Annotated in this window: 95 protein-coding genes, 17 tRNA genes and 4 pseudogenes (2 of these 116 cut by a window edge); 60 read left to right on the top strand and 56 right to left on the bottom strand. The window is 44.7% G+C overall.

All coding sequences use genetic code 11. The features are described 5' to 3' along the window. The 5 genes from FM037_RS10775 to FM037_RS10755 form a co-directional block, all read left to right on the top strand. Positions 1 to 1,188, top strand: the 3' portion of a protein-coding gene (locus tag FM037_RS10775) for a complex I subunit 4 family protein (protein ID WP_144046003.1). 411 nt of this gene lie to the left of the window's left edge; the window shows 1,188 of its 1,599 coding nt (coding positions 412–1,599); its start codon lies off the left edge, out of view; it ends in the stop codon at positions 1,186 to 1,188. Next, positions 1,185 to 2,612, top strand: a complete 1,428-nt coding sequence (locus tag FM037_RS10770; RefSeq protein WP_144046002.1) for an NADH-quinone oxidoreductase subunit N — start codon at positions 1,185 to 1,187, stop codon at positions 2,610 to 2,612. The genes FM037_RS10775 and FM037_RS10770 overlap by 4 nt, the downstream gene beginning before the upstream one ends. Positions 2,613 to 2,755: 143 nt before the next feature. Then, complete coding sequence (locus FM037_RS10765) at positions 2,756 to 3,832, top strand: methyltransferase (RefSeq protein WP_144046001.1); 1,077 nt, start codon at positions 2,756 to 2,758, stop codon at positions 3,830 to 3,832. Positions 3,833 to 3,955: 123 nt separating this feature from the next. After that, positions 3,956 to 4,942 carry a TDT family transporter gene (locus FM037_RS10760; protein WP_144046000.1) on the top strand — a complete coding sequence of 329 codons (987 nt, stop codon included), beginning with the start codon at positions 3,956 to 3,958 and terminating at the stop codon, positions 4,940 to 4,942. 671 nt (positions 4,943 to 5,613) lie between these two features. Further along, positions 5,614 to 8,232 (top strand): TonB-dependent receptor plug domain-containing protein, encoded by a 2,619-nt coding sequence (locus FM037_RS10755; protein WP_144045999.1) that lies wholly within the window; start codon positions 5,614 to 5,616, stop codon positions 8,230 to 8,232. Between the two features lie 127 nt (positions 8,233 to 8,359). Here FM037_RS10755 and yfcC read toward each other — a convergent pair whose 3' ends face one another. After that, entirely contained in the window at positions 8,360 to 9,898 is a 1,539-nt protein-coding gene (gene yfcC, locus FM037_RS10750) for a putative basic amino acid antiporter YfcC (protein ID WP_144045998.1), read from the bottom strand. Between the two features lie 725 nt (positions 9,899 to 10,623). Between yfcC and focA the strand changes: the two genes are divergently transcribed. From focA to pflA, 3 genes are all read left to right on the top strand, one after another. Continuing rightward, a complete protein-coding gene (gene focA, locus FM037_RS10745; protein WP_144045997.1) occupies positions 10,624 to 11,505 on the top strand; it encodes a formate transporter FocA in 882 nt (293 codons plus the stop codon). A 24-nt stretch (positions 11,506 to 11,529) separates the two neighbouring features. Further along, positions 11,530 to 13,812: a formate C-acetyltransferase gene (gene pflB, locus FM037_RS10740; RefSeq protein WP_144045996.1), complete on the top strand. Its 2,283-nt coding sequence runs from the start codon at positions 11,530 to 11,532 to the stop codon at positions 13,810 to 13,812. Positions 13,813 to 13,910: 98 nt separating this feature from the next. After that, the gene (gene pflA, locus FM037_RS10735) at positions 13,911 to 14,651 is read left to right on the top strand and encodes a pyruvate formate lyase 1-activating protein (RefSeq protein ID WP_144045995.1); all 741 of its coding nucleotides are present in this window, start codon (positions 13,911 to 13,913) and stop codon (positions 14,649 to 14,651) included. 37 nt (positions 14,652 to 14,688) lie between these two features. Here pflA and yfbV read toward each other — a convergent pair whose 3' ends face one another. Continuing rightward, entirely contained in the window at positions 14,689 to 15,132 is a 444-nt protein-coding gene (yfbV, locus tag FM037_RS10730) for a terminus macrodomain insulation protein YfbV (RefSeq protein ID WP_144045994.1), read from the bottom strand. 193 nt (positions 15,133 to 15,325) lie between these two features. On the opposite strand from yfbV, the gene ackA reads away from it, so the two are divergent. The 4 genes from ackA (at position 15,326) to FM037_RS10710 (ending at position 20,378) form a co-directional block, all read left to right on the top strand. Further along, positions 15,326 to 16,522: an acetate kinase gene (gene ackA, locus FM037_RS10725; RefSeq protein WP_144045993.1), complete on the top strand. Its 1,197-nt coding sequence runs from the start codon at positions 15,326 to 15,328 to the stop codon at positions 16,520 to 16,522. A gap of 128 nt (positions 16,523 to 16,650) precedes the next feature. Next, positions 16,651 to 18,798, top strand: coding sequence for a phosphate acetyltransferase (gene pta, locus FM037_RS10720; protein ID WP_144045992.1), 2,148 nt, complete (start codon positions 16,651 to 16,653; stop codon positions 18,796 to 18,798). 374 nt (positions 18,799 to 19,172) lie between these two features. Next, entirely contained in the window at positions 19,173 to 19,595 is a 423-nt protein-coding gene (locus FM037_RS10715; RefSeq protein WP_144045991.1) for a nuclear transport factor 2 family protein, read from the top strand. 558 nt (positions 19,596 to 20,153) lie between these two features. After that, positions 20,154 to 20,378 (top strand): hypothetical protein, encoded by a 225-nt coding sequence (locus FM037_RS10710; RefSeq protein WP_144045990.1) that lies wholly within the window; start codon positions 20,154 to 20,156, stop codon positions 20,376 to 20,378. Between the two features lie 109 nt (positions 20,379 to 20,487). On the opposite strand, the gene FM037_RS10705 is transcribed toward FM037_RS10710, so the two are convergent. Together FM037_RS10705 and FM037_RS10700 are read right to left on the bottom strand one after the other, a co-directional pair. After that, positions 20,488 to 21,402, bottom strand: coding sequence for a class I SAM-dependent methyltransferase (locus tag FM037_RS10705; protein ID WP_144045989.1), 915 nt, complete (start codon positions 21,400 to 21,402; stop codon positions 20,488 to 20,490). Positions 21,403 to 21,492: 90 nt separating this feature from the next. Further along, complete coding sequence (locus FM037_RS10700; RefSeq protein ID WP_144045988.1) at positions 21,493 to 22,572, bottom strand: AI-2E family transporter; 1,080 nt, start codon at positions 22,570 to 22,572, stop codon at positions 21,493 to 21,495. A gap of 95 nt (positions 22,573 to 22,667) precedes the next feature. On the opposite strand from FM037_RS10700, the gene folX reads away from it, so the two are divergent. Both folX and FM037_RS10690 read left to right on the top strand, forming a co-directional pair. Then, positions 22,668 to 23,042 (top strand): dihydroneopterin triphosphate 2'-epimerase, encoded by a 375-nt coding sequence (gene folX / locus FM037_RS10695; protein WP_144045987.1) that lies wholly within the window; start codon positions 22,668 to 22,670, stop codon positions 23,040 to 23,042. A gap of 322 nt (positions 23,043 to 23,364) precedes the next feature. Further along, a complete protein-coding gene (locus tag FM037_RS10690) occupies positions 23,365 to 24,288 on the top strand; it encodes a TIGR01777 family oxidoreductase (RefSeq protein ID WP_144045986.1) in 924 nt (307 codons plus the stop codon). Between the two features lie 17 nt (positions 24,289 to 24,305). Here the strand turns inward: FM037_RS10690 and FM037_RS10685 are convergent, their stop codons facing one another. The 3 genes and pseudogenes from FM037_RS10685 to FM037_RS10675 all read right to left on the bottom strand — a co-directional run bounded on the left by FM037_RS10685 (position 24,306) and on the right by FM037_RS10675 (position 28,346). Beyond that, entirely contained in the window at positions 24,306 to 24,959 is a 654-nt protein-coding gene (locus FM037_RS10685) for an START domain-containing protein (RefSeq protein ID WP_229381149.1), read from the bottom strand. Between the two features lie 182 nt (positions 24,960 to 25,141). Continuing rightward, positions 25,142 to 27,594, bottom strand: a pseudogene (locus FM037_RS10680) (ABC transporter permease). Beyond that, the gene (locus FM037_RS10675) at positions 27,594 to 28,346 is read right to left on the bottom strand and encodes an ABC transporter ATP-binding protein (protein ID WP_144045985.1); all 753 of its coding nucleotides are present in this window, start codon (positions 28,344 to 28,346) and stop codon (positions 27,594 to 27,596) included. The pseudogene FM037_RS10680 and the gene FM037_RS10675 overlap by 1 nt, the downstream one beginning before the upstream one ends. A gap of 34 nt (positions 28,347 to 28,380) precedes the next feature. On the opposite strand from FM037_RS10675, the pseudogene FM037_RS10670 reads away from it, so the two are divergent. The 5 genes and pseudogenes from FM037_RS10670 to FM037_RS10645 all read left to right on the top strand — a co-directional run bounded on the left by FM037_RS10670 (position 28,381) and on the right by FM037_RS10645 (position 36,214). Then, a pseudogene (locus FM037_RS10670) lies at positions 28,381 to 28,964 on the top strand (arylesterase). Between the two features lie 185 nt (positions 28,965 to 29,149). Beyond that, positions 29,150 to 30,268 (top strand): DUF481 domain-containing protein, encoded by a 1,119-nt coding sequence (locus FM037_RS10665; RefSeq protein WP_144045984.1) that lies wholly within the window; start codon positions 29,150 to 29,152, stop codon positions 30,266 to 30,268. Positions 30,269 to 30,540: 272 nt separating this feature from the next. Next, entirely contained in the window at positions 30,541 to 31,650 is a 1,110-nt protein-coding gene (locus tag FM037_RS10660) for a putative bifunctional diguanylate cyclase/phosphodiesterase (RefSeq protein ID WP_144045983.1), read from the top strand. A gap of 348 nt (positions 31,651 to 31,998) precedes the next feature. After that, a complete protein-coding gene (locus tag FM037_RS10655) occupies positions 31,999 to 34,638 on the top strand; it encodes a parallel beta-helix domain-containing protein (RefSeq protein WP_144045982.1) in 2,640 nt (879 codons plus the stop codon). A gap of 373 nt (positions 34,639 to 35,011) precedes the next feature. Continuing rightward, positions 35,012 to 36,214 carry an SO2930 family diheme c-type cytochrome gene (locus tag FM037_RS10645; protein ID WP_144045981.1) on the top strand — a complete coding sequence of 401 codons (1,203 nt, stop codon included), beginning with the start codon at positions 35,012 to 35,014 and terminating at the stop codon, positions 36,212 to 36,214. 60 nt (positions 36,215 to 36,274) lie between these two features. Here the strand turns inward: FM037_RS10645 and FM037_RS10640 are convergent, their stop codons facing one another. From FM037_RS10640 to trmJ, 13 genes are all read right to left on the bottom strand, one after another. Beyond that, on the bottom strand, positions 36,275 to 37,300 hold the full coding sequence (locus FM037_RS10640) for an AraC family transcriptional regulator (RefSeq protein WP_185977002.1): 1,026 nt from the start codon (positions 37,298 to 37,300) through the stop codon (positions 36,275 to 36,277). 191 nt (positions 37,301 to 37,491) lie between these two features. Continuing rightward, the gene (locus tag FM037_RS10635) at positions 37,492 to 40,176 is read right to left on the bottom strand and encodes a TonB-dependent receptor (protein ID WP_144045980.1); all 2,685 of its coding nucleotides are present in this window, start codon (positions 40,174 to 40,176) and stop codon (positions 37,492 to 37,494) included. Positions 40,177 to 41,002: 826 nt separating this feature from the next. Beyond that, entirely contained in the window at positions 41,003 to 41,434 is a 432-nt protein-coding gene (gene ndk / locus FM037_RS10630; protein WP_144045979.1) for a nucleoside-diphosphate kinase, read from the bottom strand. Positions 41,435 to 41,634: 200 nt separating this feature from the next. Further along, positions 41,635 to 41,832, bottom strand: coding sequence for a Fe-S cluster assembly protein IscX (iscX, locus tag FM037_RS10625; RefSeq protein ID WP_144045978.1), 198 nt, complete (start codon positions 41,830 to 41,832; stop codon positions 41,635 to 41,637). A gap of 135 nt (positions 41,833 to 41,967) precedes the next feature. Then, complete coding sequence (gene fdx, locus FM037_RS10620; RefSeq protein WP_005497949.1) at positions 41,968 to 42,306, bottom strand: ISC system 2Fe-2S type ferredoxin; 339 nt, start codon at positions 42,304 to 42,306, stop codon at positions 41,968 to 41,970. Between the two features lie 55 nt (positions 42,307 to 42,361). Further along, complete coding sequence (hscA, locus tag FM037_RS10615; RefSeq protein ID WP_144045977.1) at positions 42,362 to 44,224, bottom strand: Fe-S protein assembly chaperone HscA; 1,863 nt, start codon at positions 44,222 to 44,224, stop codon at positions 42,362 to 42,364. A 64-nt stretch (positions 44,225 to 44,288) separates the two neighbouring features. Next, on the bottom strand, positions 44,289 to 44,813 hold the full coding sequence (gene hscB, locus FM037_RS10610; protein WP_144045976.1) for a co-chaperone HscB: 525 nt from the start codon (positions 44,811 to 44,813) through the stop codon (positions 44,289 to 44,291). A 20-nt stretch (positions 44,814 to 44,833) separates the two neighbouring features. Next, on the bottom strand, positions 44,834 to 45,157 hold the full coding sequence (gene iscA, locus FM037_RS10605) for an iron-sulfur cluster assembly protein IscA (protein ID WP_144045975.1): 324 nt from the start codon (positions 45,155 to 45,157) through the stop codon (positions 44,834 to 44,836). A gap of 14 nt (positions 45,158 to 45,171) precedes the next feature. Next, positions 45,172 to 45,555: a Fe-S cluster assembly scaffold IscU gene (gene iscU / locus FM037_RS10600; RefSeq protein ID WP_005497959.1), complete on the bottom strand. Its 384-nt coding sequence runs from the start codon at positions 45,553 to 45,555 to the stop codon at positions 45,172 to 45,174. A 37-nt stretch (positions 45,556 to 45,592) separates the two neighbouring features. Further along, complete coding sequence (locus tag FM037_RS10595) at positions 45,593 to 46,807, bottom strand: IscS subfamily cysteine desulfurase (RefSeq protein ID WP_144045974.1); 1,215 nt, start codon at positions 46,805 to 46,807, stop codon at positions 45,593 to 45,595. Positions 46,808 to 46,881: 74 nt separating this feature from the next. After that, positions 46,882 to 47,343, bottom strand: coding sequence for a Fe-S cluster assembly transcriptional regulator IscR (gene iscR / locus FM037_RS10590; protein ID WP_144045973.1), 462 nt, complete (start codon positions 47,341 to 47,343; stop codon positions 46,882 to 46,884). Between the two features lie 194 nt (positions 47,344 to 47,537). Beyond that, positions 47,538 to 48,359 carry a serine O-acetyltransferase gene (gene cysE, locus FM037_RS10585; protein WP_144045972.1) on the bottom strand — a complete coding sequence of 274 codons (822 nt, stop codon included), beginning with the start codon at positions 48,357 to 48,359 and terminating at the stop codon, positions 47,538 to 47,540. 11 nt (positions 48,360 to 48,370) lie between these two features. Next, positions 48,371 to 49,135, bottom strand: coding sequence for a tRNA (cytosine(32)/uridine(32)-2'-O)-methyltransferase TrmJ (gene trmJ / locus FM037_RS10580; protein WP_144045971.1), 765 nt, complete (start codon positions 49,133 to 49,135; stop codon positions 48,371 to 48,373). Positions 49,136 to 49,289: 154 nt separating this feature from the next. Between trmJ and suhB the strand changes: the two genes are divergently transcribed. The 5 genes from suhB to FM037_RS10555 all read left to right on the top strand — a co-directional run bounded on the left by suhB (position 49,290) and on the right by FM037_RS10555 (position 52,322). Then, positions 49,290 to 50,093, top strand: a complete 804-nt coding sequence (gene suhB, locus FM037_RS10575; RefSeq protein ID WP_144045970.1) for an inositol-1-monophosphatase — start codon at positions 49,290 to 49,292, stop codon at positions 50,091 to 50,093. Positions 50,094 to 50,327: 234 nt separating this feature from the next. Then, complete coding sequence (locus FM037_RS10570; protein WP_144045969.1) at positions 50,328 to 50,729, top strand: phosphate-starvation-inducible protein PsiE; 402 nt, start codon at positions 50,328 to 50,330, stop codon at positions 50,727 to 50,729. Between the two features lie 172 nt (positions 50,730 to 50,901). Then, complete coding sequence (locus tag FM037_RS10565; RefSeq protein ID WP_144045968.1) at positions 50,902 to 51,204, top strand: PilZ domain-containing protein; 303 nt, start codon at positions 50,902 to 50,904, stop codon at positions 51,202 to 51,204. A gap of 115 nt (positions 51,205 to 51,319) precedes the next feature. After that, complete coding sequence (locus tag FM037_RS10560; RefSeq protein ID WP_144045967.1) at positions 51,320 to 51,988, top strand: AAA family ATPase; 669 nt, start codon at positions 51,320 to 51,322, stop codon at positions 51,986 to 51,988. After that, positions 51,975 to 52,322, top strand: a complete 348-nt coding sequence (locus tag FM037_RS10555; protein ID WP_144045966.1) for a replication protein RepA — start codon at positions 51,975 to 51,977, stop codon at positions 52,320 to 52,322. The genes FM037_RS10560 and FM037_RS10555 overlap by 14 nt, the downstream gene beginning before the upstream one ends. A gap of 65 nt (positions 52,323 to 52,387) precedes the next feature. On the opposite strand, the gene FM037_RS10550 is transcribed toward FM037_RS10555, so the two are convergent. From FM037_RS10550 to FM037_RS28510, 10 genes are all read right to left on the bottom strand, one after another. Next, positions 52,388 to 52,630 carry a YecH family metal-binding protein gene (locus tag FM037_RS10550; RefSeq protein WP_144045965.1) on the bottom strand — a complete coding sequence of 81 codons (243 nt, stop codon included), beginning with the start codon at positions 52,628 to 52,630 and terminating at the stop codon, positions 52,388 to 52,390. A gap of 155 nt (positions 52,631 to 52,785) precedes the next feature. Continuing rightward, a complete protein-coding gene (locus FM037_RS10545) occupies positions 52,786 to 53,325 on the bottom strand; it encodes a YaeQ family protein (RefSeq protein WP_144045964.1) in 540 nt (179 codons plus the stop codon). 239 nt (positions 53,326 to 53,564) lie between these two features. Next, complete coding sequence (locus tag FM037_RS10540; protein WP_144045963.1) at positions 53,565 to 54,476, bottom strand: precorrin-2 dehydrogenase/sirohydrochlorin ferrochelatase family protein; 912 nt, start codon at positions 54,474 to 54,476, stop codon at positions 53,565 to 53,567. 112 nt (positions 54,477 to 54,588) lie between these two features. Then, a complete protein-coding gene (locus FM037_RS10535; RefSeq protein ID WP_144045962.1) occupies positions 54,589 to 54,906 on the bottom strand; it encodes a putative signal transducing protein in 318 nt (105 codons plus the stop codon). A gap of 270 nt (positions 54,907 to 55,176) precedes the next feature. Beyond that, entirely contained in the window at positions 55,177 to 56,124 is a 948-nt protein-coding gene (gene secF, locus FM037_RS10530; RefSeq protein WP_144045961.1) for a protein translocase subunit SecF, read from the bottom strand. A gap of 12 nt (positions 56,125 to 56,136) precedes the next feature. Beyond that, positions 56,137 to 57,987 (bottom strand): protein translocase subunit SecD, encoded by a 1,851-nt coding sequence (secD, locus tag FM037_RS10525; protein WP_144045960.1) that lies wholly within the window; start codon positions 57,985 to 57,987, stop codon positions 56,137 to 56,139. A gap of 17 nt (positions 57,988 to 58,004) precedes the next feature. Next, entirely contained in the window at positions 58,005 to 58,331 is a 327-nt protein-coding gene (yajC, locus tag FM037_RS10520) for a preprotein translocase subunit YajC (protein WP_142874218.1), read from the bottom strand. Positions 58,332 to 58,363: 32 nt separating this feature from the next. Further along, entirely contained in the window at positions 58,364 to 59,488 is a 1,125-nt protein-coding gene (tgt, locus tag FM037_RS10515; RefSeq protein ID WP_144045959.1) for a tRNA guanosine(34) transglycosylase Tgt, read from the bottom strand. A gap of 198 nt (positions 59,489 to 59,686) precedes the next feature. Then, positions 59,687 to 60,724, bottom strand: a complete 1,038-nt coding sequence (gene queA, locus FM037_RS10510) for a tRNA preQ1(34) S-adenosylmethionine ribosyltransferase-isomerase QueA (protein WP_144045958.1) — start codon at positions 60,722 to 60,724, stop codon at positions 59,687 to 59,689. Positions 60,725 to 60,788: 64 nt separating this feature from the next. Further along, on the bottom strand, positions 60,789 to 60,947 hold the full coding sequence (locus tag FM037_RS28510; RefSeq protein ID WP_185977001.1) for a hypothetical protein: 159 nt from the start codon (positions 60,945 to 60,947) through the stop codon (positions 60,789 to 60,791). Between the two features lie 166 nt (positions 60,948 to 61,113). Here FM037_RS28510 and FM037_RS10505 point away from each other — a divergent pair, with 166 nt between their 5' ends. Further along, positions 61,114 to 61,707 carry an acyl carrier protein phosphodiesterase gene (locus FM037_RS10505; RefSeq protein WP_144045957.1) on the top strand — a complete coding sequence of 198 codons (594 nt, stop codon included), beginning with the start codon at positions 61,114 to 61,116 and terminating at the stop codon, positions 61,705 to 61,707. Positions 61,708 to 61,825: 118 nt separating this feature from the next. Continuing rightward, positions 61,826 to 62,478 (top strand): annotated as a pseudogene (locus tag FM037_RS10500) (pseudouridine synthase). Positions 62,479 to 62,638: 160 nt separating this feature from the next. On the opposite strand, the gene FM037_RS10495 reads toward FM037_RS10500, so the two are convergent. Beyond that, on the bottom strand, positions 62,639 to 62,917 hold the full coding sequence (locus FM037_RS10495; RefSeq protein WP_407695638.1) for a hypothetical protein: 279 nt from the start codon (positions 62,915 to 62,917) through the stop codon (positions 62,639 to 62,641). Positions 62,918 to 63,380: 463 nt separating this feature from the next. Between FM037_RS10495 and FM037_RS10490 the strand changes: the two genes are divergently transcribed. The 18 genes from FM037_RS10490 to FM037_RS10410 all read left to right on the top strand — a co-directional run bounded on the left by FM037_RS10490 (position 63,381) and on the right by FM037_RS10410 (position 83,314). Next, positions 63,381 to 64,433: an acyltransferase family protein gene (locus tag FM037_RS10490; RefSeq protein ID WP_144045956.1), complete on the top strand. Its 1,053-nt coding sequence runs from the start codon at positions 63,381 to 63,383 to the stop codon at positions 64,431 to 64,433. Between the two features lie 107 nt (positions 64,434 to 64,540). Further along, positions 64,541 to 65,821 (top strand): glycosyltransferase family 4 protein, encoded by a 1,281-nt coding sequence (locus tag FM037_RS10485; RefSeq protein WP_144045955.1) that lies wholly within the window; start codon positions 64,541 to 64,543, stop codon positions 65,819 to 65,821. Continuing rightward, positions 65,808 to 66,983 (top strand): hypothetical protein, encoded by a 1,176-nt coding sequence (locus FM037_RS10480; RefSeq protein WP_144045954.1) that lies wholly within the window; start codon positions 65,808 to 65,810, stop codon positions 66,981 to 66,983. The genes FM037_RS10485 and FM037_RS10480 overlap by 14 nt, the downstream gene beginning before the upstream one ends. Continuing rightward, entirely contained in the window at positions 66,980 to 67,828 is an 849-nt protein-coding gene (locus FM037_RS10475; RefSeq protein ID WP_144045953.1) for a polysaccharide deacetylase family protein, read from the top strand. Before FM037_RS10480 ends, FM037_RS10475 begins: the two co-directional genes overlap by 4 nt. Continuing rightward, entirely contained in the window at positions 67,821 to 68,777 is a 957-nt protein-coding gene (locus FM037_RS10470) for a glycosyltransferase family 2 protein (RefSeq protein ID WP_144045952.1), read from the top strand. The genes FM037_RS10475 and FM037_RS10470 overlap by 8 nt, the downstream gene beginning before the upstream one ends. A 71-nt stretch (positions 68,778 to 68,848) precedes the next feature. After that, positions 68,849 to 69,151, top strand: a complete 303-nt coding sequence (locus tag FM037_RS29345; protein ID WP_229381148.1) for a hypothetical protein — start codon at positions 68,849 to 68,851, stop codon at positions 69,149 to 69,151. A gap of 32 nt (positions 69,152 to 69,183) precedes the next feature. Beyond that, on the top strand, positions 69,184 to 70,110 hold the full coding sequence (locus FM037_RS10465; protein WP_229381147.1) for a glycosyltransferase family 4 protein: 927 nt from the start codon (positions 69,184 to 69,186) through the stop codon (positions 70,108 to 70,110). Positions 70,111 to 70,172: 62 nt separating this feature from the next. Continuing rightward, complete coding sequence (locus FM037_RS10460) at positions 70,173 to 71,339, top strand: glycosyltransferase family 4 protein (RefSeq protein ID WP_227993295.1); 1,167 nt, start codon at positions 70,173 to 70,175, stop codon at positions 71,337 to 71,339. Between the two features lie 44 nt (positions 71,340 to 71,383). After that, on the top strand, positions 71,384 to 72,631 hold the full coding sequence (locus FM037_RS10455; RefSeq protein WP_144045950.1) for a glycosyltransferase: 1,248 nt from the start codon (positions 71,384 to 71,386) through the stop codon (positions 72,629 to 72,631). Beyond that, on the top strand, positions 72,597 to 73,739 hold the full coding sequence (locus FM037_RS10450; RefSeq protein ID WP_144045949.1) for an alkaline phosphatase family protein: 1,143 nt from the start codon (positions 72,597 to 72,599) through the stop codon (positions 73,737 to 73,739). The genes FM037_RS10455 and FM037_RS10450 overlap by 35 nt, the downstream gene beginning before the upstream one ends. Beyond that, entirely contained in the window at positions 73,723 to 75,720 is a 1,998-nt protein-coding gene (locus FM037_RS10445; protein WP_144045948.1) for an exopolysaccharide transport family protein, read from the top strand. The genes FM037_RS10450 and FM037_RS10445 overlap by 17 nt, the downstream gene beginning before the upstream one ends. Beyond that, the gene (locus tag FM037_RS10440) at positions 75,713 to 76,786 is read left to right on the top strand and encodes a polysaccharide biosynthesis/export family protein (RefSeq protein WP_144045947.1); all 1,074 of its coding nucleotides are present in this window, start codon (positions 75,713 to 75,715) and stop codon (positions 76,784 to 76,786) included. The genes FM037_RS10445 and FM037_RS10440 overlap by 8 nt, the downstream gene beginning before the upstream one ends. Positions 76,787 to 76,796: 10 nt before the next feature. After that, entirely contained in the window at positions 76,797 to 78,152 is a 1,356-nt protein-coding gene (locus FM037_RS10435) for an O-antigen ligase family protein (RefSeq protein ID WP_144045946.1), read from the top strand. After that, positions 78,124 to 78,531 carry a hypothetical protein gene (locus FM037_RS10430; protein WP_144045945.1) on the top strand — a complete coding sequence of 136 codons (408 nt, stop codon included), beginning with the start codon at positions 78,124 to 78,126 and terminating at the stop codon, positions 78,529 to 78,531. The genes FM037_RS10435 and FM037_RS10430 overlap by 29 nt, the downstream gene beginning before the upstream one ends. Beyond that, entirely contained in the window at positions 78,528 to 79,721 is a 1,194-nt protein-coding gene (locus tag FM037_RS10425) for a glycosyltransferase family 4 protein (protein WP_144045944.1), read from the top strand. Before FM037_RS10430 ends, FM037_RS10425 begins: the two co-directional genes overlap by 4 nt. Further along, on the top strand, positions 79,700 to 81,235 hold the full coding sequence (locus FM037_RS10420) for a lipopolysaccharide biosynthesis protein (protein WP_144045943.1): 1,536 nt from the start codon (positions 79,700 to 79,702) through the stop codon (positions 81,233 to 81,235). Before FM037_RS10425 ends, FM037_RS10420 begins: the two co-directional genes overlap by 22 nt. Before the next feature lie 76 nt (positions 81,236 to 81,311). Next, entirely contained in the window at positions 81,312 to 82,544 is a 1,233-nt protein-coding gene (locus FM037_RS10415) for a glycosyltransferase family 4 protein (protein ID WP_144045942.1), read from the top strand. Then, positions 82,541 to 83,314 carry an OmpA family protein gene (locus FM037_RS10410; RefSeq protein WP_144045941.1) on the top strand — a complete coding sequence of 258 codons (774 nt, stop codon included), beginning with the start codon at positions 82,541 to 82,543 and terminating at the stop codon, positions 83,312 to 83,314. Before FM037_RS10415 ends, FM037_RS10410 begins: the two co-directional genes overlap by 4 nt. 25 nt (positions 83,315 to 83,339) lie before the next feature. On the opposite strand, the gene sstT is transcribed toward FM037_RS10410, so the two are convergent. From sstT to FM037_RS10375, 7 genes are all read right to left on the bottom strand, one after another. Beyond that, on the bottom strand, positions 83,340 to 84,569 hold the full coding sequence (gene sstT / locus FM037_RS10405; RefSeq protein ID WP_144045940.1) for a serine/threonine transporter SstT: 1,230 nt from the start codon (positions 84,567 to 84,569) through the stop codon (positions 83,340 to 83,342). 190 nt (positions 84,570 to 84,759) lie between these two features. Then, complete coding sequence (locus tag FM037_RS10400) at positions 84,760 to 85,656, bottom strand: chemotaxis protein CheV (protein ID WP_144045939.1); 897 nt, start codon at positions 85,654 to 85,656, stop codon at positions 84,760 to 84,762. Positions 85,657 to 85,748: 92 nt separating this feature from the next. Beyond that, complete coding sequence (locus tag FM037_RS10395; protein ID WP_144045938.1) at positions 85,749 to 87,272, bottom strand: phospholipase D family protein; 1,524 nt, start codon at positions 87,270 to 87,272, stop codon at positions 85,749 to 85,751. A gap of 42 nt (positions 87,273 to 87,314) precedes the next feature. Further along, complete coding sequence (locus FM037_RS10390) at positions 87,315 to 87,785, bottom strand: dual specificity protein phosphatase family protein (protein WP_144045937.1); 471 nt, start codon at positions 87,783 to 87,785, stop codon at positions 87,315 to 87,317. A gap of 110 nt (positions 87,786 to 87,895) precedes the next feature. Further along, positions 87,896 to 89,191, bottom strand: a complete 1,296-nt coding sequence (locus FM037_RS10385) for a DEAD/DEAH box helicase (protein WP_144045936.1) — start codon at positions 89,189 to 89,191, stop codon at positions 87,896 to 87,898. A gap of 171 nt (positions 89,192 to 89,362) precedes the next feature. Continuing rightward, positions 89,363 to 89,923 (bottom strand): methylated-DNA--[protein]-cysteine S-methyltransferase, encoded by a 561-nt coding sequence (locus tag FM037_RS10380; protein WP_144045935.1) that lies wholly within the window; start codon positions 89,921 to 89,923, stop codon positions 89,363 to 89,365. Further along, entirely contained in the window at positions 89,908 to 91,437 is a 1,530-nt protein-coding gene (locus FM037_RS10375; protein ID WP_144045934.1) for a DNA-3-methyladenine glycosylase 2 family protein, read from the bottom strand. The genes FM037_RS10380 and FM037_RS10375 overlap by 16 nt, the downstream gene beginning before the upstream one ends. 168 nt (positions 91,438 to 91,605) lie before the next feature. On the opposite strand from FM037_RS10375, the gene FM037_RS10370 reads away from it, so the two are divergent. Beyond that, positions 91,606 to 93,435 (top strand): ABC transporter ATP-binding protein, encoded by a 1,830-nt coding sequence (locus tag FM037_RS10370; RefSeq protein WP_144045933.1) that lies wholly within the window; start codon positions 91,606 to 91,608, stop codon positions 93,433 to 93,435. Positions 93,436 to 93,736: 301 nt separating this feature from the next. Here FM037_RS10370 and FM037_RS10365 read toward each other — a convergent pair. From FM037_RS10365 to gltX, 12 genes are all read right to left on the bottom strand, one after another. Continuing rightward, positions 93,737 to 93,812: transfer RNA gene (locus FM037_RS10365), tRNA-Ala, on the bottom strand. A gap of 110 nt (positions 93,813 to 93,922) precedes the next feature. Further along, a tRNA-Ala gene (locus FM037_RS10360) sits at positions 93,923 to 93,998 on the bottom strand. A 39-nt stretch (positions 93,999 to 94,037) separates the two neighbouring features. Then, a tRNA-Glu gene (locus FM037_RS10355) sits at positions 94,038 to 94,113 on the bottom strand. Positions 94,114 to 94,249: 136 nt separating this feature from the next. Next, positions 94,250 to 94,325 (bottom strand) — tRNA-Glu (locus FM037_RS10350). A gap of 137 nt (positions 94,326 to 94,462) precedes the next feature. Then, positions 94,463 to 94,538: transfer RNA gene (locus FM037_RS10345), tRNA-Glu, on the bottom strand. Between the two features lie 135 nt (positions 94,539 to 94,673). Then, positions 94,674 to 94,749, bottom strand: a tRNA-Glu gene (locus FM037_RS10340). 298 nt (positions 94,750 to 95,047) lie between these two features. Next, a tRNA-Glu gene (locus tag FM037_RS10335) sits at positions 95,048 to 95,123 on the bottom strand. A gap of 300 nt (positions 95,124 to 95,423) precedes the next feature. Next, positions 95,424 to 95,499: transfer RNA gene (locus FM037_RS10330), tRNA-Glu, on the bottom strand. Between the two features lie 148 nt (positions 95,500 to 95,647). Then, a tRNA-Glu gene (locus FM037_RS10325) sits at positions 95,648 to 95,723 on the bottom strand. Between the two features lie 299 nt (positions 95,724 to 96,022). After that, positions 96,023 to 96,098: transfer RNA gene (locus FM037_RS10320), tRNA-Glu, on the bottom strand. Positions 96,099 to 96,248: 150 nt separating this feature from the next. Then, positions 96,249 to 96,324 (bottom strand) — tRNA-Ala (locus tag FM037_RS10315). 111 nt (positions 96,325 to 96,435) lie between these two features. Continuing rightward, positions 96,436 to 97,845: a glutamate--tRNA ligase gene (gene gltX, locus FM037_RS10310; protein WP_144045932.1), complete on the bottom strand. Its 1,410-nt coding sequence runs from the start codon at positions 97,843 to 97,845 to the stop codon at positions 96,436 to 96,438. Positions 97,846 to 98,373: 528 nt separating this feature from the next. On the opposite strand from gltX, the gene FM037_RS10305 reads away from it, so the two are divergent. The 13 genes from FM037_RS10305 (at position 98,374) to FM037_RS10245 (ending at position 107,729) form a co-directional block, all read left to right on the top strand. Next, positions 98,374 to 98,449 (top strand) — tRNA-Val (locus FM037_RS10305). Between the two features lie 63 nt (positions 98,450 to 98,512). After that, positions 98,513 to 98,588 (top strand) — tRNA-Val (locus FM037_RS10300). 63 nt (positions 98,589 to 98,651) lie between these two features. After that, positions 98,652 to 98,727 (top strand) — tRNA-Val (locus tag FM037_RS10295). Between the two features lie 63 nt (positions 98,728 to 98,790). Next, positions 98,791 to 98,866, top strand: a tRNA-Val gene (locus FM037_RS10290). Between the two features lie 62 nt (positions 98,867 to 98,928). After that, positions 98,929 to 99,004, top strand: a tRNA-Val gene (locus FM037_RS10285). Positions 99,005 to 99,066: 62 nt separating this feature from the next. Further along, a tRNA-Val gene (locus tag FM037_RS10280) sits at positions 99,067 to 99,142 on the top strand. Between the two features lie 210 nt (positions 99,143 to 99,352). Continuing rightward, on the top strand, positions 99,353 to 99,580 hold the full coding sequence (locus FM037_RS10275; protein WP_144045931.1) for a hypothetical protein: 228 nt from the start codon (positions 99,353 to 99,355) through the stop codon (positions 99,578 to 99,580). Positions 99,581 to 99,679: 99 nt separating this feature from the next. Further along, positions 99,680 to 100,951, top strand: a complete 1,272-nt coding sequence (locus FM037_RS10270; RefSeq protein ID WP_144045930.1) for an MFS transporter — start codon at positions 99,680 to 99,682, stop codon at positions 100,949 to 100,951. A gap of 236 nt (positions 100,952 to 101,187) precedes the next feature. Then, the gene (locus tag FM037_RS10265) at positions 101,188 to 102,207 is read left to right on the top strand and encodes a TRAP transporter substrate-binding protein (RefSeq protein WP_144045929.1); all 1,020 of its coding nucleotides are present in this window, start codon (positions 101,188 to 101,190) and stop codon (positions 102,205 to 102,207) included. 82 nt (positions 102,208 to 102,289) lie between these two features. Continuing rightward, the gene (locus tag FM037_RS10260) at positions 102,290 to 102,979 is read left to right on the top strand and encodes a TRAP transporter small permease (RefSeq protein ID WP_229381146.1); all 690 of its coding nucleotides are present in this window, start codon (positions 102,290 to 102,292) and stop codon (positions 102,977 to 102,979) included. Next, a complete protein-coding gene (locus FM037_RS10255) occupies positions 102,979 to 104,376 on the top strand; it encodes a TRAP transporter large permease (protein WP_144045927.1) in 1,398 nt (465 codons plus the stop codon). The genes FM037_RS10260 and FM037_RS10255 overlap by 1 nt, the downstream gene beginning before the upstream one ends. Positions 104,377 to 104,509: 133 nt before the next feature. Then, positions 104,510 to 106,357, top strand: a complete 1,848-nt coding sequence (locus tag FM037_RS10250; RefSeq protein ID WP_144045926.1) for a sensor histidine kinase — start codon at positions 104,510 to 104,512, stop codon at positions 106,355 to 106,357. Beyond that, positions 106,335 to 107,729 (top strand): sigma-54-dependent transcriptional regulator, encoded by a 1,395-nt coding sequence (locus FM037_RS10245; RefSeq protein ID WP_144045925.1) that lies wholly within the window; start codon positions 106,335 to 106,337, stop codon positions 107,727 to 107,729. Before FM037_RS10250 ends, FM037_RS10245 begins: the two co-directional genes overlap by 23 nt. 36 nt (positions 107,730 to 107,765) lie before the next feature. Here FM037_RS10245 and FM037_RS10240 read toward each other — a convergent pair. Then, positions 107,766 to 109,003 (bottom strand): annotated as a pseudogene (locus FM037_RS10240) (MFS transporter). 101 nt (positions 109,004 to 109,104) lie between these two features. Here FM037_RS10240 and FM037_RS10235 point away from each other — a divergent pair. Both FM037_RS10235 and FM037_RS10230 read left to right on the top strand, forming a co-directional pair. Next, positions 109,105 to 109,992, top strand: coding sequence for a LysR family transcriptional regulator (locus FM037_RS10235; RefSeq protein WP_144045924.1), 888 nt, complete (start codon positions 109,105 to 109,107; stop codon positions 109,990 to 109,992). A 108-nt stretch (positions 109,993 to 110,100) separates the two neighbouring features. Next, positions 110,101 to 110,442, top strand: coding sequence for an FKBP-type peptidyl-prolyl cis-trans isomerase (locus tag FM037_RS10230; RefSeq protein ID WP_144045923.1), 342 nt, complete (start codon positions 110,101 to 110,103; stop codon positions 110,440 to 110,442). 92 nt (positions 110,443 to 110,534) lie between these two features. Here FM037_RS10230 and maiA read toward each other — a convergent pair whose 3' ends face one another. The 5 genes from maiA to phhA all read right to left on the bottom strand — a co-directional run. Continuing rightward, entirely contained in the window at positions 110,535 to 111,188 is a 654-nt protein-coding gene (gene maiA, locus FM037_RS10225; RefSeq protein ID WP_185977071.1) for a maleylacetoacetate isomerase, read from the bottom strand. Positions 111,189 to 111,286: 98 nt separating this feature from the next. Further along, positions 111,287 to 112,273, bottom strand: a complete 987-nt coding sequence (locus FM037_RS10220) for a fumarylacetoacetate hydrolase family protein (protein ID WP_144045922.1) — start codon at positions 112,271 to 112,273, stop codon at positions 111,287 to 111,289. A gap of 251 nt (positions 112,274 to 112,524) precedes the next feature. After that, positions 112,525 to 114,063, bottom strand: coding sequence for a transcriptional regulator TyrR (gene tyrR, locus FM037_RS10215; RefSeq protein WP_144045921.1), 1,539 nt, complete (start codon positions 114,061 to 114,063; stop codon positions 112,525 to 112,527). 222 nt (positions 114,064 to 114,285) lie between these two features. Beyond that, entirely contained in the window at positions 114,286 to 114,624 is a 339-nt protein-coding gene (locus tag FM037_RS10210) for a 4a-hydroxytetrahydrobiopterin dehydratase (protein ID WP_144045920.1), read from the bottom strand. Between the two features lie 96 nt (positions 114,625 to 114,720). Next, positions 114,721 to 115,343: the 3' portion of a phenylalanine 4-monooxygenase gene (gene phhA / locus FM037_RS10205; protein WP_144045919.1), read on the bottom strand. It continues 175 nt past the right edge of the window; only the last 623 of its 798 coding nucleotides appear in the window; its start codon lies off the right edge, out of view — the gene reads right to left on this strand; its stop codon occupies positions 114,721 to 114,723.

Here is a 115,343-nt window from a genome sequence, read left to right as displayed (position 1 = left end):
TGGGAAGTCATGTTGGTTCCCATGTATTTTCTTATTGCCATATGGGGACATGAAAACCGTCGATATGCTGCGCTGAAATTCTTCTTATTTACCCAGGCTGGCGGATTATTGATGCTACTGAGCACCATAGCCTTAGTCGTATTCCATTATCAGGAAACCGGCCAGCTTAGCTTCAACTACCATGTGTTAATTCTCGCACCCATCGCTTCCCCTACGGCCATCTGGATCTGTTTAGGTTTTATTATCGCTTTTCTGGTCAAGCTGCCCGCCTTTCCCTTTCACCCCTGGTTACCCGATGCCCACACCCAAGCCCCCACTCCGGCGAGTATTATATTGGCGGCAATACTCTTAAAGACAGGTGGTTACGGCATCATACGATTCGTACTGCCCCTGTTTCCCGACGCGGTGCAGTTTTGGTCGCCACTGATGATGAGCCTCGCCGTTTTGAGCATCATCTACGGCGCCTTGATGGCTTTTTCTCAACATGACTTGAAACGCATAGTGGCCTACTCGAGTGTGAGCCATATGGGCTTCGTACTCTTAGGTTGCTTTAGCCTGAACATGATTGCACTTCAGGGCGCTGTGATGCAGATGCTCGCCCATGGTCTGAGCAGCGCGGCTCTGTTTATGTTAGTCGGCCTGATACAACAAAGGCTTCATAGCCGGGATCTGCATCAATTTTCCGGCTTATGGCGCTATTTTCCTCAACTGAGCGCCATGGGACTCTTCTTCGCCATCGCCTCCCTAGGCATGCCGGGGTTGGGCAATTTTATCGGAGAATTTCTCGTACTGGTCGGCGCCTTAGAACAGCACGCTAGTTTTGCCGTTCTAGCCTCCTTGGGCTTGATACTTGGCGCTGTGTATTCCCTGCGCATGATTCAAAAGAGTTTCTTCGGGCCTTTTCAAACCCGAGGCTCAGACTTGGATGACCCAGCCTCCACAGTTGACACAGAAATAGCCCTCACATCGACAAGTGATCAAGTAAGCGCCAAAGTGGCTCCCCTCTCAAAACCGCCTACCCTCTCCAGCCCATACCCAGATCTTAGCCTGAAGGAGAAGTTGACTCTCATGTCAATCGCAGCTGGCTTGATACTTTTGGGGATACACCCACAACCACTATTGGACATGCTAGAGCAACCATTAGCCCAAGTACTTGCGCTATACGCCATAACAGGAAGTGCACTATGAGTAACCACTACCTTCCGGCAGGCATATTGTTGAGCACAATTTTGATCTTGCTACTGAGTATTGCCTTAAAACGCTCGCACATTCATGCTTTTTTGATCACAGGTGTGGGCTTAATTGGCGCTTGTCTGGTTCAAGTGTCCTTGATTGAAGCCCCTGCCACGTCTGAGCTACTATTTATTTTCACCCCGGTAAATGCCCTTGTCTCTGCTGGATTATTAGTCATCTTAGTCTTTCTCTGGTCTCAGCTTTATCATTGGCTGGATAAGTCGGATAACACCAATGAAGAGTATTATCTGCTGTTATTGACGGCCAGTCTGGGCGCTGTGTCCATGATTGCCAGTCAGCATTTCGCCAGTTTCTTCCTGGCCTTAGAACTAATGAGCCTCTCTTTCGTCGGGCTTATCGCCTATTCAAATAACAATCCTAATAGTCAGGAAGCCGGAATTAAATACCTAGTGCTATCGGCCGGCGCTTCGGCTTTGATACTCATGGGAATCGCGCTCATCTATCTGCAAACGGGCAGCCTGACATTTGATGCAGTGTCTACAAACAAGCTGCAGCACCTAGCGAGTTCGCCGCTGAATTTAACCACTAGCGGGATGATCTTTATTCTCACAGGACTTTGTTTCAAACTGTCTCTGGTACCTTGTCATCTGTGGGTCGCAGACATTTTTGAAGGAGCTCCTCTGCCCACTACGGCCCTCTTGGCTATCGTCTCGAAATTGTCAGCTTTTATCGTGTTATGGAGGATGTTCAGTTATGGAGAGTGGCAAACCGATAGCACAATTTTAGACGTCATCGCCCTAGTCGCGGTCGCATCTATGCTTATTGGTAACTTGTTAGCACTGCAGCAAGATAGACTGCTGCGAATATTGGCCTTCTCCTCTATCTCTCACTTTGGTTATCTACTGATTATGTTGTTATTACTCGAGGGTAATGCCAGCCTGCTAAATGATATAAGCTTTAATCTTGAAGCAATGGTTTTTTATCTACTCGCCTATATGATCACCTTAACAGGTACCTTCTCAGTGTTAATGCAGCTGGAAAATACCACCTCAATCAAGCAATTAAGCGGCCTTTTCTGGCGACAACCCCTGCAGGCAACATGTTTAAGTGTACTCATGCTGTCTTTAGCCGGGATACCATTAACCATAGGATTTATGGGAAAGTTCTATCTTGTCGCTGCAGCCATCTCCGGCCAGCTTTGGTGGCCGATGAGCTTCTTGGTGATTGCCAGTGTGATAGGCCTTTATTTCTATCTTAGGATCATCATGATCATGTTAGCTAAAACTGAAAGCGCCTCTGTCCCATGTAAACTTGATATAAGGGAAAAAGTGACTTCTTGGGTCATTATCATAACCGTCATAGGTGTAGGAACATTTCCAAGTGTATTTGCCGACATGCTCGAGGCTGTCACCCACTGACTGGTGTTATTAACGACAAGTACAGGCTGCATCACAAGTTAATATAAAAGTACAAATAAACTCGGATAAATCATACTGTTATTTTCTTCCAACATGATAGAGTGACTTGCGCTTTTACTTATATAACCGAGTCTACATTTATTATGCCTTTCTATCAGTCTCCACAGGATATCAGTGCTTTCGATGCAAAATTTGAAGCACAAAAAATTGCTTTCGCCCCTATCAGTTTTCAAGTCGCACGCTGTTTACTCAAATTTGGCATATTAGAGCAGATAGATGCTGCGGGTAAATCTGGCTGTTTGCTCGAAGATATTCAACACAGCACCCAGTTATCTGAATATGCTGTCAGCGTATTACTGGATATGGGCCTGAGTATGAGACTCGTTTGGCATAAAGATGAACGTTATCGCTTGGATAAGATTGGTTTCTTCCTGCTACACGATGATATGGCCAAGGTTAACCTGAATTTTGTCCATGATGTTTGCTACCAAGGTGTATACGAGTTAGAGGCATCACTCGTCGAAGGCAAGCCAAAGGGACTAAAAGTATTCGGTGATTGGGAGACTATCTACCCCACTCTCAGTGAATTACCCGAGCAAGTAAAACAAAGTTGGTTCGAATTCGATCACTACTATTCAGATCATGCTTTTGGCCAGTTACTGCCATTAATATTTAAAAACCAGCCTAAACATATCGTCGACGTCGGCGGTAATACCGGAAAATGGGCACTGGCATGCACAGGCTATAACAGCCAGGTCAATATCACCATCATGGACCTCCCCGGTCAGCTGAAAGTCGCCTTAAAAAATGCTAAGAATAAAGATGTAGCCGACCGAGTCCAGGGGTATGAATGCAACCTCCTCGATGAGTCACAAGCTTTCTGCCGTGAGGGCGACCTTTATTGGATGAGCCAATTTTTGGATTGCTTCTCCAAGCCGCAAATATTAAGTATTCTGAAACGGACTGCACTGAGTATGACGACGCTAAGTGAGCTGTGTATATTAGAAACTTATTGGGACAGGCAACCGTTCGAGGCCGGCGCATATTGTGTCAATGCCACCTCTATCTACTTCACCGCCATGGCAAATGGTGACAGTAGAATGTATCACTCTAAAGATATGTTGAGTCTCATCTCCCAAGCCGGTCTGTATGTCGATGAGGATATCGATGACATTGGACTCGGGCATACCTTATTACGTTGTAAGCTAAAACCAAGCTAATATGGAGTCTATTTAGTCATACATAATTAAATTAAATTGAACTCATGATTAACTAGAATCAAATATTTTTAATGAGTCTATTCCCTTAACATTAAGTCATCACTTAATAACTAGGGAGTAGAAATGAAATCTACTTTTAACCTCCTTTCTCACCGAGTCTCTCGTTTACCAAGCCCTATGGCCGGCTTAGCACTTGCTATCGCTAGCCTAGGTTGGGCATGGGAGAGTATGCTTCCAGCTATGGGAGGTCGAGGCCAAATCATCAGCGCTGCTATTGCGGCTATCTTGCTTGCAAGCCTGGTGATTAAATTTGTACTTCACCCAAAGGTTTTACATGAGGAGCTCACTCACCCGGTCATAGGCAGCGTGATCCCAACGTTTGCCATGGCGCTTATGGTCATTTCAAACTCCATCGGTCAATACTCAGCAGCTACAGGTCAAATAATCTGGTTACTAGCCATAATCATCCACTTGGTCTTCCTCAGTATGTTTGTTTTCTATAGAGCCATAGATTTTAAGTTAGAGCATATGGTACCAAGTTGGTTTGTGCCGCCTATTGGTATCATAGTCGCCGCCGTAAGCTTCCCTAGTCATGCTGAGTCGGCAGCTCAAAATCTTCAGTGGATTGCTAACGGCACATTAAACTTCGGTATGCTGTGTTACCTCGTCATGTTACCAATCATGCTATACCGCCTGATATTTTGTGCCCCCATTGCCGATGCAGCTAAACCCACCATTGCCATACTGGCTGCCCCCGCCAGTTTATCTTTAGCCGGTTACCTGACGATTAGCACCCAGCCTTCGATTGTTGTTGTCGCACTTCTGCTCAGCATTGCAGTCTTAATGACGTCGGTTATCTATCTGGCCTTCTTTCATTTGTTAACACTGCCCTTCTCACCTGGCTATGCTGCATTTACCTTCCCTATGGTCATAGGCGCAACAGCTCTGTTCAAGACCTACTACTGGCTAACTGAGACCTATGGAATGAATCAATTCACCAGCCTTATCCAGCAAGCAGCAGAGGGCGAACTGTTTATCGCAACCGCAGTGGTCATATATGTCGCCTATCGTTACTTATCTCACTACAGTCCTAGTGCTTGGAGAGCATAAATATCTACACGGAAACAGGTACTGCTCAACTATTTATTACATATCATTCAGTATTTTCCACAGCCATCAATTTATGATGGCTGACTTTCTGTCTTCTAATATTGATTTCCTCTGATCACAAGTCGCTTACAAAAACAACAAACTCAAACATTAAACTTATTTACAAATACATCAAACTTGTAAAATTGATGATATTTCAAACAAACTAAAAACAAAACAAGGAGATCAAAATGGTGACCAAAATCACAAGATGATTATATTTGTTTCAATCGAATACTTTTTTCACGATTATCCGGTTAACCATATGTTACCGATTTAACCCAGGGAAACATTTATAAAGCTCTCCGAACAAATAGAAACAGAATATAAAATGCCCAAAGATTAACACACCCATTATAATTGTAACCTAAGCCATTGATTAACAGATTTACAACAGCCTGAAGTGTTGCGAGAAAGGGGTGGGCAAGTTAACCAAAAGTAGTAATGCGCTTTAATCCTTCTCGTTTACATACCATTGCAGATGTTATCACTACGTGCTTATATCCCACTCCTAGCAACATTAATCAATATTCGTTTAATAAAATTAACAAGCGTATGACTGATTGCATTTGTTGCTATATAAAAATTAAAACCAAATTATTAAAAACATAATAAGTGTCAGGGAGAACAAAATGCTGCCAAACTCAAAAATGGCTAAAGCTGTACGTTTTGCATTAATTAGTGGTGCTGCAACTGCCGCATTAACTGCGCCAGTCGTATTTGCTGCAAGTGATGATGAAAAAGTAGAAAGAATTCAAGTTACTGGTTCACGTATAAAACGTACTGACTTAGAAGGATCTTCACCGGTAACGACTATTACCGCTGCTGATATGGAAAAAACTGGCGCTATGTCAGTCGCCGATGTTTTACGTCGTAGTAACTTAAACACCTTCGGCTCAAGCGCCGAATCATCGGGTAGCTCTTGGCAGAGCCAAGCTAATATCAACTTGCGTGGTGCTGGAGCAGACAGAACTTTGGTTCTTCTAAACGGCAAACGTATGCCTGGTTCACCGACTATGGGTGGCACAGCAGTTAACTTAAACACCATTCCTACTGCCGCTATTGAACGCATCGAAATCCTTTCTGATGGTGCTTCAGCTGTTTATGGTTCTGATGCCGTTGCTGGTGTTGTTAATATTATCCTTAAGAAAGATTTTGAAGGACTAGAGATCTCCGGTACGGGTACTAACCCTCAACAAGCTGGTGGTGAAGAGTGGAAAACTCACATCATAGGTGGTACGAGCAGCGACAAGGGCAGTCTAACTTTCTCATTCGAACATCAGAGTCGTGAAATTATCTTCCAACGTGATCGTTGGTTCACAAGCTCTACTAACACATTAGCAGAGAAATATGCCGATACGACGGGTGTTTCTGCATATGCCCGTAACTTTTTGGATATGACTTCAGGACAGTTTAGCCCAATGGCTGCCTGTGATAACAAAAAAATGGTCGGTGGCGGCCATGTTTACGATTATGGTGATGGCGATTATATCTGTGGTTATGACTACACCTCAGAAGCAGCCGATCACGCCGCGCGTAAGTATACTGCAGGTTATGTAACTGCAAATTACGAGCTATCTGACGAAATCATGTTTGAAACTCAAGGCCTATTCTCACGTAACGAGACTTTCGGTCGTTTCGCTCCTGCAGCTGGCTGGTTTAATGTTGATGCTGGTCAAGTTGATATTCAAAATTACTCAGCCGATGGTACTAACACTGGCACAAGTAAAAATGAAAATGATGGCCGAGTTTACTATCGTTTCACCGACGTAGGTACCCGTGATTCATCTACAATCGATTACAGCACAGATATCCAAGTTGGTTTAGTCGGTGAGCATGATGACTTTGGCTGGGATTTCACTTATCACTATAATCTAGCTGAAAATAGCAACTACGGTAAGGGCTATGTACACCGTCCAACTGTTGAGGCTATGGTTAAGAGTGGTGAATTTAATTTCGGTCCAGAAGGAAACAGTGAGGCTGTTGTTGCTGCAATAAGCCACGATACCCTTAAGCAAGATATCATGGAATTCCAAAGTGTGAATGCTGGTATCAACTTCGAAGCTATCGATCTTCCTGCTGGCATAGTTGGTTGGTATGTGGGTACTGAATTTATGCAGTACAAATATGAAGCTAACGTCGATGCCGAAACCGCTGCAGGTGAAGTCATCGGATCTTCGGGTAACGGTTCAGGCGGAGATCGCGATGTATTTGCAGTCTTTGCAGAGAGTATCATTCCCGTTACTGATGATCTGGAACTCAACCTTGCATTCCGCTACGACAAGTATTCAGACTTTGGCTCAGCAACGACTCCTAAGATTGCACTTAGATACCAGCTAATTGAAGATGTTGTATTACGTGCATCATGGGGCCAAGGCTTCCGTGCACCGGCATTATCAGATCTTTATGCTGCCGATTCTTTCAGTGCAGATTCAGCAACCGATTATCACTATTGTGAACAGCAAGGAACGTCTACTACAGACTGTAAAGCTAAGCAATATGACGTAACTCGTACGGCTAACTCTGAGCTACAGCCTGAAACATCTGATTTCTATAATCTTGGTGCAATCTGGAACATCACAGACAACTTCAGTACTAAAGTTGAATATTACAATTTAAGTATCGATGATGTGATCACGTTTATCACTCTTGACTCTTTGCTTAAAGAAGAGAAGAAAGTCGGCTACGGTAACTTGGCTCTAGGTGATATCAAACGTGTGGGTAATAATGCAGATGGTAAAATCTTGTCTGCAACGACCCCACAGGTCAACGGTAATGGCTTCGATACTTCTGGTATCGATTTCAACTTAACCTATTCTGGCTTAGAAACTGCCGCTGGTGATTTTGGCTCAACATTCGATCTAACTTACATCATCTCTTTCGATGATGAAGAGTACTTCAACGGACCAGTAAACAACCAAATTGGTCGTAATGGCATGCCAGAGTACCGCTTCACTTGGGTTGTTGATTGGGCATATGGTGATCACTCAGCTTCACTATTGACTCAATACATTGATGGACAATCTGAAAAAACAGATCCAAATACCTATGAGCAAATAGGAAGTCTTTCATCACAAACAACATTCGATGCAAGCTATAGTTACATGGCTGCATGGAATGGTAAGTTTACCTTAGGTGTGCGTAACATCACCAATGAAGATCCAGTTCTAGATTCAGATCTAGAATATGATTCATCTCTTTATAATCTATACGGACGTACATACACAGCGTCTTATACACAAAAATTCTAAAAAAGATAATTTTTGACAAAAGCCTAGGTTATTCCTAGGCTTTTTTAACTCAGTTAATATGATTTTAAACAGAAAAACGGCATCATTTGATGCCGTTTTTCTATTAATCTATCTAATCATACTGGCATTAACTAAAACCTAAATAGTGTGCCCCTACGACCACTAAGCTTGATACAACAAACAATCCAAGCATAAAACGCCAGATAAACTTAAGCCAATCCCCCCAATCGACGCGACACACACCTAAGGTCGCCATCAAGGATGCCGATGTCGGAACCAAGACATTTGTAAAACCATCTCCCAACTGAAACGCAAGCACGGCCACCTGCCTGGTCACACCCACAATATCGGCCAATGGCGCCATTAAAGGCATCGTCAGAGCAGCCTGTCCCGAGCCAGAGGTCACGAAGAAATTAAATACCGACTGGAACAGCAACATAAACCAGGCAGAAAGAGCGTTAGGTAATTGGCCAATGACGTTACCTGCACTGTTTAAAATAGAATTAAGCACGCTAGGTTCAGTTGGACCACCGCCGCCGAGTAAGATAAGAATGCCTGAAGCACAACCAACTAACACGGCAGGTTCAAGCATAGTGCCTGCGCCTTGCTTAAAGCTGGTCGCCACTTTATTGATTGTCATGCCATTAAGCTTGAATATCACGCCTATCGAGCCTATCACTATACCCATGGTAAAAAACTGGCTGGCGATCTCGGGAATAAACCAAGCCTGAGTCACCACGCCCCAGATCACCCAAGCAACAGTCGCAACAATCGACAGTAATACTAAGATGTCGCCGATATTGAAACGACTATCTAAGCTAGCTTTACTCTGGTTATCCCTAAAATAAGCATCCGAATGGTAACTAAGGGAGAGTGAAGGTGTTTGTTTGATCTTCTTAGCATAGCTCATGGTGAATGCCAGCCCCATCAGGGTGAATCCTGCCCACATGATCACTCTCATACCCGAGCCCGATAGCACAGGTATACCGGCTATCCCTTGGGCGATGGCTACACTAAATGGATTCATCCATGAGCTGGCAAACCCAATCTGGGTCGCCACATAGGTAACCATCACGGTCGTTATGCCATCGTAGCCCAGTCTTATCATCAGGGGACAGATGATTATCGCGAAGGCAATAGCCTCCTCCCCCATGCCGAACACGGCGCCGCCGAGAGAAAACAAACTAAATATAGCCGGAATAAACAGCATCTCATTACCACGGGTCTTATCGATAAGCCTTAAGATGCCATTATCTATGGTGCCCGTTGCCATCACGACTCCGAACGAGCCGCCAATCACCAGCATAAACATGATGACGCCGATGGCGCTACCCCATTTGGAGCCTGAGACAAGACCTTCGAAAGCGAAGTTAAAGAAACCTGCGCCACCGCCTCCTTCAAACAGCGCAACAGGCTGAAGTTTAGGATCGCCATGCTCGTCTAGGATATATTGAAATGAACTTGGATCGACAACGACTCGCGACTTTTCAACACCATCGGCTAAATAATTGACCTCTTGAGTATCGAAGGCCCCAATAGGGACAAAATAGGTTAAAACCGCAGCCGCCAATGCAACGAAAAAAATGATAACTAAGGTATCTGGCATCTGCCATGTAGAGATGTTTTTGACCGCTTGGGCTTTACCAATTGAGCTCGTCTGTTCCATATTTACAGCCATTTATTCTTATAATATGGACGCAATATAAACTAAATTAACACTTGCCTCAAAGCGATAACACACAGAAGCAATGTGTAGTCTCAAATTAATGAGCCCATTATCGAATCATAAATATCACTACCACCATCTTGCAGTACAAATTATCCGCTAACAAGCTAACCTGATCTGCAAACTTAAAGACTATTACCAATTGATTTAATCTTGAACAGATCTATCCTAATCGATTGAAATTATTTAAATATAAATATAAAAACCTTCTCTGTTCGTTATTATTTTCGATATTAATAATACTCACTAGAATACATGAAGCAAATTACGTGCCTAAAGTATCCCTTTATTAGGCTTACCTATACAATTGTTACCTTGCTCGCAAAATTTTGATTATCAAAGCCAGTAGCCCAGACAAGGAGTGCCGTCATTTTCAGATTGTGTTATCATCTCCGTGGTAAATTGGTCTTACCAATTTAAGATCGAGTGTTAATGAACCACAGCTAGATTCAAGTAAAGATCAAGCATTGACAAAGGAACATTCTGTAAATAAATTACACTTTTCGAGTTTTAGGCCGCAATTTGACCAAGATCACGAAATTTAATTACACCTTTTTTATACTGGCTTTATCGGGAACAAATTTACTCACTTAGCGGTTCCATTAACCAAGGATCAATCTTATATTGGTTGAAAAAACCAATATAAGGCAATTAAAAGGCGAAACATGAAAAATAGTCCGAGTCCGTTTGATGCTAATACTCCAGCAGCCACCGCACTAAAAGTGGAAGATGCTGCCGTTATTAAAGTCAACCGAGACACAGTGTCTACGCTGATCCTGGCGATGACGGCCGGCATGTTTATCGGTTTAGCCTTTATCTTCTATGTCGTTGCCACGGCAGGAGGCAGCATTCTTCCCTACGGACTCAATAAACTCATCGGTGGTCTCTGTTTTAGCCTGGGCCTGATGTTAGTTGTCGTTTTGGGAGGCGAGCTATTTACCTCTACCGTATTGACCATTACTGCCCGCGCCAGCAAACGTGTTACCACTAAAGCGTTAATGCGTAACTGGGGGCTGGTTTATCTGGGCAACTTTATCGGTGCCATGCTCTTAGTCGGTCTCATGATCGCCGCTAAGCATTATGAGGCGGGACACGGGCTGATTGGCCTAGGTTACTTACAGACAGCTCAAGCTAAACTAAACCATACATTCGGACAAGCCTTTGCCTTAGGCATCATGTGTAACATCATGGTTTGTCTGGCTGTTTGGATGGCCTACGCTGGAAAAACCGTCACCGACAAGTTGCTTGCCGTTGTATTACCCGTTGCCATGTTTGTCGCCGCAGGTTTTGAACACTGCATAGCAAACATGTTTCTTATTCCGATGGCGATTTTTACTAAGCAAGTTGCAACAGCCGATTTTTGGGCAAGCGCGGGGATAGACCCTAACCAGTTTGCCGATCTAACTTGGAGTCAATTTATACTCCACAATCTCGTCCCGGTCACTTTAGGTAATATTGTGGGCGGCGCTATTTTCGTAGGACTCACTTATTGGTTTGTTTATCGCCGCCCCGCACTCGCGAAGGCACAGAACGATAATCAAGTTTAATTCTTAACAGAAGGTATTTGCGCTATGACCGAAAAAACTGAACAGTTTGCCAACGCATGGGAAGGATTCACCGCCGGCGATTGGAAATCTCAAGTCAATGTTCGTGACTTTATCCAGACTAACTACACCCCTTATGAAGGCAATGAGTCATTTTTAGCCGAAGCAACCGAAGCAACCACCAAGCTTTGGGACAAGGTGATGGTTGGGATCAAGCAAGAAAACCAGACTCATGCACCTGTGGATTTCGATACCGACAAGGTATCGACCATCACGTCCCATGAAGCCGGTTACATCGAGCAAGAGCTCGAAACCATTGTTGGCCTTCAGACAGAAGCACCGCTTAAGCGTGCCATGTTGCCAAACGGTGGTATTCGTATGGTAGAAGGTTCATGCAAGGCATACGATCGCGTACTTAACCCAGAGATTAAATATGTCTACTCTGAGCTACGTAAGACTCACAACCAAGGTGTGTTCGATATCTACACCCCGGAAATCATGGGTTGTCGTAAATCAGGCATACTGACCGGTTTACCTGACGCCTATGGCCGTGGTCGTATCATCGGTGATTACCGTCGTATCGCCCTTTACGGCATCGATTATCTGATGACCGACAAGTTCGCCCAATTCGGCTCCTTACAAGAGCGTTTCGAAACTGGTGAAGACTTAAGTGCTACCATGCAACTTCGTGAAGAGATTGCCGAGCAGCACAAGGCATTGGGTCAAATGAAGCAGATGGCTACCAGCTATGGTTTCGACATATCTAAGCCTGCAAGCAATGCTAAAGAAGCCATTCAATGGACTTACTTCGGTTATCTAGCCGCAGTAAAGAGCCAAAACGGCGCCGCCATGTCTCTTGGCCGTACTTCAAGCTTCCTCGATATCTTCATCGAACGTGATCTTAAAAATGGTACCTTGACCGAGCAGCAAGCTCAGGAGATGGTCGACCACTTCGTGATGAAGCTACGTATGGTTCGTTTCCTACGTACCCCCGAATACGATGAGCTATTCTCAGGTGATCCAATCTGGGCCACTGAATCGATTGCCGGCATGGGTCTAGATGGCCGTACTCTGGTCACTAAGTCCAGCTTCCGTTTCTTGCATACTCTGTACAACATGGGTGCGAGTCCTGAGCCAAACATCACAGTGTTATGGTCTGAGAAGCTACCGTTAGACTTTAAGAAGTACTGTGCTAAGGTCTCTATTGACACTAGCTCAATCCAGTATGAAAATGATGACCTTATGCGTCCCGATTTCGAGTCTGACGACTACGCTATCGCCTGCTGTGTTAGTCCTATGGTTATCGGTAAGCATATGCAGTTCTTCGGTGCTCGTGCTAACTTGGCCAAGACTATGCTTTATGCCATCAATGGTGGTGTCGATGAGAAGCTTAAGACGCAAATAGGTCCTAAGTCCGATGCTATCACATCAGAAGTGTTAGATTTTGATGATGTTATGGGCCGCTTGGATACCATGATGGACTGGTTAGCCACTCAATATGTGTCTGCACTCAACGCTATTCACTTCATGCATGACAAATACTCCTATGAAGCCGCCCTGATGGCACTTCATGACCGTGATGTGCGTCGTACCATGGCATGTGGTATTGCGGGCTTGTCTATCGCCGCCGATTCACTGTCTGCGATTAAGTTCGCCAAAGTTAAGCCAATCCGTGACGAAAATGGTATCGCCATCGATTTCGACATCCAAGGTGATTACCCTAAATTCGGTAACAACGATGCACGAGTCGATGACTTAGCCAGTGATCTCGTCGAACGTTTCATGGCGAAGATTCGTCATATGAAAATGTACCGCAACGCCATACCTACTCAGTCTATCCTCACCATCACCTCTAACGTGGTTTATGGTAAGAAGACAGGTACCACACCGGACGGACGCCCATCAGGTGCACCATTCGCGCCGGGTGCAAACCCAATGCATGGTCGTGACGAGAAAGGCGCTGTAGCTTCTCTGACTTCAGTAGCAAAACTGCCATTTGCTCATGCACAAGATGGTATCTCATATACCTTCTCTATCGTACCAAATGCACTCGGCAAAGATGAAGATGGCCGACGCACTAACCTTGCAGCACTTATGGACGGCTACTTCTCTCATAACGAGTCACGTGAGGGTGGTCAACATCTGAACGTCAACGTAATGAATCGTGAGATGCTCGAAGATGCCATCGTTAATCCGGACAAATATCCTCAGCTTACTATCCGAGTTTCAGGTTATGCAGTTCGCTTCAATGCCTTGACACCAGAGCAGCAGCAAGACGTTATCACACGTACCTTTACTAAGGGAATGTAATGAGCTTATCTTATATAGATGAGTCCTAGTTAACGTCAATAGAGTCAGGCTGTAGCCAAATAAACTACAGCCTAACTTAGCAAAATTAAGGAGAAATAATGACAGTAAAAGGTCGGATCCACTCACTGGAATCCTTTGGTACTGTAGACGGACCAGGCATAAGGTTTATCGCTTTTATGCAAGGTTGCCTGATGCGCTGCCAATACTGTCACAACCGCGATACCTGGGATCTTCACGGTGGACAAGAAGTCGAAGTGAAAGAGCTCATGGAACAAATTATCAGCTATCGCCCCTTCCTCGAAGCGAGTGGCGGTGGGGTAACCGCCAGTGGCGGCGAAGCTATATTGCAGGCGGAGTTTGTCTCGGCTCTATTCGCAGAATGTAAGAAAGAAGGCATTCACACTTGCCTGGATACCAATGGCTTTGTACGTAAATACACGCCTATCATAGATGAGCTGCTAGATAATACCGATCTGGTGCTGCTCGATATAAAACATATAGACGATCAAAGACACATCGACCTGACACAGGTCAGCAATCAACGCACCTTAGAGTTCGCCCAGTACCTGAATAAAAAACAACAAAAAACCTGGATACGTTATGTGGTTGTCGGTGGTTTCACCGATGATATTGGCGCGGCACAACGTCTGGCAAACTTCCTCAAGCCAATGACTAATATAGAGAAAGTTGAACTACTGCCCTATCACGAACTGGGAAAACATAAATGGGAAGCCATGGGAGAGACATATCAACTCGATAATATCTCACCACCGTCGAGTGAAACCATGGAACAGATAAAGCAGGTCTTTGTTGACGCTGGGATCAAGGCCATCTACTAGTAGAATGGATGATACTCGCTCAATATTAGTGATAAAATTAAAGCTCTTCCCAATAAGTATCGTCTAATCGCTCAAATGCCGCCTTTAATAACAGCGCCATGTCGAGATAACAAGCTCTCGGGCCAAGGGGACTATGTATGACTCCCATACTCGACAGTTTAGCGGTCAGTTGATCGCACCAATCGAGCAGAGACAGAGGCAAGGGATGGCGAGCACGCCAGCCGAGCCAAAGCAGACCTTGAACAGGTAAGCTAAGAAAAAACAGGGCAATAGTGATTGCCTGGGGCAAGAACCCCCAACCATGGATATAGACTTGACTCGTAGCAGCCAAGAGGGCGAGCACTGGCATCAAGGTCACTGCGAGTTGAGTCGCCCTGATGACCCGGTATTCGGGAAAGTAAAAACTAAGTTGTCTGACCATAGGCCAAGTCTTCATATATCGACGACCATCGCCCAGAGTTTTGATAACTTGAATGCTCAACTACGACACCTATTTATATGGATACTGCTTTTACCATAGCACATGCAGCAATAGAGCCCCAAGGCCTTGCGATAGCTAAATTAAGCAGTTCCAGGCTCCGACATAGGAGCACTTCTAGCGACTTCGGCTATTATTGCCAATGAAGTCATATTGTTCAGTGATAAATAATCACAGCATTACAAAAGGTTTAAACATGTCAAACAAACTGGTATTGGTACTTAATTGCGGTAGCTCGTCATTGAAATTTGCGGTTATCGACGCCTCTACGGGCGATGACCAGATCTCAGGTCTTGCTGAATGTTTTGGACTAGAAGACTCCCGTATCAAGTGGAAAGCCAACGGTGAGAAGCAAGTAGCCAGCCTAGGTGCATTCACCGCTCACCGCGAAGCAGTAGAATATATCGTTGATAATATCTTAAGCGCTCACCCACAAATTGCCGAACAGATCTTGGCTATCGGTCATCGTGTGGTTCATGGCGGAGAGAAATTCACTCATTCAGTCATCATAGACGAATCGGTAGTCCAAGGCATCGAAGACTGCGCTGCTCTCGCACCACTGCATAACCCGGCTCACCTTATCGGTATTCGCGCCGCCCAAGCCGCCTTCCCAAGCCAGCCTCAGGTTGCCGTATTCGATACCGCTTTCCACCAAAGTATGCCGGAAAAAGCCTTTATCTATGCCCTTCCCTATAAGCTATATCGTGAAAACAGTATACGTCGTTATGGTATGCACGGTACCAGCCACCTGTTCGTCAGCCGTGAAGCAGCTAAGGTTATCGGTAAGAATATCGAAGAGACCAATGTCATCTGTGCTCACTTAGGCAACGGCGCCTCGGTCACAGCCATCAAAGGCGGAAAGAGTGTCGATACATCCATGGGTCTCACGCCTCTGGAAGGCTTAGTCATGGGTACACGTTGTGGTGATATCGATCCATCCATCATACATCATCTTGTCAGCCGTCTAGGTTACACCTTAGATGAAGTTAACAACCTGATGAACAAGCAGAGTGGTTTGCTGGGGATCTCTGAGCTGACCAACGATTGTCGCGGCATAGAAGAAGCTTATGAACAAGGTCATAAAGGTGCCACATTGGCATTGGATATCTTCTGCTACCGCTTAGCTAAATATATCGCCTCATACACAGTGCCACTAGGTCGTCTGGACGCCTTGGTATTCACCGGCGGCATAGGCGAGAACTCAGATCTTATCCGAGCTAAGGTGCTTAACCTGTTAGAAATCTTCAGCTTCGAGGTTGATGATGAGCGTAATAAGGCTGCACGTTTCGGTAATCAAGGTCAAATCACCACAGACAAGGGTCCTATCGCATTAGTTATCCCGACTAATGAAGAATGGGTCATCGCAGAAGATGCCATGAGTCTGCTGAAGTAAATTAATACATGCAGGTTGGGGGCATATTGATTGCCTCGAGCCTGTCACGAAAGTCATTGAGTAAGCTAAATCGTTCGGCATGTTCAAATTAGAGAACATGCCATTTCGAGCGTCACCAAGAGGTTGTTATGTCTCGCAATATTATGTTAATCCCCATAGGTACAGGCGTAGGCCTCACCTCTATCAGTTTAGGTCTGGTTCGCGCCTTCGAGCACCACGGTGTTAAGGTTCGCTTCTTCAAGCCTATCGCCCAACAGCGTCCACAAGATGCGGGCCCTGAACGTTCGACCACCATCCTATGCAAGTCTCCGACAGTTAACCCACTCGAACCATTCGAGATGGAACATGCGGAAAACTTAGTTCGCGCCGATAAAATCGATGTATTGATGGAGCAGATCATCGCTCGCGTCAGTGAGTATACCGATGAAACTGAAACCTTGGTCGTTGAAGGTCTGGTACAGACCCGAAATCATCCGTTTTCCGGCGATGTTAACTATGCTATCGCCAAGGCTCTGGATGCCGATGTTATCTTTGTTGCCACACCTGGCAATGAGAGCGCTACGGCCTTGATGAACCGTTTAGAGATAGCCCATAACTCATGGGGCGGAAAGAAGAACAAACGTATCATAGGCGCCATCATCAACAAGATTGGTGCCCCGGTCGATGAGGAAGGACGCACGCGTCCGGATCTCTCAGAAGTCTTCGATCATCAGGATATCCAAAGACCCGATGCGGCAAATATGTTCCAACTACCGGGTAAGAGCTCACTGCGTATATTAGGCAGTGTGCCCTATAATCTGGATCTGGTTGCACCTCGCGCCTCCGATCTTGCCAAGCATCTTAGGGCTAAGATCATCAATGCCGGTGATATGCACACCCGCCGTCTGCGTAAAGTCACCTTCTGTGCCCGCAGTATTCCCAACATGGTCACTCACATAAAAACTGACTCGCTACTGGTCAGCTCAGGCGATCGCTCAGATGTCATCGTCGCCGCTTGTCTGGCCTCCATGAATGGTATCAAGGTCGGTGCCCTGCTGCTCACAGGCAGTTATGAGCCAGAGCCAGAGATCATGGCCCTATGTGAACAAGCCTTCGAAACCGGACTACCGGTATTCCTTATCGATACCAATACTTGGCAGACATCGCTCAACATCCAGCGCTTCGATCATGAAGTCCCAGTGGATGACGCCGTGCGCATCGAAGAGGTTCAGGAGTTCGTCGCCAGTCACATAGATCAACATTGGATTGAGTCTGCCACCAAGAACTCACCTCGTGAGCATCGCCTATCACCTCCAGCATTCAGATATAAGCTAACCGAGCTGGCGAGAGCCGCCCGCCGCACCGTAGTTTTGCCCGAAGGTAATGAGCCTCGCACTATCGAGGCGGCCAGTATCTGTGCCGAGCGAGGAATAGCTAAGTGTATCTTGCTTGGTAACAGGGAAGAGATCGAACGCATTGCAAACCAACAAGGTGTGACCTTAGGCGAAGGTATCGAGATAATCGAGCCGGAAACTGTCCGTGAACGTTACGTTGAACCTATGTTGGATCTGCGTCGTCACAAAGGACTCACTGAAGTCGTTGCTCGTGAGCAACTGGAAGACAACATGGTGCTAGGCACCATGATGGTCGCTCAAAATGAAGTTGACGGTATCGTCTCTGGCGCAGTTCATACCACAGCCAATACCATACGCCCTCCTTTACAGCTGATAAAGACAGCACCGGGAGCGAGTCTCGTCTCGTCTATCTTCTTCATGCTGATGCCAGATCAGGTATTAGTTTACGGCGATTGTGCCATCAACCCAGATCCCAATGCCGAGCAACTTGCCGATATCGCCATCCAGTCTGCCGAATCGGCTGCCGCATTCGGTATCGAGCCTAGAGTGGCTATGATCAGCTACTCTACCGGCAACTCAGGCACAGGTTCAGATGTGGATAAAGTGCGTGAAGCGACTCGAATCGCCAAAGAGAAGCGTCCTGACCTTATCATAGACGGACCACTTCAATACGATGCAGCAGTAATGCCAAATGTTGCCCTGTCTAAGGCACCTAATAGCCCTGTGGCCGGCAAGGCAACGGTATTTGTATTCCCTGATCTCAATACGGGTAATACAACCTACAAGGCGGTACAGAGAAGTGCCGACCTGATCAGTATCGGCCCTATGCTTCAGGGCATGCGCAAACCCGTCAATGACCTGTCTCGTGGCGCCCTGGTTGACGACATCGTCTACACCATAGCCTTAACAGCGATTCAAGCCTCACAAAGTGAGCAAGCTTAAATCAAGCCTGTCGGTTAACGTATAAAACAAAAAACCTCTCTAGCCACAAGCTAGGGAGGTTTTTTTAATAAGTGGATAACTAGCTCGACCAGATGACGAGAAATCATTCGAAACAGTAATGCGTCACTTTTTAACCAGCAGTTTAAGTCCATATTAAACATGAACTTAAAAGTTATGCATCTAGTCTTCAACATACTTGTCCACAGATTCTGTGGATAACCAGTAAAAGTTATTCATTCAGATATGACTGAATAACGCTTCGCTGTCAAGAATTAAAATACTTAATAGGATTGATGCACTCATCAGCCTTGCCTTGCTGCAGCAGAATAGCGATACTGACTCAAACCTTATTCGAGCCATAAAAAATAATCTATATGAAAATTATCGCCCTACTTAGTCTCCTCTTTCTTGCCGGTTGCAGTCCTGATAGCGCACCGACCCGAACACCTGAACAGGTTTCTCTCGGCTTCTTTCACGCCATCTATGTGGAACGAGACGTCAACAAGGCCAAACAATTTGTCAATGAGCCCATGAAAGAGGTGCTCAGCCACTACTACATAGCTTCGGCGGTACAGAGGCACGTCCTCAACCTCTCCATGACAGAGGTCACCATGCAGATCGAAGAGATAGATATCGACTTCTTCAGAAAGTTCACCGACGACGTTACCGTTATCGTCAAGATGCAGGGACTAAAGGGGGGTGAGGCCTGGATAGACGATAGAACCATTCGACTGCACAAAATTGGCTCGCGTTGGGAGATTACCGAAGTATTACTCGAGAAAGGTAATCTTAACTAGAAAGTAGAACGGAAAAAACAGGCAAAAAAATAGCAAGCTAAGCTTGCTATTTTTATTCCAGCATAAGCTAGATTAACTCTCGAATTGAGGATTGTTCCCTAATCCAAAAACGCATCTTCATCCTTCTCAACAGGTAAAGACTCCATCACTTCGTCTTGTACTTGGTAGTATGCGCTTTCGTATTCTTGAACTTCCATAACAACTCCGAATCCAGTTTGTAAGGTCTGAGGCATGTCATTACTTTGATGACATTTTGCCATGATAGGAAGTGGCAGATGTTCTACTTACTTCTTGAACTAATTATATCAGGCATCCTGCCGCAATTACATAAAACTTTCAGTTTAGTTTCACTCGAAAGCTTAATCTATCGTCAAATTCGTTAAAAATAGCCTTAAACCGTTATAAAAGATGAAAGACTTTCACATTTTTATACGCTTGAGGCCTAAGTGTGATTTTTTTGCTGCAAAAAAATCTAGGCTTCGGCCCTCAAACTGCTATCAATTAAGGATAGCTATTAATATTTGTGGGAACGTCATTGAGTTTTTGGAGGACGGAATAATGAATGCGCTTGTTGAATTTGAAGCAGGAAGACTGGTTGACCTGTTTGGTCAAGGTGACACACTCAATATATTCATGTTTATGGACATGATGAACATGCCAATTGATGTACAGGACAGACTCTTCTCTGAGATATCAGCCTTAAAATATATAGATAAAGCAAAAGTCGAGCATATTATCGAGTCCCATGGTCAATCGACGATCCATGAAAGACTGAATTATTGATTCTTTAGCTTGAGTAGTTATCCTGCGGACATCTCTTAATCTATTAGCAAAATTAAATACCAGTCCTACATTCTAACTGGTATTTTGTCCTTGTATCTATAATTGAAACTTAGGTGTTTTTACGCCTATATTTAAGTACCTTGAGCGCTTTGTCTTTGCTGATATCCACGAAAACACTTGGATTAGCCAGCTGCTCAACAAATTCTAGTATTGGGCTAAACTCTTCCACTTGCTTCATCAAAAAATCGATACTCAACTCAGGCGCATTTAAGCACAAGAGTACCTCACCATCGGGCGTCAATAATTCAGGCAGACGTTTCAGCAGCCTGGAATAATCTTTTGTCGCCACGAAACTGCCTTTCTGGTTACTTGGCGGATCGGCGATAATCATCTCATAGGGACCAAGTTTGGTTAACTTACCCCAAGACTTGAAGATATCATGGCCGAAAAAACGTGCGCCAGCAGTGAACCCATTGAGTAGATGATTCTGTTTACCTATCGACAATGCCCCCTTGCTCATATCGATATTAACAACACTGTCACAGCCACCTTGCAGTGCTGCCACTGAAAATGCACAAGTATATGAAAATAAATTGAGTACCTTTTTACCTTGGGCATGTTCCCTCACCCATTGACGGCCGTTTTTCATATCGAGAAACAGGCCATGATTCTGCCCTTTCAGCAGATGAACATGGTATTGGGCACTGTTCTCAAGGACAGTGTGCTTATCCGGGACACTTCCCTCGATTAAATCGGTTTGAGTACGTCCGCCGCTGCGATACTGATAAACAAGGTTTATCAGTTCGCTGCCTTTAAGGACGTGCCACCTTTGTTTTATCAATTCTACCGACTTATCTAAGGTATCAGGCTCCAGAGGCTTAAAACTGGTTAACAGGAGTACTGGCGGGTACCAATCCAAACAGATATGCTCAGCTCCTGGATATAAGCCACCACGACCATGAAAAAGGCGATTAACCTCCTCCCCCAGAGTCATTTTATTCAACTCATCAAAAAATAACTGCATTTCTCTCACTTGTAGAAATTTATTTCTCTATAAAAACAACAAAACCACGTATCAGTGGCTTTGTTAATATTCGAATCTCGCCGACAAAACTTAAACGTTCTGAGACATATCCTCTTTATCATTATCATCCGGCTTAACATCATCAACATCATCGGCCAGCAATATCGCTAACCAGCTCCCTCCCTGACTCGATTCGAGGGCGATTTTGACAATCATGGTTAAGGGTACCGATAATAACATGCCTACTGAGCCTAATAACCAGCCCCAGAAGATTAATGATAGGAAAACAACCAAGGTAGAAAGACCTAAACCTTTACCCATATATCTAGGCTCAACTACGTTACCCATGACCATATTCGTGCCGAAATAAAGCAGAGCCGTTGCCCCTGCTGCTGCTGGGCCGAGTTGAATAAATGCCAATAGCACAGAAGGAATAGCGGCGATAATTGAACCTATATTGGGAATGTAATTAAACAGGAAGGCGATGACCCCCCATAAAAGCGCATAATCCACCCCGATAATTGCCAGGCCGAACCCAACAATCACACCAGTCGCCAGACTCACTAGCGTCTTAATCACCATATACTGATTAACCGAATGCAAAAACTTATCTATCTGCTGCATTCTCATCTCAGGATCATCCAGAGCAAAATGTAGCTTCCTAGGCAAGGTCTGAGACTCAAACAGCATAAACACCACGGTAAGAATGATTAAAAACAGATTAGCCATCACACCACCCACGCCAGTTAACATGTTAGTGGTCATGGATAAGGCGATACCGGGATCGAAATAGTCCAAGATCTGCTCTTTGGTGATGATGATATTGAGTCTCTGCAGCTTTTGAACAATCCAACCAAATTGCTCCACCAGCTGATCACGATAGTGTGGTAACTGATTAGAAAACTCATTGATTGAACTGCCGACAATTTGCGCTAACCACAACCCCAGCATGACAATAAACACCATCAAGAGGAGAACAGCCAAAGATCTTGGCACTTTAAACCGTGTCATTCCGCCAATAACCGGATTACAGATCACGGCAATGAATGCCGAAAGCACAAATGGCACCACAATCGGGCTTGCCGCCTTAATTCCGGCTAAGATCACGACAATAAATGCCATGATCGCGAAACCTTTATACGCAACAGATTGGGTATCAACTCTTGGCATATGAATATAATCCTTCATGATTAACTAATAGATTGATAGGCTTAATAACTAATAGCTCGTAATAAAAATAACTTCAGCATGGAGCAATGACTAGTATGAGACCAGAAATCGCCATCATCCGCATCAAAAATCTACGTCTTAGGACATTTATCGGCATCAAGGATGACGAAATTCAAAACAAACAAGATATTTTAATCAATACTGAAATTCATTATTGTGCTAATAAAGCACGTAACAGTGACAATATGGATGATGCGCTGAATTATCGCACAATCACCAAAAAAATCATCGAATTAGTTGAACACAATCGATTTAATTTATTAGAAAACCTTACCGGTCAGGTGCTCAACATCGCCAGCGACCACGCTTGGGTCGAGTTTGCAAGTGTCGAAATAGATAAGCCTCATGCACTTCGTTTCGCAGATTCTGTGTCTCTCTCGCTTTGCTACAGTAAAAATAACAAGATGTAAGTGTCAGTAATCACGAGCTATACCGATTAATGATTTGGACCAGTTTACCCCGTATTGATAGTCAAGAACCTGACATCTCAGGTTCTTGACTTCAGCCGCTACATTCACTCACATCAGAGTTTACACAGGTTACCCTGTCCCAAAGTGAACCAAGCCCGCCCGAGTTAAATACAGACCTTAGCCAATAATGATAGACAAGTAATTCAATTTCAGTCCGTTTACATGTCGAAAACATCATAAATATAAAGGCTTTGTGCGACAACACACATCTCTCTGCTACAATTGAATCTATGACTAATCTCACCTTTAGAAAAGCTGAACCATGAAAATATTGCTCACAGGTGCGACAGGATTCATTGGCCACCAGCTTGTCAGAGTCTTGAGTCATGAAAATAAACTGACTATTTTAACCCGCTCTCCCGCCTCGGCTCACCACCAGCTAGGTGCAGAACATCAATACTTGGGAAACTTGACCTCACTATCAGATTTTAATGAGTTTGACGCCGTGATTAATCTTGCCGGTGAGCCGATTGTCAATAAACGTTGGTCAGAAAAACAGAAACAATTGATTTGTCAGAGTCGCTGGGACATGACTTCACGTATTGCTGAGTTAATTAAAGCCAGTGATAGTCCACCTCAGGTATTGATAAGTGCATCTGCAGTAGGTATCTATGGCCAGCAAGGTGCTCAGCCCATCGATGAGACCTATGTGTTAACCTCACTCGATGAAAGAACAACCAATGACTTCCCCTTAAGAGTTTGCTCTCACTGGGAGGAGCTTGCGCTATCCGCTCAGTCAGACAACACCAGAGTCTGCATAATTCGTACTGGACTGGTATTAGGTTTATCCGGCGGTGCACTGGCCAAAATGCTGTTACCGTTTAAATTAGGTTTAGGGGGACCCATAGGGACGGGTCAGCAAGGGATGAGTTGGATCCATCAAGACGACCACATTAATTTAATCATGTTTTTACTCAAGCAGACAAAATGTCAGGGGATCTTTAATGCCACCGCCCCCACTCCCGTGAGTAATTACAAGTTTTCTAAACTGCTAGGACAAGCACTCTCTCGTCCGGCATTAATGCCAATGCCCACCATTATTTTAAAGCTGCTGTTGGGAGAGATGTCAGAGTTGTTAACCCAAGGTCAATACGTACTTCCCGCCAGAGCTGAGGAAGCGGGCTTTAAATTTACCTATCCTGAGTTAGAGCAGGCATTTTCTTCACTGATAGAGAATGCCAAGTAATACCTATTCCTAAAAGGCTATTGCCAACTCAGATCTTGGGCCCTGGCCTCTATGGCCCATAAGATATCGTACAAGCCGCTGGTGTTGACAGTATTGGCAAACCAAGCTGGAATACTGCCCGCAGGGTCGGTATACAGCCAATACGTCGCCTGGGTACGTCCATCTTCTCGAGCAGTGAGAGACCAGCTGCCATCACAAACGACTAAACGTACTATTCCCTTTATGGGTTTAGGTCCGTACTGGTTCCTCTGGGTCCAATAACGATAATATCGCCCCTTCTCTGTGTCCACTTCATTAACTACCAGTAAGGTATAGTCTCTTTGACTCACCAGGGGCGGATTAACTCTATGGTAGACATAAGCTCTATTCACTCCCTCTTGTTTGACGACCTTGATCTCATCCATATAAGGCAAGAACTTGGTGTAATGCTCAACTTGGGTCAGCGTTCGCCATACCTGTTCGATAGGCGCATCGATTATCGCCTCCAGCTTCAACTCTTTGATCGAGGTGCCTGGCACTTCTCGAGTCCAAACGACTGCTTGACCTCTTGCAGACGCTTGTTGCCAATGCTCAACGGGGGCGGTTTGCACTCTTTGCACTTCGGCATGCATCTCACAAGAGAAAAAAATACCAGAAATACATAATAAGAACCCCAGCTTCAGAAAGACCATACCATGACTTTTAAACTCACAATTAGATGTCATTACTGTGAGTATAGATCTAGCTTCTCAATTGCAGAAACCCACTGAGTAATAGCAAGCCTATAAACGGTTAAAATAAGCAATCTAGGGGCCCGTAAATCGAAATGAAAAAGGCGAAACCTTGCGGCTTCGCCTTCATCAAAGCGTGAACGCTAGCCCGCTTTAAGCAAGTCGCTGCAAGACTTTTGTAGCAACTGTCGGCAACGCCACACACCCAAAAGTGCGACAGTGACAGCACCACACAAGGGTGCCAGCCCCCACCAAGGCCAGTGCATATAGACATTCAATTCGAACACCTGAGTCTTGAGCAGATAGAGAATAAACTCGGCAACTATCACCGCCAGTAATCCGGCTATGGTGCCCAGCAAGGCGAATTCGAGTCCGGTTGCCATCCTCAATAACCAGCCCGATGCGCCGAAGGTTCGTAACACCGCCAGCTCTCTTTGTCTGCTCGCCATGCCCGCCTCGGTTTGCGCTATCATTACCAGGCTACTGGCCAACACCACCAGCACTAACACCAAGGTGAGGGACAGGGAAACCTGATCGATTATCTGTCGCAACTGCTTGATCATGGTGCCCACATCTATGATGGATACCGTAGGAAATTGCTTGATGATATCCAGAATGACCTGAGACTTATTATCCTCGAGATAGAAGCTTGCCATCGAAGTATAGGAAAACGCCCCCAGTGACTCCTTAGTGAAAATCATGAAGAAATTAGGCTGCATGGTCTCCCAATGCACGGCGCGAATACTGCCAACCTTAACGACTAAGGTCTGGTTATCTATGATATAGGTCAGACTATCGCCTATCTTAAGATCCAAGCGCTCCGCAATACCCGACTCAACCGACACCTCGTCTGAGTTAACATTAAATTCCCCTGTCAGTATTTCATTATTTGGCGGCACACTGTCTCGCCAGGTGAGGTTGAGCTCACGTGAAATCCCTTGCCTGCCCTCGCCCCCTGCCTCTACCTGCTCAGATGTGAGGAACTTCTCGCCATTCACCGCCGTTAAGCGACCTCTGACCACAGGATAAATATCTGTGGTTTTAACCGTATTGGCAGCCAGATAGCGCTCTAAAGGGCTAACCTCATCGGGAGCTATGTTGACTAAGAAATAATTTGGCGCATTTTCGGGCAGCTGCTTCTGCCATTCATTAAGTAAGTCTTGCCTCAAGGCGAAAATGGTCAACAATAATACCAGTGCACTACTGAAACCCACGAGCTGTATGGCATTTTGTTTCGCCCTACGTCTCAGACCCGCTAGGGCTAACTGTAATGGGTTAGTGGTTTTCATGCCCACACTATGACCCATACGGATCATGAAAAAACCTAACACGCTCAATAGTAAGCCCAGCAAGAGCACACCGGCGACAACCGTCAGGGTCAATACCAGACTGCCGGAATACAGATACCCCAACAGCGCCATGGCAGTCAGACTCAATAGCAGATGAAGCCACATCCCCAGTTGCAATCCCTCTAACTGACGCTGCAAAACCCGCAGAGGCGGAATAGATAATAACCTCATCAAGGGGTAGGCCGAGAACATAAAGGCGCTGATAAATCCGGTGGCGAGCCCCAGTAATATAGGTCTGGATAAAGGCGGAGAATAGGCGGCGATTTCAGGCGGTAACAAGAAGGTGATTGCCATATCTAAAACAAAACCACCGAGCAAACCAAGCACAACCCCGAGCAAGGTCACTAACAGCAAGTGCATGCCAAACAAGGTCCGGATCTGTTTACCCGAAGCGCCGAAAGTCTTAAGCATGGCGACGACATCATAATGACGTTGGCAATACCTCTGTGCGGCGATGCCGATAGCCGCACAGGCCAGCGCAATACCCAGTAGACTGGCGAGTAAGAGGAAACGTTCCGCCCGTTTAACCGCATCGGCGATGGGTGAGTCACCCGTTTGCACATCTATCCAACGCTGACTGTTATTGAGCAGCGGTTTAACATAGGCTTCGAACCGTTTCAGTTGAGTCTCATTACCGGTAAATTGCGCCAGATAGGTCACTCGACTGCCAGGCTGGATCACACCGGTTCCGGCCACATCCGTCATACGCATCAAGACCACGGGCGAGGAAGCAAATGGGTTAAATCCGGCGTCGGGTAAGCGTGCTATCTCCTCACTCAAGGTAAACTGAGCCTTACCTAGCTCTAAGGATTTGGGGTAACCCAATAAGCCCCCAAACGGGTTTCAAACCAAATCTCTCCCAAGCCAGGTAAGGAAACACGGCTATCCGAGTTAAGCTCTATCTTGCCCTTAAGAGGATATCCCTGCTCCACGGCACGGACCGTGACTAATTGAAATTTATCATCCGCAAATACCATAGAGTTAAACTGTAAGCTGGAGACTCGCTCCAATCCTATCTCATCGGCTTTGGCGAGAATTGACTCATCGAGTTTAGTCGGTGAGTTGATGATTCTATCGGCAGCTATAAATTTGGATGCTTGGCCATTGATGGCTAACTGTAATCGCTCACTGACTCGTGCTAATCCTGTCACAGATAACACAGCCAGAGTGATAGCCAAAACGATGAGCACTAGTTGCCCTTGTAAGAGTTCACGTTTAAACAAACGCCACGCCAGACTCATCTCCATTAACTCGCCTCCGCCTTAGCTAGCTGACTATCTGTTATGACAACCTTAGGCTTAGTGGCATCTGACATATTATTTCTAGCCTCACTCAGTTCACCCGAGTCCATCAGCAACTGACGCTCACATCGTTTAGCCAACACCAGATCGTGAGTCACTAACACGAGTGTCGTCTCGCTCTCGCGATTGAGCTCAAACAACATGTCCGCCACCTTCTTACTATTGGCTGCATCCAGGTTTCCCGTGGGCTCATCGGCAAATAACACCTTGGGCTCACAAATAAATGCTCTGGCGATGGCGACGCGTTGCTGCTCACCACCAGAGAGCTGATTGGGGAAATGATTCAGCCTATGACTTAAGCCTACTCTGTCCAACATGGCCTTAGCCTTCTCTTTGGCCTGAGATATTCCAGCCAATTCGGCGGGCAACATGACATTTTCCAACGCATTGAGTGTATCGACCAACATGAATGATTGAAAAATAAAGCTGACTTTCTGCTTTCGCATTGCCGCCTTCTTCTCTTCATCTAAATGCTGTATGGCAATACCGTCTAAGATGATCTCACCGGAACTCGGAGAGTCCAACGCCGCGAGTAAGCCGAGCAGGGTCGACTTCCCAGACCCTGATGGCCCAAGAATAGCGATACTTTCTCCATGCTTGACATCCATATTGATGCCGTTGAGGATAGTAAGCTCTCCCTCTTGGGTAGCCACTGACTTAACGAGATTCTTAACTGTGATAGCACTGATATCTGACATAAAACCCTTCTATTCCATCTTACTTAGACGTTTCCTGACTCTGCTAACCTTAACCTGCCTGTTCGTTAGCACTCAAGTATTAGCCGCCCCTATATTAATCCTAGGAGATAGCTTAAGTGCAAGCTATGGTATCGATGAAGATAAAGGTTGGGTCAATTTGTTAAGAGCTCAACTACCGAAACATGAGATAATAAACGGCTCAGTGAGTGGTGAAACCACGGCAGGGGATTACGTAGACTCCCCGCCCTGCTTGAATCTGGTAAACCTAAGCTCGTCTTGATTGAATTGGGAGGCAATGACGGATTACGCGGATTTACTCCCCAACAACTGAAAGAAAATCTTACAAAAATAATCATCTTATCCAAACAGACTCATGCAAAAGTGCTCTTGAGTGAGGTCATGGTACCGCCAAACTATGGCCCCAGATATGCGCAGATGTTTGCCGATGTCTATAGCCAGTTGGCAGAGGAGCATGAAATAACCCTTATGCCCTTCTTCATGAAAGATATCGCCATCTATCCCAAATTGATGCAAAGAGACGGAATTCACCCCAATGCTCAGGCACAGATGCAGATTGCCGACTTCGTACAGCCTTGGGTGACACAAATTTTAGAGTGAGTCCACCACAGGCATCGAATTGACTATCCCATTCTCAAGCGCAGTTTTAAACTTTTAGCTATTTAACACTAAAACTGTGTTCCACCTCCCGAAAAAATAATAAACTCGGCAGAAAATTGCCGCTTAATAGCCTTTTATATAAAATAAGCAAATATTTAGAATTAGTTTATTCAGGGAGCTGGCTTATGAAGAGCCCATTCAATACCATCACGTTCTGTATCAGTGCAGCGGGCCTATGCCTACCGTTAATTTTCAGCACTAGTGCACTTGCCACCAGTTCCTTAAAGCCTCAAATGGTGCAGCTAAATCCAGGGGATTTATCTCCACCTGTCGATGCAGATTTTGATTGGATACAGTTAAGCTCTAATGAACTCCTTAAAGGTGAAGTTAAAAACCTTTATGATGACAAATTAGAGTTTGAGAGTGATGAACTCAATACTTTATACATTGACTGGGATGATATTAAGGTTCTTCAGAGCCACAGTGTCGTCAGTGTTGGCTTTACCGACCTTACGACGCGTACTGGTAAATTGCTCATTAAAGAGGGCAAGACTTTTATTGATGACGTTGAATTTGACCGCACTCAAATCATGACGATTATCGCTGGTGAGCAAACAGAAGCGAACTACTGGTCGAGCAAAATATCCCTAGGTGCAAATCTACGTTCAGGGAATACAGATCAAGTCGATTATAGCGCCATAGCTAATGCACTCCGTCGCACCACAGAGTCTAGATACAACCTTGATTATATAGGTAACTACTCGAAAACAGATGGTGATAACACCATCAATAATCACCGTATTAACACCAATTTTGACTGGTACTTATCGAAGCAGTTCTATTTACGTCCTATCTTCGCTGAAATCTATATTGACCCTTTTCTTAACTATGAATATAAGGCTACGGTCGGTTTCGGTATCGGTTACGACATTATCGACTCATCCAAAACGAACTGGAGCGTGAGTGGCGGTCCTGCATACACTTATACTAAGTTTGATGATGTTTTAGAGGGTCAAAGTGAGAGTGAAACCAGTGCAGCTCTAGTGATTGAAACCGTTTTTGATACAGAGATCACCGCTGATATTGACTTCAATACACTCTACCGAGTTAACTATGGTAGTGATGCATCTGGCGGGTATACTCACCATGCATTAGCCGGCTTCTCTATCGAACTGACCGACATGTTTGATTTAGATCTTTCTTTAGTCTGGGATCACATTAACCAGCCACAGCAAAATGCCGATATGAGCTTCCCTAAACAAAATGACTATCAGTTCATTATCGGTTTCGGTATCGATATTTAATACCCATATGGGATAATCACTCACTATCCAGGCCGCATTGCGGCCTTTTTTATGCCAAGCAGTTATCACAGAGTCACAGATTAGACTTTTTAGTCTTGTGAACAGGCATACAGCGTGGGGATCTTGCTAAACATACGCCCCTTAACTATCTTCAAATGAGTCCATATTTCAATTCGTTTTACCTTATCAAAAAAAGGACTTTTTGATGAAAAATCAAGATAAAACACTAAATATATTGCCAATTTAAGATAATCGCACCATGATCGCGGTGATTGCAATCTATCATCAGGAGTAACGATGCCCTTTGCCGAGTGGGTGAAGATGAGTTCGCTATCTACCTTGACTTTATAGAGAATGCATCTGATGCTGCAATTGTTGCCGAAAAAATAATTAGACCCAGCACTATACCTGTAAAGATTGATAACCACGAAATCTATCTTTATTGCAGTATTGGTATCTGCTACCACAGTCAATTCACCGGAAACAGTGAAACTTTAATCAGCAATGCCCAAACCGCCATGCTATCGGTCAAAAAAAATGGTAAAAACAGCTTTATCTATTTCTCCCATGAGATGACAGCCAAAGCTCAGAAGCGATTATATCTAGAGCAGGAGATCAGGCTAGCCCTAGCTAATGATGATTTTCATATGGTCTATCAACCCAAAGTAGATGTAAAAACCCAGAGAGTCACAGGTGCAGAAGCGCTGATCAGGTGGCACCATCCTAAAAATGAGTTTATTCCGGTTGCCGAACAGAGCGATCTGATCCTAAAGCTCGATAGCTATATACTAGACAAGGTCATTAATCAGATCAGCCAATGGCAAGAGGAGGGTCTTGAAGTCCCGGTGATCTCAGTCAACATCCCAAGCCGAGAATTTCAGCGAGGCGATCTGGTTTCCTGTGTTCAAGGTACCCTAAGAAAATATCAGGTGGTTGGCAATAAACTCGAAATAGAGATAACTGAACGCTTGTTAATGGAGCGCTGTGAAGAAAATATTAAGATACTCAATCACCTCAAAGATCTCGATATTCATATCTCAGTCGATAATTTTGGTACTGGCTATTCATCCCTAAGCTATTTAGTGCAATTTCCCTGTGACGTGCTAAAAATCGACAAGTCGTTTATCGACCAACTGCCTCAGAGCAAGGACACCTGTAAAATTGTCGAAGCTATCATCATGCAGGCCCATAAACTAGGAAAGCGAGTGGTAGCTGAGGGCGTAGAAACAGAGGTGCAATATCAATATTTATCTTCACTTGGCTGTGACCAGATTCAGGGTTATTATTTTGATAAACCTCTTAATATAAAAGATTTTTCAATTAAACTTGATAAAATTAATTTTAAGGATTTTGCTAACATCTCTCAGATTAAAGCCTGTTAAACCTGGTTTTATCGACTAGATAGGTCACTACCTTTTCCCCCAGAGATACAACGATCTAAATAATGCTCATCTATGTTTTTATACGGGTTTACCTTGATAGAAGGCACTAGTTACAAATATATACAGGCTAGCGTGAAAACAATAAATTTAATCTAATCCAACTCCTGCGTTTAGTTTCGTCATGCTTCACCCTGTTTTATATGGATAAAATATTAAACGCCTGTTTGACACTCCCACAACAAACTTTGACGATAAAATGTTAACAACTTGTTGGCCGGATTTCACATTGCATATATGGTACGTCAGTGCAATCTAAGGAAGGAATAATAAAAATAAGCAGGAGACGCTATGTTCAACAAGAAACCATCTTGGTTAATCCCAACTTTAGTGGCCAGTGCCGTCGCGCTAAGTATCGCTGGTTGTTCATCGGATGATGACGACCCAGTTGTTGAAGAAGATAAAGGCACTGTCGTGCCGAGCCCAGATCCATCCCCCAGCTTTCCACAAGGCGCAATCATGATTGAGGATGGTGAAAACCTCACCATCCGTATTCAGGAAGCTCTGATCAATGCGCAAACCAACGATGTGATTGTACTGCCTAAAGGTAATTTCAAGATTGCATCTACTTTGCTGTTCGATGGCGATGTGGACGGCGATGGTACCTATGCTAAGAACATCACTATCATGGGATACGGTATGAATGAAACCGTTCTAGACTTCTCCGAGTCTGTTTCCGGTGATGGTATCTTCGTACAGAACGCCGTCAATATTATCATTCAGGATATGTCGGTCAACGAAGCCAAGAACAATGGTATCAAGCTTAAAAACACTAATGGCATAATCTTACGCCGACTCGCTACCGTGTGGGAAGGCGAGTTAGATGAAGGCAACGGAGCCTACGGCCTCTATCCTGTCGAATGTGAAAACATCCTCATCGAAGATAGCTATGTACGAGGCAGCGCCGATGCAGGTATCTATGTAGGTCAGTCTCAATACATAGTGGTTCGAAACAATATCGCCAAAGAAAACGTGGCAGGTATCGAAATTGAAAACTCAAAATATGCCGATGTATACGGCAACGAAGCCATGGGCAATACCGGCGGTATTTTAGTCTTCGACTTACCGATCAACAACCATAGATACGGTTCTAGTGTCCGAATTTTCAATAACAAGATCTATGATAACAACACCAAGAACTTTGCCAATGCCTCTGCAAACCCAGCTGGTGTCCATATCGTTCCACCCGGAACCGGTATGATCATCCTGTCTACTGATAATGTCGAGATCTTCAACAACGAAATAACTAACCACGATACCATGGCTGTCACCATTACCAGCTTCTTTATCGCCGAACCCGATATGGGCGCTTTTGTGGCGAGTTACGGCCAGGAAAACCAACCCATCGAAGATGGCTGGAGACCGACTCCAAGAAACATCTACCTTCATGATAATGTGATCACTGGTTACGGTAAAAAACCCAACGGTTACCTTATCGACGATATTATCAAGGCTTACCTGTTCACCCATGGTCAATTCCCAGGCGTACTCTATGATGGCTTGGGCGAGATGTTATCTAATAATGGCACTGCGGCTTATTTAGGCCTACAAGAGACGCCATTTGCCGCAGACGGCAGTGATAATGTCTGTGCCAGTAATAATGGTGATGTCTCCATAGGCCGCCTTTATGCCAATGACAACACAGACGCCAGTATTGCGGATGTCTTATTTGAGTCGACACAAACAGATCTACTAAAATGTGCTCAGGTCAGCTTGCCGGTTCATACGGTGACATTTGGTGATCAGATATTTGGTTGTGGTGTCGACGATAATGTCGCTGGCTGTGATGGTGGCATCCTAATCGGTGGCGGCGGCAGTATAGGTGAAGGTGAAGGCGGCCTAGTCGGTGACGGTGATCTGGCTCTGTGTGAAACTTCGGGATCTGAGGTTAACTGGGATGCCCTGCTCGGTGCCAATTGCCCCAAGCTATCAGATTACAACTTATTTGCCGATGCGAAAAATCCCTCTACTGGCGCCAACTCAGCTGGCATGCCCTACGATATGAACACACAACTGTTTACCGACTACTCGAGTAAATATCGTTTCGTATTTGTACCCGAAGGCAAAATAGCTAATTACTCGGCTCAGGAAAGCATGGACTTCCCTGTAGGGACAGTGATCAGTAAAACCTTCGCATTACCAGCTGATACGAGTCAACGTGGCATCGAAAATGAGGATATGGTCGAAACTCGTCTGCTTATTCGCCGTGAAACAGGCTGGACAGCCCTGCCCTACGTGTATAATTCGGAGCAATCTGATGCAGTACTCGCCAAGGCCGGAGCCATTCAAGGTAAGCAGATAGTCCATAATGGTGAAACCTTAGCGTTCGACTACGTCGTTCCCAGTATGAACAACTGTAAACAATGTCATCAGTTCAAGGTCGATGCCGACAGTCCTGCGGTCTTCGTACCCATAGGTCCTAAGGCGCGTCACCTGAATAAAGACTATGTCTATGCCGATGGCACCATGAACCAGTTACTCAAGTGGCAGTCTGCAGGCATACTCCAAGGTGCCCCCGATGTGGCGACTATCGATGCTGTGCCAGCTTATTCAGATGGCGATGAAACAGGCTTAGCGTCATTAACCGATGAGCAGCTGATGGACACGGCTAAGGGATATCTGGATGTGAACTGTGCCCATTGTCATCGTCCCGAAGGCAACGCATCCAACACAGGCCTCACACTGGAATATTGGAGACCTTATTCCGACGGTCACGGCACCTGTAAATCTCCCGTCGCCTATGGCGGTGGAGAGCTGGGTTACGATATCGTGCCAACAGCCCCGGAAAGCTCTATCCTACACTTCAGAATGGAGACTAATCTCCCCGGTGATCGCATGCCTGAGATTGGCCGAGGTCTTTCACACGGTGAAGGTGTTGCGCTTATCCATGAATGGATCAAAAGGCTACCTGTAGCGACTTGTTCACCATAACTGCTGAGCTTACCACTATAAGCTTATACCAATCGGTATAAAGGTGTGGTCACTCAGCGAGAGTTTAGCGCTTCAGAGGCAAGGCAACGAGTGAGGAACATAGTTATTCTACGTTTAAGCTCGTTAACGCCGTATCGGAAGTGCTAAAACTCGCCTTTCAGGAGTGTTTTGGCAGCCTACTTCTGTGTTGAATGAGTTCAAAAGGGATCACCATTCCCTCACTCATCCGCCTTGAATTACGCAGCCAAAAATAACTCTGAGTTGGCCACTTTCTTATACCGATTGGTAATACTCAAACAAGGCCGGCTAACCCCGGCCTTTTCTTTTAAAAAATCGGTATAACTCCAAATATTTCAAAGTTATAGGTGCAGCTATGAAAAACTCGAGCCTGCTTTTATTGATCATCACACTGATAACTGCCTGCGGCGGCTCAGACAGTGACTCAAATGCCCAACAAGACCCAGTAACAGATACACCTACAACGCCTACTCCCCCCTCGCCAATATCAGTGTGTGAGCTTGGCAGCAGTACCATCAATTGGGATGCCCTGTTAACTGAAAATTGCGATGACTTAGCTCAGTACGGACTCTTTATCGATCCGAGCACGCCAACATCGAGCCCGGTTTCCCCAGGGATCTTGTACCAATTATCGACCCAGTTATTTACCAACTACGCCAACAAGCACAGGTTTGTCTTCATTCCAGAGGGCGAACAGGCCAGCTTTCATCCCAGTGAAGCCTTCGACTTTCCCATAGGCACAGTATTGGCTAAGACCTTCTCCATGCCCTATGACACTCAAGTCATCGGCGCTGAAAATGAAGTATTGATCGAAACCCGATTGCTGATCCGAAGAGCAACTGGCTGGACCACCTTGCCCTATCTGTGGCAAGACGGCAAAGCGACTCTCATTCAAGCCGGAGCCGACATCCCTCATAGCTTAAACCACCAAGGCAAGACAGAAAGCTTCGACTACCATGTTCCCAGCCGTGCGGAATGTAAGTTATGCCACCAACTAAATCGTGACGGCAACAGTACTATCAGCCCAATAGGGCTCAAGGCCCACCTACTCAATCACGATATTAACTACCAAGGCCAAATCATAAATCAATTAACCCTGTGGCAGGAGCTCTCCATGCTCACAGGATTACCAAATACTGATGACATTGCCAGCGGGGCCGCAAAAGAGATAACTCATGCACCCAATCTGTTCGATACCGACGCCGACCTCACTCTTAGGGTTAAAGGCTACTTAGATATCAACTGCGCCCACTGTCACAGAGCCGAAGGCTTTGCCAGTATCTCAGGACTCAGATTAGGGTTTAATATCGACCACACCAGCTACCAATACGGCATATGCAAACAGCCACCAGGCTGGGATGGTGGCGCTAAAGGCTTATCCTACGATATTGTCCCGGGTGATGGTGAACACTCGATATTAGCCTACAGACAAGAGCTCAGTGAGCCTAAAGACAGGATGCCGCCCTTAGGCCGAAGTTTAACTCACACCGAAGCGGTAGCAATCATAAAAAACTGGATCGATACTCTGCCTCCATCCTTAGGCAACTGCCAATGGTAAGACTAAAGGCTGAATCCTAGGTACCAGGACCTAGGGTTTTTCATCGTTAATAGTTAATAGTTAAATGAGTTTCTCATTCAAACGCAGGAAATGGCCGGGTGGATGACCCAGCCAATGTTTAAAGCTTTGTCGAAAGTGGCTGACTTCACCAAACCCCATCACTTCAGCTATCTCATCTACGCTCTTCTGACCCGACAAAATCAAGCCGATGGCAGCCTGACAGCGAACCTGATCGACCAACTTCTGATAGCTGGTACCTGATTGTGAGATTCTACGACGTAAGGTTCGACTACTGATATTCTGACTGCTTGCCATCTGATCCATATTTGGGCAGTCCGGGAAAGACTGACGCAATTCATCGAGTAAGACCTGGATATAAGAAACTTGCTGATTTGAAGTCGTATTGGTATTACTTTTGTCGAAACAGTAAGTCACAGGAAGTGAGAGATACTTATGATCTATCGTCCATTCATTAAATTCAGCCTCAAATATCACCTCAGCCCCAGTAACCGAAGATAAGAACTCGGCATCTCTTTGTCTTTCAGTCAACAATATTTTATCGGCTAAGATGGCTTGGCCGGCCAAGCCTTTACCCACAGTCAACAAGCCACAAACGCTGTGTTGAAACTGACATGAGTAACGTTCAGGTTTGATTTTTCCCGTGTTTAACCAGCGAACGTACAATTTGCCATCTTCGTGACTGACTAAGGTATCGGTAAAGCTGCCAACAAGCTCAGGATGCGTCAGTACAAACTGCAAACAGTCGCCGATAGTATCGCAGCGACTAAAAAAGCTCAGTAAAAAATCTAAATCTTCCACCGAATATTGATGACCCACTTTGGCACCAATTTCGGCGTCTTGAGTATATGTCTGCAGAAACTCCATGGCGAAATCAGCTTGCCACACATAGATGACCTGCTGATGTGCTAACTCTTGCTCACCGACGCCTATTTGAGAGCACAATAGCTCAACCACCTCTTCACCATAATGCTGACGGAGATAAGCCAGTACATTACGTAATTGATAGGCCGGATAAGATTGATCCCCCACCATCATGTTCGGCTTATAACTCTGAGCCTGTTTCATCTAGAACCTGCTTCTTTTTATTATCTTGAGCTATTTTGTATAAGAATTAACGTCTGTTGAAAAGGTATTTTTGAGGGTTTCACTAATATATTGGAGATTCCCCTTGAAAGTCGCTTCAACGTACGGCCATAAATCAGGCATAAAAAAACCTCCGCAAGCGGAGGTTTTTAGCTTTAAATTAGATTGATAGATTAAAACTTCTGATTAAGGCGCAAAAAGTAAGTTCTACCTAGCACATCATATAATCCGGTATCTGCATCTCGATAATCACGGTATTCGGCAAAGTCGTTTGGTGCTTCTTCGTCAAATAAGTTGTTAACACCAAGAGTTAATGAACCATTCCAGTCATGATAATAGCTAACCTGTACGTTATGCTTGAAGTAGTCTGGACGATCTGCGTACTCATAACCCGTATCAGTTCTGCCGTAGTAGTCATTGGTAAAATCAGCATCTTGAGCTCCAATATATACGGTATTCCAAGCTGCTTGGAAGTTGTCACCCTGCCATGAAACCATGAAGTTACCACGTAGATCCGGTCTTCCTACTTCTCCAACCCATTCAACCATTTCAGCATCTGGTTTTTGTTGCTCTTCAAAAGATAGAATCTTAGTCATCTCAACTTTAAAGCTAAAATCACCGACACCAGTTTCTAAATTATAGCCTGTCACAAAATCAATACCGGAAGTGTTAACACTAGCTAAATTACGATACTGGCTGTGAATTGTCTGAATTTTTCCGTCTGGGCCACGTTTAATAAATTCAGAACCACCGTTTTCACTCTCTTCTTTTACAAGATCTGCTACATCAACAATTTCAATTTTATTATCATATTTAATGCTGTAATAAGAAAGCTCTATGTTCCATGCATCAGTTGCATTCCAAACACCACCCAAGGTAAAGGAATTACCCTCTTCAGCCTCTAGGTCAGGGTTGCCACCGTAAAGTGTCTTGTGCTGCTGAGTAGAACGACAGTAGTTTGCATCTGTATTATCACCACACCAAACCGTATCCATTGTACTTTCGAAACTTAATGCCTCAGAAGCAAACATTTCACCCATGTTAGGCGCACGGAAAGAATCACCATAGCTTGCACGAAGTAACAGCGAGTCAACAGGACGCCAGCTTAGGCCTAATTTGGGAACCACAGCGTCAAATGTCGACTCTTGGTTACCATTATTAGTATTACCATTTTGCTCATAGCGCTCATATCGTAATGCCGCAGACAAATCTACATTTGCAGGTAATCCGACTTGAAACTCAACATATGCAGCTTGACGGGTACGCTCTGCATCAACATCATCACCACCTGAACCACCTGAGATAATCCCGGCAGCAGACTCAGGATCACTTACCTGCGAGAAGTTAATCATCTCATACTCTAGACCACCCACTGCAGCAACAACAACACTGTCCCCTTCTATCAAAGTGCTAGAGATTAATCCGTCAAATTGAGTGCTATCAAATTTACCTTGATAAACCCCAGTATGAGCAGCCTTACCATACAGATCAGTCATTTGAGAATTCCAATCTTCGTAACTCATGCCTGATGTATTAAATAAGTCATAGTTACCTGTATCAATTTCACTTTGAACAATACTGTCATTAATTAAGTTATAATTAAAAGAATTTGTAGTTGATGAAGAATGTTGAGCGTTTAGCTCCCAATCAATACCATTACCGATATCAGCAAAACCAACAAATCCACCTAAAATATCAAAATTATTGCCTTCTGTTAGCGTATCGCGTTCACCTGTCTGCACTGATCGCATGTAGAGGGTCATATCAGTATCAGTAGGATTATAAGGATTATCAGCACCCATCACTGGGTAATTAGTAGATACTGGCGTTGCAGCATAACGAGTATTGGTTTCAGTTAACGTCGCAGACCCCCTACCACGGAATTGGATATTTTCAGTCACTTCGTAATCAAAAGTAGTCATAAAAGAGTTTCTAGTGACATCACCGAATAACTTAGTCACTTCACCATAACTATAACCACAACGTCCATTATTTTCTCCATCATGCCAATCAGTTACATTCTCAGTCTGATCACACATCTCTGAGTTGGTATAGAAGTCATAAATTGGCTTACCGTTTTCATCAAGCTTACCAGTGTCATAATAGCCGTTAGGAACTGAGCTGAATGAGCTATAACCTTCATAATTAGGATCATCTAATGCCCAAATATCTTTATCCATCACAGCTTTAGTGTCGTAATATTCATAAGTGAATGTCACATTACCTTTATCTGTGTTGTAGCCTGCTGCAAGTGAGAAACGGTTTGCATCGCCGCCATCTACACTTGGTTGTTCTGTACTAAAATCAATTGAAACACCTTCAAAATCTTTTTTAGTGATGATGTTAATAACACCGGCAACAGCATCTGAACCATAAACTGCTGATGCACCATCGCGAAGAATCTCAATACGCTCGACAATTGCCATTGGGATCTGAGAAGTATCTGCAGTTGCACCTGAACTTGAACTTGTACCAGGCATACGACGACCATCTAACAATATTAATGTCGCCGAAGATCCGAGGCCACGAAGATTAACACTGCTGGTAGCACTACTGCCTGAACCATAACCAGACATACCACGCCATGAACCAAAACTGTTTATCGCCGAGTTATTTAGTACATCAGCGACTGTCTTCTCACCTGTCATGGCAATATCAGCTGCACTGATAATGGTAACTGGAGATGATGTTTCCATATCAACTTGCTTAATACGCGAGCCTGTGACAGAAATTCGTTCTACTTTTGCACCATCACCTTGCTCTTCAGCAAATGCTAAACCAGAAAATGCTACACTTGTTGTTGCTGCGGCTAATAAGCCAACGCGTACTGCTTTTGCTGTTAAGGTCATTGAGTTCATATATTTTCCCTTATCACTTAGACATTAATTAATAACTGAACGATTAATACTGACATCGTGACAATAATTATTATTTTATTGTTTTAGTTTTTTCAAAACTGTAATTAAACAGTTAATACCTTCGGGTTAAATATTGTTAAAATACAGCACCCAAGTCAACATCAATTACAATCAAACAACCTAAATGATAATAATTGATACATTTACAAGAAAACGATACATTTCAAAAAAACAACAAGCACAAAGTAAAGCCGATAAAATCAATGTGTTACACGTGAATTTAATTCAACAAATGATTGAGCACTCAATGTTAAAAACTGCGGCGACGATAGGATACAAATTGAGACCAGTATATCCCAAATGTTTATTCAGTTAATTAAAATAGCTAGGCAAAATAAATAAAAGACAACAACAAATAACCACTGCAAAACTATAAACCGAAGAAAGATTAAAACCAGAAATATAACTTTAATTAATTATGTATTCTCGAGATAAAAAACCAAAAAATCATGCAAGCAATATACAAACCACGAAATTTACAATTACTAAACAAATACGTGTTAAACTCGTTAACTTACCAGGCAGGAAACGCTCACAAAACAAGAAAAACTCTATTTCAGAGTAAATTATTAACAAATAACCGGGATGTTTCACTTGCTAGAATGAATAAGATAATAGAAACGAGCTAGAGAAAAAGCGACATACTCTTGCTACATTAATCGATGAGAAATTTACAGTTACTGAGACGAGGAGACCTGTAAACATTCAAAATACGGGCAACAAAAAAGGAGCCATAGGCTCCTTTTCAACTTTACTTAGCGTCGAATTAACGAGTGCGTGGGCAAAGCTCTTCTGTGCTGAAGAAGTAAGCCACTTCACGCTCAGCAGAAGCAACCGAATCAGAACCGTGAGCTGCGTTCTCATCGATGCTTTCAGCGAAATCGGCACGAATAGTCCCAGGTGCAGCGTCAGCTGGGTTAGTAGCACCTAAGATGTCACGGTGAGCTAGAACTGCGTTCTCGCCTTCAAGAGCCTGGACCATGATAGGACCAGAAGTCATGAATGCAACTAGTGCACCGAAGAAAGGACGCTCGCTGTGCTCGGCGTAGAAGCCTTCAGCTTGCTCTTTGCTTAGGTGAACCATTTTAGAAGCGATGATTTTCAGGCCAGCAGTTTCAAAACGGTTGTAGATAGCGCCAATGTTATTTTTTGCAACAGCATCGGGCTTAATGATAGAAAAAGTACGTTCGATAGCCATGAGAAGCTTCCTTCATAATAAACAGGTTTTTATTTTCGCGCGGATTATACGAAATTTGACACCAAAAACCTACCTTTATAGCCCACGGAATGCAATATTGCGTTAACTTATCCTGCTTCATCGCTATCCAGTGCCGATTTCAAGCTGAACACTAATACCTGCCGGTATAAACTTGTCTATGCGCCAACGATTTCCAGAGCTCACTGCTCGGCTATCCAGCAGGCTTGGACTGCTTCCAATATGCGCTCATTACAGTGCTCTGGATCATCATCGAACGAATCCAGCGCTAAAATCCATTCACGTAAATCAGTAAATCTGATCGTTTCAGGATCGATTTCTGGATGCGTCTCCAACAAGTCTAAGGCTATATCGAGTGAATCTATCCATTTTAATGGCATATCTAGCCCCTTGAACATATTTGTAATGACTAGAGTATAGCTGGCATCTCACCGCATAAAAAAAGCCAGTCTCGGGAGACTGGCTTAACTATCTTCGACTCACTATCTTCAAATAGACACAAGTTGCGATCAAGACTAGTTAGCCTCACTCACCATATTAACTGTGTATTTAGGAATATCGACCACGAGATCACAATTTGGCACTTTCGTCTGGCAGGATAAACGACTCTCGGGCTCGAGTCCCCACGCTTTATCTAACATGTCATCTTCGAGCTCGTCGCTTTCTGCTAACTCATCGAACCCTTCACGAACGATCACGTGGCAGGTTGTGCATGCACACACCTTCTCACATGCATGTTCGATATTAATACCATTTTTCAAGGCAACGTTAAGAACGGTTTCACCAACATTGGCTTCGACGACTGCACCATCTGGACACAGCTCTTCATGGGGTAGAAATACAATTTGTGGCATCTTTTTTACCTATTGATTACCAATTAATCTATTGATGATTATGATTGATGACTGATCAAATACTGTCAACCGATTGGCCTGTAAGTGCCAAACGGATAGAGTTATCCATACGCTTAGATGCAAAATCTTGCGTGCAAGCATCTAATGTCTCGATGGCTTTTTCAATGGCATCGGTATTATCAAGCGCAGCAACCTGAGCGAGCTCAGCCATACTCTTCTCGATAGTGACACGTTCACCTTCAGATAACAGATCAGCGTCTTTTGTTAAAGCGGCTGTCAGGGTCTCTAAGACCCGAGCCGCCTCTACTTGTTGCTCTGCCAACATGCGTCGGGTGATATCTTCCTTAGCATTGGCCATGGAATCTTTGAGCATGGCACCAATCTCCACATCGGTTAGCCCGAATGAAGGTTTCACCTGAATGCTGGATTTAACTCCGGTAGACTTTTCCATCGCTGTGACGCTGAGTAAGCCATCGGCATCAACCTGGAACGTGACTCGAATGTGAGCGGCACCTGCAGCCATTGGCGGTATGCCTTTCAAGGTGAATCTTGCTAAAGAGCGGCAGTCACCCACCAGCTCACGTTCGCCTTGGACCACATGAAATGCCATCGCGGTTTGACCATCTTTAAATGTGGTAAATTCTTGTGCCTTGGCGACCGGAATGGTGGTGTTACGTGATACCACCTTCTCCACCAGTTCTCCCATGGTCTCTATTCCCAGAGACAGAGGCAAAACATCCAACAACAAGAGATCGGACTCAGGTTTATTACCGACCAATATATCCGCTTGAATAGCGGCGCCTATGGCAACGACTCTGTCAGGATCTATGGATGTCAGCGGCGCCCGACCAAAAAAGTCGGCGACAAGTTGTCTGACCATAGGCACCCGAGTCGAGCCACCCACCATGGCAATTTCAAGCACTTCATCGGTTTTAATCCCAGCGTCACGCAAAGAGCGACGACAGCTGCTTATGGTTTTTTTCACCAATTTACCGATTAATGACTCAAATAAGGCTCTGGTAACCTTGTGCTGTAATTGGCTACCATCCTCTAACGTCAATGAAGCCGTGACCTCAGTATCTTGGGTCAACTGCTCCTTGATGCGTCTGGCTTCGATAAGCAGTTGCCTGCTGATAGTCGCCGAAGGAGTACCCAGCTGCCATTCATTTAATAAATAGTGATGCAAGAGATGATCGAAGTCATCTCCACCAAGCGCAGAGTCACCTCCGGTGGCCAACACTTCGAACACGCCTTTATTCAGACGTAATATAGAGATGTCAAAGGTACCACCACCCAGATCATAGACGGCAATCACGCCTTCTTGCCCCGAATCTAGGCCATAGGCTATCGCAGCAGCCGTTGGCTCATTCAATAAACGTAAGACCTTTACTCCCAAAAGGGCTGTAGCGTCTTTGGTTCCCTGGCGTTGAGCATCATCAAAATAGGCTGGTACTGTGATCACTACCCCTTCGAGAGCTCCGCCTAAGGTCTTCTCTGCCCGCGAAATCAGCGGCTTTAAAATTTCGGCCGAGATTTGCACCGGGTTCACCTGACCTTGCTTAGTCACAAACAGAGGAAGGCCATTTTCACTGGCTTCGAATCGATAAGGAAGATCTTGGCTGCCTGACTGAATGTCACTGAGGCTGCGACCCATAAAACGTTTAACAGAGATGATGGTGTTTTGTGGGTCTTGTGCAGAATAAGATTCTGCTTCGGCGCCGACTTGGATGCCATCGTCCGTGTAACGCACAATCGAGGGCAACGAGTGTCTAGATTGCTCATCGGCCAAGGTGTTAGCAACGCCACTACGAACCGTAGCCACTAACGAATTTGTAGTACCTAAGTCAATTCCAACAGCCAACCTATGTTGATGTGGTACTGTGCTCTGTCCAGGCTCTGCGATCTGCAAAAGGGCCATAAAATTCCAACCTAAATATTAGCCATTGAGAAAGGATAGCTAATCAAAAAAAGAGTAAAAACGACTAATCAAACTGTGCATCTTCGATGCGTTCCAGCTCGATTTGTAATTTTGCCATAAATTTTAATTTACGGATAAGGTCTGCTGCGGAAGCGAGATCCGACTCAGAATGACTGAGTAACAAGCCAGCTAAGTCCAGACTGATACAGTTGCTATACTCATTAAAACAAGCATACAACTCGGTTATCATAGCATCGGGATCTTCACTGTGAGCAATATCTTCTAACGACTCACGCCATTCCATCTGCTGCATCAGAAATTGCGTATCTTTCACCGTGGTCGACTCATGGCTAAGATCTATGCCAGCTAGAGCCAAGATATGTTCGGCTCTCGACAGAGGATCTTTCAATGTCGAGAAGCCATCATTAACTTGAGCGGTTCGTTGAACGGCGATACGTTTATCTTGTTCACTGGAATTAGCAAACTTATCGGGATGAACCGCCCGTTGCAGTTCGTGATAACGTTCTGCAAGGAGGGCGGTGTCAATGTCATAGGAGGGCGTGAGACTAAACAACTCAAAATAGTTCATGGCTTCATTCTTTCGGCTAGTTAGACTGTAAAGCTTTCGCCACAACCACACTCACCTTTTGCATTAGGGTTATTAAACTGAAAACCTTCATTGAGCCCTTCTTTAACGAAGTCCAGCTCTATGCCCTGAAGATAGATAAAGCTTTTTGCATCGATAATGATTTTAACATCTGCAACTTCGTAGACCTCATCATCGTCATTCAATTCATCGACAAACTCGATGACATAAACCATGCCTGAACATCCGGAGGTTTTAAGCCCCAGACGTAAACCAATCCCCTTGCCACGATTGCTCAGAAAGCTTTTAACGCGTTCTGAGGCGGCCGGAGTCATTGAAATAGCCATCTTAACTCCAGAAATTACTTAGCTTGCTTTGACTTATAATCTTCGATTGCTGCTTTAATGGCATCTTCAGCCAAGATAGAGCAATGAATCTTCACTGGAGGCAATGCAAGCTCTTCAGCAATATCAGTGTTCTTAATCGCTGCAGCTTCCTCGATAGACTTGCCTTTAACCCACTCGGTGATCAGTGAGCTGGATGCGATGGCACTGCCACAGCCATAAGTCTTAAACTTGGCATCTTGAATCATGCCCTTGTCATCGATTTTAAGTTGTAACTTCATCACATCACCACAAGCAGGTGCGCCGACCATGCCGGTTACAACTGATGGGTCATTTTTATCAAAAGAACCTACGTTACGTGGGTTTTCATAATGGTCGATTACTTTTTCACTATAAGCCATGATACTACTCCAAAATCTTTATCTGTTGATATACGACTTAGTGGTGTGCCCACTCAACCGAGTCCAAATCAATACCATCTTTAAACATCTCCCAAAGTGGAGACATCTCTCTCAAGTCATCGATAGACTTATTAATTGTTTCGATAGCGTGATCTATCTCTTCTTCGGTGGTAAAACGACCGAGAGAGAAACGGATCGAGCTATGAGCCATCTCATCATTCAATCCAAGCGCACGTAAAACATAGCTTGGTTCTAGGCTGGCCGATGTACAGGCTGAACCCGATGATACGGCAAGATCTTTCAATGCCATCATCAAAGACTCACCTTCAACGAAATTAAAACTCACATTGAGGCTACCGCAATAACCTTGTACTTTATCGCCATTGATGTACGTTTCTTCGATATGCTTGACGCCATCCCACAATCTGTCACGTAATGTTCTGATACGAGCATTGTCTGATGCCATATCGGCTTTAGCGACAGCAGCTGCCTCGCCCATACCAACAATTTGGTGGGTCGCCAATGTACCACTACGCATTCCACGCTCGTGTCCACCACCGTGCATCGTCGCTTCGAGACGAATACGCGGCTTACGGCGCACATATAAGGCACCGATACCTTTAGGTCCGTACATCTTATGGGCCGAGATTGACATCAAATCAACCTTAGTCTTCTGCACATCTATAGGTAACTTGCCCGCACTCTGGGCTGCATCGACATGAAAAACTATTTTCTTGCTACGACAAAGTTCACCTATGGCATCGATATCCTGAATGACACCTATTTCATTGTTAACCTGCATGATGCTGACAAGGATGGTATCGTCTCGCATAGCCGCTTCTATTCGCTCGAGAGGAATGAGTCCGTTTGACTCAGGCTCAAGATAAGTGACTTCAAAACCTTCACGCTCTAGCTGACGACAGGTATCTAGTACCGCTTTATGCTCTGTCTTACTGGTGATGATGTGCTTACCTTTCTTATGATAGAAATGAGCAACACCTTTTATGGCCAGATTGTCTGACTCGGTAGCACCGGAAGTAAATACAATTTCACGAGGATCGGCATTGAGCAGGTCAGCGACCTGATTTCGAGCGATATCAACCGACTCTTCAGCCTGCCAGCCATAACGATGGGAGCGAGACGCAGGATTACCAAAATTACCGTCCATAGTCAGACACTGCATCATTTTCTCTGCAACACGTGGATCAACCGGCGTTGTCGCAGCATAATCTAGATAAATAGGAAGCTTCATCACACACTCCGTACAGCGTAGCCTCAGAGAGGCGAAACAGATGTACAAAAAATAATATAAAATACAAAGTTAACTTATAACGTTACTCTTTGTTCCTGTTGCATTGCGTCTTGCTTCACTGAGATAAATTGAACATCTCGTTTATTCATTAAGCCAGCAAGGCTGATCCCATTTAAGAAATCTGAAATTTGTTTGCTCAAGTCACCCCACAGGGAATGCGTGAGACAACGGGTGCCATTCTGACAATCCCCCTGACCTTTGCACCTGGTTGCATCGACTGACTCATCGACGGCGCGAACGACCATGCCAACTGAGATATCGACAGCATCGGCACCTAAACGGTAGCCACCGCCGGGTCCTCTGACACTTGAGACCAGTCCATGTCTTCTGAGTTTTGCGAAAAGTTGTTCGAGGTAAGAAAGAGATATCCCTTGACGCTCAGAAATATCGGCTAAAGGTACAGGCCCTGATGTAGAATGCATAGCAACATCTAACATAGCAGTGACTGCATACCTGCCTTTCGAGGTAAGTTTCATAGCGACCATGGCTCCCAATAATGCATAGGGGAATTCAAACATACCTGAGTAATTTAGTCAAGTATTAAACCTAGTAAAACAGTCAAGTATTAATGAATTTATAGCACTGAATAATACCCTTCAATTTGACTGGGGTATTTAACCCGTTTATGTCTCAATATTCAATCAATGATTTGGGTTTCTTTCACTGAGAATCAGATAATGGGATCAAACTCATTTATTGCCTTCTCACGTTGCTTTGCCGCAGCCAACTCCGCATCGCTAAAGTCTTCGACGTCAAGTTCTGGTAGTTTATCGGTACACACACTACCGCCCATGGTTTGAATCGCTTGGCAGACTTCTTGAACTTTTGAGTCCATCAGGTGCATATGGTCTAGCATCTGGCCAATGGCATTAGCGACCGGATCCGGGTTATCCGGAGAAACGGCGTAGGCATCGAAGCCATACTTCTTGGCCATCTCGCTACGTCTTTTACTCTCCGCTTTATTGCTAGCATTAGGTGTTGAAACGATGCGGCCAGGTATGCCTACGACTGTGGTATCTTTAGGTACATCTTTCACCACCACAGAATTGGAGCCCACACGCGCACCATCGTTCATGGTGATAGGACCTAATACCTGAGCACCAGCACCAATCACTACATTATTACCAAGCGTAGGATGACGCTTACCCGCTTGCCATGTTGTGCCACCTAACGTCACCCCATGATAGAGGGTGCAATCATCACCAATTTCAGCGGTTTCCCCGATCACCACGCCCATACCGTGATCGATAAAAAATCGATCGCCTATGGTGGCGCCAGGATGTATTTCAACACCGGTTAACCAGCGTGAAAAAGTAGATAAACAACGCGAGAGCAGGCGCCATTTCCGCCGCCAAAGCTTGTGGCTTACCCTATGGATCCAGATGGCCTGCATCCCAGGGTAGTTCAACAATATCTCCAAGGTTCCGTGAGCCGCAGGATCGCGATGATAGATAGAGTTAATATCATCTCTTAATCGAGCAATTACTCCCATGGATCGATTCCTTATGCTTGTTTGTCGTCTTTCGGTGGCATCTTCTTATCTATCGAAGTCAGCATGCCTCGTAAGATATTCATCTCTTGTCTTTCAAGGCGAGCGCGGCTAAACAGACGACGCAATTTGGTCATGACTTGACCAGGGTGCTGTTTAACGATAAATCCAGTGCCTAATAAGGTTGATTCCAAATGATCAAAGAAGTTTTCACGTTCTTTGGCAAAAGGATACTCAATTTTTTCTTCGACATAATCTGCAGGGCGGCCTTTCTCAAACTCACGCTTCTCGTGCTCTAAATGAGCGACACGCGCCTCGTAACAGATGATCTGCACGGCCTGAGCTAAATTCAATGAGGTATATTCAGGGTTCGCTGGGATAGCTACATGATAATCGCACTTCTGCAACTCTTCGTTGGACAAGCCATTATTTTCACGACCAAATACGATTGCAACTGGACCATCGAGTGCTGACGCGACTAACTTTTCGCCAGCTCCTCTTGGATCAAGCATAGGCCAATCTAGAGTGCGGCTACGTGCACTAGTAGCGATAACCAAGCTGCAATCGGCAATCGCCTCGGCAACGCTATCAACTATGACCGCATGTTTTAATATATCTGACGCACCGGCTGCCAGCGCTACAGAGTGGCCATCGGGTTGGACCTTAGGTTCAGCTAGATATAAAGTAGAGAGCCCCATGGTTTTCATTGCTCGGGCGGTAGAGCCAATATTGCCAGGGTGGGATGTGCCGACGAGTACTACACGAATGTTGCTGAGCATGAAACTACTTAATTTTGATGATTAAACAATTCACAGATATTAACACAGTCAACTTTGTTTGCTTAATACAAAAATCGGTATTTGATATATTCACTAGTTAACGTATACTACGCCCCGATTATTATATCTGTTCTTTAACATCCAGGGGATTGTAATGCATCCGATGCAGACTATTGCCGTGCGCGCCGCTCGCGCCGCCGGCCAAACGATTATACGTGCTTTTGCTGAACTCGATAAAGTCGAAGTGACAGCGAAAGGAGTGAATGACTACGTGACGAATGTAGACATAGAAGCTGAAGCCGCCATTACATATCAGATCCGTAAATCTTACCCAGATCACACTATTATTTGTGAAGAAAGTGGTGAGAACAAAGGCGAGAATAAAGATTACATTTGGATCATTGACCCTCTGGATGGCACTAACAATTTTGTTAGAGGCATTCCTCATTTCGCAGTATCTATTGCCGTTCAGTACAAGGGCAAGACAGAAGTCGCTGTAATTTATGATCCAATCCGTGATGAACTATTTAGCGCGGTACGTGGTAAAGGCGCTAAGTTCAATGATTTCCGTATGCGCGTATCTAAGCATAACGATCTCAAAGACACTATCTTAGCGACAGGCTTCCCATTCAAAGCCAAACAGCACACAGAAACTTACATGAAAATTTTCGGCTCATTGTTTACTCAATGTGCCGATATGCGCCGTGCAGGTTCTGCAGCTTTAGATCTTGCCTATGTCGCAGCGGGTCGTGTAGACGGCTTCTTCGAAATCGGCCTCAAGCCCTGGGATATTGCTGCAGGCGATCTCATCGTACGTGAAGCTGGCGGTACGGTTACCGACTTCACAGGTAATCACGGCTATATGACTTCGGGCAATATCATAGCTGGCGCTCCGAAAACGACTTCAGCTATCGTTAAAACGGCTCGTCCTTTACTGAGCGAAGCACTTAAACGCTAAACTTAGCGTTTGAAAGAACAGATTTAAAAGCCATCAGCCAGATGGCTTTTTTATTTCAGCAACGCTTAGTATCTTATACAATTGTCATTGGTCACAGCTTCCAAGCCAAGCAGCAAACACTAGCTGGTTATTCATTTCCCTATGTATACCAATAATGTGAGTCCCATCACATAGAAAAATAAGCAGAATCCTCAAATATTGCTACCATAAAAAAAACACCTACCAGAGATCGCTATGGGAAAGCTATACAGTCACTACGGTTCGAAAAGTCTTAAAGCTGTCGAACATTTCGTACTCATTATCATTGCCATCGCGACAATAGTCGCCATAGGTCAGGAGATAGTACATATCATCGGAAATGCCAGAGTCGATTTAGCCGATCTATTATTGCTATTTATCTATTTAGAAGTACTGGCTATGGTGGCTAATTATGCCGAATCTGGAAAACTACCTATACGCATGCCTATCTATATCGCGATTGTGGCACTGGCGCGTTACCTGATACTAGATATAAAAGCCATGGATGATTGGCGAATTATGACCATAGCATTATCAACTCTAGTACTCTCTATAACCGTTATTGTTATTCGCTGGGGTCAACTTAAACTTCCTTACCCACGTAAAGAAGAGCACTAACAAGCGATCACTTCACTCACCTGGTATCCGTCGATAGAATACTAGGTGAGCAAACTCCTCCATGCCGTCATCGCTATTACTAATGCCATTCAATATCCACGAACTTTGTTTTTAGAACAAAAATTATGCTACTTTTAAAGAGCTTATTTTTCATTCCGCATTAGGGATTTTTATGCAAGATAATACCGAAGACTTAGATGAACGACGCACCTCCTTCAGAGTCGACCTTGAAGCCGAACGTATTCTCTTGGCTTGGCAAGATGAAAACGGCCAGGAACAAACAGACGATGGGATCTGTGTCGATCTGGCGAGGCACGGGGTGCTAATTGAATATAAAAAGAGTTTTAAAGTGGGGGATCTTCTCACTATAACCTTTAATCCGGATAATGATAAAAAGCATATGGTCAAAGGGCAAGTCTGTCGAACCAACAGCTGTAACCCCAAAAGCTTCCATATCGCAATACAACTTATATAAGCGTTAGCCCCTATGTCCGCAGAGGGAGTTTTCGGCAAAACTCTATAGTCTGTTCTATACTTAACGCGTTTAATAATCAAAGATAATTGGTGCTGAAAGACATGGAGATACTTTTATGATCTTGCTTGTGGGCGGAGAAAAAGGTGGAGCAGGGAAAAGCTGTATGGCCCAGAATCTAGCTGTTCATATCACGCAGAAATACCAAGCGAATGTATTAATGATTGATTGCGATCCACAGCGCACAACTTCAGATTGGATTCAGGCTCGCAATGAAGATCCAGACCTTCCAACCATCAACTGCATTCAACTTTACGGAAAAATCCGTAATGACCTCTTGAGTCAAGATAAACACTTCGATTATGTCATCGTCGATTGTGGGGGCCAAGATAATCTGGCTATGCGTGCAGCCATGTCTGTCGCAACCTATGTCATACTTCCATTAAGACCCAAGCGTAGAGACTTAAAAACCTTACCCCATATGGAAGATATGCTAAGTACCTGTAAGATGGTCAACCCTAAAATGGTAGCAACCATAGTCATGACTCAATGTCCTTCTCTACCCAGTCAATTTAAAAGAATTCTCGAAGCAAAAGAAGTCGTGGAATCATTTGGGTTACGGGTATTAAATGCTGTGACTTTCAACAGAAATATTTACGATGACAGTGAAGAACTTGGCTCATCTGTTATTGAAATTGAGCCCGATGGAAAAGCCGCTGCAGAGATACGAGCAATTGCAGATGAACTTTTTGCTATAGAACCAGAAAATTGCTATGAGCTTAACTGATCTAAAAAGGCGCAAGAAGAAAACACCTCAAACTCAAGTCTCTATCGAGGATTTCATCGAAGATGCTAATAATTACGCCTTTGGCCAACCTAGCGTCGTCAGTAAAAGTAGAAAAAAACTAAGCAGAGCTAAGCATAAAGGCTTAGATAAACATTCAACCAAAATTTATAAACACGCTACTTTCTCCCTTACTGAAGATGCAATTGGAATACTAGACAGGATATCGGCTGAGAAAAAAATAGCTAAATCACGCCTCATCAGAATTTTAATTCGTGAGTTTTCAGTAAAAAGCAAACATGAGCAAAGTACTATTATCGAGTTGAGTGATGACTAATAACCAACAACCAAATAATTAGCACTTTGATTTATATGAAGCTATACAATCAAAACATTAAGCTCTTAATGAGAACAGATCCTATCCGCAACAGTCTCTATACCTTTAGCTGATTCAATAAACTTTCCCTTCTTTTCCAATAGCTCAATTAGCGCATCGGCATTCATCTCACTCGCAGAGCAAGTATGATAGCGCACCGATGCACCAAAATGTTGGTGCATCAATACTTTAAGCTCTTCTTTGGTTATTGCTTTACCTAATGTGAGCATCAACTCCATCACTTGATGGCCATGAACTGATTCGGACATAATACTGCTACCTTTAAGGCTAATAAATATATGCCTTTATAATCAATATTTGAATTTCAAACTTTGATCCATAACCCAAGACTAATAAATAAACAAACAAAAAGGCCAGTCTATGACTGGCTGATTTACATCAATTTTAGGATTAAGGTTAAACGCTAAGCTTTCAGTATTTCTGGGGTAAATTGAACACTAGCATGTTCACTGGATAGCCAGATCTCCCCATCACTTATATTATATTGAAGCTCCATATTACGAGTAACCAAGTCTCCCATCTGCTTCACGGCCTCTTCAGGGATATTCCACACTTTAAGATTTTTATAACGTTCTAATGCTTTCTCATTTTGTTGCCACCATATAGGTACTGCTCGTCCACCATAAGCAAATAACTGTACTTGCTTCGCCCTGCCACTGGCTTTTCTTAACCATTTTTCATCACTCTGACCAAACTCAATCCAAAGCTCGATATCGCCCACTAGGGACTTTTCCCAAAGCTCAGGTTCATCTTCGACGCAAAGCCCTTTACTGAATGCCAATGACTCACTCGCATTCATTGCAAAAGCCAGCAGACGGACCATCATACGGGAATCAGTCTCTGAAGGGTGTTGAGCTAATGTCAGTTGATGATCGTGATAATAGCCGCGATCCATATCGGCTATCTGCAGAGTGACTTTGTATACGGTAGCTTTTGGTGCCATAACTTCTAATTCTCTCAATTAATTGGCGCTAGTGTAACTCAATCTCCCGCCGAATGAGATATGCCGACCTTAATTCGATAAATAAACTCGCCTTCTGGAGTGTTTGGGTCTGCCTACTTCTGTGTTGAATAAGTTCAAAAGGGATCACCACTTTCTCACTCATTCACCTCGAAATACACTGTAAAAATAGCTCTAAGCTGACTACTTTCTTATACCGATTAGTATCACTAGCGCTTACATTAGATTTTTCCGGCTCTCAAGTGTTTCGCCATGGGGAAATGGGCTTTTAGTTGAGTCACAGTCTCGTTATCCGCATAAACTAGACAACGTTGGCCATTTTCGTACAGCTTACTCAGCTCGCTTAGAGTGGGTAACTTCCCTCTTTCAGCATCGCGTCTGACAAATTCATTGAGAATAAAAGGCAGTTCTTCGAGACTAAAAATATGATCGAGTTTCTGCATTAATGGCATTGCAGCTATGGGTAACAAAGAGGCTTGAGTCTCATCATCGATAAGTAGGATCTCTCCGCCTGTCGACAAGCCTTGGAAGCCGTTGTCGTAATGAACAGGAGTTTCATCATCAAACTTATCACCATTCGCTCTGAAGAAATGCTCCCAAAATAGCTTTCTTTGCTTAAATTCAGGCAGTCTTTGCTGCACTTCTTTGCGCTTAGCCGCAACAAAATCAAACAGAGGCGAGAGAGACTGAGGCAACCAGGACTCGAGTCGCGCCCTTAGCTCTCGTGCAAAAACGGGCGCTGCGCCAGCCGTGCTTATCGCAATCTGAAGACGGCCCCGATCGACTATCGATGGTGTGATAAAACGGCACAGTTCGGGGCTATCTACAACATTCACCCAAATCCCACGTTCATCGGCAATACTCGCGAACTTTGCATTGAGCTTGTCATCAGCAGTCGCAAGATAAACGAGATCGACCCCATGGATATCATCTGGCACCACACTGCGTTTAACGAGAGTAATACGGCCTTGCTGGGCACGCTTAGATACCTCTGTGGAGATATCTGTGGCAATAACCAGAATCTCAGCATTAGTTCTGGATAACAGCTCTAATTTTCTACTGGCCACATCACCAGCGCCCACCAACAAGACTTTCAGCTTGGATGTATCAACAAATAGGGGAAAGTACTGCATTAATAATAATTCCTAAACTTGTATTAACGGCAATCGTATTGGAGCCTAAGAGCACCCACGAAACAGAGGATAGAGTATATCGTAATAACAGTATTTGATGTGTAGCAGGAAATTAGTTGTGTATCTCACAACTCTCTGTTCCACATTGCCAACACAAGTCAAAACTAGCCTCATTCATTTCTTGGCACTTTACGCAGCGCCATCGAGGACCTTCGGCATTAAGAGATTCGAGTTGAGATTTAGCAAGCTCATATTTCGACTCACAGACCCAGAGCTCTACATTTTGCAGATCTACTGGCAGCTCACCTATTCCACCGAGTAACGCTTCACCACGAAGCTCTACTTCAATTCCACTTGTTTCTAACAGACCTTTCCACGTATGAGCCTGTAATAAATTACCGCCCGCAACCATTCTACTTCGCTCTTCCATGTTATTCCCTACAACTGTTGCTCTTCTGGCAAATTTAAGGTGTGATAAATATGTTAACTCATCATATGAGTGCCAACATCCTACTGCTAAATTAGCGAGTCTGTCGAGGATAAATGCGGCCAAGCCGGATAACAAATGAGAATTCAGTTATTTGAGTGTGGAACATTGTTGATATCTCAAATGCACACATACTTATTATCTATTTTACCAAGGCAATAAAAAACCACCCGAAGGTGGTTTTCAGTGTACTTCGAATAAGATTAAAAAATATTAAGGCATCAATGGGTCTTGATCTGCGCCTTCTTTTTCGATTTCAACGGGCAGCATATGCTCACGGTTAATTCCAAGCTTAACCGCCAGGAAACTCGCCACGTAGATAGAGGAGAAAGTACCGACGAAGATACCCATTAAGAGTGCCGTTGCAAACCCATGGATCATGGTGCCGCCCTTGAGGAACAAGGCAATGACCACGACCAGAGTAGTACCAGTCGTAATGATGGTACGACTCATGGTTTGAGTGATTGAGGTATTCACAATCTCCTCAGGCCCACCTTTACGCATCTTAAGGAAGTTTTCACGGATACGGTCAAATACAACAATAGTATCATTGAGTGAGTAACCGACAACCGTCAATACCCCAGCCAGTACCGTAAGATCAAAATCCAACTGGAACAGAGAGAACACACCTAAGGTGATAATCACATCGTGTGCTAATGCCGCCACTGAGCCGAGTGCTAAACGCCACTCGAAACGGAAGGATACATAAATCAAAATACAGATCAATGCGACTAATACTGCTAGTCCGCCCTGCTCTGCGAGCTCTTGACCAATCTGAGGTCCAACCATCTCCACACGCTTCTGGATCACCTGCGGATCTAGCTTAATCGCAGCTTCCATCACATGCTGGACCTGGAGTTCACTCTTCACGCCCTCTTTAACAGGAAGACGCGTGATCACATCTCGGCTTGAACCAAAATGCTGTACCACGACGCCTTCTGTTTCTTCACTAGTTAATTCCGCGCGAAGTGCCTGAAGGTTTGCAGTCGATGAGAACTCGAGCTCAACAACGGTACCACCGGTAAAGTCGAGACCCCAGTTAATGCCTTTAGTCGCTAGCGACGTCAAAGAACCAATAACTAAAATAAGCGACAGGATACTGATTGGCACGGCATGACGCAGAAAGTTGACCGTGCCTTTTATGGATAAAATCTGAAACATAATCAACTTTCCTTATATAGACAGTTTCTTAACGCGCTTACCACCCCAAACAGCGTTAACAATTGCACGGGTGCCCACGATAGCGGTGAACATAGAAGTCGCAATACCTATCATCAAGGTGACTGCGAAACCTTTCACTGCACCCGTTCCGACGGAGAACAAAATAAGTGCTGTCATAAAGGTGGTGATGTTGGCATCGGCAATGGTAGAAAATGCATTCGCATAACCTTCATGAATTGCCTGCTGCACACTTCTGCCATTTCTTAGCTCTTCACGGATACGCTCATAGATCAGCACATTGCCATCTACTGCCATACCTACGGTCAATACCATACCAGCGATACCCGGCAGTGTTAGCACAGCCCCAGGGATCATCGACATCACACCGACCACCATGACTAAGTTTGCGGTTAACGCCAGATTAGCAATCAGACCAAAAGCACGGTAATAGACCAGCATGAAGATAAGCACAACGGCTAAGCCCCATATCATCGCTTGAACACCGTTTTGAATATTCTCGGCACCTAAGCTTGGGCCAATAGTACGTTCTTCAACGATAACCACAGGAGCAATCAAGGCGCCGGCACGAAGCAATAATGCTAGACTTTGTGATTCGCCATGATCCAAACCTGTGATAACGAAGTTACGTCCCAGACGCGCTTGAATAGTCGCGACTGAAATAACTTCCTCTATCTTCTCCAGCTTAATGCTGCCATCCGGGTTTTTAGCACCATTATCTTTATACTCGATGAACAAGGTAGCCATTGGTTTACCAATGTTATCCTTAGTCACATTCGAGAAGATTGAGCCACCCTTGGAATCTAGGTTGATGCTTACCTGAGGACGACTATATTCGTCGAAGCTCGGCTGTGCACCTTGAATATGGGTGCCTGATAGCATGACTTCTTTATAGAGGGCGACTTTTCCACCTTGACGGCGGTCATAGACCTTCGAGTTAGGAGAGACGCGACCACTGGCTATAGCGGTAGCATCGGCTTTCTCATCAACCATGCGAAATTCGATCGATGCCGTAGCACCCAGAATTTTTTTGGCGCGAGCGGTATCTTGCACACCGGGTAGCTGAACGATAATACGCTCTGCACCTTGGCGTTGTACCACTGGCTCAGCAACACCCAACTCATTCACTCGATTACGAATCGTAGTGATGTTTTGCTGTAGTGCATCCTCTTTGACCTGTTTTAGATAGCTCTCACTGAGATTGGCAATCAAGAAGTAATTGCCACCCGATGAGGTATCGGTGAACACCATGTCATTGCCACTAGACTTGAGGAAACGCTCAGCCTTAGCTAAATTCTCGGCATCACGGAATTTGATCTCTATGCCTTTAGCACTTTCACGTATACCAGCATAGCGAATTCTCTCACCACGTAGGTCGGTTCTGAAATCGGCCATCTTAGACTCGGTCATCTTACGGACCGCTTCGCCCATCTTCACTTCCATCAAGAAGTGAACACCGCCTCGAAGATCCAGACCTAGTTTCATAGGGCTACCGCCCATACTCTCCAACCATTCAGGCGTCGCCGGCGCTAAGTTTAAGGCGACGGTGTATTTGTCACCCAGCGCAGCGGCAATCGCTTCTCTGGCGAGTAACTGTTGATCGCCGTCCATCACACGAACAAGTAGTTGGCCATTTTCAAGCTCTGAACGCTTCATCGCAATATTCTTGCTGGCAAGAATATCATTGACTGTTGACTGAGTCGCCACAGTCACCTCGGCTCCACGAGTGCCGACTACCTGTACCGCATAGTCTTCACCGAAGAGATTCGGAATTGCATAGAAAAAACCTACGAAGATGATGCAAGCCACCATCAAGTTTTTCCACATTGGGTATTTATTTAACACACCATCGCCCTCTTGGCTTAAAGTGACTTAATAGAGCCTTTAGGCAATACGGCCGCTATGTAATCCTTCTTAATCGTAATTTCAGATGTTTCATTGATTGTCAGTAACACATAATCATTTTCTTCACTGATTTTAGCAATCTTACCTAAAATACCACCACTGGTGAGCACCTCGTCACCTTTGCTCAATGAACCCATTAAGTTCTTGTGCTCTTTGACGCGCTTAGACTGCGGGCGGAAAATCATGAAATAGAATATCAGGCCGAATATAACCAGCATGAAAATTAACTCCATGGTGCCACCAGTTGCTGGAGCATCTGCAGCGTACGCATTTGAAATGAACATAGTTCTCTCTTCTTATTTAGCAGTAGTTAAAATTAATCGGATAATTTAGGAACTTCACGACCTTGACTGGTATAGAACTCCTCAACGAAGGTGTCTAATGTACCTGTCTCGATTGCACCGCGCAAACCTTGCATCAACCTTTGGTAATACCTAAGGTTATGAATGGTGTTTAAACGAGCACCTAAAATTTCATTACAACGATCTAAATGGTAAAGATATGCCCGAGAATAGTTCTTACAGGTATAGCAATCACATTTATCATCGAGTGTGGCAGTATCATCACGATGACGCGCATTGCGTATCTTAATCACACCTTCACTGGTAAACAGATGACCATTTCGGGCATTACGTGTTGGCATAACACAATCAAACATGTCGACACCGCGACGCACACCTTCAACGAGATCTTCTGGCTTACCGACCCCCATCAAGTAACGAGGTTTATCAGTAGGAATTTGGGGACAGACATGCTCTAAAATACGATGCATATCTTCTTTAGGCTCACCTACTGCCAAACCACCGACGGCATAACCGTCAAAACCTATATCGACTAACCCTTGTAAGCTCTCATCACGCAGGTCTTCGTAGACACCACCTTGAATGATGCCAAACAGAGAGTTAGGGTTTTCTAACTTATCGAACTCATCACGTGAACGTTGAGCCCAACGCAGTGACATCTGCATCGATTTACGCGCTTCATCTTCTGTGGCTGGATACGGTGTACATTCATCGAAAATCATCACCACATCACTGCCCAGCGAGTTCTGGATCTGCATGGATTTTTCCGGATCCAGGAAAATCTTCTCACCGTTGATTGGTGAACGAAAATGCACACCTTCTTCGGTGATCTTACGGATATCACCTAAACTGAATACTTGAAATCCACCGGAGTCGGTTAAAATTGGACCATGCCAATTCATGAAGTCATGCAAATCACCATGCTTACGCATGATCTCTTCACCCGGACGCAACCATAAGTGGAATGTATTACCTAAAAGGATTTCGGCGCCAGTTTCACGCACTTCTTCCGGTGTCATGCCTTTTACTGTGCCATAAGTGCCCACGGGCATGAATGCCGGGGTCTCTACTGTGCCACGATCAAAAATCAAACGGCCGCGCCTGGCGCGTCCATCGGTTGTATCTAATTCAAATTTCATGATTTCACCTCGCCAGATAAACAGTCTGACTCATAAGTGCCTGCACTAAGCTAAATAATCGGTACAAGCTAACATTAAAACTAGAGATAAGGGCAAACAACTGAGTATCAACCCTGTATCCTTAAAATATGCACAAAAATAGCAGAAAAAAATACCCACCTCATCTTGTGGGTGGGTATTTTAAAACAATTTTCGAGATTAGTTCGGTTTTTTAGTCACAAACATGGCGTCGCCATAGCTAAAGAAGCGGTATTTTTGAGCGATCGCGTGTCGATAGGCGTTTTTTACCTCATCGAAGCCTGCAAAGGCGCTGAGCAACATGATTAAGGTCGACTCGGGAAGATGGAAGTTTGTCACCATGGCATCGACCACTTGGAACTCATATCCGGGATAGATAAAGATGTCAGTGTCACTGCAAAATGCTTCCAGTTCAGCAGCACTTGCCTTAGCTGCACTCTCTAATGAACGCACCGATGTTGTGCCTACGGCAATAACACGTTTTCCATTCGCCTTAGTTTGCATGACTTTATCAACAACCTCTTGAGTGACTTCAGCCCACTCAGAATGCATCTTATGCTCGAGGATATTGTCCACTTTTACCGGCTGAAAGGTCCCGGCGCCAACATGTAAGGTGACAAACGCGGTATCAACACCTTTATCAGCCAAGGCTTTTAACATAGCATCGTCAAAATGTAATCCCGCCGTCGGTGCGGCAACAGCGCCCGGAGTCTCATTGTAAACGGTCTGATAACGCTCTTTATCCGCGTCTTCGTCTGGGCGATCGATATAGGGCGGTAAAGGCATATGCCCAACCTCTTCGAGCACTTCGAGTATGGTTTTGTCCGACAGCAGTTTAAGCTCAAATAAGGCGTCGTGACGAGCAAGCATGATCATCTCATAGCCACCATCGACACAGATAATCGAATCGACTTTAGGGGATTTCGAACACCTGACATGGGCCAATATGCTTTTATCATCGAGCATACGCTCGACTAAAAGCTCCAGCTTGCCACCGCTCTGCTTCTTACCAAACAATCGCGCCGGGATCACTCGGGTGTTATTGAACACCATAAGATCGCCGGGATTAACCATATTGAGAATATCGGTGAACTGCTTGTCTGTGACCTCGCCAGTATTGCCATCTAAAGAAAGTAGTCTCGAAGAGGTACGTTCGGCGGTAGGATATCGAGCAATAAGCTCGTTCGGAAGTTCAAAAGAAAAATCGGTCACACGCATGGTTAGTCTCTGCTTAGCATAAATCCGGCGCTAGTCTATTAACAGAGACAGAGAAGATCAAGGATCAGTTGCCGCTTTTACTATCTTCAAGGGCACTGGACTGCTCATCAATATCAAAATCTTCCTTTCGATAGCTATGCTGCTCGTAGGGAATATCTATTTGCACACGCTTTCGCTGAGCTTGCTCTTTCTTGGGAAACACTTTAGATAACCAGTTCCACATCTTCCTTGATCCTTAAACCGATAATTGATGAGAATATAATCAAAACGATGCACATCCTTAAGAAGTCACTTTAAAACCAATTTAAATTGGAGAAAAACTATCTTAGCATCTGAGCCCATGATAACGTGAAACTTGAGTTATAACCAAGAAAATTAACAAAAACATCATGAACTTCCTTGCACACCTACATCTTGCCGATAACAGTAAAACCAGTTTAGCGGCTAATCTTGCCGGCGATTTTGCCAAAGGCAACATAGACAATTATCCTAAACACCTACAGCAAGGGATCTGGATACATAGACAAATTGACCAGCTCACAGACAGCCACGAACTCACCAAAGACTTAGTCGCTCAGTTTCCTAAGAGTTTAACCAGAGCTGCGCCTATTATTGTCGATCTGGCTTTCGACCATATGTTGGCGAAATACTGGGATGAATATCATCATCTTACTCTGCAACAATTTGCCGAAAATGCTTACGATGCCATAGATGCTTGTGAACGCTTGCCAGAAAAATTGCAACTACTTGCTCCGAAAATCCGCAGCGAAAATTGGCTCACCGCATATAGAAGCAAGAAAGGTCTCCACCGAACCATTAACTCTGTCGCTCAGCGTATCTCTAAACCTGAAATTTTCCAAGGTGCTACCCAAGCGGTCGACAAGCTAGATATCGAGATAGAGATTGCATTTAGAACATTCTATCCACAACTGATGGCATACAGCCGTATTTGGGCCCGTAAGACACCGACAGAATATTTATAACGAGCTTTAGGGCTTTAGGGCTTTAGGGCTTTAGCAGCATAAAATCAACTAAAAAGTTAGGTTTAGCAATTCTCAACTGGATCTGTTTTTGCTAGAATTCGCCGCTACAGGAGAACTCATGCAGATATTCACTTACGCCCCCCTTCAGTCCCTTGGTTAGATCTACGCTATCGAGACAGAGATATACTCGTTATCAATAAACCTTCGGGTTTACTCTCCAATCCTGGTCGAGCAGATAATACCTACGATTGCGCGCTTACCCGCTTACTTCAGAGATACCCTGAAACCATACTGATACATCGTCTCGATTGTGCGACTTCGGGCATTATGGTTTTTGCGTTAAATAAGAAGGCGGAGTCTAATATTAAGACTCAATTTCAGAATAGAATGAGTAAGAAGACCTACATTGCTGAGGTCCGTGGATTATTAAACCAAGATCAAGGCGTGATAGAACTGGCGATGAAAGCCGATAAAACCCGACCTCCACTGCAAGAGATAGCAGAAGATGGCAAAGCCTCCAAGACCTATTACAAGGTGCTGGATCGCAGAGAAACCAGTACCTTGGTAGAGTTAAAACCTGTGACAGGAAGGACACATCAACTCAGACTTCATATGCTGGCTATAGGTCATCCAATATTAGGCGATGAGTTTTATGGTGATAAAGAGGTAATAGCGGCTTCAAACAGGCTTAGATTGCATGCAATGTCATTGAGCATCAGCCATCCCTTTTCGGGTAAAGAGATAACATTCATGAGTACTCACCCTTTTTAATCGTTCTATTTCAGGAAAAAAGACCTGATTCGACATTACCATGAGAGGCATAAGCATGAGTCCTTCGCACTGATGCCCTTTCTCAACACTGATAATACCGACTGGTTATTATATTATGCTGCTTTAGCGGTATAGTAGCATTCGCTGGAATTACAAAATTTCAGCGAATTATCATTAGATAACAAGAAATACTCGCCGAAAATATTCCCCCTTTATCTTCGAGTTTTAAGCCTTCCTCAGTTTGAGTGCACATCATGACATCCAGGCTATGACAGCCATCGCTTGACCAAATCTCTAAGTAAATTTTATCGTCCTGCCTATAAAGAGTTAATTTGTTTGAAGTGCCATCACGCCCATCAATCCATCGGCCAATGACTTCACGAGCCTCTAAGTCTTTATCTTGCCAACCTAAGCGTTTTCGCTTATCTACTACTGACATTTTAATCACCTTAAGTAATTCTCTACTTTCTGTAGGGCGATCTGGGTATTGCATGACTTCAGCCATTGAACTCATTTTCAATTAACTCCATTGAAACTAGATATGTTAACTACTTGTGCGCACTTCGAGTTAAACTGATACCAAATAACCACAAGCCACTTACAACTCAGTTTAGCTCAATAACTGTATAAAAGTGTAACCCATTTGTACCATAAAAATGCGATCCAAGTCACTTTTTATGCACCATGTTGGCTAATACTTGCTTAGCAGCTCATTCATTCGATTTTATGATCTTGGAAGAGAGTGATGAGCATAATTTTCACCCAACAAACACTTTTAGGCTACACTTGCTCCTAAATACCCCTTCGATAGACAAACTCGAGAATCAAGATACGAATACCGATTGGTATAACCCCAGTTTTCAGAATCTGAACAGGTATGGAACATAAGGGAGAATAGCCCTATGAATTACACTAATTACCTAAATCAAAAAAGGTACTTGTGCCTTGATGGTTTACGCTGTCTGAGTATCTTGGCCGTCATATGGCATCATGCTGGCTATCCATATTGGGATCATATATATCTCGCTAGTCAAGGATTTCACGGGGTAACGCTATTTTTTGTGATCAGTGGATTTTTAATCACGTCTTTGCTCCTGAAAGAAAAACGAACTAAGGGAAAAATCGACCTTAAGAAATTTTATATCCGACGAACCCTGCGTATCTTTCCGCTTTATTATTGTGTATTACTTATTTACATTCTTCTGGTATTAGTCCTTGAACCTGACACTCCAACCGGAACAGCTTTTCTGGATAATCTGAAATATTTTGCCACCTATACTTCTAACGTGTTTGTTCCTTTTGTTGCAGGCGACCGAATAATATTCTTCTTCGCCTGGTCTCTTGCTGCAGAAGAGCAGTTCTATCTTATCTGGCCGACCATAGAACGTATGATAGCGCCTGTCATATCTATCCCTTTACTCATTCTCATTATTATTGCCAGCATCTTGTTACATTACACTGGAGTGGACAGTGACAACCTCTATTTAAGAGCCTTAGATATTATTGCTATTCCTATCTGTATTGGGGTTGTATTAGCCCATACATTAGCTAACAAGAAGGGTTATCAGTTTGTATCACCTCTCATTGCAAGACCTGAGTCCAGTCTGATATTTCTCATCGCTATGCTTACTTCTCTGGCAATAAAAGGAGTGCCATTAATACTGGTGTATATTTTTATGGCATTATTAATTGCCTCGTGTGTCACCAGCCCCCGCCCCATAGTTCGCCCCCTATTGGAGAATAGTTTTGCCAGAAAGATAGGACAAATTAGTTATGGTATGTACCTGTTACATATGCTGGCATACAACTTTGTGGCTAAAGTAGTCACGTATCTAAATATAGATTATTGGCTCATCACATTCTTAGCCACAATGGTGCTCACCGCCTTGCTCGGTTTAAGCAGTTTCCACCTGTTCGAACAACACTTTTTGAAACTGAAAAGCAACTTCAGCTGAACAAGCCATTTAACCAAGTGAACAAAGCCAGTACTTTCTTCCTATCTGCCGTATTGGCAAGCTCCATGCAATAACTCAGTATCCCTAAAGCAAAAAGGATAGCTGATATGCAAAAGGCAAATTATGCAGTCACTCACTCGCATAGTCGTATGCAGAATACAAATCCCCATGAATTACATGTTATCTGGATAAATAAGCATGCGGATTTTGTAGGCGGAGCGGAACGCTATATCCACGATACCGTGAAGGCACTTGCTGAAAAAGGAGTTAAATCAACTCTGTTATATCAGTTAGACGGAAAAATCCATCCCAGATTCACTCATGTATTTAATAGTGTCTATCCCATCACAGAGCTTAAAACACAACTAAAAAATCAAGCCGCCACTCTTATTTATCTCCATCAACTAGACCATGTACAAGATATAGAGACTTGCGTTCAAAGTGGTATTCCCAGTATTCGTTTTTATCACGACCATAAACTCTTCTGCCTTAGGGAGCACAAATACACCACAATAGGCCTCAACACTTGCCAACAAAAAACGGGGCCAGCCTGCTATGCCTGCTTAGGTTTTATTGGTCGAAATACACAACATAAATTAACGCTGAATCGACTGGGTAATTTACGTGCTCACCAACATAGTAATCAAACTTTAGCTGGGTTTATTGTTGGCTCACAATATATGTCACAGGTCCTCAAACAACATGAGTTTGAAGTTAATAAAACCCATGTGATCCCGCTATTCACCACCTCCAACATATCAATTATCAAGCCATCACAGCCCAGAAACTCGAACCAGCTGCTCTACGTTGGCAGCCTGATGCGGGGAAAAGGCGTCGACCTCTTATTACGTGCAATTGCTAGACAGAATAAGCAAGCTAATTTACTGATCTGCGGCGAAGGTCCTCAAAAAGAGGAGTTACAACAACTCAGCCAAAAACTTGGAATTGAAACCAGAGTGGAGTTTAAGGGCCAGTGTAACACTGCCACATTAGCCAAATACTACCAACAAGCATCGGCGCTGGTGATCCCGTCTCGCACACCTGAAACATTTTGTTTGACTGGTATAGAGGCACTTTCTTACGCCTGCCCCGTAATAGCAGCCAGTGTCGGCGCTATCCCCGAGTGGTTACAAGATGGGGTAAACGGCAGACTAGTAGATAGCAATAATGTTTTCGCACTCAGCGACGCTATTCGGAAGCAACTTCTACATCCCAAAACGATTCAGCGCCATGCCCTCCATACTCAGAAAGTTATTATGCAGCAATACAGTATAAAAGCTCATATTAACCAGCTTCTGCAGGTTTTTGACCATGTTCTGAAGGGAAATTCAAGCCACACAATCACGGCAAGGTCAATGACAGAAGGGAGCAGCCATGTTAACCATTAAACACGTCACTCTGCTACAAGATCCCCAGGCTGAAGCCTTTTGCCAAGATGTACTTACACAGGTGTGCGATACCGTCTCGAGATACCTGGATAAAAACCAACTCTGCGCCTTAGTTTTGTTAGGCGGGTATGGCCGTGGTGAAGGAGGATTGATCTCGCACCCAGTGAGTGGCCAGCTCTATCCACACAATAATTTTGATCTGCTACTGATCCTCAACCAGCAGATAAATGCAGATCCACAGTTAAAAAAATCCATTAATCAAGCGTTGCAGCCCATTAGCCAGCAAGCGGGATTGGGAATTGATGTCTCTTTTACCACCCGAGCTAAAATGCGTAGTGCGGCTTGCCGCGTGATTTGGTATGACATGCGACACGGTCACCGAACCTTGCTAGGGGATGAAGATTTCGTACCGTCATTAACCCAACATACGCTGCAGAACATCCCGGCTTGGGATGCACGAAACCTCTTGATTAACAGAGGGTCTCTATTGCTTATTAATCGATTTTTGTTGGCTCAAAACGAACCCGAACGTTATCGTTCTACCATCATTAAACATACCATGAAAGCGATCATTGGCTATGGTGATGCGCTATTGTTCTCCTTGGGTAAATACCATTGGTCTTATGCAGAAAAACAGCTGCGTATGGCAAATGAAACCAGCGTAGAACCTGAGTTAAAACAGCTGTATCTACAGGCAATGAGTTTTCGATTTTCTCCCAGTTATACTCGGTTTCAGAATATCGATCTCACCGCCTGGAACGAATCCATAATAACCGCCTTGCAGCCTGTCCATCTGCGCTGTGAGCGCCAGCGTCTGAACAAACCGAATCTCACCTGGGCAAGCTACCTTAAATACGCTGCCAGAGATGCCTTTTGGAATAACGACAGTCAGGTTAAAAGCCTGATGAAGCGAACTCTGGGTATGACGGCCGGGCTTTCCATTATCCAAGAGCCTTCTCCCTGGACTTATCTGGCATTGACTCAAGCTGAAAAGCTCCCGCTGTGCTTTCCCTATGTGCTCTATCGTCAAGGGAAACCAGCTGAAAACTCTGCCGATACCCTGACCCGGCGTTACCTTAAAAACTGGCAGGACTTTGTGGATGCTAACATAAGTAACCTACTGGATGGCTTAGGCTTATCTTTGGAGGAGGCCAACTTATGATTTATCTAAGTGCAGATATTCATCACGCCAGTTTACGAACGGGCAATCAAGCGCATTGTGATATCTCAGAGCTCAAGACAGCAAAGTTATTTCTTAAACGTATCGAACAAGCCCAGGTCAAGTTAACTTGTTTTATTACCGGTCGCTGTTTCGTCGAAGAATGGGCAGATACACAGGTGCTATGCATGAGTGACTGGGTTGAAATTGGCGGTCACACCTGGAGTGGGTTTACTCCACAGATTTGGCACCGTCTCTGTAACAAGCTTTTAGGCAGCTATAACGGCCCATACTGGTATCAATATTTAGATACTCTAGGCACCATCAAGATCATCGAAAGCAAGACTGGCAAGCGGATAACCTGCTGGCGAAACCACATGTATATGCACGGTCACCATACCGACAGAGTATTGAGTAAACTCGGGATCAAGCTGTGCTCCGATGGAGTAAAACGCAACAATTTCTACCCCCTCGAATCCAAGCATGGGGTTTATAACTTCCCTATTAACATCATTCCAGACCATGAGCACCTTTACCACGCAGAGCGTACCCCAAAATGGGTCGAACACTGGCAACAACGTTATTCATGGTCCGATGATTTTGGCAGCGAAAGCTACTATATCCGGGAATGGACAGAGCGGGTGTTAAGTCAGCTGAAAAGTTGTGAAGCTCAAGGGCTTGATGCCAACTTATTGATCCACCCCATCACCATGTACTTATGTGACAAGTTTCAATGCTTCGACAAGATACTCGACTACATCAGTACACAAGAGACGGCTTGGCTCAGTGACTCAATCCCAGCCCATCAACCCTCACAAAATTTCGCAGAGGAAACAACCCATGCCTGAATCAGCCTCACGAGATCATAAGAAAGCAACAATCGTCGCGCCCCCTAATTTGAGCAGCCACAAATTAGCCATCATCATGCGCTCAAAAAACTCAGCTTGGGTCATTGCCAACACACTTGCGGCGCTACATTCGCAAGATTTCCAAGATTATGATTTGATTCTCGTAGACTCAGGTTCGACAGATGCAACCCTGGAAATTGCCAGCTTCTATGACTGCCGACTTATCCATATAGAGCCAGGTGATTACTACCCAGGTAAGGTGCTCAATCAGGCAATTGAACAATGCCAGGCTGATATCGTCATTTTTCTAAACTCCGACGCCGTATTACTAAGGGACGACTCCCTGTCTAATTTACTCGATGCATTTAATGATCCCGACACTGTTGCAGCATTCGGCCGTCAGCTCCCCCGCCCCGAAGCCCATCAATGGGTAAAGCGCGATTATGCCACCAGCTTTCCAGCCACAGGCACTCCCCCAAGCTGGATCACCCTGTCATTACCCTTTGCCGCCATTCGCCGACAATATTGGCTACAACATCCTTTCTATCAGGATGCCTGGGCGTCTGAAGATACTGAGTGGGGACATTGGGCTCAAACTTGTGGATACAAATTAGCCTATGTTCCTCTGGCACTTCTTATGCATTCTCATAATTACACGTTAAAACAATTGTACGGTCGACGGTTTGTGGAGGGAGAAGCGGATGCATTTATCTATCATAAAAAACATAATCTTACTTCAGCCTTCACCAGTTTTGTCAAAGGCTTTATCCGAGGATGTTATCACCACATCATCACCTCGGACTTAGCTGGACTGCTCGCCACTCCACGTCGAGTGTTTGTCTACCACTGGGCATATTATTCCGGCTTACGCTGGGGTAATACCCGGATTAGCCAGCAGTTAAAAAACGACTCGACAGGACAACAAGCCGTGTTATCCCGATACCAATGATCTCAAACCTTGAATACTTTCAAAAACTCAGAGATAAGCCTACATGGCTCAAGTTATATCAGGAACCTAATATGAAAAACCGCGACAAATATCCTATCGCTCAAGTCATGCGTAGATTCCATATAAAGGAATGGGGTGGCATGGAAGGTGCAGTTTGGAATACCAGCTTGGGCTTAAAGCAACAACATCACATCAATAGCCATATTTTGTGTACACAAGCACTCAATAGAGTTCCATCAGAGGTGATAGATAACATCCCTATCGAACGCTTTCGCTACCATTACCCTTACATAGGGTTAACCAAAGAAAAGAGGCTCAATCTGGATAAAAAAGGGGGAATCCCTACTCTTTCTCCCTTAGCCAGAGACTATTAAGAGGTGAATTTCGTTTATATCATTGCCACACCATGCAGCGTATGGCTGCTATGGTGCGATATGCAGCCAAGCGGCGTGGACTCCCCTATGTCATCTCTTTACACGGCGGTCAATTTACGGTTCCTAAGACCGAAATAGACAGCCTGATCAAACCTTTGCAAAACACCTTCAATGCCGGTAAGGCTATCGATCTGCTTCTGCAACCGCAGAAAGTATTGACCGATGCCAGTGGCATCATCTGTATTGGTTACAATGAATACCTTAAAACCCAAGTATGCTTCCCTGATAAACCGGTAATTTATTTGCCAAACGGAGTGGATTCCAGCCGTTTTTCAACACCCGTAAGCCTGGATGTTCACCAACATCTACACATACCCAAGGGCCGAAAATTACTGCTATCCGTCGGGCGCATCGACAGTCAGAAAAACCAACTGATGCTTATCGACTTGCTCAGCCGATTACATGCTAGGGGGGAGACTCAGTATCAACTGATATTGGCAGGCCCAGTGATCCAGTCAAGTTACTTGAGTCAATTACTCAGAAGCATAGAGCGCAATAGACTGCAGGCACATGTCACTATTATTCCAGGCATCGAGCCCGATAATGAATTGCTGCCTGCACTGTATCAACAATCGTCCTGCTTCTTACTCGCTTCCACTCATGAACCCTTTGGCATTGTGGTATTGGAAGCATGGAGCGCCGGATTACCTATCGTTGCCAGTCGTGTTGGCAGCTTAGTTCACCTTATCAGGCACAATCATGATGGCTTGCTTTTTAATCCAGACAACCTGGACTCACTGCAGGCGAATGTCAGCAAGGTATTAAGCTCACCATCCTTTGCAAAACGTCTGATCGAACATGGCCTAGCTCGAGTAGCAAGCGAATACTGTTGGCCTCAGCTAGTCTCCCATTTAGAGGCATTTTATCGAACCGTAGAGAACTGGCATTACAGTAAGTAGCGAATGGCTCAGGTGGCAGGTTCTTAGCCCCCGTAGATAAGATATTAAAAAGAGGGATGGATATGCGTCTTATATTTAGTGCTTGCGGCTTTGATTGCGGCAAATCAGGCATTTCTCAATATATGCAAAATGTGGTGACTGAATTACTCAAATCACATCATGTTACTGTGTTAATTAATAACAGGGATCAACAGTTCTGGCCCATTGAACACCCCAGGCAAACACTCGTGGTACTCCCGTGGTATTTAAGCCACCCCATTACCAATATGGTTTACCACACCTGGGTACTGCCTCACGAACTCAAGCAACGACTCAAGACTAGCCATTATGATGCCCTTATTTTACCGGCTGCCAACCGCCGAGTATTGAGTCATTATCCCTTACCCACAGTTGCCACGTTTCACGATTTATCCCAATGCCATATCGCCAATAAATACGATATTCTTCGTATGCACTACATTCGTCACCTTATCCCCAAATTTCTGCAACCCATAGCGAGTCCCTACCGCCCTCATCTCATTGCCGTGAGTGACAATACCCGTAAGGATATGGAAACGTTTCTGCACATTCCGGCTCATCATATCAGTGTGTTACACAATGGATACGACAAGAGTCTGTTCAATGAGCAACAACCATCAGATTACGCTAAGCGATTAAAACGCCTCCAGCTTAAACCGGATTACCTGTTATATGTCTCGCGCATCGAACATCCGGGGAAAAATCATATCGGCCTGATCCAAGCGTATGAAAAGCTGCCCGAGACAATACGTAATAAACACCCCTTGGTGTTTGTCGGTAGTGCCTGGTCTGGTGCCGAAGTGGTATTTAAGCGAATTGCCGACTCACCTGCAGCAAGCTCCATTAGGGTGCTTGGTTTTGTTGATAGCAGCGATCTGCCTAGCCTGTATCACGGCGCTGCAACGACTGTGATGCCCTCGCTTTATGAAGGGTTCGGACTCCCTCTGGTGGAAGCAATGGCATGCGCAACACCTGTGGCTTGCTCTAATCGGGGGGCGATGCCGGAAGTTGTGGGAGAAGCAGCCCTTTGTTTCGACCCAGAAAGTTCAACCAGTATTGCCCAATGCCTAGGAAAAATACTCACACAGCCGTCTTTTCAGCAAGAGCTGATCCGGCGGGGACTCGAGCGGGTAACCGCATTCGACTGGGGAGTTCATACCAGAATGTTACTCAATACGTTAAGCAACAAGCATCAAAAAATGAACACTTGATAACGTAACCAAGTCTCAAAAATAATCGAGACACGGAGATCATAATGAAGGTACTTTTTGTAACACCTTATATCCCCTATCCCCTTAACAGCGGGACGAACCAACGCATATTTAATCTGCTTAAGGCCGTATGTGATGAGCATGAGGTGATTTTTTTTAGCCTGACCCATAGCGATGCCGAGCTATCACGGGCCAAAGAATTACAGTCACTATTGCCATTTAGCCAGTTCCACACTGAGCCGATAAAATTAAAAGCCTGGCGCAGTCTGTCAAAACGCATATTTGACCCGATTCCCGATACCTTACACCACTGGTTTGATATTGAGATCAGTCACGCACTCAGGAAGTTGATGCAATCTAATTCATTTGACCTAGTGCACTGTAGTGATATCTGTATGACTCAGTATTTTCAGGAAATAGATTGTCAATGCCCGCTAATTAACGACCATAGCAGGATAGATAGCGAATACCAATTAGAACAGCTGCCCTACTTACAAGGCTGGAAACGCCGTCTGTCAGCCAGAGAGAACATGTTTAAAACGCGCCGTTTCGAGAAGCGATTAAGTGCACAATTCCCCCTTCATGTCGTGTGCTCAAGAGAAGACCAAGATTATATAATGCGCCACCAGCAACTCGACACGCCTCCATTGGTATTAGAAAATGGCTTCGACAGTGACTATTTTTATCCACAACAAAAACCCATTAATAACAATCCAACCTTAGTCTTTACCGGCACCATGGACTACGAGCCTAACCTAGACGGCATGCGCTGGTTTATACAAGATATCTGGCCCAAGGTATTGGAAAAACTCCCTGATGCTCGCTTAATTATCGTGGGGACTAAGCCTACGGAAGAAGTTTACAGTTGGCAAAATGGTGATCAAGTTGTCGTCACAGGTGAAGTCGCCGATATTCGTCCCTATTACGCCATGGCTGATGTCTATATTTGTCCCCTTCGCATAGGCGGTGGAACACGACTAAAACTAGTAGAAGCCTTAGCAATGGAGCGGCCTGTTGTTAGCACCCGGGTCGGTGCACAAGGCTTGGCATTATGCGACCAGCAACATATTTGCTACGCCGACAATGCATCCCAATTTGCGAATAACATTTTAAGGACACTTACTGACTTACCATTTTCCCTTAAAATATCAAAGCAAGGCGCTGATCTTGTAAGGGAAAAGTATAGTTGGAAAGATTTGGCACGACGATTGATTGGGTATTACCAGGAGCATACAAAAAACAACTGGAGCAAGGCCCATGAAAAAGAAACTGACTCTTTTTACATTTATTGATGCATTTGGTTGGGAGATCTACCAGCGATATGGATTTCTTGATGGGATCATTGAAGATGCCCATCCGCTACAAACCACATTCGGTTTTTCCTCCGGAGCCGATCCCTCTATACTCACGGGCCGTTTTCCGGACGAACATACTCATTGGTCATGCTTCAATTACAACCCACAAGAATCTCCGTTCAAAGCCTTTAAATACTTAGCACATCTTCCCAGTGCAATTTTTGATCGGGGCCGTGTGCGCCATTGGCTGAGCAAAGCCATGGCCAAGGTATACGGATATACAGGCTATTTCGAAATGTATTCGGTGCCCTTTGCCCATCTGCCCTATTTTGACTATCTGGAGAAACGCGACTATTTCGTCCCGGGTGGAATTATGGCCACGGACACCATATTTGACTGGTGTGTCAACCAAGATATTCCTTATTACTGTTCGAACTGGCGTCATAGTGAACAAGAGATTTTGGCCAGTAACCGCTCCGAAATAGAAAAAGGTGAGATCCAATTTAACTATGTTTATCTGCCCCGTCTTGATGGCATCATGCATCAATATGGCACCAATCACCCTGCCGTTGAAAAACAGATAAATTGGCTAGACCAAGAGATCCGTTCCTTATATGAACTGGCACTAAGCCAGTATGATGAAGTGGCGCTCTACATCATTTCCGACCACGGCATGAAGGATGTCACGGGTGATATCGATCTCATTCCAGATATTCAGGCGACCGGGCTGGAATACGGTAAAGATTATGTTGCCATGTACGATTCCACCATGGCGCGCTTTTGGTTTATGCAGCCGGATGCAGAAGCCATCATTCGCCGGGTACTCGAAGACCAAACCCACGGCGCTATCGTCGAAGACGATGACCTGAAGAAGATGCATGTGTATTTTGAGGACCATAGATTTGGTGAGCTGTTCTTCTTGATGGAGCCAGGTATGCTCATCACGCCCTGTTACATGGGGCTTAAATCCATTCCTGGAATGCATGGCTATCACCCAGAGGACAAAGACTCTTACGCCATGATCGCCGCTAATAAACCCATCACAGCAAACGTGAAAAGTATCACAGATATTCGCGGGATCATCGAGCATGAACTCCGCAACTGAGTTTTCTTCCGCCGAGGATGATCAAACTGAAACAGCTGGTCTTAAGATCGATCTGGAGCTACTTTGGTCACAAGTTAAAGGCAAAATATGGCTACCTTTTTTAGTGGCCATATTGTGTGGCGCCTCGACTTTGCTCTTGACTAAGTATTTTATAAAAGATAGCTGGAAAGCCAACACCATCATCATCCGCCATCAGAAGAACATGTCATCACAAGCAGAAATCCCTTACCTGTATCTGCAAATTGACTTTAATACCATAATGCAAACGATATTGGTTCGGGATCATCTGCTTAGGGTTATAGAACGGTTAGAGCTATCCCTTACTCCCGAAGACTTATACAAAAACATCATTATCAGCCGGGGAAATCGCTCAGATATTATCAATATTACCGCTATCTGGCACCAACCAGAAATGGCAGTCAAGATGTCGGACACTGTCAGTGCGGTTTTTCTTGAATCCTATTCCAGCGTACAAAACTCTGCAGCACAAAAGGTCAATACCTACTTCCTCAATGAGCTTTCAACAAGCCGTAAAGCACTCATTGCTGCGCAACAAGCAGAGTCTGACTTCAGGCAGAAACACAAGCTGTTGTCATTTGACGATCAGATGGCATCGAACTACCAGAAAATACAGGCGTTAGAAATTAAATACATCGAAAGCCAGGTTGCCACAGACGAAAAAAGAGCCAAGCTAAAAGCCACAATCTCAAAACTCACCACTATTCCAAAGGAGATCCCACTGGAAACCATGGTTGCTGGTGCCGCTCTAAGCCGTATCAATGGGCTACGTGAGAACCTGCAACTGCTCAAACTGAAATACACCTCACAAAACCCTAAGGTCATGGCAATGGAACAAAAAATTTCCACCCTGCAGAGTAATTCCGATAGCACGTCTGTTACCGGCCAGGTCGACACAAAGGTCTATGGTCAAAACCCCCTCTACCTGGAGTTAGAGTTGGAGATGATCCATTATGAATTTGATCTTTATGTCTCAGATCAGTCATTAGCCGGTTATCGTCAGGGCATTAATAATACCAAAGACAGTCTGCAGCGACTCAGTGCCCTAAGACAAGAACATCAGCGTCATCAGGATAAAATGATTGAATATCGTCATCTGGTCAGCACCCTGGAGGGACGGGTCACCGATTCTAAGCTCGCTTTGGAGTCGAATATCAGTGACTTTGAAATCATCGAAAACGCGCTGCCTCCAAAATATCCTGAACGTTCATATCGTAAGCTCATGGCCATCACAGCTGGCATATTTGGCTTTACCGTTAGCGCACTGATACTGATCGCCAGTGTCCTTTTTGATCCAAGAGTGAAAACCCGTAATGACTTAGATCCCAAACGTTTAATCGGTGTTCTTCCCGATAAAGATACCGTCGAAGAATATCACTATTACAGCGCATTTCAGGGCCTGTTTAGCAACCTTGAGCAACTTCGAAGTGAGAGTAAGAATCAAAGTAAACTCATCACCTTAAGTAGCACTCACGAGCATGAAGGCAAGTCCACCATCGCCAATGCCCTCACAGATATTTACCTGCGTCAGGGCAAGCGCGTTCTGTATATTGAGTCAGTTGAAGCAGGTGACAACGTCGATGAGGCTGTACTCAATCCCTTAATCTACGGAAAAGAGTCCCAATGGCAGCCTCTCAATGTTGCCGATAGTATTGATCATGCTTACTTCGTTTACGATCAAGACATTTATTTAAATTATCTGGATAAAGCCAGTTTCGACGTGACTATCAACACAATATCTCAGGACTATGATGTGGTTATCTGGGAGCTTTTTCCTGCCCAGCGCCATTTACAACTCTACAGCGTGATCAACAACTCCCCTGCCGCGATTCTATTGATAGCAAAAAGTCTATTTACACGAAAAGACAACCTCAACCGAGTGAGCAACTATTTGAGCGAAAAGAATATTAAGCCCATAGGGATCATACTCACCCAAGTACCTAAGGACATCTATCATGCATAACTTTATCCTGCTCCATAGATTACTTGCACTGACGCTTCTGTTATCCAGCTGCGCCAACCTGGACCCGAGTAGTAACCCGCCCCTTGAATTACCCTTAGCGCTACAAAAAATGGCTGATGTAGAGACCTTAGACGAACCAGCTCATATTTCCCAGCAACGCCTAGAGCAAGAGCTAGCCAGTTTACATCTGGTGAAACCCGGTACTTATGAAATTTCAGCCGGGGATAAGTTTAATATTTTCGTTTATGGCGAGCCTGATTTAGATAGTAAACAGGCGATAGTTAAACTCGATGGTAGCCTGACTTTTAAGCTCATTGGTGATGTGCAAATTGCAGGAAAAACCGTGCCTCAGGCCACCGCCTTAATGGAGAAAAAATTACAGCGTTATATTCATTTTCCTAAGGTGACCCTGATGCCATACGACATGCGCAGTGCCTCTATCACCATCATAGGTAAAGTCATTCACCCCGGCGTATATTACTTCGATGGTTCACTGAGAGCCGCCGAAGCCATTGGCCTGGCAGGCGGGTTCTCCATCGGTATTTTTGATGACAATACCATCGAATTAGCGGATCTAGAACACTCCTATATCCAGCGAGGTGAGTACCTATTACCCGTTGATTTAACTAAGCTTATACGTAAAGGAAATATGCATCACAATGTCCCCTTAGTGGACGGTGATTATGTTTACATTGCCTCCTCCATGAGCCAAGAGGTCTTCATCACAGGTGAAGTCAATAAGCCTAGCTATTATGGCTACAGTGAACGTATGACATTAGCGCGCCTGGTGTCCAGAGCCCAAGGCCTATTACTTTCCGCCAATAGCCACGTGCTGGTTATCCGCGGCAACATCAAACACCCCTTAGTCTATAAGGTCAACATTGACAAAATTCTCAACGGAGAAACACATGATTTTTTGATCCAGCCCAACGATTTGGTTTACGTGCCCAAGAGTATGATCGGCTCGTGGAATGCATTACTCACTCAGTTAATGCCGACTCTGGAAACCATGCTGACAGGCTCATTACTCGAACGCAGAGTACACGACTTACAGAGTCGTAATTAAGGAAGCTGATATGACTGAGTTTAAGTACCTCATCTTCTTCATGACCTTGATAATAGGTGTGCCTCTAGGTTACCTCTGCTGTCTGCATTCTAAAAATTGCGAGAAATTGGTGTTCTTTCTGGTGATATTTTTTACCTGCGACATGGTCGATATCAACTTTGTTTCCATGGAGACTTATCGTGGTACCACCAGAGGGTTCGAGTTCGGCATGGTGGATATTTCATTGTATATTTTGCTGAGTTTAGTCCTTAAACGTAGGCATCAATTGCCCATCGACTGGTTCCCAATGGGCTCTAGTCTGTACCTGTTGTATTTTCTGTTTAGCCTGGCATCAATCATTAATGCCGATGTTGGTATCTATTCTGCCTTCGAAATACTCAAGATGTGCCGTATGTATGTCTACTTCTGGACCATTGCAAATTACCTGAGAAATGAGCAGCAATTGCAGTGGTTGATGACCACAATCGGCGCCATTATCATCTACATATTTTTCTCTGTCATGAAACAAAAATATCTGCTCGGCATGTTCCAATGTAAGGGACCCTTTCCTCATCAAAATTCATTGGTGATGTACGTTTCAATCTTTGGCGCCATGGCCCATGCCTATCTGCTCAATGTTGCCAGCAGCCGAAGTTGGTTTTGGTTCACCATCTTTGGTATGGCCTCTATCTGCATACTCGCCACCCTCTCGCGCGCTGGCCTTGCCCTGTTTATTCTCAACAGTTTAATGGTGTTTTGCATCTCGCTATGCAGTAAACAAAGCAATGCCAAGGTCAGAAAGCGTCACCTGATCTTACTGATCATCTTACCGCTGGCAGGAACTCTGGTGTTAATCAAAGCCTCAGACACCATTATGGAACGATTTTTATCCGCTCCGGAAGAGTCAAAGATAGTAAGAGTTCAACTCGCCAAAGCAGCGCTTTATATGGCCAATGACAAAGTTCTTGGTGTGGGCTTAAATAACTTCGCTCATAAAATCAATCCTCCCTATTCATACTCATCACATATCCCTATGGTCGACGAAAATGATCCCGATGAAAAACATGGTTTGGTGGAAACCGTTTACTTAATGATTGCAGCCGAAACTGGCTGGTTAAACCTGGTTATTTTTATCAGCTTGTTACTTTTTTTCTATACCAAAAACATAAAAAATTATTTTCGATTGAAAGGTTCACAGAGTCGCTTTATCTGCATCGCATTGATTGCTTCACTGACCTGTATTTATCTGCAGTCCACCTTAGAGTGGGTGTTGAAACAAACCAATAATTTTTATCAATTGATGTTGGTCTTTGCACTTATTGCAACCATGGACCGAATGATCCAAACAGGAGAGCTAAATGGCCAAGCCAAGCGAAAGAGATGCTAATTATTTTTATCAGCAGCTTTCTCCCGGTGTCGAAGCCGACTTATCTCGGGAGCAACGTCAGGAATTCCTGAGAGTATTAAACCGGGCTGTGTCTGTGCCCAGTCAAAAACTACTCTCACTCCAGCTTAGCTTCTGGTTCTTCCGGCATTTCTATCTGGTGGTGTACTTGGGGATCGACTCTCGCTCCAGAGAACGCACCAGCGCCGTCCCTATCGTCAGCGGTTTACTCGCCAAGGGTACCCTTATCCTTTCCAAAGGAATATTTTTTATTCTGGCCAGTTTAATCGTCCTCTGGGTTGCATACGAAATCAAGTCAATGCTCGGGATCGACCTGTTTAAGAATTTTCACCTTATCGATTTAATTAGGTCATTACTATGAAAAAACTCAATATCTTGATTATCAGTAACTACTACCCACCCTTTCACATTGGCGGTTATGAACTCGCCTGTAGAGACACGGTAGAATTCTTACGTCAGAAAGGACATCTGGTAACTGTACTAACTGGGAATAAAGGCAACACGGCTCAATCAAACATTCAGCAAATGGGAACTGTCCACCGGGAACTCATTTATATTGATTATGATAACCCAAGCTATCGCCAACGAGCCGAGGTTGAAACTTGCAATTACCAAATCTGCCAACGATACATTAATCAGGTATCACCCGATCTTATCTATCTCTGGAATCAGCAATACCTTTCTTTAGCACCATCACTTGCCAGCCAAAATAGTGGCATTGCTAAACTCTATGAAATTGGTGACTTTTGGCCCGCCGCTTATATTCGTCCAGGCTTTATCAATGCCCTAAAACGCAAAGTAAAATCTTGGCTACCGGGTTTGATTGGCGGAAGGTTCGATTTTGGCCCCTGCATCGCTTGCTCTCATTGGGTGGGTAAAGCAATTAAAGAGCAACTCAACGCCAGAAATGTAGAAGTCATACACAATGGCACTCAACTGGGCGCCGAGCCTCAAAGAAACCGTAATCAACCTACCTCTTTCCTGTTTTGTGGACGACTATGTCAAATTAAGGGAATAGAGCAAAGCCTACAGGCATTTAAATTATTGTTAGCTAAATTTCCTAACAACCAGCTTAGCCTAACCTGTATAGGCCCGATAGAGTCCCATTACAAGCAGGTTATCGAACAGATGATCCATAACGCGCACTTAGGTGAAAATGTACAGATTTTACCTCCTACTGATGACATGAAACATATTTATCAACAACACCATGTGTTACTGATGCCCACCTTGATGCCTGAGCCTTTTGGCCTGGTCATCATAGAAGCTATGGCCAATGGCTTGGCAGTCATCGCCAGTGACCGTTTCGGGCCTGCCGAGATAATTAATAACGATAAACTGGGCATTCTGATCAACCCGGAGGATCCCATAGCCATAGCCGATGCCATGGCACAACTTATCGATGACCCTGGCCGTTATCATGAAATAACTAAAGCCGGTTATCACCATGTCAGCACGCACTTTCGTCTGGAAATGGTCAAGGAAAAAGTGGAACAAGTCCTGCTACACGCGGTAGAGGAGCATGCGCTATGCCTCACTCTAAACAGTTAATTAAATTAACAGCCTCAAACTACCTGGCCACTATCATCAAGTTTATGGTCATGATCTACCTGACTCGGGAGATGTTTCTACAGTTACCCAAAGAATCCTATGGTTTCTGGGCCTTACTTTGGTCCATATTTGGCTACTCTGTATTACTGGACCTGGGTTTTGGCGTCGCATTACAGAAAAAAACCAGTGAAGTATTAGAACATCAAGATTGGGATAGCTATAACCGCACTGCGTCAACATTATTCGGGACTTATTTTCTATTAGGCTTTGTTATCGTCGTACTAACCTGCCTGAGTGCACCATTTCTGAATTTGATCTTTGTGTTTGAGCCGGGAACTCAGGCTCTGTATACCCAATGCTTTCTGTTTTTTGGTATTGGTACCGGTCTCATCTTTCCTTTTGGGATTTTTATGGAAGTATTACGTGGCGCTTTGTGTATGCAAGTTAGAAATCGTATCGAGGTACTCAGAGATATAGCCAACTGCATTGCGCTAGTGATAGCCCTGAGAATAAATGCCGATATACGTGTGTTAGCCATTATAGTCATCACCAGTCAATGCTTGGCAAATATTGCCATGTATATAGCAGCTAAACGTGCCTTGCCTCGCTTACGACTCTCCTGGCGTTTATACAGTCCGACAAAAATGGTCGAGCTGATGAGCTTCTCGCTCTGTGCCTATGTGATCACCATTAGTAATTTGATTGTTTTTAGAACCGACCAAATTGTCATCTCGGCCTTAGCGGGTGTAGGCCTGGTGGCCTACTACCACGTGACGACCCGATTGGCCGAGATATTTCGCTTACTCTGCTCGCAAATACATGACGTGCTAGCCCCTATGTCTTCAAGCTTTAACGCACAACAAGATAAACAGGCCTTACGACAACTCTTACGCCGTAGTCAACGTTTTGTCTGTCTTCTCGTAGTCTTACTCATTGTGCCTACATGGTTTTTTGTCGAAGATCTGCTGCGGATCTGGCTCGGGCTTGATAATCAACAAACCTTTTGGTGTGCACGGATTTTATTACTGAATATTGCCATTCTGGTTATTTATCGCAATACCACTAATCAAATCTTACTCATGTGTGGTTACCAAAAACCTTTGATGTGGATAGGAATAACCGAATGCATAGCCAACCTGATATTAAGCTGCTTGCTAATACAATCCCTTGGCATCCTGGGTGTAGCTTTGGGCACACTAATTCCAAATATCCTATTGGCCATCTTCGTCAGCATTCCAATGACAAAGAGATTTACGCAAACATCTATTTGGCAGATCTACAAGCCTCTGGTTATCGCCAGCCTTGCCGTTGGCCTGCCCTTCGCGTCGGGACTCGTTTTATTTGAGCTAGTGACAGAAGGTTATAACTCACTCCTGCATATCATCGCGGTCAGCGTGATATGCGTGATTCCGGCACTCTTTTCTGCCTACAAATGTTACCTGTCCGTCAGTGAGCGCCATCAATTGAAACACATAATAATTTCTATGGCCCCTAGATTGCAGCTGAAATTGTAAATCGAACCGATACATGACTAGTCTTTAACAAACAGTTAAATGAGTGGATTTTCAACATACGCTTTTGGAGAAGAATATGACGAAAGGAACCATTATCAATATACCGCGCAGATTTGTAAAAGATGAATGGGGTGGCACCGAAACCGTGATCACTGAAACTGCACATCAGCTTAAGGCTATCGGTTACCAACTTGAAAGCGTCACCACGTTAGCGCTATCTGACAATAAACAAGAGTCGATTTTCGGTATTCCAGTCAAACGTTTTACTTACAGTTATACTCGCTTGGGCCTCTCAAAGAAGCATAGACTCCTGCTCGATAAACGTGGCGGAAATATGTTCTCTCTTTCCCTGTTTTTTTACCTTCTTTTCAGCAAAAAAACCAAAGTATTCCACCTGCATACCATGGGGAGACTGGGAGCCATAGCCCGCATAGCTGCTCGACTAAAAGGAATCCCCTATGTGGTCAGTATTCATGGGGGCTATTTAGGCCTCCCTAAAGAGCAATTAGACGATATGATGCAGCCCCTAAAAGGCAGCTTTAACTGGGGGAAACCGTTTGACCTCTTGCTACAAAGTGGCAAGGTCATAGAAGGCGCAGACGCCGTTATCTGTGTAGGGGAAAACGAGCGGGAAAAGATAGCGGCAAAATATCCTGAAAAAAAAGTAGTCTATCTACCAAATGGTGTTGATAAACAAAGGTTTTCCTCGGGTAATGCATCCGCATTTATTAGCAAATACCATTTCACCAGAACTGACAAGATAATCTTATGTGTCAGTAGTTTTACCCCGCAAAAAAACCAAGAAACCTTACTCAGGGCTTTTGCCAAAGCACACAAGCATTCCCCGGAATTAAAACTTGTTTTAATTGGCGTTATCTATGATCAGGACTACTTTGACCTTTTAGAGAGCCTAAGCACGGAGCTAGAACTGAAGCAGGATGTTCGCTTTATCATCAATCTTAACTTCGATGACCCTAGCTTAGCTAATGCCTATGCCGCCGCAGCGCTTTTTGTACTGCCTAGCCTCTATGAACCTTTCGGTATTGTTGTGCTTGAAGCCTGGGCATCTGGCACCCCAGCGCTTTGTGGTAATGTCGGAGGATTGCCTTCTTTTGTAATAAACGGCGAAAATGGCTTGTTCTTTGACGTTGAGTCTGTGGACTGCCTTTACCAAAAAATGATCGATATATTACAAGACAAGATGCTCTATAAGCACATCCAAAGCCATGCCCTCAAAGCCGTCGAAACCTACTCATGGCAGGCCATATCCAAACGTCTGGCGAATTTGTATGAAGAAATAGCATCATGAAAACTCTGCCAATATTTATGATGATACTCGTGCTAATTACAGCTTGTATGCAAATTAGTTCGAGAGAGATCCCTGAAGGCAGCGAGAACCAACTGTTAACCATAGAGACCAAACCAACCAAGGCTGCCATTTATAAAGATGGTCAATATATTGGTCATTCACCACTGAAAATCTGGCTATGGCACGGGGCCCCCAGAATCAGTCAGATTATCGCAGTCCCCCTGTACAAGCATCAGTTCGTCCAGCTTCAGAGCCTGAGCATCCCGACGATTCCAACCCAACTGACTTTCTATATGACAGAGCCGAGTTCCTACGAATATGATTTTTCAGATAAGCCAACCCAAAGTAAACAAGAACAGCAGCCCAGTCCCCACTTTACACGTTTACAGCTGTTTTTTGACTTCGACCAAGACCAGTTAAACATCAGTGAAATAAACCGCCTTACTCTGTGGTTAAGCCAATTTGGCTCAGAACCCGACAGGATAGAGGTGCACGCGTATGCCGATGAAACAGGCTCCCAGCAGTACAATAAAGCCCTGAGCCATCGCCGAGCACTCGCCATTACCCAATGTTTACACCGCTTAGCTCTCAAGCCTAAAGAATTACTGGTTATTCATCACGGCGAGCGTGTATCCCTTAGCCAGACACAACAATTACCCAAGCAAATCGATCGTCTTGTTGAGTTATTGGTTTTCTATCAAGAGCATGATAGCACTGGAAATAACAAAAAAACCCCCGGGTTGCTGAATCCGGGGGCTTTCAATAACTAAACTTAAATCTGCTTTAACGGATCAGTTAGCTCGTTTTATTCTCTTTCATTTCCGCCGCTTCACACGCTGCCGCGGTGAAGATCACATCGGTAGAGCTGTTCAAGCCAGTCTCAGCCGAGTCCTGAATAACACCTATGATGAAGCCTACCGCAACCACCTGCATGGCTACATCATTTGAAATACCGAATAGGCTACAAGCGAGAGGAATAAGCAGTAAAGAGCCACCAGCCACACCGGATGCCCCGCAGGCTGAAACCGCAGCAACCACACTCAAGAGAATGGCTGTCAGCATATCAACCTGAATACCCATGGTGTGAACCGCAGCTAAGGTTAATACTGTAATAGTAATTGCTGCGCCGCCCATGTTGATGGTTGCACCTAAAGGGATTGATACTGAATAGGTATCTTCATGGAGCTTCAACTTCTCACACAGCGCCATGTTAACCGGAATATTTGCCGCACTCGAGCGGGTGAAGAAGGCCGTGACTCCACTCTCACGCAAGCAGGTAAACACCAGCGGATAGGGGTTACGACGGATCTTGATAAACACTATGATAGGGTTCACTACGAGTGCGATGATCGCCATCGAACCCAGCAACACCGCTAACAGCTGAGCATAACCTGCGATAGCAGCGAAGCCAGTTTCAGCAAACGTCGCCGCTACCAGGCCAAAAATACCGATAGGCGCCAAACGTATGATGAATCGCACCATCTCTGAGATACCATGGCTCACATCAGAAAACACTTGTTTGGTTGAATCACTAGCGTGATGCAGGGCTAATCCTAAACCAACACCCCAGGCCAAGATGCCAATATAGTTGCCAGTCATCAGAGCATTAACAGGATTGTCCACCAGTTTGAATAGCAAGGTATGGATCACCTCACCGATCCCTTCTGGCGGATTAGCACCTTCAGCACCGGTTGCCAAAACTAAAGTAATAGGGAAAGCGAAACTCATCAATACAGCCGTAAGAGCTGCGGCGAAAGTGCCGAAGAGATATAAGACCACAATGGGTTTCATATTGGTTTTAGCATTCTTCTTTTGATTGGCAATAGAAGCCGCAACTAAGATAAATACTAAAATTGGGGCAATGGCTTTCAAAGCACCGACGAAGAGACCACCTAAAAAGGCAACACTTTGGGCTGCACTTTCTGAGAATGTCGCCACTAAGATACCGGCGATGATGCCAAATAAAATTTGCAGCACTAAGCTGCCGTTAACAATTTTTGCTAACAGAGAACGATTTTCTTTCATTGATAGACCTGTCATTATTATATTATATTTTTTATGTACAATCAGGGTGTATAGATTTTGACAAACCTTAACCTCACCTGAATCTTCTTCCTTCACTGTGAAGTTTTATCTAAACAGCCTGCTCATGTCTAGTACTACAGTATAAAACCCTGACTATATTACCCTATGGCAGCATAATGGTAACAGAATACTAAACATTAGCATTGTGTTGTTCTGCCCCTCTTAGCATGGCGCTAATCAACTCATGGGCATCAAATTTGGTTAAGGCTTCATTGGCGCCGACTTGATGAGCTTGGCTCACGCTAATTTCACTGGATAGAGAGGTGTGTAAGATGATGTAAGCCTGAGCTAACGCCGGCGTATTCTTTACTTCAAACGCCAGTTCATAGCCATCTAAACCTGGCATCTCAATATCACTTACTAGCAACTGTATTGGCATACCATCTTTAGCAGCCTGCTCCATGATAGCTAATGCTTCTCTCCCGTCCGGTGTGACCTGGTAGGGAATATTAATGCTGTCGAGTGCATCGGATAACTGTTTACGTGCGACTTTGGAATCATCAACCAACAATATGTGGAGAGGCTTAAGCTTCTCACGTTGGACATCGGTCAAAATGGCTCGAGTTGTTTCCGGACTAGGTGGAAAAACTTTGGAAAGCAGTAGCTCGACATCGAGCAGCTGAACGAGCTGATCATCGAACTTGGTTACCCCAGTTAAATACGCATTTTTACCTAAATTATTTGGAGGAGACTCAATATCTCGCCAATTACATTCAATGATCTTATCTATGGCGCGAACAAGGAAACCGATCACCATACGTTGACAGTCGGTGATAATAATATAGCTTTTCGATAGTTCCTTTTGTGCTATGGGTGTATAGCCAACAGCGGATGCCATATCGATAATGGGTATGGTTTTACCTCTAATGGTGGCGGCGCCCATGATGGTTGGATGAGACTGTGGAATAGCACTGAGAGGCGTGTAGGGGACAAGTTCACGGATTTTAAGTGTACCCAGCGCAAAAAGTTGTCTCTGTGACAGACGAAAAAGCAGTAAGCCTTGTGATTGACTGGCCTTACTCTTCATTAGCATACCGAATTGAGAATTAAATAATGGATTAAGTCTAATCTATCATAGTGTAAAAAGGATGACACTAATCAAAATAACCGTGATAAGTTCTATAGTTGGGACTCAAAAGGAAACAAGGCAATCAGGTCTGCCATAAACTTGCGCCAAAAACCCGCTCCAGGTTCGGCGTAGACAATAAGCCCCTCGGCTTCATCTATCCAGACTAGCTCCCCATCTTCCACTGCAAGGGTGTAAGCCGCTTCGGGTAGCCCCATTTCGACTCCAGTCACTATGGCATCTGCAAATATGGCATTATGGAACATGATACCCATCTCGGTATTGATCATTGCCGATCTGGGATCGAAGTTAAAAGAACCGACAAAGATTGACTCTCTATCTAAGATGAACGTTTTCGCATGCAGACTGGAACGAGAGCTCCCAGACCAGGCCGAAGGCTTATAAAGCGGGTCGGCCTTCACTTCGTATAGCTTAATGCCAGCTTCTAATAAAGGCAGTCGATAGCCCTGATAACCTGCATGAACCGCCAATACATCGGTAGCAGCTAGACTATTAGTGATTACCTTAATGTCTAGTCCAGCCTTAGCGGCTGCGACCAAGCTTTTTGTCCCCTCTCTTGTGGGGACAAAATAGGGGGATACGATTAGCACTTCACGGCTAGCACCGGATAAAAATCGAGATAAGTCTGATAACAACCAACTTTCTTCTGATTTCCTTTGCGCTTTTTCTGGTGGATCATAGACCACCTCAGCCTTTCCCCAGTACCACTCAAGCGTATTTTCTTGGATCTGTTTCAGTAACAGGCTTAATTTTAAACGCCCAACATATTGATTAGACTCAAATGCCTCACGCTCAAGTTCTATCGAGTCGATGGCTTGGGCGAGATCTTTATCAACAATGACATAAGTTGACAGCGCTTCTATCGGTAAACTGACATCCGCATTCCAATATCGATCAAATTGTAGAGACACCTCATCAACAGAATCACCAATAAACATCAAATCGAAGTCACCAAAGTCAACATCGTCATTATTAGAGAAATACTCGTTACCGATATTCCGGCCACCAACAATCGAGGCTGAATTATCTACGGTCAGTGATTTATTGTGCATGCGGCGGTTCATTCTCGAAAAACCGGTAATGAACTCTAGTCCTCTCAGGGTACGAGAATAGGAAGGATTAAACAGGCGGACATCAATATTTGGATGGTTCGCCAGCATCATCAAGCCCTTGTCTAACTCTTTGGTGGTGAGGTCATCGAGTAGTATTCTTACTCTTACGCCACGTTCTGCAGCATCGATAATATGCCAGATAAGTAGCTTGCCCGTATCATCGTTACGGTAGATATAATATTGAAGATCGATACTCGTATTAGCAGACGTGATTAATGCCAGCCTGGCAATGAAGGCATCCAGACCATCAATTAACGGAATGACCCCTGCTTTATCGGGGTGATCTTCTATGAGTGGTGAAACATATGTGGCCAGAGGGGAATCGTCTGCGGGGATAAGACGATAGCTTGCTTTTTTATCAAGGAGATCGGGGGCGCTACTACAAGCAGACAACAGAAAAAATAAAACTGACACTAGCATCACATACAGTTTATCTCTCGCCATCCTAGCTCCTGTTACCCTACTCGCTTGTATATTACTTCTGCTTTAATCTTGTAATGCATAGAGCACATCGAATGCAAATTGATCCCACCCTTCTGCGCTAAAAGCGATATCCCTGACGGCACGAACTTGACTGACAGCATGCAACGGCGCAGCACCATTTTCCATCAAGTAATAAGCCATAATTAACGCCGTTCTGTCTTTTCCAGAACGACAATGGATCAATACCGGCATATTGTTTGCCTCACATTCACGAATGAACGCTAATGCCTTTGGTAACTGCTCCACACACAAAGCCAAATCTTCTTCCTTTGGAGGGATGTTGCTTGAAAATGGAATACAGGCATAAGATAAGTCTGCATCGATAAATGCTTGGGGGTCGCAGTCTTCACCACCATTAACCGAAAGCACTGCACCGATCCCCGAGCGCTTTATTTCCTTTAAATCCCAAGCTTCCTTGTTAGGTCCACTGCGTCCAGCAATTTTGTCTTCAACTAACCAAAATAGATGCTGCATAACCTTTTACCACTCTTATTAACATTGGAATATAACGGCACTTACTACTGAAAAATCATTACAGTAACCAGCACCGTCAAACATAAAACTTTAGCTAGCCATTAACACAGCTATTTTTTAGTCCAGAACTCAGCATTTGCTTTAGGCAATTTCTTACGTTTTTTCTTACCCATTCCCTCTGGGGCTGCCATAGATTTAATCTCTCTTGAGGGACAATCTAAGGGCGCCTCATCATCGGCTTCGAAACCACTGACTTGCTCACGGTCTAACTTGATTTTATTTTTCTTCTCAATGACCTTAAAATGCTGATACTCATCATGAGAGATGAGTGATAGCGCCAGCCCTGCTTCACCAGCACGACCACTTCGGCCAATACGGTGCATATAGTCAACTGGGCTTCTGGGCAGCTCATAGTTAATCACCACAGGTAGTTTATCGATATCTATACCACGAGCAGCGATATCGGTGGCGATTAACACATGGGTCTCGCCACTTTTAAACGCCTCAAGTACCTTAGTTCTAGCACCTTGTGATTTATCACTGTGAAATATTTGCGCCGCAATACCAGCCTTGGCCAACTTTTGCTCGAGTCGATTACAAGTGTTTTTTGCACTGGCAAACACTAACACCTGACGCCAGTCATTCTCTTTAATCAGATGTGCGAGCAGGGCTGTCTTACGATTACGGTTAACCGTATACACCTGCTGTTTAATGGTCGATTTTTCCTCAGTCTGAATCTGGATTTCGACTGGAGTCGATAATAAATTATCGGTAAGGATTTTGACTTCTTCAGGAAATGTGGCTGAAAAAAGCAAGGTCTGTTTGTGTTTAGGCAACAAGGCCAGAACTTGATTTAGCTCTTCAGTGAATCCGAGACTCAACATGCGATCCGCTTCATCAAGCACTAATGTTTTCACATCATCAAGCTTGATGGCGTTACTCGAAATGAGATCGAGTAATCGACCAGGAGTTGCAACGAGAACATCAGCCCCCCCTCTCATGGCTAACATTTGGGTATTAGCCGACACACCACCAAATACGGCCTCTATTTTCAACCTAGGCTTAATCAATTGTCCGTAGCTCTTAAAGCTCTCAGCAACCTGTTGAGCAAGTTCTCGGGTCGGTACTAAAACAAGTCCACAGACCTGATTTCCTTTAGAAATATTAGCGCTACTCTTGGCGAGTTTCTGCAGCATAGGTAAAGCAAAAGCTGCTGTTTTACCTGAGCCTGTAATCGCTCCTGCCAGTAGATCTCTACCCGATAAAACGGCTGGAATCGTTTTCCCTTGGACTAGAGTGGGATTGAGATACTCGAGTAAGGTTAAACGTTTGAGCAGTTCCGGGATTAACCCAAGTTGTTCGAAGGTAATTTCAGGCTTAACTTGTGGAGAGTGTGCTTGGGTCATAAGGATGGATAGATCCGTAAAAAGAGGGCAATATTAAATATGGCCCATATTCTACGCTAGATCAGCAGGGAAAGCTTTTATTTTGATTTTTACCATTGAGGTCCTTTGCCTCTAAAATCGATGAGACCATCCAGTGCAGCAGAGATCTCAAAAAATTAATAATTAACTGAGCTAAAAGCCTGTACAGTTTTCCAATTTGAGCAGAGACTTTTTCATCTCGAGACCATAAGCATAACCGGTTAAGCTACCATTTTTCCCTATCACTCTATGGCAGGGGATGATGATGGCAATGGAGTTAGCGCCATTCGCCGCTCCGACGGCCCTCACGGCCTTAGGTCTGTTTATTTTGTTGGCAATATCGGCATAACAACAGGTCGTGCCGTAATCTAGCGTTAACAAGGCTTGCCAAACGGCTTTTTGAAACTCGGTCCCCTTTGGCGCTAACGGAACTGAAAAGCGCTGTCGCTTGCCAGAGAAGTATTCCTCTAACTCCTTTTCAGTCTGAATTAAATAGCTGAAAGCTTGTTGATTTAGTTCTGTCTGCTCATTCATCTCCAGCTTAGCTTCAACTAAGCTCAGATGTGATAAACCAAATTGATTGGCCTTAATGTAGATCTCGCCCACCTGAGTTGTCACGGTTTTAGCCATAATGGTATCTGAGGTGATTGGCGACTCTTTATCGAAATGGGCAAATACTGGCACATCCGTTAATTGCTTCATGCTAAATTCCATAATTGAAACGTTAAGTAGCTGCCCCAGGGAGACGCTTGCTCAGTAAGCCTATCTGTTAGCTCACTGTAATCGACTCGGGATAACGTATTGGCTTGCTTATCGTGGGCGACGGGTTCTACGCCTTGCTGATACAGAGATAGTACCTTTTTCTTAACCACTAGGTCGGAACACAATAAAATATCAGGATCACTTAGGCCACGCATCTTGGCATAAGCAAGCGTCCATGGGCCTATGCCTTTAATCGATAACCACTCATCGACAGCACCGCCAGGATTCTCACTGACAAATAACCCCAGTGCTTTTAGCGCCGCTTTCCGCGCTCCCGGCATTTTAAGCTCATCCAGAGACGCTGCTGCAATTGCTTCAGGTGTAGGAAAAAGTACGACTTTCTTACCGGAAATAGTGACATTCTCACCATAGGCTTTGACCAGTGTATTTAACAGTGCTGTAGCTTGAATAATACTCACCTGCTGACCCAGTACAGCACGGCAACCCGCTTCAAAAACGGACCAGGTCCCTGGTAACCTTAGCCCTTGGATCATGTCTTTGGTCATGATGGCAGTCGAAGCTAAAACGGTTTCAATCTTGTCCATATCTGCATCCAAGTCTAGCAACCTACGGATCTGCATCGTGATATTTTTTAAACTGGCAAGATGATCACTCGAAGCCAGATAGATATTTACTTTAAATCCATTTTTGTCTGCTTGATGACTTACCTCGAAATATCCTTTCGCTTCACCAAACTGAAAACATCTTCCATAACCTTCTCCATCGAGTTCCCACTCCATTTTTTCAACCATACGCAGCCGATAAAATGCCATCTGACGAGTCCAATTCAATGGCGGCCTATAAGCGAAAAACAGAGATAGCATCACACCATCAGTTATCTGAGCCATTTTATCTGTCCCCTTTTCACCTTTAGCATTTTTCTGAGTCGTTTTTCTAAGGGCGGTAGGCGTGAGCTTTAACGTCTGTTTAAATGATTCATTGAATCGCCTGACACTGTTAAACCCTGCTGCAAACGCAATTTGAGTGACACTTAAATTTGTCTGATGTAGAAGCTGTTTAGCGAACATTAAATCACGAAACTGGGCATATTTTTTAGGCGACGTACCAAAATTGTCGCTAAAAATCTGCCTGAGATAACGGCTAGAAATACCCAACCTATCCGATAATGCCTCAATGTCTATGCCATCGTTTCCTGAAAGCACGCCCCCCTCTATCAAGGTCAATGCCCGCTCTAATGTCGTTCGAGTACCTTTCCAGGCACTGGAGTTGGGGGCACTGTCGGGACGACAACGAAGACACGGCCTAAGCCCTGCACTGGACGCACTAACGGCTGAATCAAAATAACGAACGTTCTCCTCCTTCGGAGCGACTGCTGGACAGATTGGCCGACAAAAAATACCGGTCGTGAGTACCCCGATAAAAAATTTCCCATCGAAACGTGGATCACGGGATAATCTGGCTTTTCTACATGACTCATTGGATAACTTAGGCAAAACGTTCGACATATTTGTGCTAACTATAAGAGGAAATCCTTAAAAGCACTTTACTGAATAAAAGCAGTATGAACTAGCGGAAAACGGAACTGAATACAAAAAAGCCAAAGTTAAGTCAAAGTTATCAATTTACGATATGCTAGCGGCAGAGATAATTAATTCATTATGGTTGAGTAACAGATGTTTAAACGATTCGAGTCATGGGTTGACCCCCTCCCCGCAGCCGAGCCGGAGCAACCTCCTCAAGGGATATATGCGTTTTGCCGTCATTACACTAAGGGATTCGAACGCCCGCTAATATTAATGTCCATCCTCACCGCCATTCTCGCCATATTAGAAGTATCATTATTCGGCTTCATGGGTCAGCTTGTCGACTTATTGATAGCCAATGACCCTGATACCTTATTTGAAAAGGAAGGCCTCAAGCTGATCGGGATGACAATATTAGTGTTAGTGGTGATCCCCTCCTTAGTCCTGTTACATGCACTGATAGTTTATCAAGGACTCCTGGGGAACTATCCCATGTCTATCAGGTGGTTAGCCCATAGATATTTACTGAAACAGAGTGTTTCATTTTATCAAAATGATTTTGCGGGTCGTATCGCCACAAAGGTGATGCAAACGTCGTTAGCTGTCAGAGAGACCGTGACTAAACTTTTGGATGTACTCGTGTACATATTAGTTTATTTTACCTCTATGCTGGTTATGATAGCCAATGCAGACCTACGATTGATGCTACCTATGTTGCTCTGGTTAGGCTTGTATATCGGCCTACAGCTCCGGTTTTTACCTCAATTGAAGCAAATATCGACCGAACAGGCCGATGCGCGTTCAAATATGACTGGTCGCATCGTCGACAGCTATACCAATATCACCACAGTGAAGCTGTTTTCCCACACCCAGAAAGAAGCCGAATACGCAAAAGGCAGCATGCAGACGTTTCTGGATACCGTGTATAGACAGATGCGACTCGTCACAGGTATCAATGTCAGTGTGCAGATCATCAACTACCTACTCGCATTTGCCATCGCAGCCGTGTCAATCTGGTTATGGACAACGAGTGCCATCACGGTAGGCGCCATTGCCATTGCCATCAGTCTGGCCTTAAGGTTGAATGGCATGTCCCAGTGGATCATGTGGGAAATAAGTTCCTTGTTCGAAAATATAGGCACAGTTGCCGACGGTATGAATACTTTATCTAAGCCAACTGAGATTCAAGATATAAAGGATGCGCCAAAGATTACTGTCGAAAAAGGCGCCATCGACTTCACCAAAGTCAGCTTTCACTATGGTGAGAATAGCGGTGTGATCGAAAAACTGAACCTCAATATAAAAGCGGGTGAGAAAGTTGGACTAGTCGGTCGCTCTGGCGCTGGAAAATCGACGTTAGTCAACCTGCTGATGCGCTTCTACGATGTAGAAAAAGGCACTATCGAAATTGACAAGCAGAACATCAAACATGTTCAACAAGACTCTCTACGTGCCAACATAGGCATGGTCACGCAAGATACGTCATTGCTACACAGATCGATTCGAGAAAATATTCTCTATGGAAAACCCGATGCCAGCGATGAGGAGCTAATGAGTGCAATTAAGAGTGCACAGGCCTATGACTTCATCCAAACCTTGACGGACGCAGAAGGGAATCTAGGCCTAGATGCTCAAGTGGGTGAACGAGGCGTCAAACTCTCAGGCGGTCAGAGACAACGTATCGCCATTGCACGAGTACTCCTCAAGAATGCACCGATCTTGCTACTGGATGAGGCAACATCGGCACTGGACTCGGAAGTAGAAGCCGCGATACAAGAAAGCTTATACCAGCTAATGGAAGGGAAAACAGTAATAGCTATTGCTCACAGGCTCTCCACCATAGCCGCTATGGATAGATTAATAGTCTTAGATGAAGGCAATATTATTGAAGAAGGCACCCATCAAGAACTGATACACGATGGCGGTATATATGCTCAACTATGGGCGCACCAGACTGGTGGTTTCTTAGGTCTAGATTAATCACTATCGATAGTAAGAACATGAAAGCTATCATTCAGATGGCTTTTTTATGCTTTCGATTCCACTAATTCAAGATGGTCTAATACCAATAGCATTCTGTACTGCTAGAAATGCTTCCCCTTACTCTGTGTACTACTAAAAGAACTTAGCACCAGTCATGTACAGATATCGAAATAGTGGGGAAATAGCAATGCATGGGAAATTGGTACGGATAAAGCCACGAAAATTCAGATACAAAAAAACCACCTGCCGGTGGTTTATATGTCTACTCTATCCTATTTAGATATGAGCAAGCTAGATATGGTGGAGCCTAGCGGGATCGAACCGCTGACCTCAACACTGCCAGTGTTGCGCTCTCCCAGCTGAGCTAAGGCCCCATTTCATACACTGAAATTAAGCATGAAACTAGTAAATCTGTCGGTAGATAGAATCTATCTACACCAACTTTATTTTATTCTTATCTAAGAATATGTAGTACTGATTAAAATGGTGGAGCCTAGCGGGATCGAACCGCTGACCTCAACACTGCCAGTGTTGCGCTCTCCCAGCTGAGCTAAGGCCCCATTTCATGCACTGGAATATAAGCATGAAACTGTAAATATTGGTATCCCCTAGGGGATTCGAACCCCTGTTACCGCCGTGAAAGGGCGGTGTCCTAGGCCTCTAGACGAAGGGGACCCGGACTTACTTGTTTAGACTCTAGTAAAAAAGAGCTTATAGGCTAATACTCAAAGGCGTGAGTAAAAGCGGTACATTTAACCCTAACTGGGTGCTTTCCAAGTGTTTTGACAAAAAGTCAAAACACAAGAAAAATTGGTATCCCCTAGGGGATTCGAACCCCTGTTACCGCCGTGAAAGGGCGGTGTCCTAGGCCTCTAGACGAAGGGGACCCTGGACTTACTTGTTTAGACTCTAGTAAAAAAGAGCTTATAGGCTAGTACTCAAAGGCGTGAGTAAAAGCGGTACATTTAACCCTAACTGGGTGCTTTCCAAGTGTTTTGACAAAAAGTCAAAACACAAGAAAAATTGGTATCCCCTAGGGGATTCGAACCCCTGTTACCGCCGTGAAAGGGCGGTGTCCTAGGCCTCTAGACGAAGGGGACCCGGACTTACTTGTTTAGACTCTAGTAAAAAGAGCTTATAGGCTAGTACTCAAAGGCGTGAGTAAAAGCGGTACATTTAACCCTAACTGGGTGCTTTCCAAGTGTTTTGACAAAAAGTCAAAAAACAAGAAAAATTGGTATCCCCTAGGGGATTCGAACCCCTGTTACCGCCGTGAAAGGGCGGTGTCCTAGGCCTCTAGACGAAGGGGACCCGGACATTTGTTCTTTAAACTCTACAAATAAAGAGTTGTCTATAAGTTCAATTCCGAAGGCTATGGATTCGAACCTCTGTTACCACCGTACTTTTTATAAGAAACTACTGCGCGGTGTCCTAGTCTTGTTCCCTCTAGACGAAGGGGACCCGGACTTACTTGTTTAGACTCTAGTAAAAAAGAGCTTATAGGCTAGTACTCAAAGGCATGAGTAAGAGCGGTACATGTCGACTCATTTTTTACATTAGCTGAGTCTTTCACATCTAACCGAAGCAATTATCAGTTAAATAAGAATATTGGTATCCCCTAGGGGATTCGAACCCCTGTTACCGCCGTGAAAGGGCGGTGTCCTAGGCCTCTAGACGAAGGGGACCCGGACATTTGTTCTTTAAACTCTACAAATAAAGAGTTGTCTATAAGTTCAATTCCGAAGGCTATGGATTCGAACCTCTGTTACCACCGTACTTTCTATAAGAAACTACTGCGCGGTGTCCTAGTCTTGTTCCCTCTAGACGGAAGGGGACCCTAGACTTACTTGTTTAGACTCTAGTAAAAAAGAGCTTATAGGCTAATACTCAAAGGCGTGAGTAAGAGCGGTACATGTCGACTCATTTTTTACATTAACTGAGTCTTTCACATCTAACCGAAGCAATTATCAGTTAAATAAGAATATTGGTATCCCCTAGGGGATTCGAACCCCTGTTACCGCCGTGAAAGGGCGGTGTCCTAGGCCTCTAGACGAAGGGGACCCGGACTTACTTGTTTAGACTCTAGTAAAAAAGAGCTTATAGGCTAGTACTCAAAGGCATGAGCAAGAGCGGTACATGTCGACTCATTTTTTACATTAGCTGAGTCTTTCACATCTAACCGAAGCAATTATCAGTTAAATAAGAATATTGGTATCCCCTAGGGGATTCGAACCCCTGTTACCGCCGTGAAAGGGCGGTGTCCTAGGCCTCTAGACGAAGGGGACCCGGACATTTGTTCTTTAAACTCTGCAAATAAAGAGTTGTCTATAAGTTCAATTCCGAAGGCTATGGATTCGAACCTCTGTTACCACCGTACTTTCTATAAGAAACTACTGCGCGGTGTCCTAGTCTTGTTCCCTCTAGACGAAGGGGACCCTGGACTTACTTGTTTAGACTCTAGTAAAAAAGAGCTTGTAGGCTAGTACTCAAAGGCGTGAGTAAGAGCGGTACATGTCGACTCATTTTTTACATTAACTGAGTCTTTCACATCTAACCGAAGCAATTATCAGTTAAATAAGAATATTGGTATCCCCTAGGGGATTCGAACCCCTGTTACCGCCGTGAAAGGGCGGTGTCCTAGGCCTCTAGACGAAGGGGACCCGGACATTTGTTCTTTAAACTCTACAAATAAAGAGTTGTCTATAAGTTTGAATCAAAGGCTAAGGACTCAGACTTGATCTACTTACTCCCACTAGACGCTGGGGTAGGTTCTTATTGTTTAGACTCTATTAAGAAGAGTGTGCGTTAAATGGTGGAGCCTAGCGGGATCGAACCGCTGACCTCAACACTGCCAGTGTTGCGCTCTCCCAGCTGAGCTAAGGCCCCTCACTTAACGATAAAACTACACTTTTGAGTACGCTACTAAGCTTTTACTTCGTTGTGTCTCAAGTGCGTGGCGCATTCTATGCAGCACACCCAAAAGTGTCAACTCGTTTTTTAGGAATTTATTCTATTTGCTACAAATTCAATCGCTTTGGAGATTCTTTGCTCGCAACGAGCCTTTCCAACCAAGAATAAGGTCAAATCAACAGCGGGAGACATTCCTGCTCCTGTAACCGCTACACGTAAAGGCATACCAACTTTGCCCATTCCGACTTCTAATTCAGCAGCTGTATCTTCAATTGCTTGATGGATTCCTTCTAAGGTCCACTCATTTAGCTCAGCCAATTTCTTCTGAACGAGTTGCAGCGGCTCCATAGCAACCCCTCTAAGGTGCTTTTTAGCCGCCGTCGCATCAAACTCGGCAAAATCTTCAAAGAAGTAACGACTCGATGCTGCCATTTCCTTCAATGTTTTTGCACGTTCTGCCAAAGCAGTGACCACATCTGATAACACAGGACCATTACTGATATCGATACTTTGATCTGTCATGTGCCACTCTAGTTGCTTGGCGACATAAACTGGATCAAGTTCTTTTATGTAGTGTTGATTCAACCAAATCAACTTATCGGTATTAAATGCCGAAGCGGCCTTATTGATATCTTCTAGCTTAAAGAGTTGCTTCATCTCATCGATAGAGAATATCTCTTGATCGCCATGTGACCAACCTAAGCGCACTAGATAGTTAAGTAGCGCTTCAGGCAAGAAGCCATCATCACGATATTGCATGACACCAACTGCACCATGACGCTTAGAAAGTTTGGCACCATCATCACCTAAAATCATAGCAACATGTGCATATTCAGGAATTGGGGCACCTAATGCTTTAAGAATGTTGATTTGACGAGGAGTGTTATTTATATGGTCTTCGCCGCGAACAACACAAGTGATCCCCATATCCCAATCATCAACTACAACACAGAAGTTATAGGTAGGCGTTCCTTCTGTACGCGCGATGATGAGATCATCGAGCTCAGCGTTAGCGATTTCAATTCGACCACGAACATGATCGTCAAATACTACACTGCCCTCTTTCGGGTTTTTAAATCGAATAACAAAAGGCTCATCCGTGTTTCGGGGAGCCAGATCGCGACAGCGTCCATCATACTTTTGACTCTCGCCTTTCTCGGCCTGCTCTTCACGCATCTTCTCGATGCGCTCACGTGAACAATAACACTTATAAGCACTGCCCTTTTCTAACATCTGAGCGATGATCTCATTGTAACGATCGAAACGTTTCGTCTGGTAATAAGGCCCATGTTCCCAATTCAGCCCTAACCACTCCATTCCGTCGAGAATTGCCTGGCATGCTTCAGGTGTCGAACGTTCAATGTCGGTATCTTCAATGCGAAGAACGAACTCACCACTGTTGGCACGAGCATATAGCCATGAATAAAGAGCAGTACGAGCACCACCGACATGTAAAAAACCGGTAGGACTTGGAGCAAAACGCGTCTTAGTTGTCATAATGGACACTAACCTATTATAGAAAAGCCTAAATTCTAGACTGTACCAATGAATGTGGCGCATATTCTAACAGCCAAACAGCCTCATGGACATTACCAAGTGCTGAGAAGCGTATTCCGCAGCTAGATTATGTCGTCTTTATCTAGCTTTCTGCTTTTATTTAGACCTAGTTCTGTATATAGACGTAAAATAAATTAAAACAGAGGGAATTAGTTTGATATTCCCCCTAAAAAAGATGGGAGCATTCGATTCAATGAAAATTCAAGTCATCGCCATCAAGGTGAGTATCTAAATACATTGTTCAGCTAAGTATCCACATGGCTAGAAGCCATTATATGTAAGCAGTCAGCGCTTCATTTCAATATAACAAGGAGCTAACGGCTAGTGATTTGAATGATTTATCTCCATCACAAGCTCACTTTGAGCAACAATGCACCAGTCAGTGTAAAATAACACCGGACACGCGTTTTTATCTAAAAAATCGTTGACACAAAATCGTTCCCCCCTATAATACGGCCCACACAGCGAGGTCGATTAGCTCAGCTGGGAGAGCACCTCCCTTACAAGGAGGGGGTCACTGGTTCGAGCCCAGTATCGACCACCATATTTCTTACCTCTTATAAGCATAAGTGATTAAGAAAATACGCAGTGCAAAATGAAAGTCCCAGGTCGATTAGCTCAGCTGGGAGAGCACCTCCCTTACAAGGAGGGGGTCACTGGTTCGAGCCCAGTATCGACCACCATTTTCTTACCTCTTATTAAGAATAAGTGATTAAGAAAATACACAGTACAAAATGAAAGTCCCAGGTCGATTAGCTCAGCTGGGAGAGCACCTCCCTTACAAGGAGGGGGTCACTGGTTCGAGCCCAGTATCGACCACCATTTTCTTACCTCTTATTAAGAGTAAGTGATTAAGAAAATACACAGTACAAAATGAAAGTCCCAGGTCGATTAGCTCAGCTGGGAGAGCACCTCCCTTACAAGGAGGGGGTCACTGGTTCGAGCCCAGTATCGACCACCATTTTCTTACCTCTTATAAGCATAAGTGATTAAGAAAATACGCAGTACAAAATGAAAGTCCCAGGTCGATTAGCTCAGCTGGGAGAGCACCTCCCTTACAAGGAGGGGGTCACTGGTTCGAGCCCAGTATCGACCACCATTTTCTTACCTCTTATAAGCATAAGTGATTAAGAAAATACGCAGTACAAAATGAAAGTCCCAGGTCGATTAGCTCAGCTGGGAGAGCACCTCCCTTACAAGGAGGGGGTCACTGGTTCGAGCCCAGTATCGACCACCATTTTCAGCCTATCCAAATTGTAAATCCCTCATAATTAATCCCGTTAAAAAATTAATATAGAATCGAATTTCTACAGCTAATTTCGATGACCTTTATTTATCGAATAACACAGCTAGTCGCTATAATATTTCCCGATATGAAAGCCATTTCAGCCCCATTCTACCTAAGTTCAACTATTCTTCAGATATAACATAAATTGAGATCTATCCTATGGCAGATGTCAGTCAATCCGCCTCCCTGAGCAGCATAGCAGCTTACCTTAAGCTAACTCATAACTGCGATGAAGCCTCTGCGTTAGTTGAAGCGAAAGAAGTCATGCAAAATCTCGTCAGCATGAGACAGAAAGGATTTATCACTGGCTGGTATTTCGACGAACTGGGCCATTTAGAATTACTCCCGAGTGACGCTATCTCCAAACGAATCAACCCTGAAAAATAACCAATAACGGCTCTCACTCACAATTAAGTAAAGCAATGACTTTACTTAACCTGTTTTTGATGCAATAGTAAAATGACTTTCAGCCAAAAAGTTATCTATATGAGTCAATTTCAGGACAGCCAGCCGTGCTTACAAGCGATAAATTCGGACTCAAAAAACGAGAAACGGAGTGGCAATAAAATCCTATCAATTACCCTACTGGTCACCTTAATCAGTGTTGCCGGCATAGCCCTACCCTACCCGATATTGGCACCACTGTTTGCTGAAGGGACCTCACCACTAACTCAATTCTTAAATCTACCTTCTGAGTTACTGTTAGGCATAGTGTTAGGGATTTACCCACTAGGAATTATTATCGGCAGTAGCGTTATTGGTGCAATATCAGATAATTACGGCCGTAGAAAATTATTAAGTCTAACCTTATTGGGCAGTGCGGTAGGATATAGTTTAACCGCTATTGCCGCCGTTTCTGAGAATTTTCTCCTCTTCTGTATCTCGCGCTTACTAACAGGCTTATGTGAAGGTAATATTTCTATTGCACGTGCAATTGCAGCCGATCTCCATCCCATCATAGACAAAACACGTAGTTTTTCTCTGATCAGCTCTATGGGATATGGCGGTTACCTTCTCGGTCCCTTGGCTGGGGGATACCTCATTATGGCTGGTATAGATATGGTATTCTGGGTAGCTGCACTCGCCTGTCTAATCTGCGCTCTGATCAGTCATTTCTTACTGCCTAAGAGCCTAGATAAACGCGACACAAATGCCGAGACAGGCTCAAGCCTGTCTCTACTATCGCAACCCGATCTGAGACGTTTCTTTCTGCTCTATCTCTTCTTGACCATGGGGGTCAATCTTTATTATGAGTATTATCCCTTGTATCTGGTAAGAGAGTTTGGCTATCTTGCTGTGGATATCAGCTGGGCAACCGTATTTCTGACTACATGCATGATTCTAACGAGTATTTTTATCAACCCCATCATACAGAGAAAACTAGATCACCCTCATGCGGGTCTGTTGGGAATCGTCATTTTCGGCTCAGCTCTTGCCGCATTACCCTTTTTTATCGATCAAACCTACCTGATCACATTTGCCTTGATGGGTGCCGGCATCGCCATTTACAACGGTTTCCTCCCCTCTTATCTTTCTCACTCCTATGAGAATCGGGCTCAAGGCAAGTTGATGGGCATGCTAGTGACCATTTTCTGCCTGGGGAACTTACTCGCAGCCTTGATAGGCGGTGTGGTTTCTATGTTTGATGTGAAGTGGGCACTGCTATTGGGGTCATCAATTACCTTCACGGCAGGCATCATCTTCTACCATGGACACTTTAAGGCAAAGATTTGGCCCTTTACAGAGAAACAAGCATAAATCTTTATATCCAGCACTAGCTAATGGGTGGTTCCTCACCCATTAGCTATATTGTTTTGTGCGGTTCATCACACATAAATGACTTCAAATCCCCAACTCAACTATCCAACGTACTGATAACATTACAACTACCAGCCAACATCATCATTGGCACATACCTTGCTCTTTATTATGTGAACCTTCTCAGGGAAGCTAAGCCGTATCCCACCAATAAAAATGAAATCTAAGGGACAAAGATGACAAGTCAGTCAAGTGCCAAACTACAACCACTAAAAATACTGTCAACACTAATCACAGTCGCGAGCCTGTTAACCAGTAGCATTCATGCTCTAGCAGCCCCCGTTGAAATTAAGTTTTCACATGTGGTAGCTAAAAATACCCCTAAAGGCCAGATGGCACTCAAGTTTAAGGAACTCGTTGAACAAAGACTCCCCGGTGAATACCAGGTAAATGTATTCCCTAACTCTCAGCTATTTGGCGACAATAACGAAATTTCAGCCCTACTACTCAATGATATTCAGTTTGTTGCTCCCTCTCTGTCTAAGTTCGAGCGATATACCAAGAAACTACAACTGTTCGACCTGCCCTTCCTGTTTGAAAATATGGATTCAGTTGACCGTTTCCAGCAGAGTGATGCGGGTCTGAAACTGCTTAATGCCATGAAGAGAAAAGGCATAGTCGGATTAGGTTACCTACATAATGGTATGAAACAATTCTCAGCTAGCAGCCCATTGGTAGTCCCAGCTGATGCACGTGGTAAGAAGTTTAGGATCATGGCATCAGATGTATTAGCCGCACAATTTTTAACCTTGGATGCCATTCCAGTAAAGAAACCCTTCTCAGAGGTTTTTACCTTACTACAAACACGTGCAATCGATGGACAGGAGAATACCTGGTCTAATATCTATTCCAAAAAATTCTTCGAAGTTCAAGGATATATCACAGAAAGTAACCACGGCGTTCTCGACTATATGGTTGTCACCTCTAACACTTTCTGGAAAAGCCTACCCGATGACAAGCGTGAAATCATCAAGTCTTCACTCGATGAAGCTATCGCTTTCGGTAACCAAATTGCCGCAGCGAAAGTCAAAAAGGACAGAGAGTCTATCATCACCTCTAAACGCTCAAAGGTCATTGAGTTAACCCCTGAGCAAAGAAACCTCTGGGTAGAATCGATGAGACCGGTTTGGTCCCAGTTTGAGGCTAAAATTGGCAAAGACCTGATCCAGGCCGCCGTCGAGTCGAACAAACAGTAAATTAAAACAAAAATAATAATGAATGAAAGCGGCTCTCAGTGGACCATCGCCTGAGCCGCCCTATAAGGGGAGTAAGGCTGTAATGAACCGTTTATTTTCTCATTTCGAGGAGGGATTTCTTAACCTGTTGATCACCTCGATGACGCTACTGGTATTTATTGAGGTGATAGCACGTTTTTTCTTCAATACCGGATTTCTCTGGATACAGGAGCTAACACTCACGATTTGTGCCTGGTTTGTCCTCTTTGGCATGTCCTATGGCGTTAAAGTGGGCGCTCACATAGGTGTAGATGCGTTTGTGACTAAGCTTCCCAAAGGAGGAAGAAAAATTGCTGGCTTGATTGCCACCACCATTTGTCTAATTTACTGCGTTATGTTTCTCAAAGGCAGCTGGGATTACCTGCTTAAGATGTACGAAATCGGGATCCCTATGGAAGACCTCGACTTACCTAATCTACTCATCAAAAATTTGGATCCGGATTTCGCCTGGGACACCTTGCGTATCGACGTAGAGGAGCCAGCCGTGCCTCTGTGGTTATCCCAAAGCATTTTAATATTGGGTTTTGGATTACTATTTCTGCGTTTTTTTGAGCTCTTCATCGCCATAGTAAAAAACAAGACCGAAGGCTTTACCTTAGCCGATGAGGCAGAAGACAGTATGCATCTTGTTGACACTGTCAAGGAGGCGCTCGGACTCGATGAAGACAATAAAGCCGAAGCGGATAAACGACAAAATGTGATTCAAAGTCCTAATGATAAGGATGAAAAATAATGACCATAGCAACCCTGTTCATCACCCTGCTCATCTGTATGATGTTAGGCATGCCTATTGCTATCGCACTGGGCTTTTCCAGCATGCTAACTATATTGCTCTTCTCCAATGATTCATTGGCATCGGTGGCACTGAAACTCTATGAATCCACATCTGAGCACTACACCCTACTCGCCATCCCTTTTTTCATTCTGTCATCGGCCTTTCTCTCTACTGGTGGGGTAGCTAGGCGGATCATCGACTTTGCCATGGACAGCGTGGGTCATATACGCGGGGGCTTAGCCATGGCCTCAGTCATGGCTTGTATGTTGTTTGCCGCCGTATCGGGTTCCTCACCGGCAACCGTCGCCGCCATTGGCTCTATCGTTATCGTCGGCATGGTCCGCGCAGGCTATCCTGAGAAGTTTGCCGCTGGCGTGATCACCACATCGGGAACCTTGGGGATACTCATTCCTCCCTCTATCGTCATGTTGGTCTACTCTGCCGCTACCGAGGTTTCTGCTGCACGCATGTTTATGGCAGGTCTTATTCCAGGCCTGATGATGGGACTGCTGCTCATGCTGGCAATCTATATCGTTGCCAGAGTAAAAAAGTTACCGTCCAGACCCTTCCCTGGTATCGGTGCCTTAACATTATCTGGTGCCAAAGCCATGGGGGGCTTAGCACTCATTCTCATTGTACTTGGGTCTATCTACGGCGGTGTTGCCAGCCCGACAGAAGCCGCAGCCGTGGCCTGTGTTTACGCCTATTTTATCGCAGTATTTGGCTATAGAGACATAGGTCCGATGAAGAATGTGGCCTGGAAAAATAATCAGGAATCTATCCCCGTCGCTGCGCTGCGCAATATTGGTTATATGCTACTCGCGGTGATAAAGACACCTGGTGACAAGGAGATCCGCCGTGTTGTCCGTGACGGGGCTAAGGTCAGTATCATGTTGCTGTTCATCATTGCCAATGCAATGTTATTTGCCCATGTGTTGACCACAGAACGTATCCCCCACCTCATTGCAGAAACCATAGTAGGCATGGGACTGCCGCCATGGGGGTTTCTGATCATAGTTAATTTACTCCTACTCGCTGCGGGAAATTTTATGGAGCCTTCGGCCATTCTACTCATCATGGCGCCCATCTTATTTCCTATCGCCACTCAGCTAGGCATAGATCCAATTCACTTAGGGATCATCATGGTGGTCAATATGGAAATCGGTATGCTCACCCCCCCAGTGGGGCTTAACTTGTTTGTGACTGCCGGAATTACCGGCAAAAGCATGGGCTGGGTGATTCAGTCTTGCTTGCCATGGCTACTGTTGCTGCTCTTCTTCTTGATGTTGATCACTTATGTGCCACAGATCTCCCTCTTCTTGCCTGAGTACATAGATAAACTTAATGGCTATTAAGGAGCTAAAAGTCGTTTATTTTTGAATTGATTAAAGGTTTAAAGCGAGTCTCTCCCAGAGTATAGTTAATGAGCTAAATCAATAACTGACTGAGTCAGACTCGCTATGTTTTCACCAGGATGTGTATAGCTCTATGTCGTTTTCACTAAGAACAAAAAAAAATATTCTCATTACCATCATACTCCTCGGCGGACTTGCCATCACACTAAAGGCAACCCATTGGTTCTACTTAGAGCAAGGCTATCAGGACACGGCCGAACGCTCTAAACAGCAGATGACCGAGCTGGTCAATTTTCTCGATGGTTCGCTTTCCCGCTATGAGAGCATTCCCCATGTACTGTCAACAAACCCTTTACTAAAGAATGCCTTGTTGAATCAGCAAGACGGTAAGAGTATACAAAAGCTTAACCTGTATTTAGAAGAGATAAAGCACATTACCGAGTCGCTGGATATCTATTTAGTCGATGCATTAGGAGTATCAATAGCCGCCAGTAACTGGCAGAAAAGTTACTCATTTATTGGCAAGGACTTCTCCTTCAGACCTTACTATCAGCAAGCCATTTCCGGTCAACTCGGCAGATACTATGCAGTAGGAACCACGTCGAACAAACGCGGTTTTTATTTTTCCTACCCAGTCTATGAGCAACAAAGCATCTTAGGGGTTATCGTTGTTAAGCTCGATATCACAGAGATAGAACAGCAAAGCACAGGAATAGCGCGAGCAGGTGGTTATGAATTTGCCATAACCGATCCTGATAATATTATCTTTCTATCGAGTATTAATCACTGGCGCTTACGGTCATTGACCCCATTGGATCAATCGAGACAATATGCCATCCATGCATCAAAACGCTACGCCAGCAGGGTCATTAACGAATTGACTCTCAGTCCCCTTTACGATGCAGGCGCCACCGATGAGCATAATCTGTATGCATTTAGCTCACTTAAGGGCCAGTTCGATTATATGGAGACTCATAAAGCTATGGCAAAGGCCGGTTGGAGCGTGCATATCATGGCGCCATTAACGCCCATATATCAGTCTCTTCCCCTATTGATGACCCTATATGGTTCCCTATATCTACTCTTGGCTTTAGCCGCCCTTTTTGGCTACGAGAGACGTAAAAACCTGCTCAGGATCCAACAAGCCAACGATCTGTTGGAACAGAGGGTACAGGCCAGAACTCAAGATTTACAAGCCAGTAACCGGAAACTCAACGAAACCCAGGATGAGTTGATCCAGGCCGCTAAACTTACCGTCATAGGCAACCTATCGGCGAGCATCAATCACGAAATAAATCAGCCCCTGGCGGCGATCCGAAGTTATGCACAAAACACTAAGACCATGATATCAAGAAACCAGACTGAGATGGTGACTGACAACATTAATACCATCATATCTCTCACCGACAGACTCGCCGTGATCGTGGGCCAATTTAAAAGTTTCACCCGCAAGAGCCAATCCAGAGACAGTGCGACTGATATCAATCAATGCATTCAAGATGCTCTTACCATCATAAAACCTGAGATAGACAAGCAAGGGGTTGAGCTGCTCTATCGAGCCAATGAGATAAGCGGCCAGGTCTGGGCTGACAACGTCAGGTTACAGCAGGTACTGGTTAACTTAATGAGTAATGCCATCGTCGCCATGCAGCGCAGTGCTCCTAAGAGGCTCAGCTTAACCTTAGTGCTTGAAAGCCAGCTGTGTATCAAGATACAAGACACTGGATCTGGGGTGCAAGAGAGCCAGATGGAGAAGATTTTTGAGCCCTTCTTTACCACCAGTGATCGTCAGGGCCTTGGCCTTGGCTTGTCGATCTCAAGACGGATAATTGACTCAATGCAAGGTAGTATCAGGGTCTCCAATGCGCAAACAGGCGGCGCAATTTTCGAAATCACCCTACCCGTTTATAGCAGCAACAAAGCAAGTCCAGATCATGCATCACAAGGAGACTCATTCAATGAGCAAAAGCACTCAAGCTAACTTCAACAATTTCAGCGTGATCATTGTCGACGACGAGCCATTTATCGGTTCGGCTCTGGTGCAACTATTTGAGTTGGAAGGTATCTCGGCAATGGCCAGCAGCGAGCCTAAATCCATACTCAATAGCATCGATATAGACTGGCCAGGCGTGCTTATCAGTGATGTGAATATGCCTACGCTCGATGGTATCTCACTTATGCAGAGCCTCATTGCCAAGGACAATGACCTTCCCATCATTCTCCTCACTGGTTTTGGCGATATTGCCATGGCCGTCTCGGCATTAAAACAAGGCGCCTATGACTTTCTCGAGAAACCTTTTAACAATGAACATATTTTGGATGTCGTAAAGCGCGCACTGGAGAAAAGAAGCTTAACCTTAGAGAACCGAAAACTGAAACGAGAGCTGGAATCTAAAAGTCTCCCGGGTCCAAGAATTTTAGGCCATAGTCCGGGGATCAAGCAGATGTTGCACACTTTACACCAAGTTATCGATATGCCAGCTGATGTATTAATAGAGGGGGAAACCGGAACCGGGAAAGAGTTAGTGGCGAGATACTTGCACGATCATAGTATCCGCCATAAGGCTAACTTTGTGGCTATCAATTGCGGCGCTATCCCCGAAACCATCATAGAAAGTGAGCTGTTTGGCGCCCAATCCGGAGCTTTCACCGGCGCCGACAAGACCCGCATAGGCAAATTTGAATACGCCAACGGCGGAACTCTGTTTCTTGATGAAATAGAGAGTACCCCTATGTCGCTGCAGATAAAGCTTTTGCGCGTCTTAGAAGACAGGAAAATTGAACGTTTGGGTTCAAACAAGAGCATAGCGCTAGACATCAGAGTGATTACCGCCACTAAAGTGGATCTCAACGCCCTATGCCAAACCGGTGAATTCAGACAAGATCTTCTCTATCGACTAAACTTGGTCACAGTCCCCATTCCCGCTCTTCGCGAAAGACGAGAGGACATCCCTCTGCTCTTCCTGCATTTTTCCCGCATCGCCTCATCTCGCTACCACAAGGCCTTGATCCCACTAGATCCAGTACAGACAGCACAACTCTCCTCTCACGACTGGCCAGGTAATGTCAGAGAGCTGAGAAATCTTGCCGAACGCTATGTACTACTGGGTGGTGAAGCCGCCTTCACCTCCGCCATCAATAGCTCAACTAAACTCAATGCCAGCATGTCATTGCAGCAAAGAGTCGAATTTTTTGAGCGTCTCTTGATAGAAGAGGCGTTAAGCCACAATAAAGGCAGCATCAAGCTCACCATGGAACAACTCGATCTCCCCCGTAAAACCTTATATGACAAGATGCAAAAATACAGTCTGGATAGAAAACACTTTATACAAAAATTAAATCAATGCGATTAGCCCAGTAGCTAATACCAATCGGTGTAAAGATGATAATTAGCTATTATTAGCATGGACTGACAATATCATCGGCTCATGTTTAGTCAGTCTCAGTAAAACCAGACTCAAGACCGCCATAACCAAACTTGAGCCAAGCACCACGCCTTGCCAGCCCCAATGATGCCAAAATGGCATCAACAAAGGTCCACCCAATGCGGCTCCCAGATAATAACTACACAGATAAAGCGATGTCGCCTTGGCTCTGTGACGCTTTGCCCTGTGGGTTACCCAGGCATTACAACCACTGTGGATAAAGAAAAAACCGAATGCTGTCATCAGGAAACCCAAACAGATAAACACGCCGATATCGACTAAAGTCATCAAGGATCCTAAAAACATCAGCAACAGAGATAATCGAAACAGAGCCCTGCGCCCGAAGCGCTTAATCCAAAGACCAGAATGATAAGACGCCCAAGTACCACTCAGATAACAGAGGAAAATAAGGGTCACCTCGAAGCGGCCCCAACTAAACGGCGCCGACATAAGATGAAGCTGAATGAAGCTAAATTGATTCACCATGACTAAAAAAGCTAAACCACCAACCAAATAAATTTGTCTGAGCTTAGCATCACGCAGATGCACCATAAAACCGTTAAGATCTTCAGCCCTGAGCATGCCGCCCCTCGCTCTGTGCTCCTCTTGGCTCTTTAACTTAGTGGTATTGGGCAGCAGATAATGCACCAAGAGCACACCAGCAATCGAGATAACTAAGATAACCAAAATCACTTGCTGCCAATGCAAGTGTAATGACAGTGCGCCACCAATCAAACGTCCGGAGATCCCGCCTATGCTATTCGCTGCGATATAGATCCCCCCGCCTTTAGCATGGATGCTTGGCTCAGCTCGTCCTTAAAATAGGCCATGGCAATGGCAGGAACGGCCGCGAGCAAGACTCCCTGTAACAGCCGTAAGAGTACAAGAGATGGAAAATCTGTCACAAAGATCATCATGACATCGGTCAACAGCAGCAGATATAAGCTGATCATCAAGGGCTTCTTACGTCCGACCCTGTCGGATAACAAGGCATAAAACAGCAGTGAAAACGCCATGGCAAAACTGGTAACCGAGAGTAATATGGTCGAGTGACTGATATCAACATCGAAGGTCTCGGCAATCAAGAGCAAGATACCTTGCACTAAGTACAGGTTGATATAGATAACAACCGAGGCGATAGATAGGCCCCAGATAAGCCTTACCTCTTTGTTTTTATTATTAATGTTATCAGTTAAAGACATAGGCCCATACAAGTCGATGATCGAACTCCATAGACATAGGTTAGCACCGAGGTTAACATAACAATAATAGATTAAAGCAATCAAAGTCATTGATTTTTGTTATGGACATACGACAACTTAAGCATCTTGATGCCCTGGTAAAAACAGCCAGCTTCACTAAGGCTGCGCAGAGCCTGAATATGGCCCAGCCGGCCTTAAGCCAAAGTATCAAACGCCTTGAGAGCTCCTTAGGCGTCACTCTGGTGAACAGAGCTAGCTCTGCGAAGGGCGGTAGCAAACAGCTCAGTCTTACCGCTGAAGGTAAGGCGCTGCATCAACATGCTCTGTTGATCATCAAGCAACTCAAGCAAGCCGAGGCCCACATCAAGTCAATGGCAAACTTGACCAAGGGAGAGGTCAGGATAGGAGTGCCGGGTATGCTTGGCTCCTTCTACCTCCCCTCACGTCTGATGGCATTTCGCCATCAATACCCAGATCTTAAACTGTGCCTGTTCGAAGGAGGAACCCGGGACTCGCTCAAGATGCTTGCCCGTGAAGAGGTGGACATTGCCATCATCACCGCCCAAGATCTTAGTCCGGAGTTTGACAGCCACCTGTTGCTAAAGGAGCAGATGGTGGTCGCCATGGGACCTGAGCACCCACTGGCAGAACAGAAAAACATCAGCTTAGCGGCTTTCTTCGAACATGAGTTGGTGATGTTCAAACCCGGCTACTTTCATCGGGAGTGGATGTTAACCCAAGCTAAGTCCTTGGGACTCAGAGCCAATATCGCCTTCGAAACGAATCTTATCAACCTTATTAAACAGGTGGTGTCACAAGGCTTTGCCATCACCAGCGTGCTGGAGATGGTGATCGGCGACAAGGATGACATTTTGGCTAAACCCTTCCAGCCTCCAGTATTTCTCGATCTGCATATCGCCTGGAAAAAACAACGCCCCATCAGCCAGGCAGACAAAGCCTTCGTCGATTTCTTGATGAAAAACAGGTGATGTTTAGTTTAAATTTATATGAGTGATAATGCCTACTGGTATAATAGGCATCGCAACATAACCAGAATAAAAGTATTTATACCGATTGGTATTAACTGAGACAAACAGATGAATAGTGAATTACAAGTAACAGACATAAAGATTGGCGACGGCAAAGAATTAGTCAAAGGCGCCTTAATCACCACCCAGTATGAAGGTTTTTTGCAAGATGGGACTAAATTTGACTCTTCTTACGACAAGGGCAGGGCATTTCAATGTGTCATCGGCACGGGCCGAGTGATCAAGGGCTGGGATATCGGTTTAATGGGGATGAAGGTCGGCGGTAAGCGTAAGCTCGAGGTCCCGGCTCATCTCGCCTATGGAGAGCGTCAAATAGGGTCTATGATCCCTGCCAATTCTAATCTATCTTTCGAGATTGAGCTATTAAAAGTACTCACTCGAGATGACTAACTCTTATATAGCTTCGTCATATAGAGTCAGTTCAACCTGACTCTATATGACGAAGTAGAACATTCGTTTATACACCAACAGACTAGCCTCAGCTAACTGGCATCAAACTGGTTTTCTGGCATGGCTTGGATAAATGCATCCAGTTGATTACAATTTTCGGTGACGCGCAAAATATTAGGATAGCAAGTCAAATCCACCTTGAAGCGATGGGCGTTGTACACCTGTGGGATTAAGCAAAGATCCACTAAGCTCACACTGTCCCCGAAGCAGAAACGTCCAGCATGCTTCTCGAGTTGTTGCTCCAATGCACCGAATCCCTCATGGATCCAGTGATGATACCAGACAGATTTAGCCTCATCGGCAATTCCAATCTCTCCAGCCAAATACTGCAGCACCTTAAGATTGTTGAGCGGGTGAATTTCACAGGCTATAGACAATGCGAGAGCTCGCACATGTGCCTTAGATTTGGCTTCTGTAGGAAGCAGAGCACTCTGTGGATAGCAGTCTTCCAGATACTCGAGAATAGCCATAGATTGTGACAACACGAACTCATTGCCACTGTCATCTATATCGACTAAAGTCGGCACTAACTCCTGGGGGTTTATCTTGGCATAGTCGGCCTTATGCTGCTCACCGCCATCTTTCACCAAGTGCACTGATAACAAGTCGGCATCGAGTCCTTTAAAGTTCAAGGCAATTCGGACTCTATATGCGGCGCTCGAACGCCAATATCCGTATAGTTTCAACATCATACTTCCTTAAAAATCTGAGTTTTAAAATCTGGGCTAAAAAAAACGGGACTAATCCAATTGAATTAGTCCCGCTCTATCAAATATTATAAAAGTTAACCTTTATACTCGACGACTTGCTGATCGATTGAACCGAAAATAGTCTGCTCATTATCATCGAGCATCTCGATACGCACCCGATCGCCAAACTTCATAAATGTGGTCGATGGTTTACCATCGGCAATCGTTTCTAGCATGCGCGTCTCGGCCAAACAGCTGGAACCCGCCGAACGATCATAGTTTGAGATGGTACCCGAACCTATGATGGCACCAGCACCTAAAGGTCTGGTCATGGCAACATGTGACACCAACTGACTGAAGTTGAATGTCATGTCGACGCCGGCATTAGGGCGACCGAACAGCTCATTGTTTAAATGAGTGATAAGTGGCAGGTGCACTTTCGAGTCTTCCCAGCGAGCACCAAGCTCATCTGGCGTCACCGCCACAGGAGAGAAACTGCTCGATGGCTTGGCCTGGAAAAAACCAAAGCCCTTAGCCAATTCACCCGGGATCAAGTTACGTAGAGACACATCATTCACTAACATCAGCAACTTGATATGCTTATGTGCAGAATCTGCTGACACGCCCATGGGTACATCATCGGTAATAACGGCTATTTCGGACTCAAAATCTATGCCCCACTCTTCACTCGCCAATGGAATATCGGCTTTAGGCGCGATAAAGCAATCTGAGCCACCTTGATAAACTAAAGGATTGGTCCAGAATGTCTCCGGCATCTCAGCACCACGAGCCTTACGTACTAGCTCAACGTGATTAACATAAGCACTGCCATCGGCCCATTGAAAAGCACGGGGTAGAGGGGATAAACACTTGGCTTCATCGAAATCGACGGCATTATCGATCAGGCCATCGTTTAACGCTTCATACAGCTCTTGCAATTGTGGCTGCAGCAGCTCCCAGGCATCGATTAGCTGCTGCATCGTATGAGCAATTGCAGGCACAGCCACAGTTTTAGAAAGATCTTTACTCACTAACATCAACTGGCCATCACGACGACCATTGTTATAACTGGCTAACTTCATACCCGCTCCTATCCTAAATCTGCACCCGACTGAGTTCTGATCTCAGTCGGGTGTCATGTCTATTGCAATAATGGCTATATAAGTACCTTAAGCATAGCCAGATAGGAATAGCGTGACCGAAATCACATGAGCCTCGATAAGCCCCTATTCCGTAAAGATATAATTACACTCACTCCACCCAGCTAAAATAGGGGCTTTTCACCGAAAACATGCTGAAAAAAACGTCACCACGTGGCAATAAGCTTTTACATCTATTTTTGCTTGCTGATCTTATACTCTCTGAGCTTATTGGCGATAGCAGTGTGTGAAACCCCCAGCTTCTTAGCCAACTGACGCGTGCTTGGATAAGCTGGGTAGAGTCGTCTTAGCAGGCTGGATTCAAACTGTTTCATCGCCTGATCTAAACTTCCCTCAAATTGATGGTCAAAATAACCGAATCCTTCCGCGTAGGAAGGCAATTTCAGGTGCTCCACCGATAACTCGGCAGAGCCATCCCACATAGACACAGCCCTGAAGATGGCATTCTTAAGCTGACGAACATTCCCCGGCCAGGCATAGTTGAGTAAATGCTCCCGGCATTGAGCCGAAATACGCCTGATTGGAATAGACAGTTGTTGGCTATAATGCTCGAGGAACATCTCCGTCAGCGGGATCACATCAACCTTGCGGTCACGCAGTGAAGGCATATGAAAACTCAATACATGGATTCGATAAAACAGATCTTCTCTGAACTCGCCGGTCTGACACAACTCAGCCAGATTCTTCTGAGTCGAACAGATGATCCTGACATCGGCTCTCACCTCATTGTCCCCACCTAACCGTCTGAAGGTTCCGTCCTGAAGTAAGCGTAGCAGCTTAACCTGAGCCGATTTAGACATCTCGGCAATCTCATCGAGAAAGACAGTACCGCCCTTGCCCTCCTCGAAGAAACCTCTTTTCACCACAGTGCCGTTACTGACGAAGCCAAACAACTCCTCTTCGGCGGCACTGTCCGGCAGGGCCGCGCAGTTGATGGCGATAAAGGGATGCTCTCTACGCATACTGGCATCGTGACATGCCCTGGCCATCAGCTCCTTACCTGTCCCCGTCTCCCCGGTGATCAACAGAGGCGCATCGAGTTGAGCCATACGACGTGCTTGAACCAGCACCTCTTTCATCTTGTCACTGGTCACAAGAACGTTCTCAAAACCCACAGTTTGACTCTGAAGAGCATTGAACTGCTTGCCCACTCGCGCCGGCGATTTCAACGAGACTACAGCGCCTGCGAGTATGCTTTTCTCATTCTCATCAGGCAGATAGATGGGTAGCATCTCGGCTAGATATTCATTTTGTCCTATGTTGACTCGGGTCGCCTGAGCCAGCACTAAGCCCTCACTGAGCCAACGACTAAAGTTAAACCCCTGAACCCAGTGGTTGAGCGGTTCATCTATTATTTCATGTTCGGCCATGCCCACAGTCATGAGTGCAGATTCATTCACGATCCGCACCCGGCCTTTCACATCGAGAGAAAACACAGAGTCGGGCAGAGTTTTGAGCAAAGTTTTTAAGGCGTAATGCTCCTGCTCCGATGGCATAAAGGAGACGGTGCGGACATCATGCACTCCCTCCACTTTCCTGATCAGGGGCAATAACTCGCTGAGCACATCGAAATTGACTTCGGCGAACTGGAGATAGAGAAAACCTTGGTTACTGGCATCTATCGCGATAAGGTTGATGCCGTAACCTTCTAAAATCATCAAAATGTCTTTGGCCAGACCGACCCGGTCCAAACAACATACTTCAAGGCGCATACTGTCAAATTTCCCTTTATTAATAATATCGTTATTGGGATAACTCACAAATAAAAAGCCGTCTATTTCAAATATGAAACTCGGCTTTCAGCAGTTCATCAAAGGCTTATACGTTAGAAGGTTATGATAAATGTGGCAAGTCTTGTTTACAGTACGAGGAGCTGTTTTGAAAAAATTGAGCAGGCTAGATAAACTAACCTACTGATTTTATATTAATAAGTGTTAGTTTACTAACTGGTCGGTCTTGGCCGCCATGATGAAATCGTTCTTATGTAGCCCCTTGATTGAATGAGACCACCAAGTCACAGTGACCTTGCCCCATTCAGTTAAGATCCCCGGATGATGAAATTCTGCCTCGGCCAGTTCCGCCAGAGCATTGGTGAATACCATGGCAAGTTTAAAATTTTTGAACTTGTAGACGCGCTCTAACTGCATCACACCATCACGCACTTCGACTCCCCAATCGGGGATCATTCTTATCAGCTCTGCGAGTTCACCGTCAGAGACTTTAGGTGCGTCGGCCTGACACGCCTCACATTTCATTTCCGATAACTTGGACATTATTCTTCCTTCTTATTTAATGATCTTAAACTAAGTGACAAATATGACACTTAGTAGATAAATTTCTTTTATATTACTAGCAGGCTTTTGTATCACTTAGCTGGCTTTAGATTTCGGCTCATACAGGGGAGCAAACATGCCTAGTTTTTTAGCTTCTGCTACGGCTCCCATGATATCCATCTCAACGATTTCATCGAGAAACGATAAGCCATCGACGGCATAATAGACAGGCTGCATGATATCGATGCGGTAAGGTGTTCTTAACACATCAACGAGGTTAAAAGGTTTAATCTGTGGCTCACCCCCCATCGCATATAAGGTTTCTCCCGGTGAGCTCAATATACCACCGCCATAGATTGACAATGAATCGTCTCGATTGCGGATCAGACCAAACTCGACGGTAAACCAGTACAAACGAGCCAGTAATACCCTGTCCTCCTTGCTAGCCGACAAACCTAATTTTCCATAAGTATGTGAAAACTTAGCGAACGACGCGTTGGTCAACAGGGGACAATGGCCAAACACCTCATGGAAAATGTCTGGTTCTCTTAAATAATCAAATTCATCTTTACTGCGGATAAAGGTGGCAACAGGAAACTCTCGATTAGCCAGCAGCTCAAAGAAGCGCTCGAAAGAGATCAATGCTGGCACGGCAGCGGTTTTCCAGCCCGTCGTATCTAACAACACCTTATCGATATCCTGCAGCTGTGGAATATTAC

Source organism: Shewanella psychropiezotolerans (assembly GCF_007197555.1).
GTDB classification, from domain to species: Bacteria; Pseudomonadota; Gammaproteobacteria; order Enterobacterales; family Shewanellaceae; genus Shewanella; species Shewanella psychropiezotolerans.
The sequence above is the reverse complement of the archived record's forward strand: the minus strand, read 5'-3'. Positions and strand labels throughout refer to the sequence as shown.

Excerpts from the sequence above, each read along its gene's own strand:
- FM037_RS10370 (WP_144045933.1), top strand. The coding sequence starts at position 91,606 with ATGTTTAAACGATTCGAGTCATGGGTTGACCCCCTCCCCGCAGCCGAG.
- FM037_RS10210 (WP_144045920.1), bottom strand. The coding sequence starts at position 114,624 with ATGTCCAAGTTATCGGAAATGAAATGTGAGGCGTGTCAGGCCGACGCA.
- ndk (WP_144045979.1), bottom strand. The coding sequence starts at position 41,434 with ATGGCTATCGAACGTACTTTTTCTATCATTAAGCCCGATGCTGTTGCA.
- secF (WP_144045961.1), bottom strand. The coding sequence starts at position 56,124 with ATGTTTCAGATTTTATCCATAAAAGGCACGGTCAACTTTCTGCGTCAT.
- FM037_RS10490 (WP_144045956.1), top strand. The coding sequence starts at position 63,381 with ATGAATTACACTAATTACCTAAATCAAAAAAGGTACTTGTGCCTTGAT.
- FM037_RS10415 (WP_144045942.1), top strand. The coding sequence starts at position 81,312 with ATGACGAAAGGAACCATTATCAATATACCGCGCAGATTTGTAAAAGAT.
- FM037_RS10690 (WP_144045986.1), top strand. The coding sequence starts at position 23,365 with ATGAAAATATTGCTCACAGGTGCGACAGGATTCATTGGCCACCAGCTT.
- FM037_RS10450 (WP_144045949.1), top strand. The coding sequence starts at position 72,597 with ATGAAAAAGAAACTGACTCTTTTTACATTTATTGATGCATTTGGTTGG.
- folX (WP_144045987.1), top strand. The coding sequence starts at position 22,668 with ATGAGACCAGAAATCGCCATCATCCGCATCAAAAATCTACGTCTTAGG.
- FM037_RS10425 (WP_144045944.1), top strand. The coding sequence starts at position 78,528 with ATGAAAAAACTCAATATCTTGATTATCAGTAACTACTACCCACCCTTT.
- FM037_RS10755 (WP_144045999.1), top strand. The coding sequence starts at position 5,614 with ATGCTGCCAAACTCAAAAATGGCTAAAGCTGTACGTTTTGCATTAATT.
- FM037_RS10675 (WP_144045985.1), bottom strand. The coding sequence starts at position 28,346 with ATGTCAGATATCAGTGCTATCACAGTTAAGAATCTCGTTAAGTCAGTG.
- FM037_RS10420 (WP_144045943.1), top strand. The coding sequence starts at position 79,700 with ATGCCTCACTCTAAACAGTTAATTAAATTAACAGCCTCAAACTACCTG.
- iscA (WP_144045975.1), bottom strand. The coding sequence starts at position 45,157 with ATGGCTATTTCAATGACTCCGGCCGCCTCAGAACGCGTTAAAAGCTTT.
- FM037_RS10445 (WP_144045948.1), top strand. The coding sequence starts at position 73,723 with ATGAACTCCGCAACTGAGTTTTCTTCCGCCGAGGATGATCAAACTGAA.
- FM037_RS10220 (WP_144045922.1), bottom strand. The coding sequence starts at position 112,273 with ATGAAGTTAGCCAGTTATAACAATGGTCGTCGTGATGGCCAGTTGATG.
- FM037_RS10535 (WP_144045962.1), bottom strand. The coding sequence starts at position 54,906 with ATGGAAGAGCGAAGTAGAATGGTTGCGGGCGGTAATTTATTACAGGCT.
- FM037_RS10655 (WP_144045982.1), top strand. The coding sequence starts at position 31,999 with ATGTTCAACAAGAAACCATCTTGGTTAATCCCAACTTTAGTGGCCAGT.
- trmJ (WP_144045971.1), bottom strand. The coding sequence starts at position 49,135 with ATGCTCAGCAACATTCGTGTAGTACTCGTCGGCACATCCCACCCTGGC.
- FM037_RS10565 (WP_144045968.1), top strand. The coding sequence starts at position 50,902 with ATGCAAGATAATACCGAAGACTTAGATGAACGACGCACCTCCTTCAGA.
- FM037_RS10375 (WP_144045934.1), bottom strand. The coding sequence starts at position 91,437 with ATGTCGAACGTTTTGCCTAAGTTATCCAATGAGTCATGTAGAAAAGCC.
- sstT (WP_144045940.1), bottom strand. The coding sequence starts at position 84,569 with ATGAAAGAAAATCGTTCTCTGTTAGCAAAAATTGTTAACGGCAGCTTA.
- FM037_RS10440 (WP_144045947.1), top strand. The coding sequence starts at position 75,713 with ATGCATAACTTTATCCTGCTCCATAGATTACTTGCACTGACGCTTCTG.
- FM037_RS10560 (WP_144045967.1), top strand. The coding sequence starts at position 51,320 with ATGATCTTGCTTGTGGGCGGAGAAAAAGGTGGAGCAGGGAAAAGCTGT.
- FM037_RS10765 (WP_144046001.1), top strand. The coding sequence starts at position 2,756 with ATGCCTTTCTATCAGTCTCCACAGGATATCAGTGCTTTCGATGCAAAA.
- yfcC (WP_144045998.1), bottom strand. The coding sequence starts at position 9,898 with ATGGAACAGACGAGCTCAATTGGTAAAGCCCAAGCGGTCAAAAACATC.
- iscU (WP_005497959.1), bottom strand. The coding sequence starts at position 45,555 with ATGGCTTATAGTGAAAAAGTAATCGACCATTATGAAAACCCACGTAAC.
- FM037_RS10480 (WP_144045954.1), top strand. The coding sequence starts at position 65,808 with ATGTTAACCATTAAACACGTCACTCTGCTACAAGATCCCCAGGCTGAA.
- FM037_RS10250 (WP_144045926.1), top strand. The coding sequence starts at position 104,510 with ATGTCGTTTTCACTAAGAACAAAAAAAAATATTCTCATTACCATCATA.
- FM037_RS10435 (WP_144045946.1), top strand. The coding sequence starts at position 76,797 with ATGACTGAGTTTAAGTACCTCATCTTCTTCATGACCTTGATAATAGGT.
- focA (WP_144045997.1), top strand. The coding sequence starts at position 10,624 with ATGAAAAATAGTCCGAGTCCGTTTGATGCTAATACTCCAGCAGCCACC.
- FM037_RS10770 (WP_144046002.1), top strand. The coding sequence starts at position 1,185 with ATGAGTAACCACTACCTTCCGGCAGGCATATTGTTGAGCACAATTTTG.
- FM037_RS10395 (WP_144045938.1), bottom strand. The coding sequence starts at position 87,272 with ATGGCGAGAGATAAACTGTATGTGATGCTAGTGTCAGTTTTATTTTTT.
- FM037_RS10260 (WP_229381146.1), top strand. The coding sequence starts at position 102,290 with ATGAACCGTTTATTTTCTCATTTCGAGGAGGGATTTCTTAACCTGTTG.
- FM037_RS10390 (WP_144045937.1), bottom strand. The coding sequence starts at position 87,785 with ATGCAGCATCTATTTTGGTTAGTTGAAGACAAAATTGCTGGACGCAGT.
- gltX (WP_144045932.1), bottom strand. The coding sequence starts at position 97,845 with ATGACAACTAAGACGCGTTTTGCTCCAAGTCCTACCGGTTTTTTACAT.
- cysE (WP_144045972.1), bottom strand. The coding sequence starts at position 48,359 with ATGGGAGTAATTGCTCGATTAAGAGATGATATTAACTCTATCTATCAT.
- FM037_RS10385 (WP_144045936.1), bottom strand. The coding sequence starts at position 89,191 with ATGACCCAAGCACACTCTCCACAAGTTAAGCCTGAAATTACCTTCGAA.
- FM037_RS10505 (WP_144045957.1), top strand. The coding sequence starts at position 61,114 with ATGAACTTCCTTGCACACCTACATCTTGCCGATAACAGTAAAACCAGT.
- FM037_RS10705 (WP_144045989.1), bottom strand. The coding sequence starts at position 21,402 with ATGCAGTTATTTTTTGATGAGTTGAATAAAATGACTCTGGGGGAGGAG.
- FM037_RS10245 (WP_144045925.1), top strand. The coding sequence starts at position 106,335 with ATGAGCAAAAGCACTCAAGCTAACTTCAACAATTTCAGCGTGATCATT.
- queA (WP_144045958.1), bottom strand. The coding sequence starts at position 60,724 with ATGCGTGTGACCGATTTTTCTTTTGAACTTCCGAACGAGCTTATTGCT.
- FM037_RS10665 (WP_144045984.1), top strand. The coding sequence starts at position 29,150 with ATGAAGAGCCCATTCAATACCATCACGTTCTGTATCAGTGCAGCGGGC.
- FM037_RS10645 (WP_144045981.1), top strand. The coding sequence starts at position 35,012 with ATGAAAAACTCGAGCCTGCTTTTATTGATCATCACACTGATAACTGCC.
- FM037_RS10470 (WP_144045952.1), top strand. The coding sequence starts at position 67,821 with ATGCCTGAATCAGCCTCACGAGATCATAAGAAAGCAACAATCGTCGCG.
- iscR (WP_144045973.1), bottom strand. The coding sequence starts at position 47,343 with ATGAAACTTACCTCGAAAGGCAGGTATGCAGTCACTGCTATGTTAGAT.
- pta (WP_144045992.1), top strand. The coding sequence starts at position 16,651 with ATGTCTCGCAATATTATGTTAATCCCCATAGGTACAGGCGTAGGCCTC.
- FM037_RS10495 (WP_407695638.1), bottom strand. The coding sequence starts at position 62,917 with ATGTCAGTAGTAGATAAGCGAAAACGCTTAGGTTGGCAAGATAAAGAC.
- ackA (WP_144045993.1), top strand. The coding sequence starts at position 15,326 with ATGTCAAACAAACTGGTATTGGTACTTAATTGCGGTAGCTCGTCATTG.
- FM037_RS10380 (WP_144045935.1), bottom strand. The coding sequence starts at position 89,923 with ATGGAATTTAGCATGAAGCAATTAACGGATGTGCCAGTATTTGCCCAT.
- FM037_RS10710 (WP_144045990.1), top strand. The coding sequence starts at position 20,154 with ATGAATGCGCTTGTTGAATTTGAAGCAGGAAGACTGGTTGACCTGTTT.
- FM037_RS28510 (WP_185977001.1), bottom strand. The coding sequence starts at position 60,947 with ATGTGGAACTGGTTATCTAAAGTGTTTCCCAAGAAAGAGCAAGCTCAG.
- iscX (WP_144045978.1), bottom strand. The coding sequence starts at position 41,832 with ATGCCATTAAAATGGATAGATTCACTCGATATAGCCTTAGACTTGTTG.
- FM037_RS10430 (WP_144045945.1), top strand. The coding sequence starts at position 78,124 with ATGGCCAAGCCAAGCGAAAGAGATGCTAATTATTTTTATCAGCAGCTT.
- FM037_RS10270 (WP_144045930.1), top strand. The coding sequence starts at position 99,680 with ATGAGTCAATTTCAGGACAGCCAGCCGTGCTTACAAGCGATAAATTCG.
- pflA (WP_144045995.1), top strand. The coding sequence starts at position 13,911 with ATGACAGTAAAAGGTCGGATCCACTCACTGGAATCCTTTGGTACTGTA.
- FM037_RS10715 (WP_144045991.1), top strand. The coding sequence starts at position 19,173 with ATGAAAATTATCGCCCTACTTAGTCTCCTCTTTCTTGCCGGTTGCAGT.
- FM037_RS10475 (WP_144045953.1), top strand. The coding sequence starts at position 66,980 with ATGATTTATCTAAGTGCAGATATTCATCACGCCAGTTTACGAACGGGC.
- FM037_RS10255 (WP_144045927.1), top strand. The coding sequence starts at position 102,979 with ATGACCATAGCAACCCTGTTCATCACCCTGCTCATCTGTATGATGTTA.
- FM037_RS10455 (WP_144045950.1), top strand. The coding sequence starts at position 71,384 with ATGAAGGTACTTTTTGTAACACCTTATATCCCCTATCCCCTTAACAGC.
- FM037_RS10635 (WP_144045980.1), bottom strand. The coding sequence starts at position 40,176 with ATGAACTCAATGACCTTAACAGCAAAAGCAGTACGCGTTGGCTTATTA.
- FM037_RS10235 (WP_144045924.1), top strand. The coding sequence starts at position 109,105 with ATGGACATACGACAACTTAAGCATCTTGATGCCCTGGTAAAAACAGCC.
- FM037_RS10230 (WP_144045923.1), top strand. The coding sequence starts at position 110,101 with ATGAATAGTGAATTACAAGTAACAGACATAAAGATTGGCGACGGCAAA.
- FM037_RS10550 (WP_144045965.1), bottom strand. The coding sequence starts at position 52,630 with ATGTCCGAATCAGTTCATGGCCATCAAGTGATGGAGTTGATGCTCACA.
- FM037_RS10400 (WP_144045939.1), bottom strand. The coding sequence starts at position 85,656 with ATGAAGAGTAAGGCCAGTCAATCACAAGGCTTACTGCTTTTTCGTCTG.
- FM037_RS10410 (WP_144045941.1), top strand. The coding sequence starts at position 82,541 with ATGAAAACTCTGCCAATATTTATGATGATACTCGTGCTAATTACAGCT.
- FM037_RS29345 (WP_229381148.1), top strand. The coding sequence starts at position 68,849 with ATGAAAAACCGCGACAAATATCCTATCGCTCAAGTCATGCGTAGATTC.
- FM037_RS10460 (WP_227993295.1), top strand. The coding sequence starts at position 70,173 with ATGCGTCTTATATTTAGTGCTTGCGGCTTTGATTGCGGCAAATCAGGC.
- FM037_RS10685 (WP_229381149.1), bottom strand. The coding sequence starts at position 24,959 with ATGGTCTTTCTGAAGCTGGGGTTCTTATTATGTATTTCTGGTATTTTT.
- pflB (WP_144045996.1), top strand. The coding sequence starts at position 11,530 with ATGACCGAAAAAACTGAACAGTTTGCCAACGCATGGGAAGGATTCACC.
- FM037_RS10760 (WP_144046000.1), top strand. The coding sequence starts at position 3,956 with ATGAAATCTACTTTTAACCTCCTTTCTCACCGAGTCTCTCGTTTACCA.
- suhB (WP_144045970.1), top strand. The coding sequence starts at position 49,290 with ATGCATCCGATGCAGACTATTGCCGTGCGCGCCGCTCGCGCCGCCGGC.
- FM037_RS10595 (WP_144045974.1), bottom strand. The coding sequence starts at position 46,807 with ATGAAGCTTCCTATTTATCTAGATTATGCTGCGACAACGCCGGTTGAT.
- FM037_RS10265 (WP_144045929.1), top strand. The coding sequence starts at position 101,188 with ATGACAAGTCAGTCAAGTGCCAAACTACAACCACTAAAAATACTGTCA.
- FM037_RS10545 (WP_144045964.1), bottom strand. The coding sequence starts at position 53,325 with ATGGCACCAAAAGCTACCGTATACAAAGTCACTCTGCAGATAGCCGAT.
- FM037_RS10485 (WP_144045955.1), top strand. The coding sequence starts at position 64,541 with ATGCAAAAGGCAAATTATGCAGTCACTCACTCGCATAGTCGTATGCAG.
- FM037_RS10555 (WP_144045966.1), top strand. The coding sequence starts at position 51,975 with ATGAGCTTAACTGATCTAAAAAGGCGCAAGAAGAAAACACCTCAAACT.
- yajC (WP_142874218.1), bottom strand. The coding sequence starts at position 58,331 with ATGTTCATTTCAAATGCGTACGCTGCAGATGCTCCAGCAACTGGTGGC.
- fdx (WP_005497949.1), bottom strand. The coding sequence starts at position 42,306 with ATGCCACAAATTGTATTTCTACCCCATGAAGAGCTGTGTCCAGATGGT.
- hscA (WP_144045977.1), bottom strand. The coding sequence starts at position 44,224 with ATGGCCCTTTTGCAGATCGCAGAGCCTGGACAGAGCACAGTACCACAT.
- FM037_RS10640 (WP_185977002.1), bottom strand. The coding sequence starts at position 37,300 with ATGAAACAGGCTCAGAGTTATAAGCCGAACATGATGGTGGGGGATCAA.
- FM037_RS10700 (WP_144045988.1), bottom strand. The coding sequence starts at position 22,572 with ATGCCAAGAGTTGATACCCAATCTGTTGCGTATAAAGGTTTCGCGATC.
- tgt (WP_144045959.1), bottom strand. The coding sequence starts at position 59,488 with ATGAAATTTGAATTAGATACAACCGATGGACGCGCCAGGCGCGGCCGT.
- FM037_RS10570 (WP_144045969.1), top strand. The coding sequence starts at position 50,328 with ATGGGAAAGCTATACAGTCACTACGGTTCGAAAAGTCTTAAAGCTGTC.
- FM037_RS10275 (WP_144045931.1), top strand. The coding sequence starts at position 99,353 with ATGGCAGATGTCAGTCAATCCGCCTCCCTGAGCAGCATAGCAGCTTAC.
- hscB (WP_144045976.1), bottom strand. The coding sequence starts at position 44,813 with ATGAACTATTTTGAGTTGTTTAGTCTCACGCCCTCCTATGACATTGAC.
- tyrR (WP_144045921.1), bottom strand. The coding sequence starts at position 114,063 with ATGCGCCTTGAAGTATGTTGTTTGGACCGGGTCGGTCTGGCCAAAGAC.
- FM037_RS10465 (WP_229381147.1), top strand. The coding sequence starts at position 69,184 with ATGCAGCGTATGGCTGCTATGGTGCGATATGCAGCCAAGCGGCGTGGA.
- FM037_RS10540 (WP_144045963.1), bottom strand. The coding sequence starts at position 54,476 with ATGCAGTACTTTCCCCTATTTGTTGATACATCCAAGCTGAAAGTCTTG.